Here is a 115,343-nt window from a genome sequence, read left to right as displayed (position 1 = left end):
CAAGGTCAAACTGAACGGCGCTCGAGGGTACCTGGTCGCAGTTTGCATCCTCGGACTGCGTGTTGATCTGGACGTAGCGCAAAAAGCGCTCGAGGACATCGGGGTTCGTGGTGGTGTTTTCCATAAAGACCGCTCCAATCTTGGTCGTCGTGTGCAACAAGAACTCTAGCACGGTATGCCACGGCATACCGCGACGCTTGGATGGGGTAGAATCAGCCAATGAATGCAGAAGGGACGGAAGATCATGGATACGACAAATAGCTCGCGCGAACTACATCTGACGGTGGCGAACGAAGACTACTTGGAGTGCATGGTTCGCATTGAAAGCGAAGAGGGGGAAACCAACGGCGTGCGATCGGTCGACATCGCGCAGCGCCTTGGCGTCTCCAAGGCATCGGTCAATAAAGCGGTTTCGGCGCTCAAAGCATCCGAACTTGTCGAGCAATCGCACTACGGCAAGGTAGTCCTGACCGATCGCGGCCGCGAGGTTGGTACGGCTATCTGGTACCGTCATCGCCTCATCCGCACGTTTTTGGTTCAGGAGCTCGGTGTCGAATTTGAGCGAGCCGATTCCGAGGCCTGCATGATGGAGCATGCGCTATCCGAGGACACGATGAACCGCTGGCTCGCCTATCTCGAAAAGCAGGGAATCAGCGTCGAGGAATAGCGGGATATATATGGATACGAGTTATTACAACCGCTTTGGTGCCGAGGAACTTACGCGCCGCTTGTCGAGCGAGACCTTGTTGGCGCAGGGCCCCATGGGCAGTGTTCTATTGAGTGAGTACGATGCCGCCGACATTCCACCGGCGTTTTGGAATCTGGCAGAGCCGCAGACCGTTTCTCGTATTCATCGCTTGTATGTCGCCGCCGGCGCGCAGGTGCTCATTACCAACACCTTTCAGGCATCGAGCTATGCCCTCAAGCACGATCAGATTGCGCCGTCCGTGGCGGAGGTCAATCGCGGGGCCGTCGACGATGCCCGCCAGGCGCACCCGCAACTGCTGCTGGGCTCGATGGGCCCGATCGGTATTGAGTGGTTTGCCGAGGACTCTGCCGAGTATCGTGAAATCCGAGGCATTGCGCGCGAACAGGCGCACGCCTTGCTCAATGCCGGCGTTGACGGTCTGCTGATCGAGACGGTGACGTCTATCCGTAATTTGCAGCCCATGCTTGCCGGCGCCCGAGATGCCGCCGACGGCATGCCTGTTCTGGTGAGTTTTGTCGTTGACGATAAAGGCGACCTGTTGGGCGATGGCCTCAACATCGAGGCGGCCGTTTTGTACGCCGAAAAACACGGCGCAAACTCGGTTGGTGTTAATTGCTGTTCGCTTGCGGCCGCGAACGCGGCGGTGCCCAGGATGGTTGCATCGGCGACTACTCCCGTCACGGTGCGTCCCAACGTAGGCGATCCGGTCCAGACTCAGGATGGCCCCGTATGGCACGAGAACCCCGAAGCTTTCGCGCGCGCATGCATCGAATGGAGACATGCCGGTGCCGCAATGGTGGGCAGTTGCTGTGGAACCACGGCAATCACTACGGCCGCGATGGCCGAGGCGCTCGATATATAAAGGGCAAAACCGCTCCATACGGGGCGGTTTTTTTTATTGCTTGCATGTCCTCGGCAGCATTTGCCCAAATGGTGAATGCTGGTGCCGGCAGGTTGCCGAGTGCATGTTGCGGGTATACCCCATGCGTACCATGATCCAAACACTGTGAGGTGTCTGCGCGTGTGCGCGATAATTCATTTTGGAACTGACGGTTGGCGCGCTCGCGTCGATGAGGACTTCACTGCCGATAACGTTGCTCGTATCGCCGATGCCGTCGGCGAGTTGTGGCAAAAGACCAATCCGGGCAAAACAGTATATATAGGGTTCGACACCCGGCCCCTGGCGAGCGAGTTCGCTGAACTTGCGGCGGGCGTGCTAGCAGCGCACGGGCTGGACGCCGTGCTCGCTTCGCGACCTGTTCCGACCCCTGCCCTTACGTGGGCGGCGGCTTATGACGGTGAGGCGTGCGGCGCGCTCATGGTGACGGGGTCCCATCATCCGCAGGGTTATCTGTGCCTCAAGATTCGCATGGGTGACGGCTCAACCGCCAACCAGGATGTCATCGAAGAGCTCGAAGAGACCATGGCTCCCGAGCCAATGGGGATCGAGGGGCAATATCGCACCGCGGATATCATTCCTGACTATATGCAGGCGGTGGCATCATTTGTCGATGCCGAAGCCATCCGCGCCGCGCACCTGCGCGTGGTTGTCGATCCCATGGGCGGCGCAGCCCAGGGCTATCTAGCCGACTTGCTGCGCGAGCTTGGCGTTGAGGCGCACGAGATTCACGCCGGGCAGGCGTCTGACCAAGAAGATATCTGCCCCGACCCCGTTGAACCTTGGGTGGACGCTTGCGAGCGCACGGTTATCGAGGACGGAGCTTGCGCTGGCCTGGTGACCGACGGCGACGCCGACCGTATCGGCGCGGTTGACGAGCGCGGCAGATATATACATCCGCATCAGATCATGGCGCTCGTTTTGGGCGACTTGGTTCAATTTCGTAATTTGGAGGGGCGCGTCGTCGTCAATCTTTCATGCTCGACGCTCGTACGTCGCATTGCCGAGGCGCTTGGCTGCCGCGTGACCGTCAAACCAGTCGGTTTCAAATATATAGCGGCGGAGATGAAGAAGGGCGGCGTCCTCATAGGCGGCGAAGAAGCCGGTGGTATCGGCATCGCCGCGCATATGCCCGAGCGCGATGGAATCCTCGCCTGTCTGATTCTGTGTGAGCTTATGGCAAAGACGGACGCGCCTTTGGGCGTTCTGGTCGACCAACTCGAGGACAGTTTTGGTAAGACGAGTTACGGTCGACGCGATTTGCGCCTTGAGGCCGAAGATGCCGAAACGTTACGAACCCTGCTGCCGGGCGTAAACCCCAAGTCGTTTTGTGGCAAGGTGCCGCAAAACGTTAGTCATATGGACGGCTTGCGTCTGTCATTCGAGGATGACACGTGGCTGCTGGTCCGTCCTAGCGGGACCGAACCAGTGGTGCGCGTCTACGCCGAGGGGTTCTCGGTGGAAGAACGTGATGAGTTGCTCGATGCTGGCTGTGCTTTAGCTAGGGGGACGTATCCGCTTTAACCATGAGACTGCCTTATATAAAGAGATGCTCGGCGAGCGGTAGTTAACGGCTGGCAAACGTTAGTCGGATCACAAGATGTGTAGGAAATGTGTACGCCCAGATTCCCGCCCCCGGGGCCCCTCCGGTCTGGCAATATATCTCCTTGCCGCGCGGCCCGGTCGGACCGGATGAGCCGCGGGGCGTGCACCTTGAGAACCGGATACTGCGAGGATGGACACTTCCGAGTGTCGCATCCGGGCAGACATCGAACCATTTGAAATGGTCTAACTTGGATTTGTTTTTCGCAAGGCCGCCGAGAGGCGGCCCCGAGAAATTCCTTTTCCTATCTAATAGAACCATATGAATCGAACGGAACCGATCAGCTAATAGTTGTGAGGACCGGACGGGCTCGAAGCCCATTTATTTTGGACGGAGAGTTCGATCCTGGCTCAGGATGAACGCTGGCGGCGCGCCTAACACATGCAAGTCGAACGGCACCTATCTTCGGATAGAAGCGAGTGGCGAACGGCTGAGTAACACGTGGAGAACCTGCCCCCTCCCCCGGGATAGCCGCCCGAAAGGACGGGTAATACCGGATACCCCGGGGTGCCGCATGGCACCCCGGCTAAAGCCCCGACGGGAGGGGATGGCTCCGCGGCCCATCAGGTAGACGGCGGGGTGACGGCCCACCGTGCCGACAACGGGTAGCCGGGTTGAGAGACCGACCGGCCAGATTGGGACTGAGACACGGCCCAGACTCCTACGGGAGGCAGCAGTGGGGAATCTTGCGCAATGGGGGGAACCCTGACGCAGCGACGCCGCGTGCGGGACGGAGGCCTTCGGGTCGTAAACCGCTTTCAGCAGGGAAGAGTCAAGACTGTACCTGCAGAAGAAGCCCCGGCTAACTACGTGCCAGCAGCCGCGGTAATACGTAGGGGGCGAGCGTTATCCGGATTCATTGGGCGTAAAGCGCGCGTAGGCGGCCCGGCAGGCCGGGGGTCGAAGCGGGGGGCTCAACCCCCCGAAGCCCCCGGAACCTCCGCGGCTTGGGTCCGGTAGGGGAGGGTGGAACACCCGGTGTAGCGGTGGAATGCGCAGATATCGGGTGGAACACCGGTGGCGAAGGCGGCCCTCTGGGCCGAGACCGACGCTGAGGCGCGAAAGCTGGGGGAGCGAACAGGATTAGATACCCTGGTAGTCCCAGCCGTAAACGATGGACGCTAGGTGTGGGGGGACGATCCCCCCGTGCCGCAGCCAACGCATTAAGCGTCCCGCCTGGGGAGTACGGCCGCAAGGCTAAAACTCAAAGGAATTGACGGGGGCCCGCACAAGCAGCGGAGCATGTGGCTTAATTCGAAGCAACGCGAAGAACCTTACCAGGGCTTGACATATGGGTGAAGCGGGGGAGACCCCGTGGCCGAGAGGAGCCCATACAGGTGGTGCATGGCTGTCGTCAGCTCGTGTCGTGAGATGTTGGGTTAAGTCCCGCAACGAGCGCAACCCCCGCCGCGTGTTGCCATCGGGTGATGCCGGGAACCCACGCGGGACCGCCGCCGTCAAGGCGGAGGAGGGCGGGGACGACGTCAAGTCATCATGCCCCTTATGCCCTGGGCTGCACACGTGCTACAATGGCCGGTACAGAGGGATGCCACCCCGCGAGGGGGAGCGGATCCCGGAAAGCCGGCCCCAGTTCGGATTGGGGGCTGCAACCCGCCCCCATGAAGTCGGAGTTGCTAGTAATCGCGGATCAGCATGCCGCGGTGAATGCGTTCCCGGGCCTTGTACACACCGCCCGTCACACCACCCGAGTCGTCTGCACCCGAAGTCGCCGGCCCAACCGCAAGGGGGGAGGCGCCGAAGGTGTGGAGGGTGAGGGGGGTGAAGTCGTAACAAGGTAGCCGTACCGGAAGGTGCGGCTGGATCACCTCCTTTCTAGGGAGATACGTTCTTAGAGAGACATACTTTAACTCGAATGGAGGGCAGGAGCCCGTCCGGTAGATGTCGCCTGGATGATTCCCCGCAGCACCCGGTCCCCGGGGTCGCACCCGCGTACCTTGAGAGCCGCATAGCGATAGGAGAGAGATGGAAGAGATTCTCTTCCAGACTCGATTCTTTTCTGCGATTTATCAGACAGAATGATAGCAATCATTCATCCGATCCAAACAAGAAGAATTCACTTATTAATGAGTGAGGAGCATCTGATCGCGAGCACAGTTCAACTACTGTGCCGCGGTATGAGATACCCGAATTGCGACATACGAGCGCTATTCATGATATCGATTAATTAGATTAATTAGCGACACGTGGATATCCCGCGGGCCCGATGCGGTCCCGCAAGATACCACGGGCGCACGGCGGATGCCTTGGCACAGGGAGCCGATGAAGGACGCGGCAAGCTGCGATAATCCCCGGCGAGGAGCACACATCCTTCGACCCGGGGGTCTCCGAATGGGCGAACCCATGCACAGCAGTGTGCATATCCCCACCCCGAACACATAGGGGCGGGGAGGACAACCCGGGGAACTGAAACATCTAAGTACCCGGAGGAGAGGAAATCAATCTCGAGACTCCCCGAGTAGCGGCGAGCGAAAGGGGACCGATGGCCAAACCGTCGAGCGGGCATACCCGGCAGGGGTTCCGCCGACGGGGTTGCAGGGCCGCGCATCCGGGGGCTGCCGCCCCCGGGCGCAGGTCCGGCTGGGGAGCGGAACGGCATGGGAGGGCCGGCCGCAGCGGGTGACAGCCCCGTACGCGAACCCAGACCGGACGGCGCGACGCGGTCCCTGAGTAGGGCCGGGCACGTGAAACCCGGTCCGAACCTGGGTGGACCACCATCCAAGCCTGAGTACTACCCTGTGACCGATAGCGCACCAGTACCGTGAGGGAAAGGTGAAAAGCACCCCGGGAGGGGAGTGAAACAGTACCTGAAACCGTGCGCCCACGAGCAGTCGGAGCAACTTTCAGTTGTGACGGCGTGCCTTTTGTAGAATGAGCCAGCGAGTCGCTGGCGCGGGGCGAGGTTAACCGAAAGGGAGCCGGAGCGAAAGCGAGCCTTAACAGGGCGACTTGAGTCCCGCGCCGCGGACGCGAAGCCGGGTGAGCTATCCGTGGGCAGGCTGAAGCGGGGGTAAGACCCCGTGGAGGGCCGAACGCACGTCGGTTGAAAACGGCGGCGATGACCTGCGGATAGGGGTGAAAGGCCAATCAAACCCGGAGATATCTCGTTCTCCCCGAAATAGCTTTAGGGCTAGCGTCGCGCGTTCACCGCCGGAGGTAGAGCACCGGATGGACGAGGGGGCTTCGCCGCCTACCGAATCCAACCGAACTCCGAATGCCGGCGGCCCAGAGCGCGGCAGTCAGAGCATGTGGGCTAAGCTGTGTGCTCGAGAGGGAAACAGCCCGGACCGCCCGCTAAGGTCCCCAAGTTCCAGCCGAGTGGCAAAGGATGTGCGTCCGCCCAGACAACCAGGATGTTGGCTTAGAAGCAGCCATCCATTCAAAGAGTGCGTAACAGCTCACTGGTCGAGTGGACATGCGCCGACAATACACGGGGCTAAGCTGGACACCGAAGCGGCGGGATTTTAATTCATTAGAATCGGTAGGGGAGCTTCCCATGGGCGGAGAAGCCGGAGGGCGACCGACGGTGGAGCGCATGGGAGTGAGAATGCTGGCATGAGTAGCGAGAGACGAGAGAGTAACTCGTCCGCCGTGAACCCGAGGTTTCCTGGGCAAGGCTAATCCTCCCAGGGTCAGTCGGGGGCTAAGGCGAGGCCGGTAGGCGTAGCCGACGCGCAGCAGGCAGACATTCCTGCACCGCGCACGCGGCGCTACGACCGACGGGGCGACGGATGGGGGTGGCTCGGCGGGGTTCTGGACGTCCCCGTGATGGAGCGCGGCCCGCGGACCAGGGAAATCCGGTCCGCATTGAGGGCGAGGCTCCGGACGAAGCGACTGAGCGAAGCGAGTGAGCCCGAGGTCCCTAGAAAAACCCCTAGGCAGGCGCGTGCGCGCCCGTACCGCAAACCGACACAGGTGGGTGGGTAGAACATACCGAGGCGATCGGGTCAACCATGGTCAAGGAACTCGGCACAATGGCCCCGTAACTTCGGGAGAAGGGGTGCCCGCGCGTACGTGAACCGGCTTGCCCGGGGAGCGGAGGCGGGCCGCAGTGGAGAGGCCCAAGCGACTGTTTACCAAAAACACAGGACTCTGCAGAAGCCGCAAGGCGACGTATAGGGTCTGACGCCTGCCCGGTGCCGGAAGGTCACGCGGAGGAGTTAGCGCATCGCGCGAAGCCCCGAAGCCAAGCCCCGGTAAACGGCGGCCGTAACTATAACGGTCCTAAGGTAGCGAAATTCCTTGTCGGGTAAGTTCCGACCTGCACGAAAGGCGCAACGACTTGGGCGCTGTCTCGACCATGGACCCGGTGAAATTGCACTGGTCGTGAAGATGCGACTTACCCGCGGAAGGACGGAAAGACCCCGTGAACCTTCACTGCAGCTTGGCATTGGCCGCTGGTCCCGCGTGTAGAGGATAGGCAGGAGGCTAAGATCCGGAGGCGCCAGCCCCCGGGGAGCCGCCCTTGGAATACTGCCCTCGCGCGACCGGCGTCCTAACCCGAGGCCGTCAACCGGCTCGGGGACCGTGCCAGGCGGGCAGTTTGACTGGGGCGGTCGCCTCCTAAAGGGTAACGGAGGCGCGCGAAGGTCCGCTCGGGACGGTCGGCAACCGTCCTTTTGAATGCAAGAGTACAAGCGGGCTTGACTGCGAGGCCCACAAGCCGAGCAGGTGCGAAAGCAGGCTCTAGTGATCCGGCGGCCCCGAGTGGGTGGGCCGTCGCTCAACGGATAAAAGGTACTCCGGGGATAACAGGCTGATCTTGCCCAAGAGTCCACATCGACGGCAAGGTTTGGCACCTCGATGTCGGCTCATCGCATCCTGGGGCTGGAGCAGGTCCCAAGGGTACGGCTGTTCGCCGTTTAAAGCGGTACGCGAGCTGGGTTCAGAACGTCGTGAGACAGTTCGGTCCCTATCCTCCGTGGGCGCAGGAGAATCGATGGAGGCTGCCCCCAGTACGAGAGGACCGGGGTGGACGCACCTCCGGTGAACCGGTTGTCGACCAACGGCACGGCCGGGTAGCCGCGTGCGGCGCGGATAACCGCTGAAGGCATCTAAGCGGGAAGCCGTTCCAGGGATTAGTTCTCCTTCCGGTAAGGGCCCAGGTAGACTACCTGGTCGATAGACGGCAGGTGCAAGGACGGCGACGTCCTCAGCCGAGCCGCACTAATCGCCCGAGCTCTTCCGGAACCGCACCTCGCGGCCCGCGGGACCCAGCGCTCATAGGCGCGGTCCGGGCACGAGGATGCCCCCGAGTCACTCCCCTATGCGCCATGCGGCCCCCAGGGCACGTGTAGAGTGAGACCCAGGACACCGTAACGGTGGGCGCCGCCCACCGGTCAGCGGCCAGAGCATGGGGGGCACGCCCGGTCCCGTTCCGAACCCGGAAGCTAAGCCCCATCGCGCCGAGAGTACTGCGGGGTCAGCCCGTGGGAGGCCAGGGCGCCGCTGACCGGTGGACGGCACCGAGCCGTACGCTTGAACTGAGAAGGGGGAGGCCGCGCGGCCTCCCCCTTTTTGCGTTGTATAAACCGACATTTGCTCTATCTGCTTTAGGGGTGTCCGGATTGGCTTTAGTCGAGGGCATCTTTGTCGTCCGCGGTGAGGTAGAGCCGATCTTTGTGCTTATGCCGCTTTCTGGTGGCGCTCAGTCAGCTACAGGGTTCTGTCGCCACGTATATCCGGACGGATCTTTTGCTCCTTATTTCCAGCAAATCAATTCAGGAACGTTGTTTCAATCAAATACACTCCGCCAGCGGGGGCTCTATCTAATTGGTGATAGAGCCCCGCTGGCGTTTTATAGGTTTGTTAACGTTGTCCTTCAATTTATTACGGGCTTACTAGCGGAGACCGACGAGGGTATAAAGATGCTATGTCTACAGTGGACAGCAAGATTCCCGAGGTCATACGGTCTGTCCAAGGTTTATGACCATATTTGTGACTCTGATCAACTCGGAGCCCAGTTAATTCATTTGTGAACAAAATATGGAGTGCGCGATTCCCGCCCCCGGGGCCCCTCCGGTCTGGCAATATATCTCCTTGCCGCGCGGCCCGGTCGGACCGGATGAGCCGCAAAGCGTGCACCTTGAGAACCGGATACTGCGAGGATGGACACTTCCGAGTGTCGCATCCGGGCAGACATCGAACCATTTGAAATGGTCTAACTTGGATTTGTTTTTCGCAAGGCCGCCGAGAGGCGGCCCCGAGAAATTCCTTTTCCTATACTAGAACCATATGAATCGAACGGAACCGATCAGCTAATAGTTGTGAGGACCGGACGGGCTCGAAGCCCATTTATTTTGGACGGAGAGTTCGATCCTGGCTCAGGATGAACGCTGGCGGCGCGCCTAACACATGCAAGTCGAACGGCACCTATCTTCGGATAGAAGCGAGTGGCGAACGGCTGAGTAACACGTGGAGAACCTGCCCCCTCCCCCGGGATAGCCGCCCGAAAGGACGGGTAATACCGGATACCCCGGGGTGCCGCATGGCACCCCGGCTAAAGCCCCGACGGGAGGGGATGGCTCCGCGGCCCATCAGGTAGACGGCGGGGTGACGGCCCACCGTGCCGACAACGGGTAGCCGGGTTGAGAGACCGACCGGCCAGATTGGGACTGAGACACGGCCCAGACTCCTACGGGAGGCAGCAGTGGGGAATCTTGCGCAATGGGGGGAACCCTGACGCAGCGACGCCGCGTGCGGGACGGAGGCCTTCGGGTCGTAAACCGCTTTCAGCAGGGAAGAGTCAAGACTGTACCTGCAGAAGAAGCCCCGGCTAACTACGTGCCAGCAGCCGCGGTAATACGTAGGGGGCGAGCGTTATCCGGATTCATTGGGCGTAAAGCGCGCGTAGGCGGCCCGGCAGGCCGGGGGTCGAAGCGGGGGGCTCAACCCCCCGAAGCCCCCGGAACCTCCGCGGCTTGGGTCCGGTAGGGGAGGGTGGAACACCCGGTGTAGCGGTGGAATGCGCAGATATCGGGTGGAACACCGGTGGCGAAGGCGGCCCTCTGGGCCGAGACCGACGCTGAGGCGCGAAAGCTGGGGGAGCGAACAGGATTAGATACCCTGGTAGTCCCAGCCGTAAACGATGGACGCTAGGTGTGGGGGGACGATCCCCCCGTGCCGCAGCCAACGCATTAAGCGTCCCGCCTGGGGAGTACGGCCGCAAGGCTAAAACTCAAAGGAATTGACGGGGGCCCGCACAAGCAGCGGAGCATGTGGCTTAATTCGAAGCAACGCGAAGAACCTTACCAGGGCTTGACATATGGGTGAAGCGGGGGAGACCCCGTGGCCGAGAGGAGCCCATACAGGTGGTGCATGGCTGTCGTCAGCTCGTGTCGTGAGATGTTGGGTTAAGTCCCGCAACGAGCGCAACCCCCGCCGCGTGTTGCCATCGGGTGATGCCGGGAACCCACGCGGGACCGCCGCCGTCAAGGCGGAGGAGGGCGGGGACGACGTCAAGTCATCATGCCCCTTATGCCCTGGGCTGCACACGTGCTACAATGGCCGGTACAGAGGGATGCCACCCCGCGAGGGGGAGCGGATCCCGGAAAGCCGGCCCCAGTTCGGATTGGGGGCTGCAACCCGCCCCCATGAAGTCGGAGTTGCTAGTAATCGCGGATCAGCATGCCGCGGTGAATGCGTTCCCGGGCCTTGTACACACCGCCCGTCACACCACCCGAGTCGTCTGCACCCGAAGTCGCCGGCCCAACCGCAAGGGGGGAGGCGCCGAAGGTGTGGAGGGTGAGGGGGGTGAAGTCGTAACAAGGTAGCCGTACCGGAAGGTGCGGCTGGATCACCTCCTTTCTAGGGAGATACGTTCTTAGAGAGACATACTTTAACTCGAATGGAGGGCAGGAGCCCGTCCGGTAGATGTCGCCTGGATGATTCCCCGCAGCACCCGGTCCCCGGGGTCGCACCCGCGTACCTTGAGAGCCGCATAGCGATAGGAGAGAGATGGAAGAGATTCTCTTCCAGACTCGATTCTTTTCTGCGATTTATCAGACAGAATGATAGCAATCATTCATCCGATCCAAACAAGAAGAATTCACTTATTAATGAGTGAGGAGCATCTGATCGCGAGCACAGTTCAACTACTGTGCCGCGGTATGAGATACCCGAATTGCGACATACGAGCGCTATTCATGATATCGATTAATTAGATTAATTAGCGACACGTGGATATCCCGCGGGCCCGATGCGGTCCCGCAAGATACCACGGGCGCACGGCGGATGCCTTGGCACAGGGAGCCGATGAAGGACGCGGCAAGCTGCGATAATCCCCGGCGAGGAGCACACATCCTTCGACCCGGGGGTCTCCGAATGGGCGAACCCATGCACAGCAGTGTGCATATCCCCACCCCGAACACATAGGGGCGGGGAGGACAACCCGGGGAACTGAAACATCTAAGTACCCGGAGGAGAGGAAATCAATCTCGAGACTCCCCGAGTAGCGGCGAGCGAAAGGGGACCGATGGCCAAACCGTCGAGCGGGCATACCCGGCAGGGGTTCCGCCGACGGGGTTGCAGGGCCGCGCATCCGGGGGCTGCCGCCCCCGGGCGCAGGTCCGGCTGGGGAGCGGAACGGCATGGGAGGGCCGGCCGCAGCGGGTGACAGCCCCGTACGCGAACCCAGACCGGACGGCGCGACGCGGTCCCTGAGTAGGGCCGGGCACGTGAAACCCGGTCCGAACCTGGGTGGACCACCATCCAAGCCTGAGTACTACCCTGTGACCGATAGCGCACCAGTACCGTGAGGGAAAGGTGAAAAGCACCCCGGGAGGGGAGTGAAACAGTACCTGAAACCGTGCGCCCACGAGCAGTCGGAGCAACTTTCAGTTGTGACGGCGTGCCTTTTGTAGAATGAGCCAGCGAGTCGCTGGCGCGGGGCGAGGTTAACCGAAAGGGAGCCGGAGCGAAAGCGAGCCTTAACAGGGCGACTTGAGTCCCGCGCCGCGGACGCGAAGCCGGGTGAGCTATCCGTGGGCAGGCTGAAGCGGGGGTAAGACCCCGTGGAGGGCCGAACGCACGTCGGTTGAAAACGGCGGCGATGACCTGCGGATAGGGGTGAAAGGCCAATCAAACCCGGAGATATCTCGTTCTCCCCGAAATAGCTTTAGGGCTAGCGTCGCGCGTTCACCGCCGGAGGTAGAGCACCGGATGGACGAGGGGGCTTCGCCGCCTACCGAATCCAACCGAACTCCGAATGCCGGCGGCCCAGAGCGCGGCAGTCAGAGCATGTGGGCTAAGCTGTGTGCTCGAGAGGGAAACAGCCCGGACCGCCCGCTAAGGTCCCCAAGTTCCAGCCGAGTGGCAAAGGATGTGCGTCCGCCCAGACAACCAGGATGTTGGCTTAGAAGCAGCCATCCATTCAAAGAGTGCGTAACAGCTCACTGGTCGAGTGGACATGCGCCGACAATACACGGGGCTAAGCTGGACACCGAAGCGGCGGGATTTTAATTCATTAGAATCGGTAGGGGAGCTTCCCATGGGCGGAGAAGCCGGAGGGCGACCGACGGTGGAGCGCATGGGAGTGAGAATGCTGGCATGAGTAGCGAGAGACGAGAGAGTAACTCGTCCGCCGTGAACCCGAGGTTTCCTGGGCAAGGCTAATCCTCCCAGGGTCAGTCGGGGGCTAAGGCGAGGCCGGTAGGCGTAGCCGACGCGCAGCAGGCAGACATTCCTGCACCGCGCACGCGGCGCTACGACCGACGGGGCGACGGATGGGGGTGGCTCGGCGGGGTTCTGGACGTCCCCGTGATGGAGCGCGGCCCGCGGACCAGGGAAATCCGGTCCGCATTGAGGGCGAGGCTCCGGACGAAGCGACTGAGCGAAGCGAGTGAGCCCGAGGTCCCTAGAAAAACCCCTAGGCAGGCGCGTGCGCGCCCGTACCGCAAACCGACACAGGTGGGTGGGTAGAACATACCGAGGCGATCGGGTCAACCATGGTCAAGGAACTCGGCACAATGGCCCCGTAACTTCGGGAGAAGGGGTGCCCGCGCGTACGTGAACCGGCTTGCCCGGGGAGCGGAGGCGGGCCGCAGTGGAGAGGCCCAAGCGACTGTTTACCAAAAACACAGGACTCTGCAGAAGCCGCAAGGCGACGTATAGGGTCTGACGCCTGCCCGGTGCCGGAAGGTCACGCGGAGGAGTTAGCGCATCGCGCGAAGCCCCGAAGCCAAGCCCCGGTAAACGGCGGCCGTAACTATAACGGTCCTAAGGTAGCGAAATTCCTTGTCGGGTAAGTTCCGACCTGCACGAAAGGCGCAACGACTTGGGCGCTGTCTCGACCATGGACCCGGTGAAATTGCACTGGTCGTGAAGATGCGACTTACCCGCGGAAGGACGGAAAGACCCCGTGAACCTTCACTGCAGCTTGGCATTGGCCGCTGGTCCCGCGTGTAGAGGATAGGCAGGAGGCTAAGATCCGGAGGCGCCAGCCCCCGGGGAGCCGCCCTTGGAATACTGCCCTCGCGCGACCGGCGTCCTAACCCGAGGCCGTCAACCGGCTCGGGGACCGTGCCAGGCGGGCAGTTTGACTGGGGCGGTCGCCTCCTAAAGGGTAACGGAGGCGCGCGAAGGTCCGCTCGGGACGGTCGGCAACCGTCCTTTTGAATGCAAGAGTACAAGCGGGCTTGACTGCGAGGCCCACAAGCCGAGCAGGTGCGAAAGCAGGCTCTAGTGATCCGGCGGCCCCGAGTGGGTGGGCCGTCGCTCAACGGATAAAAGGTACTCCGGGGATAACAGGCTGATCTTGCCCAAGAGTCCACATCGACGGCAAGGTTTGGCACCTCGATGTCGGCTCATCGCATCCTGGGGCTGGAGCAGGTCCCAAGGGTACGGCTGTTCGCCGTTTAAAGCGGTACGCGAGCTGGGTTCAGAACGTCGTGAGACAGTTCGGTCCCTATCCTCCGTGGGCGCAGGAGAATCGATGGAGGCTGCCCCCAGTACGAGAGGACCGGGGTGGACGCACCTCCGGTGAACCGGTTGTCGACCAACGGCACGGCCGGGTAGCCGCGTGCGGCGCGGATAACCGCTGAAGGCATCTAAGCGGGAAGCCGTTCCAGGGATTAGTTCTCCTTCCGGTAAGGGCCCAGGTAGACTACCTGGTCGATAGACGGCAGGTGCAAGGACGGCGACGTCCTCAGCCGAGCCGCACTAATCGCCCGAGCTCTTCCGGAACCGCACCTCGCGGCCCGCGGGACCCAGCGCTCATAGGCGCGGTCCGGGCACGAGGATGCCCCCGAGTCACTCCCCTATGCGCCATGCGGCCCCCAGGGCACGTGTAGAGTGAGACCCAGGACACCGTAACGGTGGGCGCCGCCCACCGGTCAGCGGCCAGAGCATGGGGGGCACGCCCGGTCCCGTTCCGAACCCGGAAGCTAAGCCCCATCGCGCCGAGAGTACTGCGGGGTCAGCCCGTGGGAGGCCAGGGCGCCGCTGACCGGTGGACGGCACCGAGCCGTACGCTTGAACTGAAGAAGGGGGAGGCCTCGCGGCCTCCCCCTTTTTTTGCGTTTACGGGCTTTTGTCTCACATAGTAGCTGTGTTTTATAACCCTCGTTTGTCGCATCTTCTGTGAACGGGCTACAATAACTTAGTCTGTGCGATATGGAGGTGAACATGGCTGAAGCTGGTATCGGCGTTGATATCGTCGAGATTTCCCGTATGAAATCAATTCTTGAAAAGACGCCGTCGTTTGCTCGGCGCGTGTTTACCGAAGAAGAGCGTGCGTATTGTGATGCATCATCGCGTCCCGCTGCTCACTATGCCAGCCGCTTTGCTTCGCGCGAGGCGGTACTTAAAGCTCTCGGCACGGGTTTTAGTCAAGGCGTTGGTCGCAAGGATGTTTCGGTTACGCGTGATAAACTCGGCAAACCGAAGGCGCTGCTTTCGGGCCGTGCTCTCGAGATCGCTCAAGAGCTGGGTGTTGTTGAGGTCGCTCTTTCCATTACGCTTACAGGAGACTTAGCCGTTGCGAATGCCATCGCGATTACCGAAGATGCTCGGCCTAAGCCAAAAGAGGAAAAGGTGAGTACCAAGAAACGCGTAGCGCAGACATTTAAAGAGGCTCGCTCTGTTTTAGATGAGCTTGAGCAGCTGCAGAATTCAGCATTGACGGAGCACCTGGGCGATGCTTCGCAAGATACGCTAGGAGCATAGATGAAACCGGTTTTGAGTACCGAAGAAGTCGTTCGTCTCGAGGACATCATCGAACGCGAAGGGACTTCGAAGGCCGAGCTTATGGAGCTAGCGGGTGAGTTTGCCGCCAACGAGGTCTTGAAGCTCAATCCCGATCGGGTTCTCGTTCTGGTCGGTTTTGGTAATAATGGCGGCGACGGTTGGGTTGCCGCCGATATTCTGAGCCATAAGGGTGTGGACGTCGATATCGTTTCTCCGGTTGAGCCGGATGAGATTCCTGCTGCTCTGGCGCGTCATGTTGCTCGTCGTACTGCCGGCCGCGATGTGCACGTTTGTGTCGGCCCCTCGCGTGACGAACTCGAGGTTTTGATCGATAAGGCCGATGTTGTTGTTGATGCCATTTTTGGTACCGGTTTCCACGGGAATCTGCGTGCGCCGTTCTCCATCTGGATTCCTACGGTCAATGAATGCGCCGATTGTGTCGTATCCATTGATGTCCCCTCGGGCCTGAATGCCGAGACGGGCGTTGTTGATGACGACTGCATTCGTGCCGAGCATACGGTGACGATGATTGCGCCCAAGATTGGTCTGTATAGCGCTGATGGCCCTGAGTATGCTGGCGATTTGATCTGCGGCAATCTTTACGACCGTCTTGACGAGGTCATCGATGATGTCGACCACGCCGCCGAGATTGTCGAGCCCGGTGACTTAGTTGATTACTTTGCTCCACTACCTACGAATATCGATAAGTATTCCCGTGGCTCTGTGCTTATTGTCGCCGGATCTGCGCAATATCCTGGTGCTGCCATTATGGCGGCCAAGTCTGCAGCTCGCGCGGGTGCTGGTTACGTGGCAGTTGCGGCTCCTGACGCCTGCGCCAATCTTATTCGCATGGCACTTCCTTCGATTCCCGTCTTTGCTATTCCGTCTGATTCCCGCGGCTCCTTTGGCGCCGCTGCGCGCATGACTGTGTGCGAGATTGCAAAGAAGTACAGCTGTGTACTGTGCGGTCCCGGTATGACGACATCTGCCGGCGCTATGCAGGTGGTTTCGGGCTTGCTCGAGCTTGATGTGCCGCTTATCTTGGACGCCGATGCACTCAACTGCCTTGCTAAGATTGCCATTGACGGTATTGATAGTAATCCCGAGATGTATCGTCGCGAGCAGCCGTTGGTTATGACGCCGCACTATCGTGAGCTTTCGCGTCTGGTTGCCGGTGACGAGGTGAACGACCTTGGTACCGCGATTGCGGCCGCGCAGAAGGTTGTCTGGGCTGCAGGCTCCGACAATCTGGTGGTCATTGCCAAGGGGCCGACGACGGCTATCTGTGGCGTTGAGCGTGTGCTGCTGCCGCTCTCGGGTCCGGCTTCTCTGGCAACTGCCGGTTCGGGTGATGTTCTCGCGGGTATTTTGGCCGGCACGCTTGCCACCATGCGCGACGAGATGGATCGTTGGGAGTTGCTGTATTCGTACGCCGTCGCACTTCACAGCTACGCCGGTTTTGCCGCGGCGACGGAGTATGGTGAGAAGAGCGTCATCGCGACCGATCTTATCGACTTGATCGGTCCTGCCATGGAGCTGGCGGCAAAGGATGCGCTCGAAGATCTGGGAATCATGGACGAAGGGTCGGATGACTAATCATGAATAAAGCCGATTTGACGCGCTGGTCCTGGGTCGAGATCGACCGCGGGGCGCTCCGTCGCAACACGAGGGCCTATAAGAACTTGCTGAATCCACGTCAGCGCCTGTGCTGCGTGGTCAAGGCCGATGCTTATGGTCATGGAGCTGTTGAGTGCGCCAAGATCATGTATTCGGCCGGTGCCGACATGTTTGCCGTGGCGACGGTTAACGAGGGCGTTGAGCTCCGACAGGGCGGGATTACGAAACCCATCCTCATCCTAAGCGAGCCGCCTATCGAGGCCATTCCGACGTTGCTCGAGTTTGATATCATGCCCTCGGTCTATACGTCTGACTTTGCTCTTGCGTATGGCGAATGTGCCGTCGCAGCGGGCAAAGTGGGCAAGTATCATCTCGCCATCGAGACGGGCATGAATCGTATCGGCGTTCACTACACGCAGGTTGTCGACTTTGTCCGCGGTATAAATTTTCATCGCGGTATTCAGTGCGACGGCGTATTTACGCACTTCGCCACGGCCGATGAACCTTCGGGCTGGGATTACAAGCTGCAGTGCCAGCGCTTTACCGAGGCCGTTCAGGCCATTAAGGATGCGGGTTTTGAGTGCGGTATCGTGCACTGCGCCAACACGCCGTCCTCGATGCTCGACCCCTCGATGCATTTTGATATGATCCGCGCCGGCGTTGGCTTGTATGGCATGCAGCCGTGCGAGCTGAGTGGCCGCGTGATGCAGCTTGATCCCGTTATGAGCGTCCATGCGCGTGTGACGCGCGTGGCGCACCCTGCGATGGGTGAGGGCGTGGGCTACGGTTTTACCTACCGCGTACCGCGTACGCGCGTTCAGATCTGCACGCTGCCGATCGGTTATGCCGATGGCCTATCGCGTACGCTTTCCAATCGTATGGATGTGCTGTATCGCGGCGAGCGCGTGCATCAGGTTGGCAATATCTGCATGGACCAGTTTATGGTCGCCATTCAGTCCAACCCGGCACACGAGATTCCCGAGGCCGAGTATGGTGACGAGATGATCATTGTCGGCCGCGATGGCGATGCCGAGATCACTATGGACGAGATGGCCCGACTGCGCGGAACGATTAACTACGAGGTCGCCTGCGGCTTTGGCATGCGTCTCGACAAGGTCTACGTGTAGGAGCCGCTATGGGCGTCATGCACATCCCCGGCCATACCCATCAGGCACCACGTGAGGTCGCACTCGAGGAAATTGAGGCCGTTCTGGGCGATTGTCACCTCTGCCAGCTCTACCAGTCGCGTCACAATATCGTGTTTGGCGTGGGAAACCCCCGCGCTCGTGTGATGTTTATTGGCGAGGCGCCGGGCCGCAATGAGGATTTGCAGGGCGAGCCCTTTGTGGGGGCGGCAGGCGAGGACCTCAACGGCATTTTGTCGCTGGCGGGGCTCAAACGCGAAGACGTCTACATTGCCAACGTGCTTAAGTGCCGCCCGCCGGGAAACCGCAATCCACGTCCCGAGGAAGTGCTGGCTTGCTCGCCGTTTTTGCGTGAGCAGATTCGAAGCATCTGGCCCGATATTATCGTGACGCTCGGCAACCCCGCGACGCACTTTGTGCTTAAGACCGAGATTGGCATTACTAAGCTGCGCGGCAGGTTCCACCAGATGGGGCATTTTGTAGTAATGCCCACTTTCCATCCGGCAGCAGCGCTACGCAATCCGGCGTGGCAGGAGCTGCTGGAGGAAGACTTTAAGATGCTGGGCGATTATCTGGAGCGACATCCCGCACCAGAGGACGCCTCGGAATAATAAGGAGCATATATGTCCCTGGAGCGCCTGGGGGTAGGTACTTACAAAACGACTTGCGCTGCCGATACGGAGTACTTTGGCGAGCTAATTGCACCGTGCCTTGAGGACGGCGATGTGCTCATCCTGACCGGTGGCCTGGGAGTGGGCAAAACTCACTTTACCAAGGGCGTCTCGCGCGGGCTGGGCGATGGGCATATGGTTACGAGCCCTACGTTTGCGCTCATGGCCGTTCACGATCAAGGCCGTATTCCGCTGTTTCACTTTGATCTATACCGCCTGGAGCATGCCTACGAGCTCGAGGATACGGGCATTTTCGATGTGCTGGGCTATGAGGGTGCTTGCCTGCTGGAATGGGGCGAACAATTCCAAGACGAGCTGACGGATGAGTATCTTTCGGTGACGCTCAAGCGTGATGAGGGCGACAGCGATGTGCGAACGATAACGCTCGAGGCGCACGGTGACCGCGCAATGGAGCTTTCCCATTTGATTGATAAGGCTGTACAAGATGAGCTTGCATAACGACAACGCGCTGGTGGTGGCGCTCGATACTTCGACCGACATGCTTGCCTGCGCGGCAAGCTGGATTGATGGGCAGACGGGCGAGACGAAGCTCGTGAGTGGCGACCACATGTGTCGCCGTCACGCCAACGTTGAGCTCGTGAATACCGTTGATGGCGTGCTGGCTCAAGCCGGTCTGGATCGCAGCGATGTTGGTTACTACGTGGTCGGCCGCGGCCCGGGGTCGTTTACGGGTGTGCGCATCGGCATCTCCACTGCCAAGGGCCTCGCGCGCGGTGCCAATGTTCCGCTGCTGGGCGTGTCGACGCTCGACGCTTGCGCTTGGACGGCGTGGAAGGCTGGCGTGCGCGGCAAGCTTGGTATCTTGGCCGATGCTATGCGCGGTGAGGTATATCCGGCGCTGTATATGCTGGTCGATGAGGGTCCCGAGCGTCAATTTGAGCGCGAACACGTGGTCAAGGCCGCCGTGGCGCTCGATGAGTGGCGCCAAGCAGCGGACTGGGACCAGGTTCAGCTGACCGGTGACGGTCTCGTGCGCTATGGCAAGCTGCTGGGTGAGGACGAGACCGCCCGCTGCGTGGAGCGCGACCTGTGGTGGCCTTCGGGCGAGGGCTTGCTGCTCGCGCACGCTGCGGGTGACGGCGATCCGGCTCGCGTCCTGCCGATTTACACGCGCCTTTCTGATGCCGAGGAAAACGAGCGCAAGCGTCTTGGTCTTGCCGAGAGTGCGCAAAGCGAAATTACGGGCGTTGCCGATGAGCTCGCCGGTCGTCATCTGCAGTTCCGTCCCATGGGCGCGGCGGATGCCGAGGGCGCGAGCGCGCTAGAGGCTGCCTGCTTTGAAGGTGCCGGACACAAGGCGTGGACGCCGGGCATGTTCCTGTCCGAACTGGGCGAGGACGTCGCTGCGCCGCGTAGTTGGTGGGTGGCACACGACGACGGCAAGCTGCTGGGCCTTGCCGGCGGTATGGTCGTGGACGGTGATGTGCAGATTCTGGATGTCGCCGTCGACCCGGCACATCGCCGCGAGGGCATTGCCCGCAAGCTGCTGTCGCACGTGAGCTATGATGCCCAGATGCTCGGCTGCACCACGGCTTCGCTCGAGGTCGAGGACGGTAACGAGGGGGCGATCGCGCTTTATAACGCTCTGGGCTTTACCGAGGCTGGCCGTCGCCGCGGCTACTACGGTGTCGGCAAGGATGCCATCGTCATGACGGCGCCGCTGCCCCTGGTGCTTCCGGTCGACAATGCTTCGCCCGAGCCGACGGCGGCAGAGCAGCGCGTATGGCCGCTGCCTGCGCCTGGGCGCTCCGAGGGGGAGCGTGCCGAAATTGAGCGCCGCCGCCTAGTGCTCGCTATCGAGAGTTCCTGCGACGAGACGGCCGTGGCGATTATCGATGCGGATGGCAATATGCTGGCCAACCAGGTGTCGACACAGATTGATTTTCATGCCCGCTTTGGCGGCGTGGTGCCCGAGATCGCCTCGCGCAAACACGTTGAGGTGATTGTGAGTGTCGTGGATGCGGCGCTCGAGGATGCCGCAGCATCGCTTGGTCTTGAGGGTGGAGCCATTGCCCCCAGCGAGCTTGCCGCCGTGGGCGTGACACAGGGTCCGGGCCTGGTGGGCGCCCTCGTGGTGGGCGTTGCCTTTGCCAAAGGCTTTGCCTACGCTGCCGGTAAGCCGCTCGTATGCGTCAACCATCTGGAGGGGCACCTGTTTGCCAACCTGCTGGCGCAACCCGACCTCAAACCGCCGTTTATCTTCACGCTTGTCTCGGGTGGGCACACCATGCTCGTGCACGTGAAGGCGTGGGGCGACTACGAGGTGCTCGGTGAGACGCTCGACGACGCCGTGGGCGAGGCCTTCGACAAGGTGGCCAAGGCGTTGGGCCTGGGCTATCCCGGTGGCCCCATCATTTCCAAGCTGGCCGAGACAGGCAATCCCCGCGCGATTGATTTCCCCCGTGCGCTCAACAGCAGGGGAGACTATCGTTTCTCGCTTTCGGGCCTTAAAACGGCCGTGACGCTCTACATCGAGCAGGAGACCAAGGCCGGGCGCACGATTCACCTGCCCGATCTGGCAGCTTCGTTTGAGGCAGCTGTCTTTGACGTGCAGTACAAGAAGGCCAAAAACGCATTGCACGCTACCGGATGCAAGGAATACTGCATCGGCGGCGGCGTCTCGGCCAACCCGCATCTGCGCGAGATGATGATCAAGAAGCTTGGGCGTCAGGGGATTCGCGTAACGGTGCCGCCCTTGTCTGCCTGTACCGATAACGCAGCCATGATCGCGGAGGTCGCCCGCCGTAAATTCGACCGAGGTGAAATCTCGCCGTTCGACGTCGACGCCGATCCGAACATGACGCTGTAGCTGGTACGGCGCGGTCCCCGGACGGAGGGGCCGGATATAAGGTTTCCTGCTCTACAGTCCTGCGCAAGACGAAGGCCACATTAAGTGGCCTTCTTTGCGTGCGGAACTCGCGATAAACCTTATATCCGGCCCCTCCGTCCGGGGACCTTTCTGTATCGATATAGCTTCTGAGTTGGTTCGGCGTCGACAATGTCCGGCAAGGTTAGCCAGCTGCGTCGAATTTCCGGCGTGCTTTAGCTGAAAGAAAAAGATGGTGTGCGGAGCTTTGCTCCGCATTTGGGATGGGAGCCCCTGAGAGCCGCGGGAGCCGGGCGGCGCATATGAACTTTATCGCGAGTTCCGCACGCAAAGGAAAGCACTTAATGTGCTTTCCGTCTTGCGCAGGACTGTAGAGCAGGAAAGTTCATATGCGCCGCCCGGCTCCCGCGGCTCTCAGGGGCATCTCTCATGCAAAAACTGTCGTGGGGTAAAGTCCGAGGTCAGTGGCGTTTTATACCGAGAAATCCAAAAAAGTTGAAAATTCATTACAAATTTGCGTTGACTTTAGGTAACTAAAGTTTCATACTCCTTTTCAACCACTGGGGGATGTGAACACGCACGGATCGTTCGCATCATGATTGAAGAGGATTTCTTAGACATGTTCACGCATCAGCTAAACATTATCAGCGTAGTAATTATCTGATGCGGGTTAGCACATACAGCTAGCCCGTACGATAACGGGCGGCTGATGAAGATGAGGGCCGTCGAGCGCAACCGACGGCCCTCATTTTTTATGTCTAGGAAGTTCTTTTTAGAGGAGGAAATGTAATGAACGGAGTTTTGCTCATGGTTGTGGCCGCGGCGGTGCTCGCCTGCGGCTATCTGGGCTACGGCCGCTGGCTGGCCAACAAGTGGGGCGTTGACAAAGAGGCCCTCACGCCGGCCAAGCGCATGAAGGACGGCAACAGCTTCTCGCCCGTCTCCGCCTTCACCGCGTTTTCGCACCAGTTCAGCTCGATCTGCGGTGCTGGTCCTGTCACGGGTACGATCGTCGCCATGGCCTTTGGCTGGCTGCCCGTCGTGCTCTGGGTCCTCGTCGGCGGCATCTTCTTTGGCGCCGTCCACGACTTTGGTGCCCTGTACGCTTCGATGAAGAACAACGGCAAGTCACTCGCTCAGCTCATCGAGAAGTACATCGGCAAGACCGGCCGTCGCCTGTTCCTGCTGTTCTGCTGGCTGTTCTGCATCATCGTCATCGCCGCCTTCACCGACATGGTTTGCAAGACGTTCATGTTCACCCCGGCCGTTGACGCTTCTGGTGCTGCTACCGGTGCCATCGACTTCACCAAGTCCTATGCCGCCGGCTGCGCTGGTACCATCTCCATCCTGTTCACCTTCGTCGCTATCGCCTTTGGTTGGGCCCAGAAGAAGTTCAACCTTACCGGTGCTGCCGAGTTCGTCACCGGCGTGGTCCTCATGGTTCTCATGTTCGCCGTCGGTATGCAGTTCCCGGTCTACCTGGATAAGTTCCAGTGGTTCGCCGTCGTCATGGTCTACCTAGTCTTCGCTGGCGCTATGCCCATCCAGATGCTCAAGACCCCGCGTGACTACCTCACTTCGATCATGATGATCGTCATGATCGTCTGTGCTGTTCTCGGCATCGTCGTCCTGGGCGTCAACGGTCAGGCCACTATCACCGCTCCGGTCTTCACCGGCTTCTCCACTGCCTCCGGCATGATGTTCCCGGTCCTGTTCGTCTCCGTCGCTTGCGGTGCTCTCTCCGGTTTCCACAGCCTCGTTTCTTCCGGCACCTCTTCCAAGCAGGTCGAGAAGGAGCAGGACGCCGTCAAGGTCGGTTACGGCGCCATGATCGTCGAGTCCTTCGTCGGCATCCTTGCCATCATCGTTGCCGGCATCATGTTCTCCGATATGAACACCGCCGGTACGGGCGCCCTCAACGCCGGTGTCGCTTCCACCCCGTTCCAGATCTTCGCCGCTGGCATCTCCCGCGGTATGCAGGCCTTCGGTGTTGACGGCACGCTCGCTACCGTCTTCATGACCATGAACGTCTCCGCTCTGGCCCTGACCTCGCTCGACGCCGTCGCCCGCATCGCCCGCACCTCGTTCTCCGAGTTCTTTGCCCAGACCAACGATGCTCTGGCCATCGAGTCCAAGGCCGGCTACATGAAGGTCCTCGGCAACCCCTGGTTCGCCACGGTCGTTACCCTGCTTCCTGGTCTCGCCCTCGCTTTTGGTGGCTATGCCAACATCTGGCCGCTCTTTGGCGCTTCCAACCAGCTGCTCGGCGGCATGACCATGATCACCCTCGCCGTGTTCTGCAAGTGCACCGGCCGCAAGGGCTGGATGCTCTACGTGCCCGTCGCCTTCCTGCTCTGCTGCACCTTCACCTCGCTGGTCCAGAGCGCCATGGGCTGCATGGCCGCCGTCCAGGCTTACGGCTTCTTCGGCACCATCCCGGCTACCGCCACCACGGCCGCCGTCTCCGTCGCCGCCACCAAGGGCCTGCAGCTCGTCTTTGCCGTCCTGCTGATGGTCCTGGGCCTCATCGTCGCCGTCAACTGCCTCAAGGAGTTCTTCGGCAAGGAGGCTGGCTCCATGCCTGATGAGGAGCCCGAGTGGTCCGAGATGGGCAAGGCCGAGTACGGTCGCGCCGCTGCCGCCGAGGCTCCCGCTGACGCCGAGGCCGCCAAGGCCTAGTCAGCTTGATGGACTAACCGTTCCATCCATATGACTCGGAAAGATCGGGTCCGCGACTTCGCGGGCTCGGTCTTTTTTTCATGCGAAAGCGGGTGACGCTCGAGTGTTCTCGCAGATGTTTTGCGTGGATAAGGGCGCGCGTTGTACCATATAGACGTATATGTGTACATATGAAAGGGGCCCCGTGGCCAAGACGGTATATTCCGATAACCAAAATAATGTCGATGCCCTGGCTGAACGTCTGAGCAGCCAGACGTCGCTTTCTGCTGAGCGTGCCAAGCTGGTTGCCTACGACCTGCTTTGCCGCAAGGCGCTCAAGATTAAGTCGAGTGCGCTGGCGCAGATTTTCCGCTCCGTCGATAAAGAGTGCGACACCAAGGCGATGCGCGATGAGCTTATCGCGGCAAATATCGTGACCAAGATCGAGGGTAGCGGCATTAACGGGCGCCCGGCGTTCTATACCATCAATGCCGAGATCCGCGATGCCCAGGAGCAGCCTGCCGAGTCCGTCGAAGATTTTGTCGTCGACGATTTCGCTGACGTGCCTGCTGTGGAAGAAGTTGCTCCGCGTGGGCATGTCGATACCGATGAGTTGCTCGATGAGAACGTCGTGCGTGCCTTTACGGCCAAGGCAGGACGCGGCGGTTTTGGCGGGGGTGGCAAGCGCGATGCGCAGCGCCGCGCCCAGCAGGAGCGCTTCCGTCGCGCCGTTGCTCAAAAGGGCGAGACGGATGCCGAGGCTGTTGAGACCGAGGTTGCTGCCGAGTCGCAGAAGCCCACGAAGGAGCAAAAGCCCGTGGAGGCCCAAGAGCCCAAGCGCCGTCGCGGTGCTCACTTTAAGGCTGCACAGCAGGATGCCGCGCGTGAGGTTGAAGAGTCTTCTGAGGTTGCAGACGATGTTGAGGAGTCTGCCAAGAAGGCTCCGGGTTCATGCCGTCCCGGACGTGGTTTTGCGGGGCGCGCGTATCCCGTAAGGCGTCAGGAGAAGAGCGAACCGGCTTCGACCACTCAGGGCGAGAAGGACGAGAAGGCCGTTGAGCCGGTGGCTCGCGAGCAAAAGCCTGTTGAGCCGCAGCTTGAGGTTGATGCCGAGGCCAAGGGCCAGCAGCCTACTGATGAGCAGACGGAGCAGGGCGCGTCGAGCAAGCCTCGCCGCCGTCGCCATCGTGGGGGCCGCAGTTCCCATGCCGAGACTGCGGCCGAGAAGACCACGCCGCAGAACGAGGATGCGAAGGCCGAGGTTTCTTCGGGGCAGCCTAAGCGCCAGCCGGCGAAGGAGAGCAAGTCCGTTCGTCCGCAGAAGCAGGCGTCTATGCCGAAGCACGAGCGCAATTCCCAGGGCGATTCTAAGCGCAAGTCTCAGAAGAAGCCGGAGTCTGCCGCAGCAGATACTGCTGCCCAGCAGCCCAAGTCGTCCGTCCACGGCGAGGTCTCGGCGTTTGCCCTTGCCCGCGTTTTAGGCAGGCAGCTGCTCAAGGTTGTCCCCACGCCTATGGCGCTCTCCAAGATCAAGGAGCAGCAGACACAGATCGTAAAGGTCGAGGGCAAGGACGGCAAAAAGGCTCCGCAGCGCACTCAGCACAACGAGATGTCCAACCGCAAGATTGCCGAGGAAATCGCAATCATCCAGGCTTGGATCGAGCAGAACCGAGGTGCCGATACGCCGGTTGCCTCGCGCCGCCAGCGTGCCTACCAGATCTTTAACGACGAGAAGGCTTTTGACGGCAAGCACGGTGAGCGCCTAATCAGGCGTATGACCGAAAAGGGCATCAGCATGCAGGCGATCAAGGTCGCCCCCAATCGCCCCGTGCACTTTACGGGCTTCTTTACGCTGGGCGCCGACAAGCCGTTCATTATGGTCGAGAACCTGGACACCTACGACGAGATCGTCAAGCTGCTGCGTGGCCGCAAGCACGCCAAGCTCTTTGGCATCAAGGTGGGCGGCGTGATTTTTGGCGGCGGATGCAAGGCGAGCGTCTCGCATGCCCTGGACGATTATCTGGCTGAGATTGGCTATCGCTTTAACTACGTCTACTACGTAGGCGACATCGATCGCGAGGGCGCGCGCATTGTCGAGCAGGCTCGCAATGCCAATGTGGTTGAGATTCGCCTGCATGCCGGCATGTACCGTGCCATGCTCGCCGAGCATAAGCGTCGCGTGAAGGCCGGCGGCGAGTGCGAGCCCGCGGCTGCCAACCAGGGCGTGCCGCAGAACCTGGCGGCGACGATCAAGGATCTGCCCATGGTTACGCGCGTGCAGTTCCGCAACGTGCTGCGCGAGGGCGGGCGCATTCCGCAGGAGATTCTGATGACCGCAGACTATCGGGATGGCGACTCGGGAAGCTTCGACCGCATGCTGAACAACTAGGGACGTGTGGCCCCGACGGGCCGGGCATTAAGTTTGCTGCTCTACAGTCCTGCGCAAGACGAAGGCCACATTAAGTGGCCTTCTTTGCGTGCGGAACTCGCGACAAACTTAATGCCCGGCCCGTCGGGACCACACGGCACGTTGTAGAAGGCGGCTCGCTTTTCGGAATTGGGCTGATATTTCAAGATGTAAGACGCTCTTGGTCCTAATGGGCTTGGGGCGCCTTCGCGTTTCCTCAGCTCCGCACCCTTGCGGGTTCGAATCCCTCCGCTTGCCCACAAGAAAAGCCTCCCGATCGGCTATGCGTTCGAGAGGCTTGTTTCTTTGGCTGGGACGGAGGGATTCGAACCCCCAACAGCCGGCACCAAAAACCGGAGTTCTACCGTTGAACTACGTCCCAATGTGTGGTGTTGCCCAAAAGCAACTCGTTTAGTTTACCTAATCTGCGAGGGCATCGCAAACGCCATCGAGCAGGCGTACGGCGAGTGTCTGCGCGTCGCTGGCCGTGAAAGTGCCGTTGTAGCGCGTCATGCCCGTGAGCTCAATGCGAATGCGAGCCGGCTTCTGCTGCGCGGCGACATTGGCGGTGCGGATGCGCTGGGCCAGGTTGTGGCACTCGGCGAGGGCAATCGTGGCGCGCGGTGCGGCGTCGGCGGGCAGCTCGTCGCTTGCGATTTCGAGCACCAGGTCAACGTCGGTTGGGACCTCGGAGTCACAGAGCATCATGCCGCTGTTGTCGGTCGTTGCCGTGGCGATATTCCACATGCGCGACGCAACGCTGCGTGCGATGGGGTCCTCGCCGATAACGGCAATCTGGAAGCGCTCGAGCACGTTGGCGGCGCGAGCAAAACCGATGCGGGACTCGGCTTCGGTGACCGAGGGCTTGCCCTCCCACACATGGTGCAGGCGGTTGATGTAGGCGTAGGTGTCCTGGAAGGCCATGCCGTCGGCAAACAGGCCGACATTTTCCTGGAACTGCTGCAGGGCGGCCTCGGTATGCGGACCAAAGTAGCCGTCGTCTTCGCCACAGGCAAAGCCCAAAACGTTGAGAGCGCGCTGCAGGGCCTGCACATCGGCGCCATGGAAATTGGGCATGCGCAGATAGAGGGTGCGGTCGCCCAGCTTATACGAAGCGTCTACAAGGGCGCTCCAACAGGGGATATCGACGGCATGACCGGCAGCAAGGCCGCTGTCGAGCCTGAAGGTGCTGACGGCCTGCTCAGTGGTGGCTCCAAAGTACTTGTCGGTGACTTCGGCGGCATCAATCGTGTAGCCGAGCTGCAGGAGACGAGACTGCACGTCCTCGACGGCTGCTCCTTGCATGCCCGTTGTAATAGGTTCCATGAACGAACCCCTTTCGGCGTACCATTCGTACTATTTGAGCGTCTGTCGGATAGACAACGCAAAGGGATGCATAAACATGCACTCAACAGTGTAGCAAGTTGTGCCTAAATACGCTGCTGACAGATTTTATAACCCCCGTTAGTTAAGGCGCTCCACAAAGAAATCTGCCATGGAGAGGAACAGCTCGCGTGCGTGCGGATCAAGCTCAACGTTCTCGATGGCCGCTTTGGCCTTAGCGGTCAGGTCGAGCGCGTAAGTGTGGGCGTAATCGATGGAGCCGGTCTCCTGGAAGATCTCCACGGCGCGTGCGAGCTGCGCGGGATCATCGGTGCCCGAGGAAAGAATCGCCTCGACCTCGTCGTGGTGGCGCTCATCAGAGAGGGCGTGTACGGCGACAAGCGTGCGCTTGCCCTCGGTGATGTCGGTGCGGAAGTCCTTGTTGGCGGCTTCCTTAGTGCCGACAAGGTTGAGCAGGTCGTCCTGAATCTGAAAGGCAAGGCCCGTGTGCAGGCCAAAGGCGCGCAGCGCTTCGATTTGCTCATCGTTGCCGCCGCCGATAATGGCTCCGGCGGCAAGCGGCGTGGCTCCGCTGTAAAACGCGGTCTTGTGCGTCGCCATGTCCAGGTAGTCATCAACCGAGATATCAAAGCGCCCGTCACGGACCCAACCCAGGTCGAGTGCTTGACCCTCAATGGTGCGGACGATCATCTCGGTAAGCTCGTGGAGCACGCGCAGCTTCACGTCGGACTCCAGCGTGGGGTCGTCGAGAACCGTCTTGGTGACCATGGTGAGCGCCAGGTCGCCACAATTGATGGCAAGGCCCGTGCCCTCGGTAAGGTGCATGCAGGGCTTGCCTCGACGAAGCTGTCCGTTGTCGGCGATGTCGTCGTGGATCAGCGCGCCCGACTGGAAATGCTCGATGGCTGCCGCGGCGCTGCGGGCGCTCTCAAAGCTACCGCCCACTGCGGTTGCGGCGAGCATGCAGATAAGCGGGCGGTGGCGCTTGCCGGCGTTGGCCGTAAAAGCCGAGAGCGGCGCATACAGGTAGCGCTCGATATCGGCAGAGGTCGCCTGTCCGTCAAAGAACGTGGCCAGATAGGCGTTAATCTGGTCAAAGTGCTGGGCTAAAAAGCTGGTAAACGGACTGGACACGGGTTCTCGCATTCTTTCTGAGGTTGCGTTGATGCAATATGCAGACAACATATTGCCACATTAGGGCGTTTGGCGCGGCAGTTTTGGCGATTTAGGACAACGGGCGTGCGTTTGATGGAGCGCGCCTAAATCAGCCTAAAATGCTCGAGCGCCGCAACGACACCGTCGTGATCGACGGTGTCGGTCACGTAATCGGCCTTATCCTTGAGATAGTCCGGTGCATTGCCCATGGCGATACCGACATCGACGGCGTTCATCAGCGAGACGTCATTGCTGGCGTCGCCGATGCCGTATACGGTTCCGTGGTGGGGATCGAGGGCGTCGAGTACAGACTGGATGCCCCCGCGCTTCGTGCATTCGCGGGGCGAGATTTCGGTTACCTCGAGTTCGAGCTCGTTAAAGCACAGCAGCGGCTCAAGTGCCTTATCTTGAGCGATGTGGTTGGCGAGCGATGTAGACATCAAGATCTTGTAGACACTGTAATGTTGCAGCTGCGTGACTGCGTCGCCCAGGGTGCGCGCGTATCCGGGAGCATCGGGCGCATCGGCACTCATGCGCACGACGCCGTTGAGGCCCTCAAAGCGGATGACCTCGCCCGATTGCTCAAGGTAGGGGGCAAGACGCTGCAGCATACTGGGCGTCATCGACAGATCGCGAATTGTGTGTCCGTTGATCTCGGCGTAACCGCCCGCAAGACAGACGATGCCGGTCCAGGGCAGCTCAAGAAGTTTGGGGTGGATGCAGCTCAGGGTACGTCCCGTGCAGATAAAGGCCATGTTGCCGTTGGCGACAAACTCGCGGATTGCCTGCGAAACCGCCTCGTTGGGATAGGGGGAGAGGTCCCGCTCGTCTTCGGGAAGGTCTTGGGCGAGCCTGGGGTCTTGCCAGGCGAGCGTTCCGTCGATATCGAAGAAGCAAATATTGCCGCGCTTATGGGCCGCGCTGGCGGCAGGGGAGGCCGAGGTGGTGGGCACAAATTCCGGCTCGAGGCCCATGATCTGGTCAAAATGCTCTTTAACGCGGGGAACGGAGATGCCGATAATCACCTGGGCGGTCTTGCCCGTAATGATGAGGCCCTTGGCGCCCACTGCGACAAACGACGCGTTATCTGCAACGATGGAAGGGTCTGCGACCTCGACGCGCAGGCGCGTGGCGCAGTTGGTTGCGCCCACGATATTGCCAACGCCACCTAAAAGCTGAATTACCCGCTCAGCGAGGACGTGATCTTGATCGGATCGACTATTGACCTCGTCATTGGGAGATTGCTCTTTGGCAAAGTCGCTTCCCGTTAAACAATCGATTGCCGCGCGATTGACGACATGATCCTCGCGGCCCGGAGTCTTAAGGTCATAGACCAAGATGAGTGCTCGAAAACTAACAAAAAAGATGAGGCTAAAGGCAAGGCCGATACCGAGCGCCAAAAGATAGGCACCGGCATGCGTGCGCATGAGCGGAATAAAGTTGAAGGCTGCCATCTCCATGAGGCCGCCCGAGAAGATGCCGACGATGCCAAAGAGATTCATGGCTGTGGCAAGGCAAGACGATAAGACGGCGTAGAGCAAAAAGAGCCCGGGGTGGGTGAACATAAAGAGAAACTCGAGTGGCTCGGTAACGCCGCAAACCACCGAGGCGATGATGGCGGGAACAAGGATGACCCTGAGGCCGGCGCGGCGCTCGGGTTTTGCGGTGGAGTAGAACGCAGCTGCGATGGCAGGAAGGCCAAAGAGCTTGACCCAGCCGGTGGCGGTAAAACCGGCCCACGGCGCAAGCTCATTAAGGGGGCGCGTGCTATGGGAGAGGATGGGGAGCAAACTGCTCCACGTGGCGTAGATGCCGTCGTTAATGACCAGGTTGTCGTAGTAGATCGGCATGTAGAGCAGGTGGTGCAGGCCAAAGGGCTCGAGTGCTCGTTCTAAAAAGACAAAGATGCCCACGCCAAAGGGACCGACGCCTGCAAGCGCGTGACGCAGCGTATCGGTTACATCGTATACGTAGGGCACGATGGCGGCCGAGATAGCAGCAAGGGCAAACACGGCAAAAAAGCTGATGAGGTAGACCAGCGAGGAGCCCGAGAAGGTGCCGAGCCAATCGGGAACCTTGGCATCGTAGAAGCGGTCATGGATGGCAACGACGGTTGCCGATACCGCCAGCGGGCCGATAATGCCGGTGTCGAGCGTCTTGATGCCGTCGATGACGGTGATACCGCTGGCGGAGGTCAAAGATGACGGGTACTCAAGTCCAAGGTTGTCTCCGCTCAGCTTAATGATCTCGCTCAAAAAGAAGCAGTAGGCAAAATAGGCGACGAGAGCCTCGAGGCAGCAACGAGCCGGTTGTTTTTGGGCAAGACCGATGGGCAGCGCTACGGCAAAAAGGAGCGGGAGGCGTTTAAAGACCGTCCACGAGCCGCGCTGGATGATAGCCCAGAAAACGTACCAAGGGGTTCCGTATACGGCGAGATCGCCGACGATGTCCGCAGTCGTTGCGAGAGCGGAGACGCCGACCATGAGGCCTGATATAGAAAACAGCATGGCGGGCGCGAACATTGCCCCGCCAAAGCGTTGGATTTTTTGCAGCATGTTCTGCCTTCCGAATATCGAGGCGCGTTGCGCGTGGGGAAACGTTTAAACAATGGATTCATTGTAGAGGACCAGACGAGTGTCGTACCGGCAGTTTTGAGCGAAACCGATTTGGGCATGACAGAAACCGTCAACGGCTAAATCCTGTCGCTTCACCGATATTCGGTTTAAACAACTTTAAGAAATGCTATCGTGCCTAGCCGGAAATGAATAATGTAGAGGTGGAACAATGCCAAAAGCGATATACGAAGGAATCTACCGAGAAATACGCTCGCGCATCATTAATGGGACCTATGCGTTTCAGGAGATGCTGCCAACCGAAGCTGAGTTGACCGCGGAGTTCGGATGTACTCGCAATACCGTCCGTCGCGCCTTGGGCATGCTGGCCGACGGGATGTTTGTGCAGCCCATACACGGCAAGGGCGTGCGCGTTATTTGGCTTAAGGGCGAAACCGACATGTTGGGTGCACTCGAGGAAGTCGAGTCGTTTGGCGAATTTGCAAAGCGCAACAATGCCGTCGCATCGACGGACGTTAAGTCTTTTGAACATTTGATCTGCACTGAGCAACTCTCTCGTCGCCTGGGCTTTAAGGTGGGCGAGGAGCTGATTCGCGTGGTACGTGTCCGAAGTCTCAACGGCAGTGCGCGCCAAGTGGACCATGGCTACTTTTTGGCGTCGATCGCCAAGGGTCTGACCCCCGAGATCGCGGCAGAATCTATCTATGACTATCTGGAGCACAAGCGTGGCATCAAAGTGATGGCGAGCCGCCGTACGGTGAGTGTCGAGCTCGCCAACGATGAGGATTGCAGCTATCTTGACCTCGGCAAATACAACTGCGTTGCCGTCATGGAGAGTCAGTCGTACACCTCGGATGGCATCTTGTTTGAGGTGACGCATGCCCGCACGCATCCTGAGATCTTCCACTACCGTGTCAACTCCAAGCGATAGTCGGCTAGCTCGCAGCCTGACGAGACCCGTGCCCTCAAAGAGAAAACGCCCGGTCAAACCGACGATGCATCGGCTTGACCGGGCGTTTTTCTCTGCATTCGATAACAAATAATTGTTTATACAAAACTTGTCAAGTATCAAGTTGAAATTACCGTTCACCGAAGTTTTTCTACCGCTCTAGTAATACTTGTTCAAACAACTAGCCAAATAGCGTATCGTACAAATCAGCAAAAGGGGCAAAGTCCCCGAGCCAATCTCCGAAGGCGGCGGCAAAGGGTGCCGCCACGGTGTGAAAGGGTGGATTGTAATGAAGAACGAAATGAGCAGAAGGCAGTTCCTGGGCTTTGCTGGTTCCGCGGCTGCGGTTCTTGGTCTGGGTCTCGTGGGTTGCGGCGGTTCTGCCGGCTCCGGCTCCTCTGCTTCTGGTGACGCTGCCGAGGTCTACTTCCTCCAATTCAAGCCCGAGGTCGACAAGGAGTGGAAGGAGATCGCCAAGGCGTACAAGAAGGAGAAGGGCGTCGAGGTCAAGATCGTGACCGCCGCCTCCAACACCTACGAGGAGAAGCTCAAGTCCGAGATGTCCAAGAGCTCCGCTCCGACCCTGTTCCAGGTCAACGGCCCCACCGGTCTTAAGAACTGGAAGGATTACTGCGCCGACCTGTCCGATACCAAGCTCCGCGGTGAGCTCATTGACGACTCCCTGGCTCTGCAGTCCGATGGCAAGGATCTGGGTATCGACTGGGTCCAGGAGAGCTACGGCATCATCTACAACAAGCAGCTGCTCGAGAAGGCTGGCTACAAGGCCGAGGACATCAACTCCTTCGACAAGCTGAAGGCTTGTGCCGACGACATCCAGGCCCGCAAGGACGAGCTTGGTGTTGAGGGTGCCTTCACTTCCGCCGGCATGGACGACTCCTCCAGCTGGCGCTACACCACCCACCTCGCCAACCTCCCGCTCTACTACGAGTTCGAGAAGGAGCACAACCAGGAGGACGACGAGATTAAGGGCGAGTATCTCGACAACTTCAAGCAGATCTTCGACCTGTACATCACCGACTCCACCTGCGATCCTTCGCAGCTTGCCTCCAAGACCGGCGACGACGCCACCAACGAGTTCGCAACCGGCAAGGCCGTCTTCTATCAGAACGGTTCTTGGGCCTACGCTGACCTCACCAAGGCCGGCATGACCGACGATCAGATTGGCATGATGCCCATCTACATCGGTGTCGACGGCGAGGAGAACCAGGGTCTGTGCTCCGGCGGCGAGAACTACTGGTGCGTCAGCTCCCAGGCTTCCGAGGATGCCCAGAAGGCCACCGAGGACTTCATGTATTGGTGCGTCACTTCTGACACCGCCACCAGCATCATCGCTGACAAGATGGGTCTGACCGCTCCGTTCAAGAGCGCCAAGGAAACCACCAACGTCTTCTCGCAGCAGGCCGTTGCCATGGCCAAAGACGGCAAGAAGACCGTTGCTTGGGACTTCGTCTACATCCCCTCTGAGGAGTGGAAGAAGAACCTCAAGCAGGCTCTGATCGCCTACGCTGCCGACAACAGCAAGTGGGACGGCGTCAAGAACGCCTTCGTCGATGGCTGGAAGACCGAGAAGGCCGCTTCCGAGTAAGCAGTTGCTGCCCAAGCTATCTGATTAGCGACAGGGGGCGGGCAGACGTTGGTTTGCCCGCCCCCTGCATATTGAAAGGACCCTTTTATGGGCAAAGCACTCAAGCGCTGGTGGCCGCTCTTTATGCTGCCCACGTGCCTGGCGTTTATGATCGGGTTCGTGATCCCTTTTATCCAGGGCTTCTATCTCTCGTTCTGCCAGTTTATTACCATTAACAACACGCATTTTGTCGGTATCAAGAATTACGTGCGCGCGCTGTCCGATTCGCAGTTTGCTACGTCGTTCTTCTTTACGGTGGCGTTTGCCTTCCTGTCGACGGTGCTTATCAACGTGATTGCCCTCGCCATCGCGCAGGCGCTCACCCGCAAGGCGCTCAAGGGCACCAACATCTTCCGTACGATCTTCTTTATGCCTAACCTGATCGGCGGCATCGTGCTGGGCTACATTTGGCAGATTCTGATCAACTGCCTGCTCTCCAACGTGGGCGCCCAGCTCATCGCCCTTAACTCTGCTGCTGGCTTCTGGGGCCTTATCATCCTGACCCTGTGGCAGCAGGTCGGCTACATGATGATTATCTACATCGCTGGTCTGCAGTCCATTCCGTCCGACTACATCGAGGCCGCCAAGGTCGACGGCGCCACGGCATGGCAGACGTTTTGGAAGGTTAAGATCCCTAACCTGATGCCGACCATCACCATCTGCCTGTTTCTGTCCATCACCAACGGCTTTAAGCTGTTCGACCAGAACCTCGCCCTTACCGGCGGCGCCCCCGCGCACTCCACCGAGATGCTCGCCCTGAACATCTACAACACGTTCTACTCGCGTGCCGGCATCGCATGGCAGGGCATCGGTCAGGCCAAGGCGGTTATCTTCTGCATCCTGGTCGTAGCCATCTCCATGATTCAGCTTAAGGCCACGAGGTCCAAGGAGGTGCAGCAGTAATGAAACGCGATAAGGTTATCAACCGCGCGCTCTCGATTTTCTTTACGATCCTGTCGCTCGCGTGGATCTACCCCGTGTTCATGATTGCGCTCAATTCCTTTAAAAAGGGAACTGCAATCAGCACCACCACGGCATTCGATTTGCTCACGCCCGAGACGTTCAACGGCCTTGCAAACTACGTGCACGCCCTTAACGAGCAGGGCTTTGCCTCGGCGTTTATGTACTCGCTCATTATCACGGTCACGTCGGTCGTGCTGATTTTGGTGTGCTGCTCCATGTGCGCTTGGTACGTGGTGCGCGTCAACAACAAGATCTCGAACTTCTTCTATTACCTGTTCGTGTTCTCGATGGTCGTGCCGTTCCAGATGCTCATGTTCACGCTGTCCAATTTGGCGGACCGCATCGGCTTCAACACGCCGTTCAACATCTGCTTTATCTACCTTGGCTTTGGCGCAGGCCTGGCGGTCTTTATGTTCGCCGGCTTTGTAAAGAACATCCCGCTCGAGATCGAGGAGGCGGCCATGATCGACGGCTGCAACCCGGTCCAGGTGTTCTTTAAAATCGTCCTTCCCATCATGAAGCCCACCTATCTTTCGGTCGGCATTCTCGAGACCATGTGGGTCTGGAACGACTACCTGCTGCCCTACCTCACCCTCGACTCCACCAAGTACAAGACCATTCCTATCTTGATCCAGTACTTCCGCGGCGGCTATGGCCACGTCGAGCTCGGCCCCATGATGGCCTGCATCATGATGGTCGTTATCCCCATCGTCATCATGTACATCCTCTGCCAGAAGTACATCATCGACGGCGTGGTGGCAGGTGCCGTCAAGGGCTGATGCCGTAACTGTTTTGCAAGTTTCTGCGGCGCCCCTCAGCGCGGCGCCGCACATCGAAAGGTAAAGACATGGCCGAGATCGTTCTCAAACATGTTCAGAAGGTGTATCCCAACACCGAGTCCAAAAAGAAGGGCTTCTTTGGCAAAAAGAAGAAGACCGAGGAGAAGAAGCATAACCTTAAGGTTACCGAGGATGGCGTGCTCGCTGTAGAGGACTTCAACCTCACCGTTCACGACCAGGAGTTCGTCGTTCTCGTTGGTCCCTCTGGCTGCGGTAAGTCCACGACGATGCGCATGGTTGCCGGCCTGGAGGACATTACCTCGGGCGATGTGCTCATCGACGGCAAGCGCGTCAACGACGTGGCGCCCAAGGACCGCGACATCGCCATGGTGTTCCAGAGCTACGCTCTGTACCCCAACATGACGGTGTACGAGAACATGGCGTTTACGCTTGAGCTCAAGAAGGTCCCCAAAGACGAGATCGACCGCAAGGTTCGCTCCGCTGCCGAGATCTTGGGTATCACCGAGTACCTCGACCGCAAGCCCAAGGCGCTTTCGGGCGGCCAGCGCCAGCGTGTCGCTATCGGCCGCGCCATCGTGCGTGATCCTAAGGTCTTCCTGATGGACGAGCCGCTGTCCAACCTGGACGCTAAGCTTCGTAACCAGATGCGTGCCGAACTCATCAAGCTGCGCCACGAGATCAAGGGCACGTTCATCTACGTCACCCACGACCAGACCGAGGCCATGACCCTCGGCGATCGCATTGTGGTCATGAAGGACGGCGTCGTCCAGCAGATCGCCACCCCGCAGGAGGTCTTCAACCATCCCGCGAACATCTTCGTTGCCGGCTTTATCGGCGTGCCGCAGATGAACTTCTTCGATGCCCAGCTGGCGCGCTCGGGCAACGGCTTCACCGTCAAGACCGAGGATATGAACGTGGCGCTCGCCCCCGAGACCTGCTCTCAGCTTGCTCTCAACTGGGACGGCGGCGACGTGAAGGAGATTACGGCCGGCGTGCGCCCCGAGCAGATTCTGCTTGCCGACAAGGGCGAGGAGGGTGCGCTCCAGGGTACCGTCGAGGTGACCGAGCTCATGGGTTCGACCGAGCATGTCCACGTGACCGCTCCCGATGGCCAGTTCGTCCTGATCATTCCCGTTGTCGACCTTGAGGCCAAGGGTGCGCTCAAGGCGGGCGACTCCATCTGGTTCAAGTTCGAGAAGAACGCGACCCATCTCTTCGATAAGGTGTCTGGCAAGAACCTTATCTAGGCCCGGTGCATCCAGGCCCTCCCTTTGGGCGACTGCGGTATTGCCATCCTTTTGCCGCGGTCACATATAAGACTCCCCTCCCGTCCACTGGGCGAGAGGGGAGCCTTTCTTTGTGTTGGGACCGTTCGTCTGTCAGTTTGTCTCAATCTGTAACAGGAGGAGGGCCAAATTGGGTCTAGATGTTACAGATTGAGACAGCATCGAGCTGCCTATCCTTTCATCTCGATCTGTAACACGGGAGGCTGATTTCGGCAGCCACCTGTTACAGAACGAGATTGTTTGGTCGAGACAAATCACGGGCCGACGTATCGGCACAAAAAGCGGAGCCGCGTTGCCGCGACTCCGCTTTCAAGAGGATGGGTAAAGGAAACGAAATTAGCTCAGGTGCCAAATCTCGTCGTTGTACTGGGAGATCGTGCGGTCAGACGAGAAGGTGCCGGCGTTGGCGATGTTGATCAGCGCCTTGCGCATCCAAGCGTCCTGGTCCTCGTAGTCTGCCAGCACGCGCTCCTTGGTCTGGATGTACTCCTCAATGTCGAGCAGGGCCATAAACCAGTCCTTGCCCTTGATGTCGTCGTGCAGGCGCTGCAGGCGCTCGGCGTTGCCGGTCGCCATAAAGGCCGGGTTGGTGATGAAGTCCACCAGCAGTTTAATGCCGGGCTTGCGGTAGAGCGCGCCGGCGTTATAGCTGCCGTCGGCGTAGAGCTGCTCGACCTGCTTGGAAGAGGCACCAAAGGTGTAGATGTTCTCGTCGCCCACGAGCTCGGCAATCTCCACGTTGGCGCCGTCGAGTGTGCACAGGGTCAAAGCGCCGTTGAGCATGAACTTCATGTTAGAGGTGCCGCTCGCCTCCTTGGAGGCCAGGCTGATCTGCTCGGAGATGTCGGCAGCGGGAATCACACGCTCAGCAGCGGTGACGTTGTAGTTCTCGATCATGACGACCTGCAGGTAGGGGGCCACGTCGGGGTCGTTGGCGATCCACTGGGAAAGCGTCAGGATTAGGTGGATGATATCCTGGGCGATGGTATAGGCAGGTGCCGCCTTGCCGCCAAAGATGACAGTGACGGGGTGCTCGGGCTTGTTACCGTTCTTGATGTCGAGGTACTTCCAGATGATGTAGAGCGCGAGCATCTGCTGGCGCTTGTACTCGTGGATGCGCTTGACCTGGACGTCGATGATGGCGTTGGATGGGATCGTCACGCCCTGCTCGAGCGCCATGAACTGGCGCATGATGGTCTTGGCCTCGGCCTTGGTGGCGGCCAGGCGCTCAAGAACATCCTTGTCGTTAGCGAATTCGGCGAGCTTGCTCAGGTCGCCGGTGCTGCGCCAATCGGTGCCGATCACATCGTCGAGCAGGCTGGCGAGCGCGGGGTTGGCGCCATGGATCCAACGGCGGAAGGTGATGCCGTTGGTCTTGTTGGAGAACTTCTCGGGATAGATCTCGTAGAACGGGTGAAGCTCGGTGTCCTCCAGAATCTTGGTGTGGAGTGCGGCGACGCCATTGATGGAGAAGCCAAAGTGGATGTCCATGTGGGCCATGTGGACGGTGTCGTGCTCGTCGATGATGGCGACGCGCGGGTCGTCGTGCTCGGCCTTGGCAACCTCGTCGAGCTTGACGATGATGTCGGCGATGGCGGGCGAGACCTTCTGCAGGCTGGCGAGCGGCCACTTCTCGAGCGCCTCGGCAAGGATCGTGTGGTTGGTGTAGGCGACCATGGAGCGTACGATGGTCACGGCCTCGTCAAACTCGATGTCGTGCTCGGTGGTGAGCAGGCGGATGAGCTCGGGAATAATCATGGTGGGGTGCGTGTCGTTGATCTGGACCACGGCGTAGTCGGCCAGATCGTGCAGGTTGCTGCCGCGCTCGACGGCCTCGGCGATCAGGAGCTGGGCGGCGTTGCTCACCATGAAGTACTCCTGGTAGATGCGAAGCAGGCGGCCCTGCTCATCGGAATCATCCGGATAGAGGAACAAGGTGAGGTTCTTGGCGATCTTCGTCTTGTCGAAGTCGATGGAGCTGCTGGGGACCAGGCCGTCGTCGACACTTGCCAGGTCGAACAGACGCAGGCGGTTCTTGGTGGGCTGGCCGTAACCGGGCACATCGATGTTGACGAGCTTGGAGGTGACGGCAAAATCGCCAAACTCGACGGTGTAGGAGCGGTCGTCATCGATCAGGATGTCCTGCTCGCTAAGCCACTCGTCGGGGACGGCCTTTTGCTGGTTGTCGGCAAAGCGCTGACGGAACAGGCCGTAATGGTAATTGAGGCCCACACCGTCACCGGTAAGGCCCAGCGTGGCAATGGAATCCAGGAAGCACGCGGCCAGACGGCCCAGGCCGCCGTTGCCCAGCGAGGGCTCGACCTCAAACTCCTCAATCTTGTTGAGGTCGTGGCCGGCAGCGGTGAGCTGGTCTTTAACCTCGGCATAGATGCCAAGGTCGATCATGTTGTTGATGAGCAGTTTGCCAATCAAAAACTCAGCAGAGATGTAGTAGAGCTTTTTCTTGCCATTGTTGAGCGGGCAGGCGGCGGAGCGCTCCTGTACGAGCTTGACCAGCAGTTTGTAAATGCGGCGGTCATCGAGTTGCTCGAGCGAAGTTCCAAAGGACTGCTCGGTAAGATCCGCAAGATCGATACGGGGCATGTTTCCTCCTGTGGTGAGTTGTCTACATGTCAGTAATTCAAAAGAAGCCCGCGCGAGGGGATTGGGGTGGCCTCGCGCGGGAAAAGCGGTCGCGTCCGCACGGTGGGGTGAGGTCGGGCGCGGTGGCTCCTATTGGGGAAGCTCGATTTCGGCTTTCGACGGGATGCGGAAGTAGGTCTCGGTCCAGTCGGTGAGTTTATGCTCGAGTTCGCGGGTGATGGCGCCATCAAGCATGCGCCAGGTCCAGTTGCCGCCCAGAGTGGCGGGGGTGTTGATGCGCGCCTCGTTGCCCAGATTGAGCAGGTCCTGCATGGTGTAGATGCAGGTATCGCTCACGCTGGCGGCGATGGTGCGGTTGAGCGCGTCGGCCATGGACTCGCCTGCCTGCTGGTGGGTATACAGGGCCGCCTGCTCGCGCTGACGCGGGGTGGCCGTTCCCTCATACCAGCCGCGTGCCGTTTCGTTGTCATGCGTTCCGACGTAGGCGACGGTGTTGGCAATGTAGTTGTGCGGCAGGTAGTACGAGTTGGTGCCCTCAAAGGCAAACTGCAGGATCTTCATGCCAGGGAAGCCCGTGGTGTCGCGCATGTCGATGACACCAGGGGTAAGAAAGCCCAGGTCTTCGGCAATGATGGGAAGCGTGCCGAGCTTTTCCTCGAGCACCTTGAAGAGCTTGAGGCCGGGTCCCTGCGTCCACGAACCATATGACGAATCGGGAGAGGAGAACGGCACCTCCCAAAATGCCTCGAAACCGCGGAAGTGGTCCAGACGGATGATGTTGTACATGTCGAGGGCGGCTCGGATGCGGCCTTCCCACCAGGAGAAACCGTCTGCTTCCATGGCATCCCAGTCATAGATGGGGTTGCCCCAGTACTGGCCGGTGGCCGAGAACTGGTCGGGCGGCGTTCCCGCGACGCTGACGGGATTGCCGGCGGCGTCGATCTTAAAGAGCTCAGGTGTCGCCCACATCTCGACGGAGTCACGCGAGACATAGATGGGCAGGTCGCCGATGATCAGGATGTCGCGCTCGTTGGCATAGGCCTTGAGGCGGCTCCACTGGCGATCGAAGAAGTACTGCGTCATCTGGTGGTAGAGCATGCGCTCGGGATGGGCGGCGCAGACCTTGCTGGATGCCTCGCCGCGGCGGCGGAGCTCCTCGGGCCACTCCCAAAAGGCCTTGAGCCCGCACTCCTCCTTCACGGTCATGAACTCACAATAGGGAATGAGCCAGTCCTCGTTTGCCTGGATAAAGTCGTCGAAATCGGCCGGCTTGTCGGCAGCAAAGCGCTCAGCGGCGCGGTCGAGAATCTGACGGCGGCCGCCAAAGATAGCGCCGTAGTCGACATTGCTGGGGTCGGATCCCAGATACACGTCATCGATATCGCGCTGCTCCAGATACCCTGCCTCGATAAGCTCGGCAAAGTCGATAAAGTTGGGGTTGCCCGCGCGGGCCGAGAACGACTGATAGGGCGAATCGCCATAGCTGGTCGTCGTAAGGGGCAGAATCTGCCAGTAATGTTGTTTGCACGAGGCGAGAAAATCGACGAAGTCGTAGGCATTCCAGCCAAAGCCGCCGATTCCGTATGGTCCGGGCAGAGATGAGACGGGCATGAGGACGCCGCTTGCACGCTCCATGAATGCGCTCACCAACCTTCTTGTTGTGGGGTCGGCCTGCCGATGGATGTGCAGTCCGCCCCCGATGTTCTGATTCGATATGCCTATTGTAAAACATGTTGTTTAAACATGTACAGGCAAGATAAAAAAGTTGGTCGATTTTCGGCGAATGGTTACATGCCATGAAAAAGCCCCGACCTCACAACGTGAGATCGGGGCAAGAGCGGTATGTAGGTTTTTGCTACTCGGCGTCGGCGAAGCCGTTGGGGTTGTGGCTCTGCCAGTTCCAGCTATCGCGGCACATATCCGCGATGTCGTACTGAGCCTTCCAGCCCATCATGCGCTCGGCCTTGGAGGCATCGCACCAGTTGGCGGCGATATCGCCGGCGCGGCGCTCGCGGATCACGTAGGGCAGCTCCTTGCCACAAGCCTTGGAGAAGGCGGCGACGACCTCGAGTACCGAGGTACCGGTGCCGGTGCCCAGGTTAAAGATCTCGACGCCGGTCTTGCCGTTCATCCAGTTAAGGGCGGCAACGTGACCAGAGGCCAGATCGCACACGTGGATGTAGTCGCGCACACCGGTGCCGTCGGGTGTGGGGTAGTCGTTGCCAAAGACCTGAACGGCCTCGAGCTTGCCCACGGCAACCTGCGCGACATAGGGCACCAGGTTGTTGGGGATGCCCTTGGGGTCCTCGCCGATCAGGCCCGACGGATGGGCGCCGATGGGGTTGAAGTAGCGGAGCAGCACGACGTCCCACTCGGGGTCGGCGGTGTGAACGTCCATAAGGATCTGCTCGATCATCCACTTGGTCCAGCCATAGGGGTTGGTTGCGGGCTTCTTGGGGTCTTCCTCGGTGACAGGCGGGTTGTCCGGGTCGCCGTAGACGGTCGAGGAGCTCGAGAAGATGATGGACTTGCAGCCATGGCTGCGCATGACGTCGATGAGCACCAGGGTGTTCTCGATGTTGTTGTGGTAGTACTCGACGGGCTTGCTCACCGACTCGCCGACGGCCTTAAAACCGGCGAAGTGGATGACGCGGTCGATCTGATGGGTATCGAAGATCTTGTTCATTGCATCGCGGTCGAGCACGTTGGCCTCGTAGAAGGTGAGGTTCTTGGCGGCCTCGTCGCCCACGATGGTCTTGACGCGGTCGACGGCGACGGCGCTGGAGTTGGAGAGATCATCGACGATGACGACCTGGTAGCCACCCTCGAGCAGCTGAACGACGGTGTGCGAGCCGATAAAGCCGGCGCCACCGGTAACGAGGACGCAGGTGTCTTTGGGGTCGAGTGCTTTGGACATGTAGTCTCCTATCGAATCAGGAACACTTCTTCAGGGGAGTATAGCGCAGGCAGGGACGCCCAAATCGTGCGCTGTAGGAAAAGCAGAGGATTGTGCTAACGTACTCATAGAAGAGCTTGCGTACGCATAACCTGATCTTTGACATTTGCTTACGAGCCGCTGACCTTGTAGTTTCCTGCCGTTCGTGGAAATCGTTGGGACGCGCCATATGTACGCTAATATGTATGAGTTGAGCGACATATAAATAAGCATGTAACGGAGTACATATGTCACCAAACAGCGATTCTATCCTTTCCCAGGAGCTCTCGCGCCGCACTGCCCTCAAGGCCCTGTTCGGCGCCGCTTCTGCGGCAGTTCTTTTTGGCCTGCCCGCTCGCGCCCATGCGGCGGAGGCTTCCAAAGAAACCACCGATAAACTGAATGCCGCCCAGGCCCAGCTCGACGAGGTTCAGGCCCAGCTCGACAGCATCGCAAATGAGTATGCGGCGCTGGCCAACAAGAATGCCCAGACCCTCAACGACATCGAGAATGTCCAGGGCAAGATTGACGACACGCAGGCCCAGATCGATGAAAAGAAGGCCGAGCTCAAGAAGAAGCGCAACGACCTTTCCGATCGCGTGGCCGCCAGCTACAAGTCCGGCGGCACGAACATCCTGTCGCTGCTGCTGGCCTCTGGCTCGTTTGAGGAACTCGTCGCCAACGCGCATTACGTTGAGAAGATCAACAAGAGCGACCGCGACGCCATCGAGGACATTCAGACCATCCAGGAAGAGCTCGATGCGCAAAAGACCGAGCTCGAGTCGCAGAAGGCCGACTTAGAGAAGCTCAAGGACCAGCAGACTGCCCAGATGCAGGACATGCAGGCCAAGCAGCAAGAAGTCCAGACCGTGCTGAACGGTCTTTCCGACGACGTCAAGGAGCTCATGGCTCAGCGCGATTCCGAGATCCTCGCTGCCGCCCAGGCTGAGGAGGCCGCTAGGAAGGCTGCCGCTGCCGCGGCTGCCGCGAACAAGAACAATTCCTACTCGGGTGGTTCGAGCTCGGGTGGTGGATCGTACGCGCCCGGAACTCCGCAGCAGAATGCCGGCTCGGGCAAGCAGCAGGCTGTCGTCAACGCGTGCTACTCCACGCCTTCGCCGGGTCAGAACTGGTGCGCGGCGTGGGTCACCAATGTCTTCCGTAACGCCGGCGTTGGCTACTTTGGCGGCAATGCGTGCGACATGTTTAACGCATGGTGCTATAGCTCCGACCGCTCGGCGCTGCAGGTGGGCATGATCGTGGCCGATTCCTCGCACAGCGGCACGGGTGCTCCGGGCCTTATCTACGGTCATGTGGGTATCTACGTTGGCGGCGGCATCGTTATGAGCAACGAGGGTGCCATTACGTCTAAGTCGCTTGATTCGTTTATTAGCTTCTATGGCACTGGCTCTGGCGTGCGTTGGGGCTGGCTCGGCGGCGTGGCGCTGTCGTAAAGCCGACGGGGCCGCGTGCCCGCCCGCAATATATTTGATTGCCTGCTCGGGCAGTCCTGCGCAAGACGAAGGCCACATTAAGTGGCCTTCTTTGCGTGCGGAACTCGCGATCAATCAAATATATTGCGGGCGGGCACGCGGCCCTCTTGGGTTCGGGGCGCGGCACACCGGACTGGTTGTCTGAATTAAAGAAAGTGAAGGCCCCTTTCGGGGCCTTCTTTTTATAAAAATTCGCCGACTCGGTGGACTTCGGGTTCTAGGTCTACGCCGAACTGCTCTCTGACTTTGGCTTGGATGTCGTGGATGAGTTCGTCGACGTCGGCGGCGGTGGCGTGGTCGGCGTTGACGATAAAGCCGCAGTGTTTTTCGCTCACCTGCGCGCCGCCGACAGCATGGCCGCGCAGGCCGGCATCCATGATGAGCTTGCCGGCAAAGTAGCCCTCGGGGCGTTTGAAAGTGGAGCCGGCACTCGGCATATCGAGCGGCTGTTTGTCTTCGCGACGCTGACGGTAGTCGTCCATGTCGGCCTTGATCATCGCGGCGTTGCCCGGGGCGAGATTGAAGGTGGCCGAAAGCACGGTAAAGCCGTCGTCGGCGATGCGGCTCTTGCGATAGCCCAGGTTAAGCTCGTCGACATCGAACTCGATGATGCTGCCGCTGCCGCGGGTGCCGTCGTCGAGCATGCGGGCGGGCTTGTAGACGCGCACAGACTCCAGTACATCGGCCATGCAGGCGCCATAGGCGCCGGCGTTCATGTAGCAGGCGCCGCCGACCGATCCGGGGATACCCGAGATGGGCTCCATGCCAGTGAGACCGGCCTCGGCTGCCGCCGCGGCGACATCGGAAAGCAAGGCGCCGGCTGCTGCCGTAACGTGCGTGCCGTTGACCGTAATGTCGGAGAGGCCCTCGCCCAGTGCCACGACGATGCCGCGGATGCCCTTGTCACCGACGAGCAAGTCGGAGCCGTTGCCCACGATGGTGAGGGGCAGATCGCAGCGATAGCAGGTATCGAGCGTGGCGACGAGGCCCTGCTCGGTATCGGGCGTGACAAAGACGTCGGCCGGGCCGCCGATTTTAAACGTGGTGTGCTCGCGCATGGGCTCGCTCATCAGCACGTTGTCCTCGCCGGCAACGCCAGCAAGCGCGCACAGCAGGTCCTCGTTAAAAAAGTCGTTCTCGTGCATACGAATATCCGCCTTTTGGTGGTCGTTGTCATCAATCGATTGCAATATACCCCACCCGGACGGATTTGGTGCGCTGGCGGCGATAAAACAGCCGTCTACCGGATTGGTAAAGTGTTTATCATCGAGGTAGAGGGACGGTCGCTATACTTTCAAGAGATTGCGCGAATACTCGGAAGGAGCGAGATGGGCAACAAAGTTACTCTCAAGCAGATTGCCCAGGAGGTGGGGCTTTCCCCCTCGTCGGTCTCGCTTGTTCTCAATAATCGGCCCTGCCGCATCTCGGAAGAAAACCGCAAGCTCATCAAGGAGGTCGCGGCGCGCAACCACTATGTCCCTAACCAGATCGCGCGCAGCCTGGTCATGCGCGAGTCACGCACGCTGGGCCTTATCGTTCCCAATATCGAGAGCCGCTTTTTTGCCTCGCTCGCCGGCAGCTTGGAAAAGCGCTGCCGCGAGGACGGTTACGCGCTCTTTATTACCAGCTCGGGTGGAAGTGCCGACGACGATCTTGAGCTGCTGCGCCAGCTGGTGACGCGCGGCGTCGACGGCGTCTTTCTGGTGGTGGGTGACGAGTTCTCCGACGACCGCGCCCTGCGCGAAGAAGTCAGCCATCTGCCCATACCGGCGGTAATGGTCGACCGTGCCATTGAGGGGCTCGAGTGCGACAAGGTGATGTTCGACCACGAGATGGGTGGCTACATGGCTACCCGCTATCTGATCGAGCAGGGTCACCGTCGCATTGCCTGCTTGGTTAATGCTCGCCGTTCCAATACGGGTCGTAAACGTCTTGCCGGCTACGAGCGTGCGCTGCGCGAGGTTGGCCTGCCGATCGACGCACGTTTGGAGTTTGAGAGCGAGTACTACATTCCGAGCGCATACGAGGCGTCGGAGGCGGTGCTCGCAACTGACGCCACCGCCGTGTTCGCAAGCTCGGATAACATTGCCCTCGGTCTGCTCAAGCGCTTGCACGAGATGGGTAAGAGCATCCCGGGCGATATCTCGGTCGTAAGCTATGACAACTCGGCGGCCGACGTTCTCTTTGAGCCGGCGCTGACCGCGATCGAGCAGGATCCTGGTGTCCTCGCGGAGCATGCTTTTGGCTGCATGTCCAAGCGTCTTGCCGGTAGGGGCGGTAGGCGTGCCGAAGAGGTCGTCCTGGAGCCGGCGCTTATCGTTAAGGGCAGCGTGCTCGAGCTTACTAAACACAACTAAACACGTTTATCAATTTGCAGAGACTGAATGTTGGGCAGCTGTGACAGGCAACGTCGCAGGTGAATGCCAGGTTTCGCTGCTGCGCGCTGCAAATCAAGACAATAAAACGTTTTTTCACCATGATAAAACGTTTTAGCAAATATACTAGTCCCAACGAAAGGCTGCCGTATCGGAGGGCGACCGCACAGCGAAGGGACAAATACAATGGCTAAAACACTGGGGACGCCGTGGCAAAAGCTGGGCCACGAGGTGCCGGCTTCCGAGCTCGAGGGCGTTGACCTGTATTGGCGCGCATCGAACTATCTGTCCGTCGGTCAGATCTACCTTCGCTCTAACCCGTTGATGCGCAGCGACTTTGTCGACGAGAAAACCGGTGAGGTGCGCGACTTTGGTCGCCCGGACGTTAAGCACCGCCTGGTCGGTCACTGGGGCACCACGCCCGGCATCAACTTCCTGTTCGGCCACGTCAACCGCCTTATTGCCGACCACAACCAGAACGCCATTTTCTTGATGGGCCCGGGCCACGGTGGCCCCGCCGGCACCGCCCAGTCGCTGCTCGATGGCACCTACCGTGAGATCCGCCCCGACATCACCAATGACGAGGCCGGCCTGCAGAAGTTCTTCCGCCAGTTCTCCTACCCCGGTGGCATCCCGAGCCACTTTGCGCCCGAGACGCCTGGCTCCATCCACGAGGGCGGCGAGCTCGGCTACACGCTCAGCCACGCCTACGGTGCCGTCATGGACAACCCGAGCCTGCTGGCCGTGGCCGTGGTGGGCGACGGCGAGTCCGAGACCGGTCCGCTTGCGACTTCTTGGCAGTCCAACAAGCTCGTGAACCCGGCAACCGACGGTATCGTCCTGCCGATCCTGCACCTCAACGGCTACAAGATCGCCAACCCCACCATCCTTGCCCGCGTGTCCGACGAAGAGCTCACCAAGTTCTTTGAGGGAATGGGCTATAAGCCGCACTTCTTTGTCGCCGGCTTTGACGACGAGAGCCACGCAAGCATTCACGCGCGTTTTGCCGCGCTGTTCGAGCAGGTCTTCGATGAGATCTGCGACATCAAGGCCACCGCGCAGGCCCAGGCCGCCGCGGGTGAGACCGTGGTCCGTCCGGCCTACCCCATGATTGTGTTCCGTACGCCCAAGGGTTGGACCTGCCCCAAGCAGATCGATGGCAAGAAGACCGAGGGCTCCTGGCGCGCCCATCAGGTGCCGCTGGCGAGTGCCAAGGACACCCACGAGCACTTCCGCGTGCTGCGCGAGTGGCTGCGCTCCTACAAGCCCGAGGAACTCTTTACGCCCGAGGGCCAGGTGCGCCCCGAGGTAACGGCCTTTATGCCGACCGGCGAGCTGCGCATCGGCGCCAACCCCAATGCGAACGGCGGCAAGGTGCGCCGCGAGCTCGAACTCCCCGATATTCATGCCCACGAGATTCCCGTTGCAAGCAAGGGCCACGGCTGGGGCTCCACCGAGGCCGCCCGCGTCTTTGGTGAGTACACCGCCGACGTTCTGGCCAAGAACATGGACGATTTCCGTATCTTCGGTCCCGATGAGACCGCGTCCAACCGCCTGCAGGCTGCCTACAAGGTGACCAAGAAGCAGTGGGATGCTGGCTTTTACGAGGACGATGCCAACGACGAGCTGCTGGCCGGTTCCGGTAAGGTCGTCGAGCAGCTGTCTGAGCACCAGTGCGAGGGCTTCCTCGAGGCCTACGTGCTCACCGGCCGCTCGGGTGTGTGGAGTTCCTACGAGAGCTTTGTCCACGTGGTCGATTCTATGGTCAACCAGCACTGCAAATGGCTCGAGGCCACCAAGCGCGAGATTCCGTGGCGTGCCCCCATTAGTGGTCTCAACATTTTGCTGTCGAGCCATGTCTGGCGCCAGGACCACAACGGCTTCTCGCACCAGGACCCCGGCTTTATCGACCTGCTGCTCAACAAGGCCAGCGACACGCATATCGTGAATGCCTACTATCCGGCCGACGCCAACATGGCGCTTGCCGTTGCCGAGCGCGTCTACCAGTCCACCGACTGCGTCAACGCCATCTTCTGTGGCAAGCAACCCGACCCCACCTTCCAGACGGTCGACGAGGCCAAGTCCGAGCTCGCCGAGGGCGTCGCGACCTGGGAGTGGGCATCGACTGCCGACTCGCTCGCCGAGGCCGACGTCGTGGTCGCCACGTGCGGTGACGTGCCGACGCTCGAGGCTCTGGCTGCAACCGACATGCTGCGCGAGCTGGGCATTAAGGTGTGGTTCGTCAACGTGGTCGACTTGCTCAAGATCCAGAACGTCTGCGAGAACGACCAAGCCATCAGCGATGAGCGCTGGGCCGAGCTGTTTGGCTGCGGTGAGAAGCCCGTGCTCTTTGCATTCCACGCTTATGCCGGCACGATTCGCCGCCTGATTTGGAACCGCCCCGGCCACGACGCCTTCCGCGTCCACGGCTACGAGGAGAAGGGCTCCACGACCACACCGTTCGACATGCTGCGCCTGAATAACATGGACCGCTGGGCCCTGGCCGCCGACGTGCTGCGCATGGTCGACGCCGATAAGTTTGCCGAGCAGATTGATGAGTGGGAGGCTTTCCGCACCGAGGCCTTTGAGTTCGCGTGCGACGAGGGCTTCGATCACCCGGCCTTTACCGACTGGGTCTGGCCCGACGCCGCAGCCGCAACTGCTGCCGACGGCGCGCTCTCCGCAACGCAGCTAACTGCCGGCGACAACGAATAACTCTGTTACGCGGTTTTACCAAACCGCGTAAAGGCTCGACGCTGCGCGGGTTCCAAGTACCCCATCTTGCCGTTCAAACCGTCGCTCGCGTACAGAAGTACGCGTCGCTCCTCTTTCACGGCGACCTGGGGCACTTGGAACCCGCTCGCTGACTTGTGCTCAACCAGCGGCGAGTGGCGGCTCGGGGTGCGTGTGCTGGACGGTCTCGCGCTGGGGCCCCGCCCGGGCAGAGGGCTTTGCTCTGGAAAGTGCGCTTCGCGGAACTTTCCCGAGCAAAGCCCTCTGCCCGGGCGGGGCCCTCTCGGCCGTTTCGATATGCGGGGTCTGATTATTTTTAAGTAATGGGGACTTTGCTGATGCTGCCTTGGATGCCGTGTATCCAACTTTGGTCAGCCAAGATTACATTGTCGGGGCCGGGGCGGGGTGCTTGGTTTTGAGAAGTTCTGCGGAGCACACTTCTCAAAACCAAGCATGCCGCCCCGGCCCTCGTCCGTAAACTCTTCCGCTGGGCGAGTTTTAGGTGCCATGCGCCGATGTGCTAAAGTAACAGCTTGAAATTGGTGTTATATTCAGCTTGAGTTGTTTAATGCTAGTACGGGAGGCTGATATGGGGCTGTTCAAGAAGAAAAACCCGCAGGATGCCTTTGATCCCGATGTGTTTACCATCACGGATACGATTAAAGAAGCCTTCGACGCCATGGGGCGTCCAGAGCAATGATGCCCGCAGCATCAAGCGGTTGAGGAGCCTTGCCCATGTCGAGTGAGCCATATGCGATTCCGCCCAAAGATCGCGCCTTTGAGGGCATTCTCTGGTATATCAAACATTATGACCTGCAGGGTGGCGACCGGCTGCCCGCCGAGCGCGTGCTCTGCGAAGAGCTGGGCGTGTCGCGCACGGCGTTGCGCGCTGCGATCGCGCGCCTCATTTCGTGCGGAACCTTGGAAAGCCGCCGCGGCTCGGGTACCTATGTGTGCCCGCCCAAGCCGCTGAACGTCTTTCAGGAAACGTGGAACTATACGCAGGCGGTGGAGAGGGTCGGCTCAAAGTCAACCGTACGCCTGATATGGTCCAAGGTCGTGTACGCCGAGGTCGATCTGGCCCAAAAGGCCCAGATCGACCTGGGCATGCCGCTCTTCTGCATTCGGCGTGTGCGCGTGGTCAATGGCTCCCCGGCGTCGATCGAGACGGCTTACGTCAATCTGTCTTTGTGCCCCTCGCTTCCCGATCACGATTTTGAGCAGGAGAGCCTCTACGACGTATTGCTTAAAGAGGGGAACGTCCGTGTGTCGCACGGTAAGGAGCATATTTCCATCAGTCGTCTGAACGCTGACGAGGCTAAGTTGCTGGATGCCCAGGAGGGCACGCCGGTGTTTTACAAGGCTTCGCACGAGCGCGACGAGAGCGATGGCTTTGTCGAGTATTGCAAGTCCGTGATCCTGCCGACCAAATATCGATTTGCCGATAACGGCGAGGCGGATGGCGTTGCGACGAAGGTAGGTGTCGAATGGCTGAAGGAGTAGAGAACCTGCCGGTCTACAAGCGGATTCGCCGCTGCATCGCAGAGCGAATCGAGCGCGGTGGCTATCCGACGGGCTCGATGATTCCGTCCGAAAATGAGCTGGCCGAGGAGTTTGGCACGACGCGCCTGACGATTCGCAGCGCTATGGACGAGCTGGTCAAAAGTGGCCAGATTCGTCGAGTGCAGGGCAAGGGTGCCTTTGTGGCTCACAAGTGGTTTGACGAGCACGATCGCAAGGGCGGTTTCCGCCAGATGGTTTTGGCCACGGGTGCGACGCCGTCGGTGCGCATTTTGGCGCGCTCCAAACGCTATGCCGATCCGTATTATGCCGACTTGTTTGGTATCGGCGAGGACGATCTGCTTTACTCGGTGCGCCGTCTTAACTGCATTGATGGTGAGCCTGTGTCGATCGAGATGACGCTGATCCCGTGTCTGCTGTTCCCGGGCATCGAAGGCGTGGACATTTCGGTCTTCAGCCTGTTCGAGACTTATGACATGCTGGGCCGAAAGCCAGATAAATCGATTGAGAAGCTCGATATCGAGGCACTTGGCGCCCGCGATGCGAGTTTGCTTGATCTTGAGCCGGGTGACCTGGCCCTCGTGCTGGAATGTCTGACCTACGACTCGAGTGGGCAGGTTATCGAGTATGCCAAGTCTTTTACCCGCGGCGATGCCGGCGGATATACCTACAGCTATTAGTGTTCTGGGCGTCCTTACGCACAGCGGGGCGCTCGTCTTTTATGGACATATGCCGCTTGACCGATGAGCGGCAAAAACTGACCGTCTACCGAGTGGGGAGAATGAAATCGAAAAAGCGGTATTAAAAATGACTAACCTGTAATCGTTCACTGGTATTAAGAACCTTTGAATTATTGAGCCTGGGGCCAAGATGACCACAAGGTTAAGCGGTACGATGCTTCTTCCACGGCACGCTCGAGCTCCTCGAGCCCGGCGTCCCCGTGTCCCTGTTCAAGGGCGAGGACGAGTGCCGCGCGCTGGACAACCGCGTCGAGGCCTTCCTGCGCTCTGGTGTGACCGGCGATGAGGACTACGTCTTCATCGACACCGCCGAGTACGCCATCCCCGGCCTGGACGATGACTTCCGCGTCATCGTGTTGCCCTGGATCCTCACGGTTCTCGCCACGGACCGTATGGCCCGTCACTACGAGACCGTCACCAAGCACAATCGGAAGTACCGTCGTTACTATCACCAGTTCGACTACTAAGGCGCGAGATGCGCCCGGGTGGGCGCGATGCGATAAGGTATAGGGGGCGGCCGAGGCTGCTCGGTTGCTCTTTTACAGATTTTATGAATATGTCGGCAATCCCCAGCCGGACGTGTACGCCATGGCCGACGTGGCGGGTTGTGCGGTGAAGGAGCTCGAGTGCGAGGGGGCCCAGGGCATGGCCATGCTGGGTGAGGTTCTCAAGAACCCGGGCAAGGTCGCCCGTGCGAACAGGTACAAGAGCGGCGCATGCTGTGCGGGAGTCTACCTCGAGGTGACTCTGCGCGATCTCTCCGCCGAGAAGCTGATCATTCCCCCTGTGGGGCCGTGAGCTCAAACGCGGTTTGATAGCGTATCGGCAGGTGATGGAGAGCGCCGGGACGGTGAAGGCGGCATTCGACGAGATGATCGAAGGTGCTCGTCGTGGCTAAGCGCGTCGAGGTCTCGTCTTACGATAAGGCCGTCGAGGGGATCTTAAACCATATCGACATCTGCGACATGCGGTGTGGGGATGCCTTTCCGCCCGAGCGGGAGCTGTGCGACGAAATCGGGGTGTCGCGCACGATGCTGCGCAGCGCCCTCACGCACCTTACCTCGACCCACGTCATCGAGAGGCGCCAGGGTTCAGACAATTACCCGCGCCAACGCCGTCCGACGGTTCAGCTGGACGACCTGTCCGGCTTCTCCCAGATCGTGTGGTCGATTGGGGAGAGCCGTCCTCACGCATGCTCGCCTACGAGGTCGCTCCCGCTGGGGCTGAGACCGCCAGCCGATTGTACCTTCCCGAGGACGGGCCCGTCTTGCACCTGGAACGCCTGCGCCTGATCGGCGGCGTTTCCGCCATGCTAGAGACATCCTATCTCCCGCTGGTGCGTTTCCCCGGCATCGATGCATTCGACTTCGAGGAGGATTCGCTCTTGCGTGTGCTCGACGATGAGTACGACGTCGAAGCGGTCCATGTGACGCTTCGCGTGACCGTCGCCCGCGCGACCGAGCGCGAGGCGGGTCTGATGCGGGTCGAGTCGAATGATTTGATCTTTTTGGAGTGCGGTACGCGGATGGGGTCGGACATCAATCCCATCGAGTACTAGCGCACGCGCTGCAGCCCCAGCCATTTCAGGGTCTCGTGCAAGACGGTCATGTAGGCCGATCTGCTCGAGGATCGGTTTTTGGATAGGAGACGACAGATGAAGGGCGCACGGTATCACGTGCCTGTCGACGGCCGGTCGGCTGAGGTGGGGCAGACCCTGAACGGCGTCGGGGGCGATGACCTTCGCGGGACTTCGCCTTGAGGCATCGAGGACCTCGGCCTGCCCCTGTACCTCGATATTCGCCGCGATTTGCATCTGCGGCTCGTGGCCGGGGAGTATGCCACAGGTGCGGCCATTCCCTCCGAGGCGAAGCTCGCCGAGCAGCATCGTACCACGAAGCTCACCGTGCGCAACGCCCTCGATGGGCTCGAGGACGAGGGATTCATCGTCTAGGGCGAGGGCACGTTCGCCACGCATGGGCTCGAGGGCTCGGTCATGCATCATCCGCGCGGCTTCTGCGACGCGCATCGCCATTACAGGCGCACGCCGAGCGGTCGCGCGCTCGAGGCGACGGTGCGCGAGACGGGTTCGTTTTACGGGAGCTTCTTCGACGTCCCCCGGCAGTGACCTGCTCTGCGTCCACCGCCTGAATTGTATCGACGGCGTTCCGTTCGCTATCGAGCGCGCGCTCATCCCCTGTGAGCTCTTCCCGGGTATCGAGGACGTCGACATCTCGGTCTTCAGCCTCTATGCCCTGTATGAGCTGCGCGGACATCCGGTCACCTGGGCGGTCGAGGAGCTTGAGCCCCAGGAGCTCAAGGCGCGCGACGCGCGCCTGCTGCGCGTGGGCGCGCTCGATCCGGCGCCCGGCCTCACCTGCGTGAGTTACGACGTCGACGGGCACTCGCAGGAGTTCGTCCGCTCCGTCTCGGTTGGGGGGAGCGCGAGCCGCCTCGTGCGCAAGCGGCTTCGGGTACCCGCGCCCGGTGTTCGGCTGATTTGCCATGCATGTAAACCGCTCGGCGAGATATTCATACCACTTGGCCGACAAGCGTCGAACGAAGACAATAGATATTAAATAACATGCTATCTTGATATTGTTTTTGGTATGAAATTCATCCAAAACATATAGAGCAAAGGTCCGTTCAATTTAGGAGGAAGAACATGATTCTGCTAACGCGCGTCGATCATCGACTGCTGCATGGGCAGGTCGCGACGTCTTGGGTCAACGGCCTGGGATCCGACTGCATCTTCTGCGTCGGTGACAAGGTCGCCAACGACCCAGTGTGGAAGACCACCCTCAAGATGGGCAAGCCGACCGGCTGCAAACTGGTGATCAAGGACATGGCGCACGCCATCGAGGCAATCAACAGCGGCGTGACCGACAAGTACCGTATGATCATCTGCCTGTGCTCGATCGAGGAAGCCAAGCAGCTCGTCGAGGGTTGTCCTCAGATCAAGAGCCTGAATCTCGGCAACACGCTCGAGTCCCCCACCACTAAGCAGATCTCCCGCCAAATCTTCCTCGAGCCAGAAGAGGTCGAGATGCTCAAGGAGCTCGGCGAGCGCGGTGTCGAGGTCGAAATTCGCGCTCTGGCTGACGACAAGAAGGAAAACGCCCTCGCGCTTCTGTAAGAAGCCCGAATTGTCTACCCTGACAGAAGGTACGACACGCTTGTCCAATCACTGATCTGTGCATTGTTCTACGTGTTCGTCAAGTTCTTCGACTGCCAGCTCGGCACGCTGTGCGCCTTCCGCCCCATCGTGGTCTGCCCGCTGCTCGGTCTCATTCTCGGTGACTTGCAGACCGGCTTGGCCTTGGGCGCGAGCATCGAGGCGCTCTTCATGGGTTCCGTCTCCATCGGCGCCTACATTCCGCCGGATGCCACTTCCGCCGGTGTCCTGTGCACCGCCTACGTGATCTTGCACGGTCTGGACACCGAGGTCGCCGTGGCCTAGCCATGCCCATCGGCTCGCTGGCCCTCGCCCTGAGCAACCTGTTCCAACCCATCACCAACTGGCTGCTCTCCTCCGTACCTAAGTTCGCCGCCGAGGGCAGCGGTACCAAGCTCACCGGTCTGCACCTCTTCATCGCCCTCTACGTGGTTCCCGTCTACTTCTCGGTCATCTTCTTCGCCGTCCACCTCGGCTCCGACGCTGTTGTCTGGATTGCCAGCACGGTTCACGAGTTCGTGCTGAACGGTTTTGTCGTCGCGGCCAACATCCTGCCGGTCATGGGTTTTGCGATGCTGCTGCGCCTCATCTACCGCAAGGAGCTTCTGTCTTTCCTGTCCCCGGGCTTCTTGATGACCTCTTACATGGGCGTGCCGGCGCTCGGCGTCTCCCTGATTGCCATCATCATCGCTGTTCTTGTGCTGGGTATCTTTGACAACAAGCCTGCGGCTGCGCGGGTCGAGGGGGCTGACGACGATGACTTCTAATGAGACCAAGAGCGTCTACAAGAGCGGTGAGAACGCCATCACCAAAGACGACCTCGTCAAGTCCGTGCTGAACATCGGCGCCCTGGGCATGGAGTTCTCCTAGACTTACGTGAACCAGATGGGCCTCGTCTTCGGCCTCATGGTCAAGAAGATGCTCAAGAAGATCTGGCATGACGATCCGGCCGGCTATACCGCCGCCCTCGAGCGGCACGCTGCGTTCGTCAACATCACGGTCATGCTCGCCTCGTTCGTCGGCGGCATTGCGATGTCCATGGAGGAGCGCATCAAGGCCGGCGAGCTTCCGCCCGAGTTCGTCAACGACGTCAAGGCCGTCCTTATGGGCCAGCTGTCCGGTGTGGGTGACACCATCTTTCTGACCACCATCCGCGTGGTCGCCGCCTGCATCGCCGTCTCCATGGCCGCCGAGGGCAATCCGCTCGGCCCGATCCTGTTCCCGCTCATCTTCAACGTCCCGCAGTACATCCTGCGTGTGTGGGGTATCGTCGAGGGCTATGAGCTGGGTGTCGGACTGTTCGATGCGGCCTCCGAGTCCGGCATCATGGACAAGCTCATCAAGGACACCGGTATCGTGGGCATGATGGTCGTTGGCTCAATGACCTGCTCCATGTTCTGGGCCACCCTCGCCGTGCCCTTCGGCTCCGGTGAAGAGGTCACCGTGCTTCAGGACGTGCTCGACGGCATCATGCCCGGCATGCCCGGCCTGGGCTGCATGGGCATCTACTACTGGCTGCTCGGTAAGAAGATTCACCCGTCCCTGTTGATCCTCGGCGCCATGGTCGTGGACGTGGCCGGCGTGTACCTGGGCGTCCTAGCTTAACGGCGAGTCCCCCAACATTCCCTCGCTTTTGGCCTGATACGAGGCAGCGGCCCATGTGGCCGTCGCCTCGCACCGTTTATGGGGTCGATTTGACCGTTCACGGAAAGCATTTGATTATGGCATCAGCGGTATTAAAAAAAGTAAGATATATTGTAGTAAGTGGTATTAAAAACTCTTAAGTTGATATGAATGGCCATCGGTCCGAAAGGGGGGCGTCAATGCGGGAGACCTAGAAGATCGAGAATACAAACTTCGACCAAGAGGGCTACCTCGCCGGCGGCAAGGCGGCCGTCGAAGCGGGCAAGAAGATGGCCCAGATCGCCGACCGCGTGGCCGACGACGTCGTGTTCCTGATGGGCATCGCCCGAACCTGGGACGAGCTCATGCAGCTCGAGTACCTCATGAACAAGTTCGGCGACAAGGACCTGGAAGTGTATCTTGTTCACGCCGCCGAATGGAACGTGATGGGCCACAAGCGCATGACCGAGCGCTCCGTCGTGCCCACCGCCTCCTAGTCCGGCATCACCCCCTCCAAGTTCAATCTGTTCATCGAGCAGACCAAGAACGTTTGGGCGGAGCTTTTGGACATGCGCAAGCGCTTCGAGCCCAAGGCCGAGGAGTTCGCGCGCAAGTACGGTCTGGCGCCCTACGCCATGTTCATCGGCTCCGGTGCGCTGTAGGGTGAGACAATCCTGTTCTCCATGTGTATCCTCGAGGAGATGCAGTGGAAAAGTGCCCGCTATTATCACCAGTTCGACTACTGAGACGTCATTTCAGTTCCAAATGTAAGGAGCAGCTCATCATGAGACAGTTCATCATCGCTTCCCACGCGCATTTCGCAGCCGGCATCAACGAGAGCATCTCGCTGCTGTCTGGGGAGCGCGACAACGTCCGCACGCTTTCCATGTACGTCGATGGCAACAACGACCTCGCCGCCGTCGCGGCCAAGATGCTCGACGAAACCCCCGAGGGCGATGACCTGGTCGTGTGCACCGACCTGTTCGGCGGTAGCGTGAACAACGAGTTTACTTCCATCGTCCAGCGCCGGCCCAACACCTATCTGGTTACCAACATGAACCTCCCGCTGCTCATCCAGCTGCTCTTCGCCGAGGAGGGGCGCGATACCGCCGAGGTCATCCGTGAGATCTGCGCCGCGGACGACACTCGTGTCAAGTTCGTCAATGACCTGATCGAGGATGCTGAGGACGACGACGAGTTCTAACATGGTGCCGGGCAGGCGTTGCGAGCGCCCCTGCCCGTTGACTCCATGAAGCTCAATCGGTCATGAGAAACGCGCAGGCGACGTCTTTGCTCGCTTGCGCGTTTTATTACGGGCTTTAGCCTGTGCGGGGCGCGTAGCGCGCCGCATCAGAAACCACCCGCTATGCGGGTGGGGCCAAACGGCTTTACAAAGCCGCCCCCTCGCCGGACACTTGCGATTGTTCAGGCCGCAGGGAATCCGAGTCGAGAGGGCGGTGGCGGCGTATAGCCCAGAAGGCCTACAGCCTGTCGCACGCGAAGCGGACGTGCAAGTGCCACGTCGCGTTCACGCCAAAGCATAGGCACAAAGCCATCTGCGGCCAAATAAGGTCCGACCTTGGTGAGATCTTCAGGAAGCTCTGCCAGCACAAGGGGATAGAGGCCATCGAGGGGCGCCTGATGCCCGACCACGTCCACATGCTGCTGGCGATACCGCCGAAGTGCGGCGTATCGAGCGTGATGGGCCACCTGAAGGGGAAGGGCCCGCTGATGATATTCGACAGGCACGCGAACATGAAGTGCAGGTTCGGCAACAGGAAGTTCTGGGCCGAGGGCTGCTACGTGTCCACGGCCGTATAGGCGTCTTGCATCGGCGCCGCCTTTCTGCCGTTTTCCATGAGCCGCGCCGCACAGACGGTGTAGAAATCGTCGATGTCGTGCGTGGCGAATCGGTAGAGCACGTCCACGGACGCTCTCGGACCCGAATAGCTCAGGCTGCTGGCATTGAGTCGCGCGGAGTCGAAGTGCTTGAATGCGCAGGTGTCCGTTGAGTAGCGGGGGATCCACGAGAAGGGGAATTGTCCCTCCGCGCTGTGACGTGCGGACTCCCCGATTTACTCGATTGGGGCGTACAGCTGCTCGGCCGTTTGCCTGGGTGCACGGTGGAGCTCCGCGCAGTCGTCCCCATCCGCTCCTACCAGCCGCCAGGCCCGTTCGAGCCTCCAGCAGGCCGACGCGATGCTGGGGTCGCGCACTCCCTCCGTGCCGGGGGGCTGGGGGTCCGGCCGTCGTCGAGAATCGCGACGCGCTGCATCACCTCTGCGGCGTGTGGGTCGTTTTGTAGGAAAAAGCCGATTTTGAGACGGCAGAAATCGAGGACGGAGCGCTTGGCGGGGGCGGGGCTGCATCGATGGTCGGCGATGGCGGCGAGGCGCCTATCGAGGGGCAACTCGCCATTCTCTTGCAGGAAATCTGCGAGCGTCCGCTCGTGGAGCTCGTGTTCGGTCGGGCTGAACATGCTGCTTCCTTTTCAGCGCCGCGCAGGTGCTAGGTCAACGTTGCGCACAGCGGTGGGCCGTCGTGCGGCGAGCGACAAGTAGGCCATCGACATGGCAATGCCGATGGCCTATAGCAGATCCCCCAATTTGATTGTGATGGTGTTGGAGAAACGACTCATACGCTCAAACTTCTCTCGTGCTACTCGTGACTGTCAGGCTCAAACATCTCTTACGCTAAAACAGTGGCGGTGCCACTTCGGGTGCAGGCCAGCTGTACTTGCTCCACGTCGGCCGCGCAAGGCATTTTTTCAAACAAGGCAGGAGGCAAGGGACATCGAATATATGACCTTATATAACGTCTACCGATGAATTTCGACCGTTTACAGATAAGCCCCGATTTTCTTGAGCACATAACATCACATAACGTTATAGCTCATAGCGTCATGTAACGTTCTGCTAGTGAGAGGGGTAACACCATGGCGGAACTCGAGAAGGTCCAGCTTCTTAACTTCGATATCGACCAGTACTTGAAGGATGGTGACGCAACCGTGGCGGCTTGCGCCCATGCCAAGGCGGTCGCCGACGAGATCCACGAGCAGGGGTACGAGAACGTCTTCCTGCTGGGCATCGGCGGTACCTACGATGAGCTCGAGATGGTTCGCTACTTCATGAAGAAGTACTCCGAGGTCGAGGTTCACCTGGTGAACGCCGCCGAGCTCAACGTCATGGGCGACAACCGCCTCAAGAAGGACTCCGTCGTCGTGACCGCTTCCGCTTCCGGTGACACGAAGGAGGTCGTCAAGGCCGTCGAGAACATCACCGCCCAGGGCATCCGCGTAGTCGCCTTCACGCGCGAGGACACGCCGCTCGGCAAGCTCGCCACCACGGTGGTCTCCGCTCCCGTGGCCACCGGTCGCTGTGATTTCACCTACCTGCTCTTCCAGGCCTTCGCCCTGCGCCTGCTCAACCTGCGCGGCGACTTCGACCGTTATGACGACTACATGGCCCAGACCAAGAATCTCTTCCAGGATCTGGTCGACATCCGCATCAAGTTCGAGCCCAAGGCCGAGCAGATCGCCAAGCAGTTCGCCGAGGAGCCCTACACCATCTTCATCGCGTCCGGTGCCCTGTGGGGCGAGAACGTGCTGTTCTCCATGTGCGTCTTGGAGGAGATGCAGTGGATTCGCACGCGCGCCGTCACCTCGGCCGAGTTCTTCCACGGCACCCTCGAGCTCGTCGAGCCCGGCGTGCCCGTGATCATTACCAAGGGCGAGGACGAGTGCCGCGAACTCGACAACCGCGCTGAGGTCTTCTGCAAGCAGTACACTGACAAGCTCGCCGTCATCGACACCGCCGAGTACGCCGTCTCCGGCCTGGACGAGGAGTTCCGTCCGCTCGTCTCCCCGATGATCGCCGCCGCTACGCTGCACGAGCGCCTTTCCAAGCACTACGAGCGCATCACCAAGCACAACTTGGCCTATCGTCGTTACTACCGTCAGTTCGCCTATTAGATGCTCTGTCCCTGAATCACTTGATTAAAGCCAGCTTAGGCATCAATGTTAAAGCCAGCTTAGACATCAATGGTGGTGGAATGTGATCGGGCTTTCTCGTGTTGGCCACCGCCCATTTCACGGTCAAGTTGCGTTTTCTGGGCGAACAGATCGAGAACCGATTCTGTCTTTGAAGCAAGTGCCCCATGGCTGGTGGTCGGTTACGGATGGAAGGGATTGAGATATCTGCCTGATGGCTGTTGGCTCAAAGATCGATGCAGGGATGGCAATTTGAGGTTAAAAATAGAGAATGGAGGAGACTATGTTCATCCAGGCGCTTCTCGTTGCCCTGGTTGCGGCATTCGGTTCATTGGATACCGCGCTGGGTACGTCTATGCTTCAGCGTCCTATTGTGCTGGGTCCGCTCGTCGGTATCGTTCTAGGAGATCTTCAGACCGGTTTGATAATCGGAGCAAATCTCGAGTTGTTGTTTATGGGCGCTATTTCTGTAGGGGCGTATATTCCGCCTGACGTTGTTACTGCTGGCACTTTGGCGACTGCCTTTGCGATTAGCACAGGATCTGGTCTGGAAACTGCTTATGCGTTGGCTATGCCAATTGGGCTGGCTGCATTGGGCATCAAGAACGTATTCTATGCATTCATTCCCATGTTTCTTTCAATTGCCGACAAGGGCGCCGAAGAAGGAGATGTCGGCAAGATCGGGCTTACCTATGTGCTGCTCGGCTTGTTCGGTAAAACCATATGGACGTTTACGCTGACGTTTTTTGCGTATTATTTTGGGTCTGCGGCGGTTACCGCCGCCCTTGAAGTGGTTCCACAGTTCATTTTCGATGGCATGGGAATCGCTGCCGGCATTTTGCCCGCCATGGGCTTCGCAATGCTTATGCGCATGATCCTGAACAAGCAATTGGTGCCGTACTTCATACTTGGATTCGCTCTAACTGCCTACTTGAATCTTCCCGTGCTCGGAGTGGCGATTCTTTCGATTGTTCTCGCGATTGAAAAGCTCGATCTGCTTAATCTGAACAATGGCAACAACTTGGCGGTAGCAAGTGCTGGAGGAGACGACGATGACGACTTCTAATCCTTCCCTCAAAAGTGATGAAAAAACTGTAGGAATGTTTTCCGATAAAGATTTGGCGCGTATGGCGTTGAGTCCTGGCGCTTTGGGCATGGAATATTCCTGGAACTATCAGAAACAGATGAGTGTTCCGTTCTGTCTGATGCTTGCCCCCATGCTCAAAAAGATTTACATGGATGATCCAAAGGGGTACTCAGATTCTCTCGCGCGTCATCTCGAGTTTTTTAACGTGACGCACTATCTTGCCCCGTTTGTGGGCGGAGTCGTTCTGTCGATGGAGGAGCTTGTCGCTAAGGATGAGATTAAGCCCGAAGCGGTGAGTCAAGTTAAAACTGCTTTGATGGGACCCATTTCTGGCATAGGCGATGCGTTCTTTTTGAACACGCTTCGTGTTGTTTGTGCCGGTATTGGTGTTAGCCTGTCACTTTCGGGAAGTATTCTCGGACCGATTGTCTTCCTGCTTGCTTTTAACATTCCGGCTTTCGCATGTCGTATTTTTGGGGCTCGCGCTGGCTATCACTTGGGTGTTTCGTTTTTGTCTAAGGCGCAGGAAAGCGGCATGATGAGCAAAATCGTGACCGCGGCGGGCATCGTCGGCATTATGGTCATTGGATCCATGACGGTGAGTATGACGTCTGTATCCATTCCAATTTCATTTGGATCCGGCGAGAGTGTTACGGCCATTCAAAGCGTGCTTGACGGAATTATGCCTGGAATGCTCGCGCTTGTCGCCCTTATCGCTTACTATATCGCGCTTTCTAAGAAAGTAAGCCCTATGCTGCTCATTGTTTTTACCATGGCAATTGGTGTTGCTGGTGCATATTTTGGGGTTTTGGGTTAAGTCCAATTGAACGGCTGCGTGTTTTGCATATGGCGCCGCGCGTTGCAAAGCGATGATTCGCTTGTGATGCGCGGCGTTTATGGTAGTGACAGTTACGCCGCTTCTAAGAGACGCTTGCGTACTTGTAAAAAGAAAATGGTGAATAATCGCATGAAAGAGAGAATGGAAGAGTGGATTGCTCCGTCGCTCACGGCCATGAATTGCCATCATAGGTTTTTCACGCTGGAAGAGTTTTTCTCGTCGTCTGCTCGCATTGGCTTCGGTGGGGTGGAAATCTGGACCTCACCTCAACATTTTTATATGGACTATAGCCAAAATGAATCCGTTGATAAACTTCGCCGTCTTGAAGACAGATATCACATTAAAGTCGTCGGTATTTGTCCTGAGCAGACAAATCCGAAGCCAAACAATATTGCGGTGAACGGCCAAGCTGCTCAAAAACGTGTTTTTTCTTATTTCAAAAGGGCGATTGATGTTGCAAGAGCCATTGGGGCAAAACAGGTTGTTGTGACGAGTGGCTGGGCGTTTCTAGATGAGTGTCCAGACGAGGCATATTCTCGAAGTATCAGAATGATGCGTCGGATTGCGGAATATGCGGGAGAACAGCAAGTGATGCTTGCAATTGAAGCCCTGCAGCCACGCGAATCACTTTTGGTCAACTCGGCCGACGATCTCAAGCGCTATGTAGATGAGGTTGCCTGCCCCGCTCTCGGTGTGTGCTTGGACACCGGCGCGATGACGCGCGCGGGAGACACCATTGAAGATTATTTCACGATACTGGGTAAGTCTGTGATACATGCCCATTTTGTGGACGTTGATTGCAGTCAGATGGTGACGCACCTTTCATGGGGGGACGGCACGCGCGATATGTCCGAAGACGTGGCTGATTTCATTAATTATGGATACAAGGGTTCTCTTTCCGTTGAGGTGACATCACGTTCGTATTTTACGCACCCTTACGAAGCCGATGAACGAAGCATGGCGTTGTATAGGCAGGCTCTTGGTAGATACGATGCCATGGATAGAATTTGAAACTCCTTCTTTTTTAAACGTTTCGGAGCGGTCAGAGTCAACGATGACTATCGTGCTGCTTCGATTTATTGTCCAGGTACTTTATGTTTCGGATGGGTTCGCTCGCTTAGCATTTCTCTTTAATGGATGCTCCGCATTTTTAGAGTATATGGTGTACGCTAAAGCATAGTCATATACTTGCTGTTGAAAGGATAAAGATGGCCAGAAAGCTGGTGGGCGATTCCGCGACACCGTTGTACCAGCAGGTCGCAAACGACCTGCACGAGGCGATTGTGAACGACGTGTACCACGTCGGCGCACGCGTTCCCACGGAGACCGAGTTGAGCCGTCTGTATGACGTGAGCCGCATCACCATCCGCAAGGCCATCGAGATGCTGGTCGAGGAGGGGCTTCTCGCCAAGCGGCGGGGGAAGGGCACGTTCGTTCAGGAGTCCCATCGCGCCCCGATGGTTCTCGACGACCGCCGCACCGCGCTCAACGGCTTCTCGGCGTCTTGCCGGCAAAACGGCTTGGAGCCCGGTTCGACGCTGCTGCGCCGTGAGGTGGTCGACGTTCCGCCCGCCGCGCGCGAGTTTTTCGGCGAGAACGCACGGCTGATCGCCATCGATCGCGTGTGTACGGCGGATGAAACGCCCATCATGATCGACCACTGCCTGTTCGCACGGGAGGGGCACGAGTTCCTCGAGACCGCCGAACTCGAGAACGCCTCGCTCTTTGATCTTATTCGCAATGCGACCGGTCAGTGTCCCCATCGCGACAGCGCCCAGATGCTCAGCATCCAGCTCGCCGACGAGCAGGCCGCCCATACACTCTCCGTCCCGGTGGGGGAGCCGCTCTTCAGCCTGGAGGGCCTGTATCGCGATCAGGACGGCAATCCGCTGTACGCGGGCAAGCAGCTCATTATCGCTTCGCGCTACACGTTCTCCATGTGACGTACGGCTTGGACTCTTAATATACGTCTACGGACAATTTAATAGCATTCAAGGATTAACCAGCTCGGAGAACCCGCATGGCTCGTATAGTCGAGCATATGGGTTCATTTGCGTGCGCCGTGCGCGCAGGACATGGGGGATGCGTGTCATGGGCAACGCCAAACCGACCATGGAAACCTATATCGAGATGTCTCCGTTGGTATTTGAGGAGAACCTCACTCGTGCAGATGCCCTAGTGGGCGATCTGGTTGAGCGCTGTGGGCGAGTCGGCCTGCGTGCCGTGCGCTTTGTTGCGTCCGGCTCTTCGTACAACTCCTGTGTGGCTGCGCGGTCCTTTGCCGAGCGCGTCCTGGGCGTTTGGGTCGACGTCTTTACTCCGTCGTGCTATCTCGATAAGTTCGAGCGTCTGTATGTTACGGTGCCCGATGCGTTCGTGACCCGTGTCAAGATTTCGGAAACGGAAGCTCGAGGAATCAGGAGGCCATAGGCATTGCCTCGGGCTTGGGCTCGATTCCCTCGAAGAAGGCCGCCATAGCCTCGCCCGGAACCTTGTAGCCTATCGTTGAGTGGGGCCTGCGGCGGTTGTAGCAAGCCTCGATCGATGGACTCTATCACCGCGTGCCTGGCGGAATCCCCGGTCGGGAAGTTCCGCCTGCAGTACATCTCGTTCTTCGGCGCCGCGAAGAACGATTCCGCCACCGCGCTGTCGCGGCGGCTGCCGGTGCGGCTGCAGAACAGGCGCACGTCGTTGCCGCGCGCCCACTCGGCCATAAGCCTGCTGGTGTACTGGGCGCCGCGGTCGGCGTGGAATAGCGCGTTTCCCGGCACGTAGCAGCGCGATTTGGCCGACGCCGGCGCCGATATAACGATGTCCGCCGTCGTTCGCCCGGAGAACGACCAGCCCACCACAATACGGGCGTTCAGGTCGATGGCCGTCGAGAGGTACAGCCACCCCCGCCGGTGCGCAGGTACGTGATGTCGTCCACGGGCCTGTAGGTGGGCGCGGGGCCGGTGAAGTCGCGCCGCACCAGGTCGGGCGGGGCTTCGCCTTGGAATTCGGGATCGCGGTGTGCTTCTGCGCGTTGGGCGTGCATCCGCGTATCCCCGGCTCGCGCATCAATTTGCACGCCCTGTACAGGGTGGGGCCGGAGAACTCGTCGGGCGGGAAGTACTTCACGAATCGGAAGCCGAACCTACGGCCCGACTCCAGCCGCACGCACCGGACCGGCTCACGCCGAGCACGCGGGCCATCGGCTTCACCGGGAATTCAGCCTTCTCTGCCAGCATCAGCCGGTAGTGCGCGGCTACGCTTGGATTTTGACGAAGAAGGCCGCGGCTTTTTTCAGGAAGGCGTTCTCCATCTCGAGCTCGCGTATGCGCCTTTTCGCCTCGCGAAGCTCGCAGCCCTCGGCCTTCGGGCCGGGTTCGCCGGCAAGCTCGCGCCGGTGGTTCTGCACCCATTTGTTCACGGTCTTGGAATTCAGGCCGAGCTCTGCGCAGCATTTCGTTATCGGCCTGCCCGTCGAGATGATGTAGTCGGCGGTCTATCGCCTGAACTCGTTAGTGTACCTGGCGGCTGGGTTTGGCATGGCATACCGTCCCCTCGGTCGTCGTTGAATGAGTTCTAAAGCATCTAAGTCTCTAACATGCGTTTCCGAAAGAACGATGCAGGTCAGTATGTCATGCGGACTCCAAACCGGACCTGATGGTCCAACTTTTTGTCTGAGGTCCCTTGTTTCCAGAAGAGCTGGCGATGCCCTTCGCTGTAGAGGTGAGCTGCGGGCAATCTGCCCCCTATGTTTCCAAATGAATACGGTGTGAGCTGCGGGCAAGGATTCTCCCCGCAAACACTCTAGTATGCTAAAGTACCCAGAAGACCGGCGGAGCTATGCCGGTCTTCTGCTCTATATGAAACACAGCATGAGGAGGCTCACCAGATGACGGCCACACCGTGGGGATTCCGGGACATATTGCCCGAGGAGGCTCAGGCGCGCGAGGAGATCGCATGTACGGTGAAGGGCTGCTTCAGGGAGCACCATTACCTTCCGGTCGAGACACCGCTGCTCGAGGACAAGGGTTCGCTCGAGGAAGGCGGCCGCATTGCGGACACGCCGTTTAAGCTCTTTGATGACGACGGCCGCCTGTTGGTGGTCCGTCCCGACAACACGCTGCCGATCGTGCGCTTGGTTTCGACCCGTATGCGCGCTGCCGACTTGCCTCTGCGCTTACGTTACGAGGCGCCGGTGGTTCGCGAGTGTCAGCGCAATGCCGGTGGTTCGCGCCAGTTTACGCAGTTGGGCTTTGAGCTTATCGGCGCGGGCGATACCTCGGGCGATGTCGAGATTGTCTCGCTGGTCGTCGAGGCCGTGCGCGAGCTGGCACTTCCCGATGCGCGCATTATCGCAGGCAGCGTGCGTCCTTTTAAGGAATTGCTCGCGGTATGCGAGGATCGTGAGCTGGCTGCCGAGGCCCTGCGCTGCGTGCATGCCAACGACTTTGTGGGCCTCGATGCCCGCGTGGCTGCCAGCGCCGAGTCCGATGCCGTCAAGGCCGCCATTAGCGAGCTGCCGCGCCTGCACGGTGGTGCCGAGGTGCTCGACCGCGTGGATGCGCTGCTGGAGGCTGCCGGCATCGTCGCGCCGCTGACGCGCGAGCTGCGTGCTCTGGTCGAGGGCCTGGCTCCCGAGGACGCCCAGGTGCTGTCCTTCGACTTCTCCATCATGAATTCTTTTGATTACTACACGGGTCTGGTCTTTAAGGCCTATGCCGGCGGCCTGCCCGATCCGGTCGGTTCGGGCGGACGCTACGACTCCATCTTTACCGGTGCGTTTGGCGACGGTATCGAGGTACCGGCGGCGGGCTTTGCCTTTTCGCTCGAGCGTCTGGAGGCCGTGCGCACCTCGGCCGAGGACGCCGCTTCCGATGGCGACCACGCCGTGGGCCGTGGCGCCGAGGGGCCGCTGCGTATCGCCGTGCCCAAGGGCTCGCTTAAGGCCGACACGCTCGACGTGCTCGAGACCGCGGGCCTGGACGTCTCCGAGCTGCGTGACCCCGGCCGTCACCTGATCGTGCGCGGCCGCGACACGCGTGTCGGCGAGGGCGCGGTCGGCGATATCGAGTTTGTCATCGTGCGTCCCAGCGATGCGCCTGCCTTTGTGGGCTGCGGTGGTGCCGACTGCGGCATCTGCGGTTGGGACTCGCTCATCGAGGCGGACCTCAACCTGCTGCAGCTGGTAGACCTGGACTATGGCCTGTGCACCTTTATCGAGGCGGAGCCCGCGTGGCGCGCCGGTCAGGCCGAGCGCAACTATGCCCGCCGCGGTTCGCTTCGCGTGGCAACCAAGTACCCGCGCATCGCGAGTGCCTGGTATGCCGAGCGCGGCGTGAACGCCGACATCGTTTCGCTGCACGGTAACATCGAGCTGGGCCCCATTGTCGGCATGACCGATCGCATCGTGGATATTACCGCCACGGGCGCCACGCTGCGCGACAACGACCTGGTCATCACCGGCCGCATCATGGACTGCACGGCCCGTTTCTTTGTCAACCCGGGTGCCGCGCGTCTGGATCCGCGCGTACGCAATCTGGCCGATCGCTTGGCGGCAGCCGTGAAGGACAAGCATTTTGAGCCCGTTGCGGGCTCGGCGCAATAGCGCGAGCACGTACGGGCGCCCCAACGTCCGGGCTGCGGGCTGATTGGCACCGCCGCCCGGTCTCTCGTTTCTCGAACAAAACCTCGACCGATAGGGGATACCGATATGAAGACCATCAAGCTTGCTCCCGGTGAGCGCCTCGTTACCAACCAGCTCAACCGTAAGGGCGTGCTGCCGCAAAACATCGTCGACGCCGCCCGCGATATCGTGGCCAACGTGCGCGCCAATGGCGATGCCGCGGTGCGCGACTACTGTCAGCGTTTTGACGGCGTTGAACTGCAGAGCTTCCGTTTGCCGCAAGAGCAGATCGATGCCGCGCTCGAAGGCCTTGATCCCGCCTTTGTCGCGGCGCTCGAGAAGGCTGCACGCCAGATTCGCGAGTTCCACCAGCGCGAGGTCGAGCAGAGCTGGTTTACCACGCGCCCGGACGGCACGATGCTCGGCGTTAAGGTGACCCCGCTTGCGGCGGCCGGCATCTATGTGCCGGGCGGTCGCGCGCAGTACCCTTCCACCGTGCTTATGAACGCCATTCCCGCCAAGGTGGCCGGCGTCAAACGCGTGGTTATGGTGACCCCGCCGCAAAAGGATGGACTGATTAGCCCGTATACGCTCGCGGCCGCTAAACTCGGCGGCGTGGACGAGATCTATATGGTGGGCGGCGCCCAGGCCGTGGCCGCGATGGCGTACGGTACCGAGACCATTCCGCGTGTCGATAAAATCACCGGTCCGGGTAACGCTTTTGTTGCCGCTGCCAAACAGATTGTCTCGGGTGACGTGGGTATCGATATGGTCGCCGGTCCCTCCGAGGTCTGCGTGCTGGCCGACGCCACGGCCAAGCCCATGGTGGTCGCGGCCGACCTGATGGCCCAGGCCGAGCATGATCCGCTGGCGGCCTGCTATCTGGTGACCTGCGACGAGCAGTTTGCGCGTGAGGTCGAGGCGGGTATCGACATTCTGGTAGCGCAGTCGCCGCGTGCCGAGATCACGCGTGCCTCGCTCGACAATGAGGGCACCGTCGTGGTGGCAGCCGACATGGCTGCCGCCGTCGAGGCGGTGAACACCGTGGCGCCCGAGCACCTGGAGCTGCACTGCAAGGATGCGATGGGCCTGCTCGGCGGCATTCGCAACGCCGGCGCCATCTTTGTGGGCGCTTGGAGTTCCGAGCCGCTCGGCGATTACGTTGCCGGCCCCAACCACACGCTGCCGACCGGCGGCACCGCCATGTTCTCCAACCCGCTTTCGGTGGAGGAGTTCGTCAAGCGCTCGAGTGTCATTTGCTATACGCCCGAGGGCCTGCTCTCCGACGCTCCCGCTACGCAGCGTCTGGCCGAGGCCGAGGGCCTGTGGGCACACGCGCTTTCTGCCGCACTGCGCCGTCGCGTGTTGGAGCAGGGCGAGGATGCCGTGAGCGCCGAGTCGCTGGCCGCGGCCGACCTGACCAAGGTCGCCTGGCCGGGTGATACGACCGCGACGGTCGCCGAGGGCGTGGACCTGGCGGCAGCTGCGGGCGGTGCCACTGGCGCGGTCGTCGAGGGGGCCTAATATGGCCGAGCTGACGCCCCGTATGAAGGAGCTCGTCCAGCCCTACTTGGCCGGCATTGAGCCCTACGACCCCAATTTTACGCCCACGCGCATCAACCTTTCGGCCAACGAGAACACCTATCCCGTGCCGGCTGGCGTGCGCGAGGCGGTCGACGCCGCCCTGGCTGCTACACCGCTCAACCGCTATCCCGATCCCATGTCCAACGATCTGCGCGACGAGCTTGCCGCTTGGCATGGTGTGGCGCGCGAGAACATCTGCGTGGGCAACGGCGGCGACGAGCTGCTCTATAACTACCTGCTGGCGTTTGGCGGCGCGGGACGGACCCTGCTCAACTGCCCGCCGTGCTTTAGTGAGTATGCGTTCTTTGCGTCGCTTTGTCAGACCGAGGTGCGCGATGTGTGGCGCGACCCGGCGACCTTTGAGCTCGACCAAGCGGCTGTGCTCGCAGCGGCGCCCGAGTGCAATCTGGCGATCGTGACCTCGCCCAATAACCCCACGGGCGATGTGACGCCGCTCGACTTTGTCGCGGCCCTGTGCGATGCGTGCCCCGGCATGGTCATGGTCGACGAGGCCTACGTTGAGTTTGCCGACGATTCGTTTGGCGCGGCTACTACGGCGCAGGGGCTTATCGCCGAGCATCCCAACCTGGTGATTCTGCATACGCTGTCCAAGGCGTTCGGCGCCGCCGGCACGCGTCTGGGCTATGTGATCGCGGCGCCCGAGGCCATCGATGTGTTTGCGGCAATTCGCCAGATCTACTCGGTTAACGTGCTGAGCCAGGCCGCCGCGCTTGCCTGCGTGCGTGCCCGCGATGCGTACGCACCCGTGGTAGCACAGGTTGCATCCGAGCGCGAGCGCGAACTGTGTGCCCTGCACGCAATGGCTGCCGAGGGTCTGCCCGTGGAGGCGTGGCCGAGCGCGGCGAACTTTGTGCTCGTGCGCACGCCGCATGCCACGCGCGTGCGCGAGCGCCTGCGCGACGAGTATTCACTTTTGGTGCGCGACTTTAGCTACGCGCCGGGGCTCGCGGACTGCCTACGCATTACCGTGGGCACCCCGCAGGAAAATGACGAGGTGCTGGCCGCGTTTGCCGCGCTGGTGAAGGAGGAGATGTAGATGGGCCGTTATGCCGAGGTGACCCGCAAGACGGGCGAGACCGACATTGTCGTAAAGCTCGACCTGGACGGATCTGGCGTGTGCGACATCTCGACCGGCGTGCCGTTTTTCGACCACATGCTCAACGCCTTTGGCCGCCATGGTCTGTTCGATTTGACGGTACATGCGGTAGGCGACGTTGAGGTCGATGCGCATCACACCGTCGAGGACACGGGCATTGTGCTGGGCGAGGCGTTTTGCCAAGCGCTGGGCGACAAGGCGGGCATTACGCGCTTTGCCGACGCGGCGATTGCCATGGACGAGACGCTCGTGATGGCCGCCGTGGATATCTCGGGCCGCGGGCAGGCCTATTGCGAGCTGCCCGTGCCGACCGAGCGCGTGGGCAGCTTCGATACCGAGCTGGCCGTTGAGTTCTTCTATGCCTTCGCACGCGATGCCAAGCTCACGCTGCACGTGCGCGAACTGGCGGGTGGCAACTCGCATCACATTATCGAGGCCGCCTTTAAGGCCGTGGGTCGCACGATGCGCCACGCCTGCGAGCTCGATCCCCGCGTGCAGGGCATCCCCAGCACCAAGGGCTCGCTGTAACCTGCCAAAAAGGGACAGGTTTTGAATGGGAAAAGGAGGGTCGCGTGGGCGGACCGAAGATCATGGTGGTCGACTACCACAAGGGCAACTTGTCGAGCGTCGTGCGCGGGCTTGCGCGCGCCGGTGCCGCCGCCTGCACCTCGGACGATCCGGAGCAGATCTGCAACGCCGACGGCCTGGTCATCCCGGGCGTGGGCGCGTTCTATGACGCGATTGCCTTTATGCGTCGGAGCGGCGAGGAGGCGGCCGTGCTCGATGCCGTCGCCGCCGGGATTCCGCTGCTCGGCATCTGCCTGGGGCTTCAGCTGTTTTTTGAGCGCGGCAACGAGGGCGTGCCTGCGGACGAGGGCGTGGTCGCCGACGGCAGCGCCTCCGAGCAGGATGGTGGTCCATGGGTCGATGGCCTGGGTATTATGCGCGGTTCGTGCACGCGCTTGGAGTCGAGCCGCCTGAAGGTGCCGCACGTGGGCTGGGACCAGGTGCACATGACGTCCGCCGGTGCGGCAGATCCGCTGCTTGCCGGTTTTGCTGAGGGTGCCAACATGTATTTCACCCACAGCTATGCGGTGGCCGACGACGCCGATGCCGCCGATGTGCTGGCGCTCACGCACTATACGCGGAGCTTCCCGTGCATCGTGCGCCATGGCAACGTGTGGGGCTGCCAGTTCCATCCCGAGAAATCCTCCGCGCTGGGTCAGCGCATCCTTAAGAACTTCGTGAGCATCGTCGAGGAGGGTGGCCGATGATCCTGTTTCCCGCAATCGATCTGATCGGCGGCAAGGTCGTGCGCCTGGAGCGCGGTGACCGCAGCCGCTGCAAGGTGTATTCCGACGACCCCGTGGCCGTTGCCCGCTCGTTTGCCGAGCAGGGTGCAAGCTGGGTGCACGTCGTCGACCTGTCCGCTGCCTTTGGCGAGGACGAGGACGCATGCGCCGCCAACTCGGCGGCGATTAAGGCCATCTGCGGCGTCGACGGTCTGTCCGTGGACGTGGGCGGCGGCGTCCGCTCGCTCGCGCGCATCGACGAGTTGGCCGGCTACGGTGCGCGCCGCATCGCGCTGGGCACCGTGCTGGTGACCGAGCCGGGTTTTGCCGAGGTGGCAGCCCAAGGCTTTGGCGAGCTGCTGGTGGCTGACATTGCCGCGCGCGACGGCCAGGTCAGGGTGAACGGCTGGCGCGACGGCGCGGGCGTGGCGCTCGACGATGCCGTGGCGCAGCTTTCCGAGCTGGGCTTTAAACATCTGGTGTACACCGACATCGCGCGCGATGGCATGCAGGCGGGCATCGATGTGGCGGCGTATCGCCATGTGGCCGAGGTCGCGGGCTTTCCCGTTGTGGCTTCGGGCGGCATCTCGACGCTCGACGACATCCGTGCGCTGGCCGCGGTGGGTGAGGGCGCGATTGAAGGTGCCATTACCGGTCGCGCGCTCTACGAGGGCAACTTTACGCTGGTCCAGGCGCTGGCCGCCGTCCGAGGGGAAGAGTAGCCTATGCTTACCAAACGCGTGATTCCCTGTCTGGATGTTAAGGACGGTCGCGTGGTCAAGGGCGTCAACTTTGTGAGCCTGCGCGATGCGGGCGACCCGGTGGAGCTGGCCCGCGCCTACGACCGCGAAGGTGCGGACGAGGTCGTATTTTTGGACATTACCGCGACGAGTGACAACCGTGCGACGACCATCGAGATGGCGGCGCACGCAGCCGAGGAGCTCGCTATTCCCTATACCGTGGGCGGCGGCTTTCGCGACTTGGCGGGCATGCGGACCATGGTTGCCACCGGTGCCGACAAGGTGTCGCTCAACTCGGCGGCCGTGCGTGACCCGTCGCTGATTAGCCAGGCTGCCGCGGCTTTTGGCAGTCAGGCCGTGGTCGTGGCGATCGATGCCAAGCGCGTCGGTTTGCCCGGAGAGCCGGGTGCCGACAAGTGGGAGGTCTTCACGGCGGGCGGCCGCAACGCCACGGGTAGCGACGCGGTGGCGTGGGCCGAGGAAGCGGCTCGTCGCGGCGCCGGCGAGATCTTGCTGACCAGTATGGATCGCGACGGCACCAAGGCCGGCTTTGACCTGGCACTCACCCGTGCCGTGGCGCGCGCGGTGCCGATTCCCGTTATTGCGAGCGGCGGCGTGGGCACGCTCGAGCATTTTGCCGAGGGCGTGATCGAGGGCGAAGCCGATGCCGTGCTGGCGGCCAGCGTCTTTCACTTTGGGACCTTCAGCATTCGCGAAGTCAAAGAGTATATGGCCAGCCAAGGCATTCCTGTGAGGCTGGACTTCTAATGCTGCGGCTTGCCCAGGCACCCGACCTTTCGGCTCCAACCCTCCTCGCGTACTTAAGTACGCGTCGTCGGGCTTGTCGCTCGTAATCTCGGACACCTGGACAACCCTCGCCGACCTGCGAAGTTTGAATTTGGGAAGAGAAATGGAAGAGATAACCGATCCTTCAAAGCTTACATACGACGCCAGGGGGCTGATTCCTTGTGTGGTTCAGCAATATGACACCGGCGAGGTGCTTATGGTTGCCTGGATGAACGAGGAGTCGGTGGGGCTGACGCTCAAGACCGGTACCACGTGGTTTTGGAGCCGTAGCCGTCAGGAGCTCTGGAACAAGGGCGCGACGAGTGGCAACATGCAAGAGGTCAAGGAGCTCTGGGCCGACTGCGATAGCGATACGCTGCTGGTCAAGGTCGACTCGCCGGGTCCGGCCTGCCATACCGGCAACCGCACCTGCTTCTTTAAGAAACTCGCGTAGGGCGGGCGCTCGGCTAAGCGCTTGGCCAACCAGAAAGGATTGAACCATGGGTGTGCGCACCGCGAATGTTCAGGATGGAAATATCGGCGAGACGCTGACGGGGCTGGCCGAGGTGATTCATGGTCGTCGCGACGCGTCGCCGCAGGAGAGCTATACCGCTCGTCTGCTGACCGACGTCGAGGATGAGCTGCTCAAGAAGCTTGCCGAGGAGGCGAGCGAGGTCATCATGGCCTGTAAGGATAACGACCACGATCACATTCGCTACGAGGCCGGCGACCTGGTCTACCACCTGCTCGTGACGCTCGAGCGCTACGGCATCACCCTCGACGAGCTGGCCGGCGAACTCAACGCCCGCCGCCACTAGTCATTGGGTAGTCATTGGGGACGTTCTTAAACGACTAGTCGTTTGGGACAGTCTTTGCCGGCGCTGCCAAATAACATGCCCAATTACTACGATGAAACTGGATCTGCTTACCACGCGTCGGTTTTGAGCAAATCGTCAACACTTCTACCTGCACTGATAATTGTTCTCGGGGGAAGCGGGCACTGCGGGGCGCGGCAACGGCGCGCGATTTCCGCGTCGCAGCGCTACCCTGATGCTGAATGCCGGGACGATGACCCACTGACCTGCTGACGCCTCTTCGGCCGTCCTCAAATCCGACCTGTCTCGCCCCGGCATCCGCGTCCCGGAGTCCTGCCATGACCTAATAGGAGCATGAGCGCGGACAATCGGACAAGCCAATTGGATTGTAGCGCTCCCGTCAGTGCAATGTCTGGGAGACCCGGGCGCGGAGCAGGCGGCAGACCGAGGGGAGCGAAAATGGAAGGCGAAACGGTCATCGCGGGCGTCGACACGCACAAGGACGTGCATGTTCTGTGCCTGCTCGACGGCCTCGGGAGGAAGATCTGGAGCGGGAGCTTCGGGGCCGACCCCGAGGGCTACGACAGGCTGGCGGAGGCGATAGGCGACCCGGGGAGCTGCATGGTCGTCGGCGTCGAGGGCACGGCATCGTACGGGGCCGGGCTGACAAGGAGGCTCGTGGAGCTCGGGTACAACGTCGTCGAGGTGCTCAGGCCCAAGAGGGACAAGGTGAGGCCCGGCGAGGGGAAGAGCGACCCGCTGGACGCCGAGCGCGCGGCGCGCAAGGCGGCGTCCGGGAAGGGCTGCTCCGTGCCGAAGTCGCAGGACGGCTGGGTCGAGGCGGTGCGCCAGCTCTACGTCGCGCGCAGGCTGGCCGTCGCGACGTCCACGTCCTGCGTGGCCTGCGCGAAGTCGATGCTCACGACGGCCCCGAGCGCCCTGAGGGAGCGGTTCAGGGGCCGCGAGCGGCCGAAGGACCTCATGCCGCTGCTCGCGCGCGGGAGGAAGGCGGGCGACGCGCTCGAGGAGAGCGTGCTGGCCTCGCTGCGGTCCGTCGCGGCGGTCTGGAAGGAGGCCCGCAGCCAGGTCGAGTCCCTCGACGAGCGCATCCGCGCGCTGCTGGAGGCGAACGCGCCCGCGCTGCTCGGCGTCGAGGGCTGCGGCACCACGACCGCCGCCGCCCTGGTCGTGGCCGCCGGCGACAACCCCGGCAGGCTGAAGGGCGAGGCGGCGTTCTCGATGATGTGCGGCGCCTCCCCGATCCCCGCGTCGAGCGGGAAGACGGACCGGCACAGGCTCAACCGCGGCGGCAACCGGCAGGCGAACTGGGCGCTCTACGAGATCGCGATCAAGCGCATGGCGTACGACGAGAGGACGAGGAGGTACGTGGCGAGGCGGACCTCCGAGGGGAAGTCCCGGCGGGAGGCGGTCCGCTGCCTGAAGCGCTACATAGCGCGGGAGGTGTACCACGTGCTCATGGACCCGAACCCCGACGGCGCCGCGCCGGAAGGCCCCGAGCTCGCGAAGATGCGCAAGGCGATGCGGGTGACTCAGAAGAAAGCCGCCGCGGAGCTCGGCCTGTCCGCAGCCACACTCGGGCACTTGGAACGGGGGAAACGGCGGTCGACGAAACTGGAGAGGAGGTATTACGAGCTCCTGTGCGAATTGGAGAGAGCGCTCCCGCAAACTGCCTCTTGACAACTTATAGGAGCGTCGGTTTTATTTTCCGCATTAAGCCGATGGTCGGAGGTTTGCGGTTCATCGTAGTAAACGGGCGTTCTTTTTGGCGGGCGGTGTTGCTCGGGCGTCGGTGGTGAGCAAAACGACCTGTTTTCCTCCGTCCCCAAGGGGTCATTTGTGAAGAGTGTCCCCAATGACTAGTCTTAGGCGAGGGGCGTGGATTCCCATTCGCCGGTGAGGTGGGGGATGTCGAAGGTTCGATAACCGCAGTCGTAGGCGTGGGCCTGGGCCTCGCGGATGTTCCAGCAGATGTCGCAGGCGCGGTGTGCGTCCGAGCCAAAGGTAATGGGCACCTCGGCATGGGCAAAGCAGCGCAAGAGGCCGGTCGCGGGGTAGTAGTCGTCGAGCCCCTTGCGCGGCGCGGCAGTCGAGACCTCAACGCGCCGATTCGTGTCGTGTGCGCATTCTGCCATCTGCCCCCAGAACGGCGCGGGGTCAAAATCGGGCGCAAAGCCCTCCTTCGAAAAGCGCATGACCAGGTCGGGGTGGGCCATCACGTCAAAGTTGAGCGGGCTTTCGCAGGCGCGACACCAGTCGTCGACGTAGCGCTCCCACACGCCGCGCACGCCCAGGTTTTCCCAAACGTGCAGGTTGGTGTCATCGTCGATCCAACCGCAGCGCGAATCGGGCGCATCGGGACGAACGACGTCCTCTGTCCCCGCCGTACCCGCGGCGCCGGCCATGATATCGCCGGGGTTGCCAATCCAATGTACGCTGCCCAGGCGCACGACGGCGCCTTCGGACCAGCGCTCAACCAAAGGCTCGCAGCCTTCGTACCAATCGCACTCAAAGCCATAGATAAGCTCGAGCTCCGGCGCGATCTGCGCGGTAAGCTTGCGGGCATCCTCAAAAGCCAGACGATGTGCCGGCAGGTTGCCCTCGACAACCTGCACTTCGCAATTGGAATCCATGCTGGCAGGCAGGGTAAGGTGATCGGTCGAGACCATGGCACGGCAACCGGCTGCAGCAGCGGCGCGAACGTTGTCCTCAAACGAGGCGTGTCCGTCCGAGAACGAGGTGTGGGTATGGCAATCGACCAGCGGGCAAGCAGGCATGGCGGCTCCTTTGCGTCAAGCGAATCCGCTCCATTGTAACGGCGCGGCCCTCGATGCGACGAGCGCGCCGGGGTGCCGGTTTCTTGCGGACAGGGAAAATCGCGCTCATCGCGCTCCGCCACATCCACGCCGCCCGCGATGTGCTAGCGTTTGAATGAACAAAACGAGCCCGTGCGGAAAGGAGCCGGACCGTATGCCATGCGATAGCAAATCTCCGCTGTCCCGCGAGACCGATGCGCCCGAGACCATCGTCAAGCTGGAATGCGATATCGACGACGCGTCGCCCGAGGTGCTCGCCTACGCCGCCGACCGCCTGCGCGAGGCCGGTGCGCGCGAGGTGCACTGGCTGCCCCTCTATTGCAAGAAGGGCCGTCCCGGCTGGCAGCTGCAGGTAATCTGTACCCACGAGGATATCGAGCGCCTACAGACGATTATCTTTTTGGAAACCACGACCAATGGCATCCGCCGCCAGGTTATGGAGCGCGTTTGCCTACCACGCCGCTTTGAGCGCGTAACAACGCCATGGGGCGAGGTGTCCGTCAAGGTGGCGACCCTGCCCGACGGTAGTGAGCGTGCGGCGCCCGAGTACGAAGACTGCTCCCGCCTCGCTCGCGAGCATAACGTGCCGCTCCAGCGCGTGATGCAGGCGGCACAAGCCGTGGCACTGCGATTTGAGTAACGCGGCTGGCGGCACGCCACGCCCAGCTCCATCAACCCCACCCGAAAGGACCACCATGAAATACCTCATCGCTTCCGACATCCACGGTTCGGCATATTGGACTGAGCGCCTGGTCGCCGCCATCGAGTCCGAGCAGCCCGACCGCATCGTCCTGCTGGGCGACCTGCTCTATCACGGTCCGCGCAACGACCTGCCGCGCGACTACGCCCCCAAGCGCGTAATCCCGCTGCTCAACGCCCTGGCCGACCGCATCATCGCCGTCCGCGGCAACTGCGATGCCGAGGTCGACCAGATGGTCCTCGACTTCCCCCTCATGGCCGACTACGCCACGCTGTTCGACGAGACCGGTCGCGAGCTGTTCCTGACGCACGGCCACGTCTTTGGCGCCGGCATGCACAACAGCGTCGACCACGCGCCCGCGCTGCCCGAGGGCTCCGCGCTCGTCTACGGCCACACGCACATCAAGGTCAACGAGGAGAGCGCCGCGCACCCGGGCCTGCGGCTCTTCAACCCCGGCAGCGTGAGCATTCCCAAGGACGGCTCGCACAGCTACGGCATCTACGAGGGCGGCGCGTTCCGCCACGTGATCATGGAGGAGGACTAACCATGGCGCAGCACATGGCTCAGCAAAATGCCGAGGGCTCGCGCGATCTGTCCACGCTGGTGGATGCATCGGCCGAGCTGCAGCATCTGGTGCAGACCATTTGGCGCCTGCGTCAGCCCGACGGCTGCCCGTGGGACCGCGAACAGACGCATCAGAGCATCGGCAAGAACATGATTGAGGAAGCCTACGAGGCGCTCGATTGCATCGAGGCCGATGATGCCGCGCATCTGCGCGAGGAGCTGGGCGACGTGCTCATGCAGGTGGTGCTGCATGCGCAGATTGCGGCGGACGCCGGTGAGTTTACGCTGGCCGATGTGGCGCGCGATATCGACGCCAAGCTCATTCGCCGCCACCCACACGTGTTTGGCGATGCGGACGCCGATAACTCCGACGAGGTGCTCAAGATCTGGGACGAGGTTAAGCTTGCCGAGAAGGCTGCCAAGGACAAGGCCGTGGCAGCAGGCGAGGCTGCGCCCGAGGGCCTGCTCGACGGCGTGCCCACGCATCTGCCGGCGCTGATGCAGGCGCAGAAGGTGTCGCGCAAGGCAGCGGCCGTGGGCTTTGAGTGGGAGACGGTCCAGGACGTGTGGGACGAGGTCGCCGAGGAGCGTGCCGAGTTTGAGGCCGAGGCTCCCGGCTCGCCCGAGCGCGAGATGGAGTTTGGCGACCTGCTCTTTGCCCTGGTCAACGTTGCGCGCAAGGAGGGAATCGACGCCGAGAGTGCCCTTCGTGCCAGCACGGCAAAGTTCCGCCGCCGTTGGGCCGCGATGGAGCAGATGGCGGCCAACGCTCATGTAGATCTGGCTGAGCTTTCGACCCACGGCCTCAACGACCTCTGGGATGCCGCAAAGGCGGAGGAGTAAGACTGCGGGAACGACGGGCTGACATGCCTCATCGTTCCCGCTAAATTTTTCGAAAAACAATTGTATCCCTCGGCTAACTTAGGGCATAATGCAAAAAGTGCGACATGGCTAACTTACGGAGGCGCACCGATGGTGCACGGTCGGCCAGTCGCTTGCATCAACTACGTTTCCAAGTGAGAGGGAGACAACATGAGCGATATTTTGGATGTCTACGGTCGCGAGGTGCTCGACAGCCGCGGCAATCCCACCGTCGAGGTCGAGGTCGTGCTCGAGGACGGCAGCTTTGGCCGCGCAATGGTGCCTTCGGGTGCTTCGACCGGCGCCTTTGAGGCCTGCGAGCTGCGCGACGGCGACAAGGGTCGCTACCTGGGCAAGGGCGTTTCGCAGGCCGTCGAGCACGTCAACAACGAGTGCACTAACGCCGTCGTGGGTCTCGACGCCTTCGACCAGCGCGCCGTCGATGCCGCGCTGATTGCCGCGGACGGTACCCCCAACAAGACCAAGCTCGGTGCCAACGCCATCCTGGGCGTGTCGCTGGCCGTCGCCCGCGCCGCTGCCGAGTCGGCGGGCCTGTCGCTGTACCAGTACCTGGGCGGCGTCAACGCCCATCTGCTGCCCACGCCCATGATGAACATTCTCAACGGCGGCGTGCATGCCGACAATAACGTTGACTTCCAGGAGTTCATGATCATGCCGGTGGGCGCCCCGAGTTTTGCCGAGGGCCTGCGTTGGTGCGCCGAGGTCTACCACACCCTCAAGGGCGTGCTGCACGAGGCCGGCCTGGGCGGCGGCGTGGGCGACGAGGGCGGCTTTGCCCCCAACCTTAAGACCAATGCCGAGCCGTTCGAGTACATCACCAAGGCCGTCGAGAAGGCTGGCTTTAAGCCCGGCGTCGACTTCATGTACGCCATGGACCCGGCGTCCACCGAGTTCTACAACGCCGAGACCGGCATGTACGAGCTCAAGGGCGAGGGCGTGGAGTACACGAGCGCCCAGATGGTCGATTACTGGGAGAAGCTCGTCGACACCTATCCCATCATCTCCATCGAGGACGGCATGGCCGAGGAGGACTGGGACGGCTGGGTCGAGCTTACCCGCCGCATTGGCAACAAGGTGCAGCTGGTGGGCGACGACCTGTTCGTCACCAACACCGAGCGCCTCAAGAAGGGCATCGAGCTTGGTGCCGCCAACGCGATCCTGGTCAAGGTCAACCAGATCGGTACGCTCACCGAGTCGCTCGAGGCCATCGAGACCGCCAAGGAGGCCGGCTACGCCTGCATCGTGAGTCACCGCTCCGGCGAGACCGAGGACTCCACGATCGCCGACCTGGTCGTGGGCGTCAACGCCGGCCAGATCAAGTCGGGCGCCCCGTGCCGCAGCGATCGCATCGCCAAGTACAACCAGCTCATCCGCATCGAGGACGAGCTCGAGGGCAGTGCGCGCTACGCCGGCAAGGCCGCGTTCTACAACATTCGCTAAACAAGTGGCGCTCGCGGGGGGCGGGGCTGACTCGGCTCCGTTCCACTTCTGATGGCCGCCATTGGGCGCTGGGCCATATGACTCAGCGCCTTTTTTATGTCGAGCAAGGGCCGCCGAAGGCGTTGCGCGCGCTCGTGCTATAACTAAAGGACTTAGCGCAAACAAACCTCAACCGCACAAGGCGCACATGGATCAGATTTACGATAACAGGTACTATTCCGCCGGTTCGCGTGAGCCGTCGCCTCGTCGTGCGCGTACCGCGCAGCTTGGCGGGTCTGGTTATGCTGGTGCTGATCGCTCCAGGTATAGCTCGCCGGCGACTTCGCATCCCAATGTTCAGCCAAATAGTTCCTCGGATAGTCCGGTGCGCCCATCGCGTTCCGCGCATGCGTCGCGCCCTTCGACCCAGGCGTCCGACAAGCCGCGCCGTCCCTCAAGCCGTCTTTCGGGTTCGGACTTTATGCACTACGCCAACGACAACGCGGTGATCAAGGCAATCTACGACTTTACCCACGGTCCCCAGCGAGGGCTATTCATCGGCATTGTCGTTGCCCTGGTGCTCGTGAGCCTGTATTTCCCCGTGCGCGACCTGTATGTGGCAAAGCGTTCGAGCGATATCTTGGCCAAGCAGGTCGAGATTCGTCAGCAATACAATGATGAGCTGCAAAAAAGCGTCGACAAGCTGCTCTCGGAGGAGGGTATCAAGGACGCGGCATCCGAGGACTTGGGCCTGGTGATGCCCGGCGAGAAGAGGATTGAAGTGCAGGGCCTGGACGACGATTCGGATTCGTCTTCGAGCAAGAAGTCGTCGAACGCCAAGAAGGCCAGCGAAGTTGCCAAGGAAATCGAAGAAGTCGGTAAGGACGCCCCGTGGTACATCCAGGCGCTCGACATGCTGTTTGGGTTTAACGGTGTCGAGGGCCAGACGGTCGTGTCCAACGGCAAATAGCGCCCGGAGGGGAGCCTGCAATGGCAGATTGCAAACGCTATAAGGTAGCCGCGATCGACCTGGGAACGGTGTCGTCGCGACTGGTGTTGGCCCAGGTCGAGGGCGGGGCGATCGTGGAATCGTCCAAGCATACCGAGATTACCGATCTGGGCGAGGGCGTCGACGCGACAGGTCGCTTTTGCGAGGCGGCTGTCGAGCGCGTGCTCGCTGCGTGCCGGATGTTTGTGGACGAGGCCCGTGCCTTTGGGGCCGTGTGCATCTGCACCACGTGCACGAGCGCCGCGCGCGATGCGTCCAATGCCGCCCTGCTGCTGGACGGCCTGCGTGAGCTGGGGCTCGAACCGCAGGTGATTCCGGGCGAGGTCGAGGCACGCCTGACGTTTTTTGGCGTGGCGCACGACTTTGCCGGCGAGCGCATTATTGTTGCCGATTCGGGTGGCGGATCCACGGAGCTCGCGACGGGCGTCTATGCGCCGGAGCGTGGCGTCTTTGCGCTAGAAGGGACGCGCTCGCTGGACATTGGCTGCCGCCGTGTGACGGAGCGGTTTTTCTCGGCGCTGCCGCCTGCGGACGGCGAGCTTGCTGCCGCTGCCGCATGGGCAAACGAGCAGTTTGCGGGCTACTTTGAGAGTCTGCCTGTCGACTTTGAGCGCGCCGAACGCTTGGTCGCAGTGGGCGGCACGGTGACTACGCTGGTGGCTCTGGTCCACGAGCTGGAGCCGTATGATTCGAGCTTCGTGCACCTGCGCGAGCTTTCGATGGAACAGATTTCGGCTGCTATCGAGCACATGTCTGTGTTGGACGCGGACGGCATCGCCGCGCTACCGGGTGTGCAGCCCAAACGCGCGGGCGTGATCTTGGCTGGCGCCGTGGTGATTCGCGAGCTCATGCGTGCCAGCGGCTATAAGACGCTCACCGTAAGCGAGAATAGCCTACTCGCCGGTATGGCCGCCACCATCAACGAGGTTCTCGACGGCGCGACTCCCACCATCGCCTGGACCCCCACTCTCAGCACCCTCTAAATAATTTGCGGTGAAATACGGACTAAAATCGCCCTTTCGGGCGCCAAACAGTCCCTATTCCACCGCAACTCAACAGCCGGCACCTGGGGACAGTCCTTGCGGGGCGTCCCCACAGCGCCTATGCCAGCTTGTCGATTTGCCCAATCTCCCAAAGCGGAATATTGACGAGCATGCCCTCGTCTCTATATGCCGCCAGGGAGCTCCTCACGCAACGCTCGAGCTTGAATTTTTCGCAGGCTATTTTCAGACTCTTCGCTTTAAGGTTCTCTGCCGCCTTGACCTCAAGCGGAAGCACGGTTCCCGCATGGTCGATGGCAAAGTCGGTTTCGGCATTGCCAGAGGTAGAGGACCAATACGCGGGAGTTTTGTCCTGGAGCAAAAGCTCCTGCGCGACGTATTGTTCGGTCAGCGAACCTTTGAACTCGGTAAAAACAGCGGATCCGTTAAGAACGATGGCCGGAGAGAGACCGGAGAGCGCTCCGAGGATGCCGGTGTCGATGCAGAACAGTTTGAAGCCCGAGAGGTCTTCGTAGCTCGAGAGCGGCGCCTTTAGAGCGGAAACACGTGGCACCTTATGAACGATTCCGTAGTCCGTGAGCCACTGGAGGCTTTCCTCGAAATCGCGTGCGCGCGCTCCGGGGCGAAGGGCGCCATAGACAAACTTCTTGTTCTCTTTGGCAAGCTGGCCGGGAAGGGATTTCCAAACCAACCTCATGCGCTCGATGATGCGGGCGGGTGCATGTTTGCCAAAATCGGATTCGTAAGCCTCGATGATTTGCTGCTGAAGCCTTCGGGCTTCGATGAAGTCGCGTGTCTCGGCGAAAGCGGAGACAACTTCGGGCATACCGCCGACAACAAGGTATTCCTTGAGCAAGTGTTCGAGCTTTTCGGTAACGTTTGCTAGAAGGTTCATGTCTGCGGCAAGGATGGCGTCGGCGAGCGGGTCGCCGTCGACGGCACGAACGAACTCGGCGAACCCCATGGGACGCATAGTGAGCTGGTCGATTTTGCCGACGGGAAATGACTCGTTTTCGCGTCGGAGCGCGAGGCCCATATAGGAACCGGCTGCTACGATGTGGTATTCGGGTGCAAGCTCGTTGAAGTACTTGAGCGAGGTGATCCCGCGCGGGGCCTCTTGGATCTCGTCGAAGATGATGAGCGTGTCTGCTGGCGTTACAGTTTGGCCACGTAGGAGTTCTATCTGGGAGATGATGCGCTTGGGGTCGAGGTCCCCATCGAACAGCGAGCGTGTGCTCGGCTCGAGCATAAAGTCAAAACGAATGACGTTTCGATACTGCTGGCTTGCGAATTCGTTAAGAAGCCAAGTCTTTCCTGTCTGGCGGGCTCCCTTAAGAAAGAGAGGTTTGCGATTCGTCCTTGATTTCCAAGCGATAAGTTCGCTCATAAGCTGTCGCTGCATATTGCCTCCCAACCCTCTCGGTTAGTATAAGGCCATTTGGGTGTTTCCATCGGAAAATGTGCGAGACAACCACGTTTTTCCATCGGAAAATGTGCGAGACAACCACGTTTTTCCATCGGAAAATGTGGTAGGAAACTCATTGGGTGGGCGGAAAAAGTAGTCAAAAAAGCCCCGTCCCAAATGAGCTGCTCTGCAGTTGACGGCGTCCAAAAGAAACGAGCCCGCATCCCTGGGGAACACGGGCTCGCAAGCAATCATATGGTAGGGGCGGTGGGACTCGAACCCACAATCCTTGCGGCGAGAGATTTTAAGTCTCCTGCGTATGCCAATTCCGCCACGCCCCCGTGAGACTAGAAGTCTAGCACAAGCCGTCCGTTACGCGTTGACGGCCATCGAGTGTTGGCCCGACTTCTCCAGGAACTCCTGGAACTTGGCTTCGTCGCCCTTGTTCTGGTACTGCAGGGCCAGCAGGTACTCCAAGCGGCAGCGCTTGACCGGGTCGTCGCCGACATCCTCGAGCATGCGCTCCAGCTCGGGAATGTCGTTGTGGCGCTTGAGGATCATCGTGTCGTACATCAGCTGGCACTCGTGCGCAACTGCCTCGGCCTGACCGCCCTCAAAGCCCTTGATCTCGTGCAGCAACTCCTTGGACTTTTTGCGGTCCTCCTGGCCAACATAGTAGTTAAAGGCTTTGATCACCAGGTCGACGCGCTGCATCTTGGGGAGGTTGAGCCCCAGCAGCAGGTCGAACATCTCGCTGGCACGCTCGTGGTCCTCGCGCAGCAGATAGGAGTTCAGGCGCAGGTAGTCGCGGTTGTAGCGTGGGTACAGCATGCTGGTGAGTTTGCCGTCGAGCAAACGATCGAACTCGTCCCACTGCTTGGCGGCCATCAACTGCTGCAGACGCTTGAACGTGGTGCGTTTTTTGACGCTAAAGAACACCGACACGGCGATGCAGATGATAACGACGGCGGTCCAGAGGGTGCGGGAATCGGGCATTTCAGAGTCCTTAGTCGCTCTTAAAGCGAGCGGTATGACAACACGTACTAGATGTATTATACGCAGCGTGCAAGCAAACTGGCATAAAAGCTCATCGAGGCTGAGTGCCATCGCTCGCTGCGGTACACTTACCTAAAGTAAACCATGAAGGGAGACATTACCTATGAAGAAGATCGTTTTGGCTTGCGGTGCTGGCGCTGCTACTTCCACACTCGTTGCCCAGAAGGTCGCCACCTTGCTCGACGCCAACGGTTACGCCGACAAGTACGAGATCGTGCAGTGCGCCATCTCCGAGGCCAAGGACTACTGCGACGAGGGCGCCGACCTGCTGATCGCCACCACCGTTGCCCCCGAAGGCCTCACCTGCCCGTACGTGAGCGGCGTGCCCTTCATGACCGGCATGAACCGCGTCGCTGCCGAGAAGGCCGTTCTCGACGTCATGGCTCAGTAGGCACTGCCTGTATGAGTGAGCAGAACGTCAACCCGGTCGAGCTCTTTGGCATGCGCGTTGCCCATGTGGGCATTAACGCCGCCGACCCGGCAGACGCCCTGGAGATCGCGGAGCTGTTCTCGACGATGATGGGCCTGCCTGTTATCGAGACCCCGGTTTCGTACTTCAACGATTCGCTGGTCGAGGTCATGAAGCAGAACGGTCGTGGCACCAAAGGCCACATCGGCTTTGCCGTTAACGACATCGATGCAGCTGAGAAGTGGTTTGCCGAGCGCGGGCTCGAGGTCAACGAGGAGTCGCGCGCGCTGCTACCCGACGGTGGTACCAAGCTCGTGTACTTTAAGCGCGAGTTCGCCGGCTTCGCCGTGCACCTGTGCCGCGAGTAGCGCACAAGCTGTCATAGCTAGCAAAAAGGGATAGGGCTGCGTGGCCCTATCCCTTTATTTATGCCGAGGGGCTTCCTACCGCGGCAGGCGAATCGTAAAGCGGCTGCCGACGCCCTCGACCGAGGTCACGCCGATGACGCCGCCGTGGCTATCGACGATCCACTTGGCGATGGCGAGCCCCAGGCCCGAGCCCTGCGCTCCGGCATCGCGCGCGTTGTCGGCGCGGTAGAACCGCTCGAACGCGTGAGCTGCGGATTCCTGGTTCATGCCGATGCCCTCGTCCTCAACGCTTATGTCGATCGTGCCCGCGCCCGCATCCGGCGCTACGCCAAACGAGATGGGCGTGCCCGCGTCCGAATACTTGGCGGCGTTTTGCACGATCACGCGCAGAGCCTGCTTCACGAGCGCGACATCGACGGACGCGTCGCAGCGCGGGTCGCTGATAAGCGCAGCGTCAAAGGCCAGCCGATACGTGTGCCCGGCATCGATCATCTGCGATTCTTCGCAAACCTCGCCGACCAGTGCAGCCAGGTTGGTATGCGCACGCCGCAGGACCGTGCGCCCGGCATCGCCGCGCGCCAAAAACAGCAGCTGCTCCACGAGCTCCTGCATGTGCTCGCTTTCGGCCTTGAGGGACGCGATGGATTCCGCCAGCACGTCCGGGTCGTCTTTGCCCCAGCGGTCGAGCATGTTCACGTAGCCCTGAATCACCGCGATGGGCGTGCGCAGCTCGTGGCTTGCATCGTTGACAAAGCGCATCTGCTGCAGCTTGGCCTCTTGCATCTGGCGCAGCAGGCGGTTGAGTGCGACCTCGATGCTTGCCAGGTCGGCGTCGCCGGTGGTGACGCTCGGCGAGTCGACGCTCGCGCGCTCGATGGCTTGCTCCAGCGTTTCCATCTTGCCGCCGGAGAGCTGCATGCGGCCGAGCTCGTCCACGCGCAGGGCCAGGTCGTTGAGCGGCGCCATGGTGCGGCGCACACGGCGAGCGCCGCCGAGCATATCGAGCATGCTGATGACCTGCCAACCTACAACAACGATATAGAGGGGCCAAAGTGCGATGAGGTCCTGCGCGAGGGGGAAGGTCTTGGTGGTACGCGCAAGCTCGACGGTATAGGTGAGCGTTGTCAGGTCCCAGCCGCGCGCGGGCTTCAGCGACATGCCGCGAACGGTGGCGCCGGGGATCCATCCTGCGGTAAACGCGCTGTCGGGCAGTGTCTGGTTGTATCCATAGACGAGGATCGCCGCCGCAATCACCACCAGCAACAGATCGAGCCAGACGTAGCTCATCAGGCGGCGCCACATATAGCTCCAGTTGATGGCGCGGGCGATGGAGGTGACGCGCTTGGCCTCGGCGTTACGCGCGGCAGACATAGCCCACCCCGCGCACGGTCTGGATGATGCGGGCGCCGCCGGCGTCCTCGATCTTGGCGCGTAGATGCGCGATGTGCACGTCGACGTTGTTGGTGTCGCCCATGTATTCGTAGCCCAGCGCTTCGTGCGCGATGCGTTCGCGCGTGAGCACGGTCTCGGCATGCGCCATAAGCAGGGCGAGGACATCGAACTCGCGGGCCGTGAGCGCAATGGGCGAGCCGCCGACCGTGACTTCGCGGCGGTCGGGATCGAGCGCGACCGAACCCACGGTGAGCGCGGCGGGGGAGGGCACGGCGGCTTGGGCTGAGCCGCCAGCTGGGGGCTCAGCAGCGGCGCCGACACCCGCGCCGCCCGCCATACCCGCTCTGGCCCCGGCGCCGCCAACGCCCGAAGCCGTCCGCACGGCCTCCGAGCGCTTCAGCGCAACGCGGATCCGTGCGAACAGTTCCTCAATGGCAAACGGCTTGGTTAGGTAATCGTCAGCACCGGCATCGAGCCCGGCCACCTTGTCCATCACGGCATCTCGCGCGGTGACCATAATCACCGGCACATCCTTGTGCTTGCGGACACGCCGCAGCACCTCCATGCCGTTGAGCTGCGGCAACAGCACATCGAGCAGAATCAGATCGTAGTCGCGCTCCAGCGCCAGGTCCACGGCGGTGCGCCCGTCGGCGGCGTGCTCTACCTGGTAGCCCTCGTGCTCCAGCTCGAGCGTCACAAAGCGGGCGATTTTCTCCTCGTCCTCTACGATCAGGATTCGTGCCATGCGTGCCCCCGTCTGCGATTACTTGTCGTCGTTGAGATTTTGCTTGATGTCGTCCGCGGCGTCGGCGGCGTGATTCATAAGATTGTTGATGCTGCCGGGCACGTCGCCGTCGCTATCGATGCGGTAACGCATGCCAAAGAACAGGCCGATCAGCATCAGCCATATCGTGGCGCCCCAGGCAAACAGGGCGATGATGGGGATCAGGATGGGGATGTTGAGGATGATTGCATCGCGGCGCGTGGCGATAAACTTGGTGTCCAGGCTCAGGCGGAAGAGCTTTTTGAGGTACTCCCACACGCTGTCCATCTTCTTGGAGAAGTCGGTCTTTTCGCTCGACTTCTCGTAGGCTGCCTGCGCGGCGACCATCTCGGCCGAGGGCTCATCGACCGGCGCGGACTCGGTGGCGGCGTGCGCCGATGTGGTCTGCGTCTTGCCCTGCGACTCGAGCCAAATGATGGCGTCCAAAACGTTGCCGTCGGCGGCGTCGAGCGCGGCCTTGGCATCGGTGTAGCTCACGTTGCACTTGGTGCGGATGGTTTCAACTTTTTCGAGGTCGTCCATGACCTGTCCTTTCGTTCGATGGGCGCGAGCGTTGCGTTCGGCGGCCTGCGTTGCGCGGCGCCGCCCTGCCCCTTGTTCGAACTCTATAGTGCAGGTTATAGATTAAGCGATTCTTGAGCCAAGATTAATGTTGGATGAGTTTTTGGGTAGCGGTGGGAAAAGTATTAGACCTCGATAGCGGGGGATGTGGTGCCGGTGCAAAACGGCGTCAAAGGTTGGTCGAGCAGGCGGTTTCTCCATTGATGTCCGCACGGCATGGGACACTTACCCTGCCGCCCCGCTCTGCCGCGGCGGCATGCGTCTGAACAACGACCCTCTAAGGAGTTCGATACCGATGAGCGATAACACCAAGCATCTCGCAAAGAAGTGCGTCAAGGACGCGGGGCCGTGCCTCGCGTTGTGCCTTGCCGGCGCAGCGGTCGCGCTGCTGGCTGTTCTGGGGCCATTCGACGTGCTCCGAAGTGCCAGTTCTCTGCACGTTTGCATGGCCCTTGCCGGCGCCATGATGACCGGCGGCGTGCTCGATCTGGTTTTTTGGGTGCTTGACCCGTTTGGATGGAAGAACGAAGGGTAAGCCCTAAGGGATGGAAGGGCTGGAACGGTTGGCTTAGTGATCGTGCAGAATGTGGGCTAGCGACTTACAGGGAAGTGGTAATCCGATGACGGTCTATGTAACAGGCGATATTCATGGCGGCGCTGACATGCAAAAGCTCCGCGATTGGGAGCTTGGGGATAGCCTGGCGAGCGACGACTATCTCATCATCGCGGGCGACTTTGGCTTTCCCTGGGACTTTTCTACCGAGGAATGTGCCGATATTGCTTGGCTGGAGTCGCGCCCCTACACCGTGCTGTTTGTCGACGGCAACCACGAGCGTTTCGATCACTGGGCGGAACGCCCCATGGAGTTGTGGCACGGTGGGCTGACGCAGCGCCTGTCGGATACCTCGCCCATACGGCGCCTGACGCGCGGCGAGGTTTTTGAGCTCGACGGCTCAACGGTCTTTACCATGGGCGGCGCCACGAGCGTGGACAAGGAATACCGCATTCCGTATTCCAGCTGGTGGCCGCAGGAGCTGCCGGACGAGCGCAACTTTGAGGAGGCGCGGGCAAAGCTCGACAGCGTGGGCTGGACGGTCGACTACGTGATCACCCACACCTGCTCTACGCGCATGCTTTCGTCCACGCTTTATCCAGCGTCCGGCTGGAATTGCCCCTCCGTTGATCGGCTTACGGCATTTTTCGATGAGCTGGAAGACCGCTTGGACTACAAGCGCTGGTACTACGGGCATTTTCATCGGGATACCAACCCGGCCGAGCGTCACACCGTGCTCTACGACTGCATCGTTCGCTTGGGCGACGAACTCCAGCCCTGGGATGTTGCGTAGAGGCGGGGTGGCTGGCTACTCGACCGTTACAGTGATGTTCTCCCGATGCGCGCGGATGACGTCCCAGCTAAAGTGCTCGACCAGCTGCTCGGCGGTACGCGGCGTGGTGTCCGGCGCGATGCCTGTTTGCCCGGCGAGCCATCCCAACAGTGCCTCGGGTGTGCCAAAGCGGGTGCGGAGCTCGCCCAGGTCCAGATCGCGATCGCGCTTGGAAAGGCGGCGGCCGTCCGGTGACATGAGCAGCGGAATGTGCGCGTAGTGCGGCGTGGGCAGTCCCAGCAGATGTTGCAGATAGATCTGGCGCGGCGTGGAACCAAGCAGGTCGCATCCGCGTACGATCTCGGTGACGCCCATGGCAGCGTCGTCGACCACCACGGCCAGCTGATAGGCAAACACGCCGTCGCTGCGGCGCACCAAAAAGTCACCGCACTCGGTGGCGAGTGCTTCGCATTGGGCTCCGTACGTGCGGTCCACGAATTCGATCACGTCGCTGGCGAGGTCGTCGACGGTGGGCACGCGCAGGCGCGTGGCCGGAGCACGCAGGGCACTGCGGCGGGTGATTTCATCAGCAGAAAGACCTCTGCAGGCGCCGCGGTAGATGGGCGTGCCGTCGCTGGCGTGCGGCGCGCTCGCGGCGTGGAGTTCGGCACGCGTGCAAAAACAGGGATAGGTGAGGCCGGCGTCTTGCAGCTGGCGCAGGGCGTCCTCGTACAGATCCAGGCGATCGTGCTGGTAGTAGGGGCCTTCGTCCCACTCGAGCCCCAGCCAGGTCAGATCGTCAATCAGTTGAGCGGCAAGTTCCGGGCGCTTGCAGCGATCGTCCAGGTCCTCGATACGCAACACGATGCTGCCGCCCTGGCTGCGGGCCGAAAGCCATGCGCACAGGCAGCTGAACACGTTGCCCAAGTGCATGCGGCCCGAGGGCGACGGGGCAAAGCGGCCCACGACGGGGGTGGGCACTGCCGTTGCTGGTGCGTCCGCGGCGGGCGTTGCTATGTTGCGTGTTTTGATATCCATGCGGATGAGTATAGCGCGGGGCTTGGCAGGGAAGGCGTTGCCGCGCTCACAAGTTGGCGGCGGTGCGCATTGCGCACGGTGGGTTTGCGGCTCAAGGTCTCGATCGCTGCGTACCGACTTAGCCTCACAAACGACAGAAACCCCGGCAGCTCTTCGCAACTGCCGGGGTTTCCGCGGAAAAGGGGGACATGATCCTCGAGCGAACGGCAAAGGGGCAAACCGTTTTCGCTCAACTGCTTTATGCCCCTCGGCTGGCGGCTCAGTCAGCGCATGCCGCGCCCACACAAAGCCGCTACACCTGTGACGGAGCTGTGAAGTGGTATCTATTGCTGGCGCAGGCCATGCCAAGGGTGTCCCTAATGACTGGTCATTTAAGAACGTCCCCAATGACTGGCTGTTGGGGTGCGGGTGTGACTTTCATCCCGTTTGGCGCTCCGGTCGCCTAGATGTTCGTCATGCGTACCCGCAAACGTGGGACAATGGCGCTGTTGGTTTTACAGACAAAGGATGTGCCTATGAACACCCTCGCCGCCAAAGTCAGCCGGCAGCGCCACCTGTTTGCGCGATTCGCTTCCGTCTGCGTGCTCGTCGCGCTTGCGTTGTTGCTGCTGCCTGTCGCCGCGCACGCCGACGGCTACTCCATGACCCAGACCTATATCAGTGCCACGGTCGAGGCCGATGGATCGCTGACCGTTGTCGAGGGACGCCAGTTTGATTTCGACGACGACATCAACGGCGTGTTTTGGGAGATCAATACGGGCACCAACCAGCAGGGCGGCACGGCGGGCGTTGACGTGCTGAGTGTCGAGGAAGAGGACACCGCGTTTAACAAAGTCGATAGCGCGAAAAAGGGCGATTCTGGCGTCTACACGGTCGAGCAGACCGGTGACGGCGTAAGGATTAAGGTGTTCAGCCCCCACGAGAGCGGCGACAGCGCGATCTATTACGTGAGCTACACCATGACCGGTGCGGTCATGAACTGGGCCGATACCGCCGAGCTCTACTGGAAGTTTGTGGGCGACGGCTGGTCCGCGGACTCCGATGACGTTGAGATGGAAGTGTACTTCGCGAATGCCGCTGCCGGGACGGCGGCCGTCAAGGGCGATAACTTCCGCGCATGGGGCCACGGCCCGCTGACGGGCGATGTATCGCTCGATGCGGACGAACCCATGGTCACCTATACCATTCCCTGCGTGCATCAGGGCGAATTCGCCGAGGCACGCATCGCCTTCCCTAGCGACTGGGTGCCGCAGCTTGCCGCTTCGGGCGAAGAGCGCATGTCAACGATCCTGAGCGAAGAGAAGGAATGGGCCGACGAAGCTAACGCCCGCCGCGCTCACGCTCGCATGATTGCCAATGCACTTGCCGTGCTAAGTGTTGTTGCGGCGGTGGTCTTTACCGGCACAATCGTTATGCTCAAGCTGCGCAAGCGCAAGCCCAAGCCGCTTTTCCAGGACGAATATTTCCGCGATGTGCCTTCGGCCGACCATCCCGCCGTGCTTTCGGCCCTCATGAGCTGGAACGAGGTGCCCGACCAGGCATATATCGCCACGCTCATGAAGCTCACTGACGACCGTGTGATCAAGCTGGAGCAGGCGACCGTGACCAAGGCCAAGAAGGGTCTGTTGGGGCGTGAAAAAGAAGAGCAGACGTATCGCGTGACGGTGAGCGATGCGGGCTGGAAGTCGGCCAAGGGCATTGACCACATGGTGCTCAAGGTCTTCTTTGCCGGTGCTAAGCCTGACGAGAACGGCGATCGCTCGCGCACGTTTGACGAGCTGCAGCACTACGTCAAGCAGCACGCTACGCCCGTGGGCGATAAGCTCGAGGACTATCAGAACACCGTTAAGGGCAAGTTGGCCGATAGCGAGTACGTTGCCTCGGACGGCATTGTTGCAATGGTGTCTTGCCTGGTTCTTGGTATCCTGATTGCCTTTGTTCCCGTGGGATCTATCTTCTTTACCGATGGCGCACAGACGAACATTACCGCCGCGGTTATCTCGGTGCCGATTGTGCTGGTGGGTATCGGCGTGGGCCTTACGTTCCGCCGCTTTACGCCGGAGGGCGCCGAGGTGGCGGCTCGCTGCAAGGCGCTCAAGCATTGGCTCGAGGACTTCACGCGTCTAAAGGAAGCCGTCCCCGGCGATCTGGTGCTGTGGAACAAGCTGCTGGTGATGGGCGTGGCGCTGGGTGTTTCCAAGGAAGTGCTGCGTCAGCTTGCCGAGGCCGTGCCGCCCGAGGTGCGCGAGGCCGACGGCTTCTATGACAATTATCCCTGCTACTGGTGGTACTACCATCATTACGGTATCGAGTCTCCGCTCGATTCGTTCGATGACGTGTATCACGAGAGCATCCGTGAGCTGGCGTCGAGCTCCGACAGCTCGGGCGGCGGCGGAGGCGGCGGCTTCTCTGGCGGCGGAGGCGGCGGCGTCGGCGGAGGCGGCGGCGGAACGTTCTAGCGCGCTCTGATTTTTGGGATGGATCTTCTCCGGCGACTGCCGACGGATCCATCCCATTTTTATGCGCTACCTACGAAGGCTGTCCCCAACGACTAATCACTGGGAACATCCCTAAATGACTAGGTATGGCTGCTGGGTTTAGGCTGTTAGATCGAGTTCGTAGAGAAAGCTTTCGCGCGGCATGTCGTGACGGCGCTCTTCGCGGTTGGCGCGGTGCGTGGCCGTGCGCTTAAAGCCGTGCAGCTCGTAGAACTTCCACGAGCAGTTGGAGTCGGTGTACAGGTGCGCCCTCGTCGCTCCAAGCGAGGACAGGTGCGAGACGGCGGCATCGAGCAGAACCGTGCCAACGCCCAGACCATGGACATCGCGATCCACGGCAAGCAGCGTGACCTCGTTGTCGTGCGGCAACGGGCTGCTCTCGAGCAGGCGGTTGTTGGTTCGGATGGTTGCGCGCACAAACGATAGATACTCGGCGCAAGCATCGGGCTCCAGCTCGCGCATTTGCGATAGCAGCGCGCGTTCGGTATCCATCCAATGCTCCTTAACGGTGGCGCCGGAGCTTTGTCCCGCACGCGCGAGCGAAATGCCGCGCGCCTGACCGTCGATTACGGCAACCTGCGAAAACGTCGACGACGAAAGACAATAGGCGAGGTCGCACGCGGCCTCAAGGCGGTTGTACTCATCGTTATCCGAATTGTTATGCCAAAGCTGCTGCAGAATCAGCGCGATGGCGTCGAAGTCTTCGGTATCAAACGGTCGGTAGAGAACCCGCGAGACCATGGTGCCTCTTTCTTTTGCGGATGCATATCGAGCACAGTTCTACCACGCCATTGGCATCGAATTATGGTGCCCCTGTGTTCCATGAACTCACCGTGCCCGGTGCCGTGCCCATCCCCTCCGCTCGCAAACTTTTTCTGCACATGCGCCCGTTGCGGGGTGCAACGTCGCGCTCGATGCGCTACATTGAATCAGTATTTTCAATGCCGCTGCGCGAGCGCTGCAGATCGACGTATCACCGGCTCACAGAGCACGGCGGCGTACCAGACAGGAGGACTGCATGGGATCTGATGTGAAGATCGCACGCGCGTTGATCTCGGTTACCGATAAGACGGGCGTCGTCGATTTCGCACGGACGCTGGTCGATGACTTTGGCGTCGAGATCATCTCTACGGGCGGCACGGCTCGTGCCATCGAGGATGCGGGCGTTCCCGTAACCCCCATCGAGGAGTTCACGGGCTATCCCGAGATGATGGACGGCCGCGTTAAGACCCTGCACCCCAAGGTTCACGGCGCACTGCTGGCCCGCCGCGATTCCGAGCAGCACATGCAGGAGGCCGCTCAGCACGGTATTAAGCTGATCGATCTGGTCGTCGTCAACCTGTACGAGTTCGAGAAGACCGTCGCTAATCCCGAGGTCACCTTCGCGGATGCCATCGAGCACATCGACATCGGCGGTCCCTCCATGCTGCGCTCTGCCGCCAAGAACGCCACGAGCGTTACCGTCATCTCCGACCCGGCCGACTATGATGCCGTCCTGGCCGAGATGCACGAGACCGGTGGCTGCACCACGCTTTCCACCCGTCGTCGCCTGCAGGTGAAGGTCTACCAGACCACCGCCGCCTACGACACGGCTATCTCCCGTTGGCTTGCCGCCCAGGCAAGCGACGTGGCGGACACCTCTGCCAAGCTCGAGATTTCGCTGGAGAAGGTCGACGACCTGCGCTATGGCGAGAACCCGCAGCAGAAGGCCACGGTCTATCGCTTTGCCGAGGGCTGCGAGAACACCGCGAGCTCGCAGTTCCCGCTCGTGGGCTCCGAGCAGATCCAGGGCAAGCCGCTCAGCTACAACAACTATCTGGATGCCGACGCCGCCTGGAACCTGGTCCGCGAGTTCGACGAGCCGGCCTGCGTGATCCTCAAGCACCAGAACCCCTGCGGTTCCGCCGTTGCCGAGGACATCACGGCCGCCTACGATCGCGCCTTCGCCTGCGATCCCAAGAGCGCCTTTGGCGGCATCATCGCCTGCAACCGCGAGGTTCCCTTTGAGCTGGTTGAGCACTTTGCCGATCAGAACAAGCAGTTCGTCGAGGTCATCATCGCCCCGAGCTACACCGACGAGGCGCTCGAGCGCATGGCCAAGCGCCCCAACCTGCGCGTGTTGGCTACCGGCGGCGTGGACCACGGCGCCCAGGTGGAGCTGCGCTCCGTCGACGGCGGCATGCTGGTGCAGGAAGTCGACCACGTGACCGAGGACCCCGCGACCTTTACGTTCCCCACCGACCGCAAGCCCACCGACGCCGAGATGGCCGAGCTCGAGTTTGCCTGGAAGGTCTGCAAGGGCGTCAAGTCCAACGCCATCCTGATCTCCAAGGGCAAGGCCGGCATTGGCATGGGTCCGGGTCAGCCCAACCGCGTTGACTCCGCACTGCTGGCCTGCGAGCGCGCCGAGGACTTTTGCGAGCGCGAGGGCGTGGAGAAGGGCGGCTTTGCCTGTGCAAGCGACGCGTTCTTCCCGTTCCGCGACAACGTCGACGTGCTTGCCGCGCACGGCGTGACCTGCATCATTCAGCCCGGCGGCTCCAAGCGCGACGACGAGAGCATCCAGGCCTGCAATGAGCATGGCATCGCAATGGTCTTCACGGGGGCCAGACATTTTAGGCACTAGAGGCTTTCCCAAGCACCCGACCTTGCCCCTCAAACCGTCGCTTGCGTACATTTAGTACGCGGCGCTCCTCTTTCGGGGCAATCTCGGGCACTTGGAAAACCCTTTATGGGATGTTGCTCTATCCCATAAAGCTGATTGGTCGCCTGACCATATCGCCAAAATAATCTCTGCAAAAGACGGTCGCTCCGTTTGGAGGGCCGTCTTTTTGGTATAAGAGGACGGAATGACTAACACGAAAGGTACAACCATGCCCCAGATTGATGATGCCGAGCTGTTTGGCAATGCCGAGGATCAGCGTGCGTACGAGGACTTTTGCGCCAATCAGGAGGCGGTCGAGAAGTTCACGCTCGACAAGCCCGCGCTTGTCTGCCGTTGGCGCATGTCCAACAAAAAGGTGCCCATGCTCAACCGCCACATTCGCGCACTGTCCGAGCGCCTGGTGCAGGGCGAGCCGCTTACCCATAACATGCTCAGCTGGGCTAAACAGCACGTTGAGTGGTCGCTTGCCGAGGGCGATTACACTGCGCACGACGGCGTACTCATGCTGGTGATCGACGTCAATGGCAACGCCGCCATGACGGTGGGCGAGTACGAGCCGCTGGCCGATACGTCGGCTAAGGCGCTACGTGCCCGCTCCGCCGAGGCCCGCTCCGAGGCCGACGAAACCGGCGTGGCGCCCGAGCTGCTCGCCGCCGTCGATAACGGCGAGCTGGCCTTTGTGGCGCCGGCGGACGAGTGCCTGTGCGGCACGGCGACGCTCATCGAGCAGCTGGCCCAGACCAAGGGCATCCCGGTCACGCGCGTAGACATTCCCGCGCAGCTCAAGGGTGCGCTGTTTCTGGTGAGCGACGAGCACGGTGTGGTTGCCGCCGCCGACTCCGACGCCGCCGACTCCGACGCCGCCACGGTCGCCTTCTTCGCCGAAGGCTACGAAAAGCTCCGTGCCCGCCGCTAAATGATGTTTCTGGGACGGGGATTAAAAACTCATTTAATTCCCGTGCTCGTCGCGAGCGAGAGGCAAGCCTCTGCCACTCGCGAACAGTTCTGTCACTTTGGTGCCGCGTGAGGCGCGTATCTGCGGATCCGCGGTCATAATGGGGCAAGACAACCAAGAGGGGGGCGGAATCCATGGCGCTAATCTATATCGTTGAGGACGACGAGCCCATTCGTCGTGAGCTTGCCGACATCCTTGCCCGTGCCGGTTTTGAGGTCGAGGCCTGCGAATCGTTTGAGCATGTCTCGCGCGATATTCTCGCCGCCGCGCCCGACCTGGTGCTGCTCGACCTCACGCTTCCCGTCAAGGACGGCCAGCATATCTGCCATGAGGTTCGCCGCGAATCCGAGGTTCCCATCATCGTCCTCACGTCGCGCGCGACCGAGATCGACGAGGTCATGGCCATGACGCTTGGCGCGGACGACTTTGTTCCCAAGCCCTACAGCGCCCGTGTGCTCGTGGCGCGCATCAATGCCTTGCTGCGTCGCACCGCGGCGGCGGGCGAGCGCAGCACGCTCGTCCACAAGGGACTGGAGCTCGACCTCGCACGCTCCATGGTCACCAACACGCAAACGGGCACCAGCACCGAGCTCACAAAAAACGAGCTGCGTATTCTCTCGCTGCTTCTGAGCCGCGCGGGCAAGATTGTTTCGCGCTCGGCCATCATGCAGGATCTGTGGGACTCCGACGCCTTCGTGGACGACAATACGCTTACCGTCAACATCAACCGCCTGCGCACCACGCTCGAAAAAATCGGCATCAAGGGGTATTTGACGACGCACCGCGGCCAAGGCTATTCGGTCTAGGGGCCGGCTATGTCGTTTGCCAAGTTCTTTAAAGACGCGCTGCTTCCCGTCGCCGTGTGGACGTGCGGCGTGCTGCTGAGCTGCTTTGTGCTGACGGTCGCCGGTGCACCCGTTTCTATCGTGGTCGTGGCGGTTGGCGTGTCCTTTATCTTTGGTATGCTCGGCATCGTGATCGAGTACGCTCGCCGTCGCCGTTTTCTGCGTCAGTTGGAGCGCGCGGCAGAGGAGCTCGAGAGTCCCGCATGGGTGCAGGAGATGGTGCAATGTCCGACCTATGCCGAGGGCGAGCTCGAGTACGAGGTCTTGCGCCGGGTGGGCAAAGCCGCTTGTGACGAGGTTGCCGAAGGCAGGCGCCAGACCGATGACTATCGCGACTATATCGAGAGCTGGGTCCACGAGGCCAAGCTGCCTCTGGCGGCAGCCCATCTGATTTTGGAAAACCTGGACGGCAGCGAAGATGATCTGTCGCGCGTAGATGATCTCGGTCGCGAGCTTGCCCGCGTGGAGCGCTATATCGACCAGGCGCTCTACTATGCGCGCTCGGAGGTTGTGGAGCGCGATTATCTGATTCGACGTTGGAACCTCAAGGCTCTGGTGACGGGCGCAATCAAGGCCAATGCGCGCGAGCTCATCGCGGCACACGTGGCGCCGGTGTGCGAGAACCTCGACTTTGAGGTCTTTACCGACGAGAAGTGGCTCGAGTTTATTCTGGGCCAGCTCATTCAGAACAGCATTAAATATGCGCGTGAGGACGGCGCAAAGATCGTGTTTTCGGGTGCGTTGCTGGACGAGGGTCTGGCAAGCGAGCGCATCGAGCTTACCGTCGCGGACAACGGCTGTGGCGTGTGTGCGGCAGACCTGCCTCGCGTGTTCGAGAAGGGCTTTACCGGCGACAACGGCCGCACCACCAAGCGCGCAACGGGCATCGGCCTCTACCTGGTGGCGCGCCTGTGCTCCAAGATGGGCATCGACGTCACCGCGGCATCCGAGCCCGGCGAAGGCTTCGTCGTCACGTTTGCCTTCTCAACCAACAAGTTTCAATACTTCGAGTAACGCACACGGCAGATGTCCGCCTCAAACAAAGCGTGCCGCCCCAAACGGGGCGGCACGCTATTTTTCAATCAGACAACTCGCTGAAGTGCGGTGACGAAGGCGCAAGGCCGGGAGGGGTTATCAAAGCCGACATCCCGCAGCCGCGAAGCGGCGAGGACGTCGGCGTGATAACCCCGCAGGCCTTGCGCCGACGGGAAGGAACCTACTTCACGACCAAGATGTCGCAGTCCGTGTTGCGCAGCAGGAACGTCGAAATCGAACCCAGCAGCGCATACTTGATCGAGGACAGGCCGCGGGCGCCGCAGAGCACCAGGTCGGGCTTAACCACGTCGAGCATCTCGTCCTTGAGCGTCTCGCGAATACGGCCGGCGCGAATCATGACCTCGACCTCGGGAATATCGGGATTGGCCTTGGCCTCTTCGAGCTGCTTGGCGATGGAGTTCTTAAATGCCTCCTCTAGGCCGTTGACCAGATCGACCGGATAGGAACCGGCGCTCTCGAGCGCCGTGGAATCGATAACGTGGCCGATGATTAGCTTGGCGCCGTTGTTCGCGGCGACCTTGATGGCGCGTGCGAGCACAAAATCCTGCTGCTCAGTACCGTCGAGTGAAACAAATACCTTGGTGTAGCCCTCGTTCATGGTTTCCTCCTTGGTCTATCGCACGGGCGCGGGGCTCGTGCATCGGGCGGGCGCGGGCGCGTTGGCCGCCGGACACTTTATCTTGTTGCAGTTATACCCAAGGATTTGGGTTTGACCGCTCGCAATTCTGTGAACGGGCGAGTTTTTTGGTAAGGGTAGGCGTAGACGCGCCCGAACGGTTGATAATGGGACATCGCCCGCACCGTCCGCAGAACAATATCGGCGGGTGTCTAACGAGGGGGTCCCTTTGGATATTATCGAGCTTCTAAAATCTGCCTTCATGGGCCTGGTCGAGGGCATCACCGAATGGCTGCCTGTTTCGTCGACCGGTCACATGATCTTGGTGGACGAGTTCGTCAAGATGAACGTGAGCGAGACGTTCTGGAATATGTTCCTGGTCGTGATTCAGCTCGGCGCCATTCTGGCCGTCTGTGTGCTGTTCTTCCATGAGCTCAATCCGTTCTCGCCCAGCAAGGGCAAGGAGGGCCGTCGCGACACCTGGGTGCTGTGGGGCAAGATTGTGCTCGGCTGCATTCCCGCCGCGGCGATCGGTCTGCCGCTTAACGACTGGATGGAGGAGCATTTCTACAATGCTCCCGTCGTGGCGCTGGCGCTCATTGTGTACGGCGTGTTGTTTATCGTGATCGAGAACTGGCGCGCGAGCAAGCGCGAGGAAATGGCCGTTGCCGGTTCGTTTGGTTCGCGTGCTGTGGTGTCGGGTGGACGTCCCGCCGGTGCGCACTTTGCGGCGCCCGCCGCGGCTACCGCTGAGGATGAGGACGATGACGAGAATCTGGACTTTGGCTCCATCGCCACGCTCGAGGACCTGAGCTGGAAGACTGCACTGGGCATTGGCTGCTTCCAGATCCTCTCGCTGGTGCCGGGCACGTCGCGCTCCGGTTCCACCATCATCGGCGGCCTGCTTTTGGGCTGCACGCGTTCGGTGGCGTCCAAGTTTACGTTCTTCCTGGCCATTCCTGTCATGTTTGGCGCGAGTGCGCTCAAGCTCGTCAAGTATTTCATCAAGGGCGGTACGTTCGGTGCCAACGAGGTCGCCATCCTGGGCGTGGGCTGCGTTGTGGCCTTTGTGGTTTCGCTCATCGCTATCAAGTGGCTTATGGGCTTCGTCCGCCGTCACGACTTCAAGTGCTTCGGCGTCTACCGCATCATTCTGGGCATCGTGGTGCTTGCGTACTTCTTCGTCTTGGAGCCGATGCTCGGCCTCTAACTTAGTCGACGCTGCGCGGCGGCCAGGGCGACAACTTGTCATTCAAAGGGGGTGGCATGACCAAAAGGTCTATGCCGCCTCCTTTTCATGCCAATTTGTTCGCCCTGACCGTCGCTCGCTGCTGCTGCCGTGACATCGCTGGCTCTGTGATTGGCGCAATGGGGTGGGCCTGACGGTGACGCACGGAGTCGTGGTGTGATTTGCGTCGGTGTCCGCGCGGCTCGGTATACTGGTACGGCTCAAACTATGGCGCCGCCCGCAGGCGCGCCGTCCGTCAGATGAGGAGTCGCCCATGACCCAGCCCTTGCCCTGGGAAAAGAACGTCGCGGTATCCGTGCCGCCCGCGCCGGAACCCGTGCCGCTCGATGCATACACCGCCCCTGCTGCGCCGGAGCCCGAGCTCGTTCCGCTCGACATCTACGACGCTCCCGCGCCGGCACCCAAGCCTGCCAAGCCGATCGTCGACATCGACAGCCTGAATCCCGCCCAGCGCGAGGCGGTCCTGACCACTGAGGGCCCGCTGCTGGTGCTCGCCGGCGCCGGCTCGGGCAAGACCCGCGTCTTGACCTTCCGAATCGCACATATGCTCGGCGACCTGGGCGTTAAGCCCTGGCAGATCCTTGCCATCACGTTTACCAACAAGGCTGCGGCCGAGATGCGTGAGCGTCTGGCGGCACTCATTCCCAGCGGCACCCGTGGCATGTGGGTGTGCACGTTCCATGCCATGTGCGTGCGCATGCTGCGTGAGGACGCCGACCTGCTGGGCTACACCGGTCAGTTCACCATCTACGATGACGATGACTCAAAGCGCATGGTGCGCGACATTATGCAGACGCTCGGCATCGAGCAAAAGCAGTTCCCCATCAACATGATCCGCAGCAAGATCAGCTCGGCTAAAAACGCCATGATCGGCCCCGAGGACATGCTCAAATCCGCCGACAGCCCCAACGACAAAAAGGCCGCGCAGGTCTATCTGGAGCTGGAACGCCGTCTGCGCGCCGCCAACGCGATGGACTTCGACGATCTGCTCGTGCGCACGCTCGAGTTGCTGCGCACCCGCCCCGAGGTGCTCGACAAGTACCAGGAGCGCTTCCGCTACATTAGCGTCGACGAGTATCAGGACACCAACCACGTCCAGTACGAGATCGCCAACCTGCTGGCCGCCAAGTACCAAAACCTCATGGTCGTGGGCGACGACGATCAGTCCATTTATAGCTGGCGTGGCGCCGACATCACCAACATCCTGGACTTTGAGAAGGACTTTAAAAACTGCAAGACCGTCAAGCTGGAGCAGAACTATCGCTCCACGGGTCACATCCTGAGCGCCGCTAATGCCGTTGTTCGCCACAACTCGCAGCGCAAGGACAAGCGTCTGTTTACGGCCGAGGGCGATGGCGAGAAGATTCAGGCCTTCCAGGCAAGCGACGAGCGCGACGAGGGCCGCTGGATTGCCGGCGAGATCGAAAAACTGCATGCCAAAGGCACGAGCTACGACGATATCGCCGTGTTCTACCGCACCAACGCCCAGTCGCGTATTCTCGAAGATATGTTCCTGCGCGCGGGCGTGCCCTACAAGATCGTGGGCGGCACGCGATTCTTCGACCGTGCCGAGATCCGCGACGTCATGGCCTACCTTAAGATGATCGTGAACCCGGCCGACGAGATGAGCGTCAAGCGCGTCATCAACACGCCGCGCCGCGGTATCGGCTCCACCTCGATCCAAAAGATCGAGCAGCTGGCGCGCGACAACCGTTGTTCGTTCTTCCAGGCTTGTGAGATCGCAACAGCCGAGACGGGCATGTTTAGCGCCAAGGTGCGCAACGGCCTGTCGAGCTTTGTGGCGCTGGTGCGCGAGGGTCGCCGCATGGACGGCGAGCTCAAGGACGTCGTCGAGATGATCGTCGATAAGACGGGCCTGCTGCAGGCTTTCCGCGCCGAGGGCACCATGGAGTCCGAGAGCCGCGCCGAGAACATCCAGGAATTCCTGGGCGTCGCCGCCGAATTTGAGGAGACGCACGAGGATATCGAAGGTACGCTCGAGAGCTTGGAAGAGCTGCGCGCTGCCGGTGTTGCCGATGTGCCTGCTAGCGCCGAGCCCGAGCCTGTCGTGGTGAGCGCGCCTGCGCCCGAACCGGGGCCATCTGCCCCGGTATCCTCGTTTGAGGCGCTCGTTGGCGCGCGTGACGCCGCGGGCTCCAATCCGCTCGATAGCTTGGCCGCTCCGGCGCTGTCTCCGCAGGATGCCCTGGCCGCCGCCATCGCGGGCAACGCGTATGCCGCGCCGACGGAGATGCCGGCGGGTGCCGTGCATGCCGACGAGATCGAGCGCACCTACGGTCCGCTCACCTGTAAGGCGCTGCCGGCGCTCATGGAGTGGCTGGCCCTGCGCTCCGACTTGGATTCCCTGGCCGGCGAGACGCATGCCATTACCATGATGACCATCCACTCCGCCAAGGGCCTGGAGTTCCCGGCGGTGTTCGTGGCCGGCATGGAGGAGGGCATCTTCCCGCACGTGCACGACTTTGGCGGCAGCGATGACCCGGGTAAGCTCGAGGAGGAGCGTCGCCTGGCCTACGTCGCCATCACGCGTGCCCGTAAGCGCCTGTTCTTGACGTATGCCGCCACGCGTCGCACCTACGGCTCGACCTCTGCCAATCCGCGCTCGCGCTTTCTCAACGAGATTCCGTTTGAGGACATCGAGTTTAGCGGTATCGGTTCTGCCGGTTTTGAGGGGACGGGCTGGGAGAAGCGCGGCGACCGTCACGGCACCTTTGGCTCGGGCATGGGCTCGGATATGTATGGCGGCAAGGTGTTCGGTTCGCATACGCGCTCGACCGGCGGTTCCGGTTCGCGTGGCGGATCGAGCTTTGACGACTTCTTTGGCGGCAGCAGTTACGGGACCGAACGCCATCGTGGGGTCTCGCCAGACGCCGGCCGTGTTGCCTCGACCTTTGGCTCGGGCGCGCCGCGAGCCAAAAAGCCGTCGTCTAAGGTGTCCCCGACGGTGGAGCGCAAGGTCGATCGCGCCAGTGCATCACAGGACTTTGCCGCGGGCGATACCGTGAGCCATAAGACCTTTGGCACGGGTACCGTGATCTCGGTCGCCGGAGACATGATCGAGGTCCAGTTCGAAAAGACCGGCCAGACCAAAAAGCTGATGAAGGGCTTTGCGCCGATCGTCAAGCTGTCGTGATCCTGGCGGACCTGGGCGGGCGTATAGGGCAACATCGCCTGCTCGGGCAGTCCTGCGCAAGACGGAGAGCACATTAAGTGCTCTCCTTTGCGTGCGGAACTCGCGATCGATGTTGCCCTATACGCCCGCCCAGGTCCTTGGGTAACGGTGCTTGCGAACGTCGCTCTGCTCGTTCGCTTTTTGATCTGGAGAGCCGGGTGGGCTGATAAATAGATATGGCAAGGGGCTCTCCCGCACATGGACGGGAGAGCCCCTTGTTGCGTTTGGGTTGTTGGTGCGACCTACAGGTGGCTGATGATCAGTTCCATCTTGCCTTCGAGGTCGATGGAGCTGACGGTGCTCGGGGCCAACAGGTGGCTTCCCTTGTGGACGGGGTCGCCGCAGACGGTGCCTTCGCCGTCGATGACCGACAGGCACATGAAGGGCCAGCGCTGGTCGAGGGTTTTGCTGCCGTCGACGCGCACACGATCGACGGTGTAGCAGGAGTTAGACTCGAGCTCGGTCACGCCGTTTACCTCGGGCGCGGTCACCGTGCCGTCGGTCGGAGCCTGGGCATCAAAGTCGATGCAGTCGAGGCTCTGCTCAATGTGCAGTGGGCGCAGCTTGCCGTCGGTGCCGGGACGGTCGTAGTCGTACAGGCGATACGTCACGTCGCTCGACTGCTGCGTCTCCAAAATGAGCGTGCCGGTCTTGATGGCGTGCACGGTACCGGAATCAATCTGGAAAAAGTCGCCCTTGTGGATCGGCAGCACGTTGAGCATGTCGTCCCAGCGGCCGTCCTCGATCATCTGTGCGGCCTCGGCGCGGTCATGCGCGCGCTGGCCGACGATAATCGTGGAGCCGGGCTCGCAGTCCAGCACATACCAGCACTCGGTTTTGCCCAGGCTACCGTTCTCGTGCTCGGCAGCGTACTCGTCGTTGGGATGAATCTGGATCGAAAGGTCGTCCTTGGCGTCCAGAATCTTAATGAGCAGCGGGAACTCCTTGCCCTCGCAGTTGCCAAAGAGCTCGCGATGCTCGGCCCACAGCCACGACAGCGTGTGGCCGGCATACGGGCCCTCCGCAATCTGGCAGTCGCCGTTGGGGTGGGCCGAGATGGCCCAGCACTCACCGATGGGGCCATCGGGAATGTCGTAGCCAAATACGGTTTCGAGCTGGCGACCGCCCCAGATCTTCTCGTGGAAGATCGGCGTCAGCTTAATCAAATCGGACATGTTCATACCCCCATTGTGTTGCGCGGGCGCTGCACAAAACAGCTCAAAGCGAGCGCCCGGATGACTACAAAAACCTATGCCAACGTTACGTTGTGCAACTCAAAGCGGTCGCCAACGTTGCGCGAGACCGAATACTCAAAGGCGGCGCCGCTGTCCAAAAAGCCAATCTGGGTGAGCTCGAGCAGGGGAGAGCCAGGCTTGGTGTCCAAGCGCTCGGCTTCTTCCTCGGTTGCTGCCACGGCGCGAATGGTACGGTGGAAGCTCGAAATCTTCAGCCCACATTGCTCGCGGATGAAGTGGTAGACCGATCCGTACAGGTCCTTCTTTTTAAGGCCTGGAATCAGCTCGAGGGGCATGTAGGTGTACTCGATAACGATGGGCTTCTCATCGGCCTGACGCACGCGCACGATGTGATAGGCAAAGTCATCCTCGGCAATTCCCAGCTGGGCTGCGATGTCCGCTGGTGGATTAACAATCGAGAAATCGTAGACCACCGAGGTCACCTTCTCCCCGCGGTGCTCATACGAAAAGCCCTGGGCACGGTCGTTTTTGCCCTGGAAAAACGCCTGACCGGGAAGTCCCGCCGTGTCCTTAACGTAGGTACCCGATCCGCGTCGGCTGGTAATAAGACCTTCCTCGGTGATTTGCTCGATAGCTCGTTTGACGGTGATTTTGGAAACGCTATAGAGCTCGCAGAACTCAACGACGGTGGGAAGCTTGTCGCCCGGTTTAAGAGTGCCATCCTCGATGCTTCGACGAATATCTGCAGCTATCGCCTCGTATTTGGGAATCATTGAACCTCCTTTCCGACATATATCAATACGCAAGTAAGTATAACCCTTAACAAGGCACCCATATAACCTTTATCTAAGAAGCTCGAGAAAGAAAAAAGAAAAAGACGCTTTACTTTTAGAATTAGAGCGCTATAGTTTAAGCAACGAACGGAATCTTTCCGCAGAACAGGATCGACCGTTTGGGGACGGTTTTGTTTTGGCGGGTTGGATATCGGTATGACCGGTGCGCGCCCGCGCCGGATAACCTGCCAAAGCAAACCCGTCTCCAACCGGAAGCTCTAGAACACGAAAGCGAGGACTTTGATGGCACAGTATCAGCTGCCCAACGACTTCTTCTTTGGCGCTGCTATGTCCGGCCCGCAGACTGAGGGTCAGTGGAACCAGGGCGGCAAGCTCGAGAACCTGTGGGACACCTGGTCCATCCAGGATCTGGGCTCGTTCTACAACTGCGTTGGCTCTTACGCCGGCAATGACTTTATGGCCAAGTACCAGGAAGACCTTCGCATTTTGAAGGACTTGGGCCTGGATACCTATCGCACTTCCATCCAGTGGAGCCGTCTGCTCGATGCCGACGGCAACCTCAACGAGGAAGGCGCCGCGTGGTATCACGAGTTGTTCCGCGCCTCTCGCGAAGCCGGCCTGGAGCCGTTTGTCAACTTGTACCACTTTGACATGCCCACCTACCTTTTTAACCGTGGCGGCTGGGAGAGCCGTGAGGTTGTCGAGGCTTACGCACATTACGCCGACGTCGCCTTCCACGAGTTTGGCCAGGAGATCAAGTACTGGTTCACCTTTAACGAGCCCATCGTCGAGCCCGAGCAGCGCTATCAGGAGGGCGTGTGGTTCCCGCAGCTCCACGACTTTAGCCGCGCTCGCACCGTGCAGTATCACATCTCGCTGGCACATGCGCTGGCCGTGGCCAACTACCGTCGCGCCTATGACGAGGGCGCCGTTCGCAGCGATGCCAAGATCGGCATGATCAACTGCTTTACCCCGGTCTACACCAAGGAGAACCCCAGCGAGGCGGACCTCGAGGCCGTGCGTATGACCAGCGGCGTCAACAACCGCTGGTGGCTCGACCTCATTACCAAGGGCGAGCTTCCCGCCGACGTGCTCGACAGCCTGGCCGAGGGCGGCGTTAAGCTTCCGTTCCGTGCCGGCGACCAAGAGATTCTTAAGCAGGGTGTTGTCGACTGGCTCGGTTGCAACTACTACCACCCCACGCGCGTTCAGGCGCCGGCGAGCAAGATCGACCAGTACGGTCTGCCGCACTTTGCCGACGAGTACGTGTGGCCCGACGCCGTTATGAACGAGAGCCGCGGCTGGGAGATCTACCCGCAGGGCCTCTACGACTTTGGCATGGACTGCGCTAAGAACTACCCCGATCTTGAGTGGTTCGTTTCCGAGAACGGCATCGGCATCATGGACGAATACAAGAACCGAGACGCCGAAGGAACCATCCAGGATGACTACCGCGTCGACTTTGTACGCCAGCACCTGGAGTGGGTTGCCAAGGCAATTGCCGAGGGCGCCAAGTGCCGTGGATACCATTATTGGGCCGTCATCGATAACTGGTCTTGGGCGAATGCCTTTAAGAACCGTTACGGTTTTGTCGAGGTCGACCTTATGGACGGCTACAAGCGCCGCCTTAAGAAGTCGGCAGCTTGGCTCAAGCAGGTCGCCACGACTCACGTGGTTGATTAGCGAACGGGCGAACGCCCAGACCGCGCGCCGCTGCGCGCAACGCATGGCACATCTGGTGGCAGAGGGCGACAGACCACCGTGCGCATAGGAAAAGGCCGGATTTGAAAGTTAGGAGCAATCATGGCCAGTGACAACGGAAAGAGCTTCCTCGACAAGTTTGCCGAGGTCTCTGCGAAGGTGGGAAACCAGGTTCACCTGCGTTCCCTGCGTGACGCCTTCGCGACCATCACGCCGCTCTATATCCTTGCGGGTATCGCGGTTCTTATTAACAACGTCGTGTTCCCTCTGTTCCCGCTCGATGCGGCGGGCCTTGCCAACCTTCAGACGTGGGGTTCGGCGATTACGCTGGGCACCCTCAACGTCTCTGCCATTATCTTGGCCGGATTGATTGGCTACAGCCTCGCTAAGAACAAGCGCTTCGATAATCCGCTTGCTTGCATGGTCGTCGCTATCTCTGCCTTCGTCATCATGATGCCGCAGCAGATCACCGCCACGCTTGCCGCCACGAGCCCACTGCTCACCGACAAGATCACCTCCGCCGAGGTCACGGGCGCCCTTTCGACTGCCAACACCGGCACCAACGGTCTGTTCTCGGCTATTATCATCGCCCTGCTTTCCGTCTCGCTCTTCATCAAGATTTCTGGCGTCGAGAAGCTCAAGGTTAAGCTGGGCGAGGGCGTGCCTCCCGCGGTCTCCAACTCCTTCAACGTCATGATTCCGATGCTGCTTAACCTCGCGGTCTTCGCTCTTGCCGCAGCCCTGCTCGCCGTGTGCGCCGGCACCGATCTGTGCACCATCATCTCCACGTGCATCTCCAACCCGCTCAAGAGCATCATGAACGCTGGTCCGTGGGCTGTTATCCTCATCTACACCCTTGCTAACCTGCTGTTCTGCGTCGGTATTCACCAGTCCACCATCTCTGGCGCTACCGTCGAGCCGATCCTGACCATGCTCATCGTCGACAACATGGCTACCTTTGCCGCCGGTGGCACCATCCAGCCCGATCACTACATGAACATGCAGATCGTTAACAGCTTCGCCCTCATCGGCGGCTCGGGCTGCACCCTCATGCTCCTGCTCGACACGCTCCTGTTCTCCAAAAACAAGGCTTCCGAGACCGTTTCCAAGATGGCTATCCTGCCTGGTCTGTTCAACATCAACGAGCCGGTTATCTACGGTTACCCCATCGTGTACAACCTGCCGCTCATGATCCCGTTTGTCCTCCTTCCCGACCTGTTCATCGGCATCACCTATGGCCTTACCTGCGCAGGCATCATCAGCCCCTGCATCGCCCAGGTGCCCTGGACCATGCCTCCCGTCATCAATGCCCTGCTCGCTACGGGCTTTGACTGGCGCGCTGGCGTGTGGCAGGCTATCGAGATTGTCATTGGCATGGCCGTCTACCTGCCCTTTATGAAGATTTCCGAGAAGGCAATCGCCAAGCAGGAGGCTCTCGCCGAGTAGAACGCCTAACGTTCGTCCCTTTCACCTTTGCGGGCGCCGGTACGCGGCGCCGGTGCCCGCAGCTCTCTCCCTTGTGTAAAGATGCAGGGGGGTGGGCACAATAGCCGCAAGGAATAAAACCAGTTGTCGTCTGCGCGCCGCGCAGTTATAAGGAGGAAACCATGAAGAAGATCATGCTCTGCTGCAATGCCGGTATGTCCACGAGCCTGCTGGTCCAGAAGATGCAGGCCGAGGTTGCAAACCGTGGTCTGGATATTGAGGTCGAGGCTCGTCCCATGAACGAGGCCCACGATCACCTGGACGAGTGCGACATGTTGCTGCTTGGTCCGCAGATCGGCTACACCAAGGGCGATTTTGAGAAGGAGGCCGCCGGTCGTTTTCCGGTCGAGGTCATCAACATGGTCGACTACGGCCGCATGAACGCTGCCGGCATCATCGACCACTGCGTCAGCGTGATGGGCTAGGTGCTCTGCATGGAGGATATGAACGAACTGCAGATGACCTGCTTTGAGATCATCAGCTACGTCGGTACCGCCAAGAGCATGTACATCAATGCCGTGCAAAAGGCCAAGGAGGGCGATTTTGACGCCGCCGAGGAGCTTATCAAGCAGGGCGACGAGGCCTATAACGGTGGCCACGATGTTCACATGGGGCTTCTGAAGAAGGAGGCCAACGGCGAACGTAACGGCGAGGCCCCGTTGATTTTGCTGCATGCCGAGGACCAGATGGCCGGCACCGAGACCATGCGCGTCATGGCGACGGAGCTCATCGAGGTTCACAAGCAGCTGCAGGCACTTCAGGCCTAGTCGGCGTTATCGCCGCGACGGACCGTGCGGTCCAACAGACAACATAGTCCCTTTGACGGGCGCCGGGAGCCTCCGCCTCCCGGCGCCTTTATTTTTGGGGATGGTCTTGCGCGGCCTGTTGGGCAGCCAATTGCGTTACCCCAGATAAAACCTGCCAAAACAAACCTGTCCCTTTTTGGTAGGTTTTTGCCTTGAGAGCGGTACCATACAGGCAATGTTTAAACGAGAAAGGTGGGCTCCCATGGAACCTAAGCAGTACTACATCGGCATCGACGTCGGCGGCACTTCGGTTAAGGAGGGCCTGTTCGACGAGGACGGCAACCTGCTTGCCAAGGCCAGCGTGCCCACGCCTCCTATCGTTGACGCCGCGGGCTTTGCCGCGGTGACCGAGGCTATCGACCAGGTGGTCGCCAAGGCACAGATTCCGCGTGCCTTTGTGGCGGGCATTGGCCTGGCCGTTCCGTGTCCCATCCCGGCGTCGGGCGATGCCAAGGTCAAGGCCAACATTGCCATTAACCTGCCCGAGCTGAGGGTCGCCATTCAGAAGCACTGCCCCGATGCGGTCGTTAAGTATGAGAACGATGCCAACGCCGCTGCCATGGGCGAGGCCTGGCTCGGTTCTGCCAAGGGCGTGCAGAACGTGGTGATGGTCACCATCGGTACCGGCGTGGGCGGCGGCGTTATCGTTAACGGCGACGTGGTATCGGGCGTTGTGGGCGCCGGCGGCGAGATTGGCCACATGTGCCTGAACCCGGCCGAGGAGCGCACCTGCGGCTGTGGCGGCCATGGCCATCTGGAGCAGTATTCCAGCGCCACCGGCGTGGTGAGCAACTACCTTGCCGAGTGCAAGAAGGCGGGCGTCGAGCCCATTGAGCTCACCGGCCCCTCCGATTCCAAGGACGTGTTCCAGGCCTGCCGCGAGGGCGACAAGCTCGCGCTGGCCGCAGCCGACACCATGGCCGACTACCTTGGCCGCGCCCTGGCGCTTATCGCCAACGTGGTCGACCCCGAGATGTTCCTGATCGGTGGCGGCGCGTCCGCTTCGGCCGATGTTTATCTCGACAAGGTTCGCGAGCACTTTAAGCAGTACGCGCTCTCTGCCTCGCGCGAGACGCCCATTAAGGTCGCTTCGCTCGGAAACGACGCCGGCATCATCGGTGCCGCCTACGTAGCCCTGCGCGCCGCCGGTAAATAGCTGGTGCAAGGGGGTCAGGTTACTTTGCACCAACACGGTGCAAAAGGGACAGTCTTGGCCCCCATGCCTGCCCCAAAATATGCCGTGACCCTTCCGTCTGCGAAGGCTCGGCATCGGCGTGCTACCATAGCTACGTCCAAGTACACATATCAAGTGGAGGATATCCATGGCAAACGTTCTTGTCTTTGGTCACCAGAACCCCGATAACGACGCCATCATGAGCGCCGTCGTCCTGTCCCAGCTGCTCAACCAGGTTGAGTATGCCGGCAACACCTACGAGGCCTGCGCCCTTGGTCAGCTTCCGGCCGAGTCCGCCAAGCTGCTCGCCGACGCCGGCATCGCCGAGCCCCGCGTGATCGAGTCCGTCGAGGCCGGTCAGCTCGTCGTCCTCACCGACCACAACGAGTCTGCCCAGTCCGTCGCCGGCCTTAAGGACGCCACGGTCTTTGGCGTCGTCGATCATCACCGCATCGGCGACTTCGAGACCGCCGGCCCGCTGCACTACATCTGCCTGCCCTGGGGCTCCAGCTGCACCATCGTCACCAAGCTCGCCGGCGTGCTCGGCGTTGAGCTTTCCGACGTCCAGGCTAAGCTGCTGCTCTCGGCCATGATGACCGACACGCTCATGCTCAAGAGCCCCACCACCACCGATGTCGACCGCGCCGTCGCCGCCAAGCTCGGCGAGCAGGTGGGCGTCGACCCGGTCAAGTTTGGCATGGAGGTCTTCCTCACCCGTCCGTCCGGCTCCTTTACCGCTGCCGAGATGGTCGGCAACGACATCAAGATGTTCGAGCCCGCCGGCAAGAAGCTGCTCATCGGCCAGTACGAGACTGTCGACAAGACCCGCGCACTCGGCATGATCGACGAGATTCGCGAGGCCATGCGCGCCTACGCTGCCGAGAAGGGCGCTGACGGCATTGTCCTGTGCATCACCGACATCATGGAGGAGGGCTCGCAGGTCCTGCTCGAGGGCGAGACCGAGGCCGCTCAGAAGGGCCTGGGCATTGCCGACGAGCACGACGGCGTCTGGATGCCGGGCGTCCTCTCCCGTAAGAAGCAGGTCGCTGCCCCCATCATGGCCGCCTGCTAGGTTTAGTTCACTAAACGCCACGACCGGATCGCGGACGCCCCGCGCTCCGGTCGTTTTTTGTGCATGGCGCCGCGTCGTCTCTTGGACAGGCGTGCCCGTGCCGTTGGGCAAATAATGTTCAACCTGTGGTTCCGCTTTTCGGCCACGCCTGCGTGCTTGTCGTGCAGGGTAGGCTAGATGCAAGCGTAATACGTTAGAGCGCGGCGCCGCCACTTGGGCGGGCCGTGCTTTTTTAAGACGGGAGCCTTCCCGTGAAAGGAGCCGCCCATGGCAGCACCCGAGCAGCTGTTCAACGTCCGTGAGCGCAAGCGTTTTGAGCGTCACGACATCTGGGAGCGCATCGCCGAGAACGGCACGATTTCCGCCGCCGTCATGGTCTTCGCCGCCATCGCCGCCGTCATTTGCGCCAATACCGATGCCTACGAGGCCATCCATCACTTTTTGGAGACCCCGCTGTATGTGGGTCTGGGCAACCTTACGGCCGGTCTCACCGTTGAGCTTTTCGTCAACGACTTTCTCATGGCGATTTTCTTTTTGTTGGTGGGTATTGAGCTTAAGTACGAGATGACGGTCGGCGAGCTCAAGAATCCGCGTCAGGCCATGCTTCCCATGCTGGCGGCCGTGGGTGGCGTCGTCGTTCCCGCCTGCATCTACCTGATCTTTAACCATGCCGGCGCTCACAACGGTTGGGCCATCCCCATGGCAACCGATATTGCCTTCGCACTGGGCGTGCTGTCGCTTTTGGGCAATCGCGTGCCCAACGGCGTGCGCGTGTTCTTCTCGACGCTCGCCATCGCCGACGACCTCATCTCTATCGCCGCCATCGCCATCTTCTACGGTCAGAGCCCCAATCCGTTTTGGTTGGGCGCCGCCGCGCTTGTGACCTGCGCGCTCGTGTGGCTCAACAAGACGCAGCATTACCGCCTTGCCCCGTATTCGGTACTGGGTTTGCTGTTGTGGTTCTGCATGTTCAAGAGCGGCGTACACGCCACGCTTGCCGGCGTCATCTTGGCTTTTACCATCCCGGCCAAGTGCGGCGTCAAGCTCGATAGCCTTACCGATTGGTTGGGCGAGTGCCTGCCGTTGCTCGATGACCGCTACGATGACGAGGCACACATCCTGGGCCAGCATGACTTTACCGTCTCGACCACTAAGGTCGAGCGCGTCATGCACCGCGTCACCCCGCCGCTCATCCGCATGGAGCGTCTGATCTCCACGCCGGTCAACTTTGTGATTCTGCCGATCTTTGCGTTCGTGAACGCACAGGTTCGCCTAGTGGGCGTGGACATGAGCACGCTGCTCACCGACCCGGTGACGCTCGGCGTGTACTTTGGCATGCTGCTGGGCAAGCCGATCGGCATCTTTGGCATGACGTTCGCCTTGGTCAAGCTCAAGGTCTGCGAGCTGCCGCACAATGTCAACTGGCACATGATTGCCGGTGTGGGCATTCTGGGCGGCATCGGCTTTACCATGTCGATTCTCATCAGCGGTCTTGCCTTCCCGACGGCCCAGTTTGAGGTTCTGGCTGCCAAGGCCGCCATCCTTGCCGGTTCGGTCACCGCCGCCGTGCTCGGTATGATCTACATGAGCGTGGTCTGCAAACACCCCGCGCCCAAAGACAAGTAAAAGCATATACAAGTTTGAAAACGCCGCCTGTGGACACCATCACAAGCGGCGTTTTAGTCAATGGGGACGTTCTTAAATGACTAGGTTTATTCCACCGTTCCGTAGACGGCGCCCCAGCCGTGGGCGGCAAGGGCGGAGTTGAGCTGGTCGCAAAGCGATTGGCGGTCGTAGTAGCCGGGCGGCAATAGGTTCACGATTTCCATGAGGTCGGGCGCGAGGTCCAAGATCTCGGCCTGCACGATGAGATCCAGGCGGTCGATGGCGTGCCGGTCGTAAAATAGTCCGTCGACCAGGCGCTGCAGGTCGCCGAATTCCTCGGCCTGGAACGATCCGTACTCCATAGTGCCTCCTTGGGCGCCCCACGCCGGCATGCGCGGCGATTCGTAAATCATTGCGATGAACTTAATCTATCACGGCTTCATGCCGTTGCGGCGGTGGCGGTCTATACTTAGACGAACTGCAACGTCCCGCTTCGCGAAAGGTCGCACCCATGCAGACGATCTACCAGAAGATGGAAACCACCGAACTCGATGCCGCCATCGAGGCGCTCAAAGCCGAGGTCGCCGAGGTCAAGGCCAAGGGCCTGGCGCTCGACATGGCCCGCGGCAAGCCGTCGCCCTCCCAGGTGGACATCTCTCGACCCATGCTCGATATCCTCAATGCCGATGCCGATCTGCACGACGGCAACGTCGACTGCTCAAACTACGGTTGCTTTGAGGGCATTCCCTCGGCGCGCAAGCTGGCGGGGGAGTTCCTGGGTTGCCCTGCCGAGCAGACGCTCGTACTGGGTTCGTCGAGCCTTCTGATCGAGCACGATATCGCCGGCATGTTTTGGCGCTGCGGTTCGTGCGGCAGCGAGCCCTGGGAGGCTTACGAGGCCGCGCACGACGGCAAGAAAGTCAAGTTCCTGTGCCCTGTTCCCGGCTACGACCGTCACTTTGGCATCACCGCCGACCTGGGTATCGAGAATGTCCCCGTCGCGATGACCGACAACGGCCCCGACATGGACGAGGTCGAGCGTCTGGTTGCCGCCGACGACTCCATCAAGGGCATCTGGTGCGTGCCCAAGTATTCCAACCCCACGGGCATCACCTTTAGCGAGGACACCGTGCGTCGCCTGGTCGAGATGCCCACGG

The 115,343-nt window shown here is 60.7% G+C and carries 96 protein-coding genes, 2 tRNA genes, 6 rRNA genes and 2 pseudogenes (2 of these 106 only partly in view); 80 read left to right on the top strand and 26 right to left on the bottom strand.

From position 1 onward, the window contains the following. Positions 1-124, bottom strand: partial view of a peptidase T gene (gene pepT / locus ACGHIZ_RS10955; protein ID WP_390448033.1) — the start only. It extends 1,124 nt beyond the left edge of the window; 124 of the gene's 1,248 nt are visible here — the first part of the coding sequence; it begins with the start codon at positions 122-124; its stop codon lies off the left edge, out of view. Between the two features lie 120 nt (positions 125-244). Between pepT and ACGHIZ_RS10950 the strand changes: the two genes are divergently transcribed. The 17 genes from ACGHIZ_RS10950 to ACGHIZ_RS10870 all read left to right on the top strand — a co-directional run bounded on the left by ACGHIZ_RS10950 (position 245) and on the right by ACGHIZ_RS10870 (position 26,739). Beyond that, a complete protein-coding gene (locus ACGHIZ_RS10950) occupies positions 245-667 on the top strand; it encodes a metal-dependent transcriptional regulator (protein WP_035138800.1) in 423 nt (140 codons plus the stop codon). A 10-nt stretch (positions 668-677) separates the two neighbouring features. After that, entirely contained in the window at positions 678-1,571 is an 894-nt protein-coding gene (locus tag ACGHIZ_RS10945) for a homocysteine S-methyltransferase family protein (RefSeq protein WP_035138801.1), read from the top strand. A 159-nt stretch (positions 1,572-1,730) separates the two neighbouring features. Continuing rightward, on the top strand, positions 1,731-3,131 hold the full coding sequence (locus tag ACGHIZ_RS10940; protein ID WP_390448030.1) for a phosphoglucomutase/phosphomannomutase family protein: 1,401 nt from the start codon (positions 1,731-1,733) through the stop codon (positions 3,129-3,131). 406 nt (positions 3,132-3,537) lie between these two features. Further along, positions 3,538-5,043 (top strand): 16S ribosomal RNA (locus ACGHIZ_RS10935). A gap of 399 nt (positions 5,044-5,442) precedes the next feature. Then, a 23S ribosomal RNA gene (locus ACGHIZ_RS10930) occupies positions 5,443-8,418 on the top strand. A gap of 148 nt (positions 8,419-8,566) precedes the next feature. Next, positions 8,567-8,682, top strand: a 5S ribosomal RNA gene (gene rrf / locus ACGHIZ_RS10925). A gap of 846 nt (positions 8,683-9,528) precedes the next feature. Further along, positions 9,529-11,034, top strand: a 16S ribosomal RNA gene (locus ACGHIZ_RS10920). Positions 11,035-11,433: 399 nt separating this feature from the next. Next, positions 11,434-14,409 (top strand): 23S ribosomal RNA (locus tag ACGHIZ_RS10915). A 148-nt stretch (positions 14,410-14,557) separates the two neighbouring features. Next, positions 14,558-14,673 (top strand): 5S ribosomal RNA (gene rrf / locus ACGHIZ_RS10910). Together the 16S, 23S and 5S rRNA genes form the textbook arrangement of a ribosomal RNA operon. A 177-nt stretch (positions 14,674-14,850) precedes the next feature. Then, positions 14,851-15,390: a holo-ACP synthase gene (gene acpS, locus ACGHIZ_RS10905; RefSeq protein ID WP_006235843.1), complete on the top strand. Its 540-nt coding sequence runs from the start codon at positions 14,851-14,853 to the stop codon at positions 15,388-15,390. After that, the gene (locus tag ACGHIZ_RS10900; protein ID WP_082222952.1) at positions 15,391-17,007 is read left to right on the top strand and encodes an NAD(P)H-hydrate dehydratase; all 1,617 of its coding nucleotides are present in this window, start codon (positions 15,391-15,393) and stop codon (positions 17,005-17,007) included. Positions 17,008-17,009: 2 nt separating this feature from the next. Next, a complete protein-coding gene (alr, locus tag ACGHIZ_RS10895; RefSeq protein WP_346965429.1) occupies positions 17,010-18,155 on the top strand; it encodes an alanine racemase in 1,146 nt (381 codons plus the stop codon). A gap of 8 nt (positions 18,156-18,163) precedes the next feature. Next, complete coding sequence (locus ACGHIZ_RS10890) at positions 18,164-18,784, top strand: uracil-DNA glycosylase (RefSeq protein WP_006235848.1); 621 nt, start codon at positions 18,164-18,166, stop codon at positions 18,782-18,784. Between the two features lie 12 nt (positions 18,785-18,796). Beyond that, on the top strand, positions 18,797-19,303 hold the full coding sequence (gene tsaE / locus ACGHIZ_RS10885) for a tRNA (adenosine(37)-N6)-threonylcarbamoyltransferase complex ATPase subunit type 1 TsaE (protein ID WP_006235849.1): 507 nt from the start codon (positions 18,797-18,799) through the stop codon (positions 19,301-19,303). Continuing rightward, positions 19,290-21,674, top strand: a complete 2,385-nt coding sequence (tsaD, locus tag ACGHIZ_RS10880) for a tRNA (adenosine(37)-N6)-threonylcarbamoyltransferase complex transferase subunit TsaD (protein ID WP_260699345.1) — start codon at positions 19,290-19,292, stop codon at positions 21,672-21,674. The genes tsaE and tsaD overlap by 14 nt, the downstream gene beginning before the upstream one ends. A gap of 807 nt (positions 21,675-22,481) precedes the next feature. Continuing rightward, positions 22,482-24,371 carry a carbon starvation protein A gene (locus ACGHIZ_RS10875; protein ID WP_196033790.1) on the top strand — a complete coding sequence of 630 codons (1,890 nt, stop codon included), beginning with the start codon at positions 22,482-22,484 and terminating at the stop codon, positions 24,369-24,371. A 184-nt stretch (positions 24,372-24,555) separates the two neighbouring features. Continuing rightward, positions 24,556-26,739, top strand: coding sequence for a hypothetical protein (locus ACGHIZ_RS10870; protein WP_390448023.1), 2,184 nt, complete (start codon positions 24,556-24,558; stop codon positions 26,737-26,739). 325 nt (positions 26,740-27,064) lie between these two features. Here ACGHIZ_RS10870 and ACGHIZ_RS10865 read toward each other — a convergent pair. The 4 genes from ACGHIZ_RS10865 to ACGHIZ_RS10850 form a co-directional block, all read right to left on the bottom strand. Next, positions 27,065-27,139: transfer RNA gene (locus ACGHIZ_RS10865), tRNA-Gln, on the bottom strand. A 38-nt stretch (positions 27,140-27,177) separates the two neighbouring features. Beyond that, on the bottom strand, positions 27,178-28,083 hold the full coding sequence (locus ACGHIZ_RS10860) for a peptidoglycan-binding protein (protein WP_022094145.1): 906 nt from the start codon (positions 28,081-28,083) through the stop codon (positions 27,178-27,180). A gap of 138 nt (positions 28,084-28,221) precedes the next feature. Continuing rightward, complete coding sequence (locus ACGHIZ_RS10855) at positions 28,222-29,235, bottom strand: polyprenyl synthetase family protein (RefSeq protein WP_271803031.1); 1,014 nt, start codon at positions 29,233-29,235, stop codon at positions 28,222-28,224. Between the two features lie 125 nt (positions 29,236-29,360). Further along, a complete protein-coding gene (locus tag ACGHIZ_RS10850) occupies positions 29,361-31,763 on the bottom strand; it encodes a PTS transporter subunit EIIC (protein ID WP_390448019.1) in 2,403 nt (800 codons plus the stop codon). Between the two features lie 277 nt (positions 31,764-32,040). Between ACGHIZ_RS10850 and ACGHIZ_RS10845 the strand changes: the two genes are divergently transcribed. From ACGHIZ_RS10845 to ACGHIZ_RS10825, 5 genes are all read left to right on the top strand, one after another. Next, positions 32,041-32,760: a GntR family transcriptional regulator gene (locus ACGHIZ_RS10845; RefSeq protein WP_195624842.1), complete on the top strand. Its 720-nt coding sequence runs from the start codon at positions 32,041-32,043 to the stop codon at positions 32,758-32,760. Positions 32,761-33,067: 307 nt separating this feature from the next. Then, positions 33,068-34,384 carry an ABC transporter substrate-binding protein gene (locus tag ACGHIZ_RS10840; RefSeq protein WP_138341397.1) on the top strand — a complete coding sequence of 439 codons (1,317 nt, stop codon included), beginning with the start codon at positions 33,068-33,070 and terminating at the stop codon, positions 34,382-34,384. 87 nt (positions 34,385-34,471) lie between these two features. Continuing rightward, positions 34,472-35,326 (top strand): carbohydrate ABC transporter permease, encoded by an 855-nt coding sequence (locus tag ACGHIZ_RS10835; protein ID WP_195624843.1) that lies wholly within the window; start codon positions 34,472-34,474, stop codon positions 35,324-35,326. Next, positions 35,326-36,165: a carbohydrate ABC transporter permease gene (locus ACGHIZ_RS10830; RefSeq protein WP_390448013.1), complete on the top strand. Its 840-nt coding sequence runs from the start codon at positions 35,326-35,328 to the stop codon at positions 36,163-36,165. Before ACGHIZ_RS10835 ends, ACGHIZ_RS10830 begins: the two co-directional genes overlap by 1 nt. A gap of 68 nt (positions 36,166-36,233) precedes the next feature. Beyond that, a complete protein-coding gene (locus ACGHIZ_RS10825; protein ID WP_161116106.1) occupies positions 36,234-37,433 on the top strand; it encodes an ABC transporter ATP-binding protein in 1,200 nt (399 codons plus the stop codon). 375 nt (positions 37,434-37,808) lie between these two features. Here ACGHIZ_RS10825 and glgP read toward each other — a convergent pair whose 3' ends face one another. The 3 genes from glgP to galE form a co-directional block, all read right to left on the bottom strand. Then, complete coding sequence (gene glgP, locus ACGHIZ_RS10820) at positions 37,809-40,076, bottom strand: glycogen/starch/alpha-glucan family phosphorylase (RefSeq protein WP_390448010.1); 2,268 nt, start codon at positions 40,074-40,076, stop codon at positions 37,809-37,811. Between the two features lie 129 nt (positions 40,077-40,205). Continuing rightward, positions 40,206-41,723, bottom strand: coding sequence for a 4-alpha-glucanotransferase (gene malQ, locus ACGHIZ_RS10815; RefSeq protein ID WP_390448008.1), 1,518 nt, complete (start codon positions 41,721-41,723; stop codon positions 40,206-40,208). 208 nt (positions 41,724-41,931) lie between these two features. Continuing rightward, positions 41,932-42,993, bottom strand: coding sequence for a UDP-glucose 4-epimerase GalE (gene galE / locus ACGHIZ_RS10810; protein WP_271744562.1), 1,062 nt, complete (start codon positions 42,991-42,993; stop codon positions 41,932-41,934). A gap of 266 nt (positions 42,994-43,259) precedes the next feature. Here galE and ACGHIZ_RS10805 point away from each other — a divergent pair, with 266 nt between their 5' ends. Then, a complete protein-coding gene (locus ACGHIZ_RS10805) occupies positions 43,260-44,465 on the top strand; it encodes a hypothetical protein (RefSeq protein ID WP_138113443.1) in 1,206 nt (401 codons plus the stop codon). A gap of 221 nt (positions 44,466-44,686) precedes the next feature. Here the strand turns inward: ACGHIZ_RS10805 and murB are convergent, their stop codons facing one another. Continuing rightward, positions 44,687-45,649 carry a UDP-N-acetylmuramate dehydrogenase gene (gene murB / locus ACGHIZ_RS10800; RefSeq protein ID WP_390448003.1) on the bottom strand — a complete coding sequence of 321 codons (963 nt, stop codon included), beginning with the start codon at positions 45,647-45,649 and terminating at the stop codon, positions 44,687-44,689. 183 nt (positions 45,650-45,832) lie between these two features. Between murB and ACGHIZ_RS10795 the strand changes: the two genes are divergently transcribed. The 16 genes and pseudogenes from ACGHIZ_RS10795 to tnpA form a co-directional block, all read left to right on the top strand. Further along, on the top strand, positions 45,833-46,861 hold the full coding sequence (locus ACGHIZ_RS10795; RefSeq protein ID WP_271761470.1) for a LacI family DNA-binding transcriptional regulator: 1,029 nt from the start codon (positions 45,833-45,835) through the stop codon (positions 46,859-46,861). Positions 46,862-47,065: 204 nt separating this feature from the next. Beyond that, a complete protein-coding gene (locus ACGHIZ_RS10790; RefSeq protein WP_390448000.1) occupies positions 47,066-49,594 on the top strand; it encodes a phosphoketolase in 2,529 nt (842 codons plus the stop codon). 753 nt (positions 49,595-50,347) lie between these two features. After that, the gene (locus ACGHIZ_RS10785; RefSeq protein ID WP_390447997.1) at positions 50,348-51,115 is read left to right on the top strand and encodes a GntR family transcriptional regulator; all 768 of its coding nucleotides are present in this window, start codon (positions 50,348-50,350) and stop codon (positions 51,113-51,115) included. After that, complete coding sequence (locus ACGHIZ_RS10780) at positions 51,100-51,813, top strand: GntR family transcriptional regulator (RefSeq protein WP_390447994.1); 714 nt, start codon at positions 51,100-51,102, stop codon at positions 51,811-51,813. Before ACGHIZ_RS10785 ends, ACGHIZ_RS10780 begins: the two co-directional genes overlap by 16 nt. A 260-nt stretch (positions 51,814-52,073) precedes the next feature. Continuing rightward, a complete protein-coding gene (locus tag ACGHIZ_RS10775; protein WP_390447992.1) occupies positions 52,074-52,340 on the top strand; it encodes a hypothetical protein in 267 nt (88 codons plus the stop codon). Between the two features lie 121 nt (positions 52,341-52,461). Further along, positions 52,462-52,671, top strand: coding sequence for a hypothetical protein (locus tag ACGHIZ_RS10770; protein WP_390447989.1), 210 nt, complete (start codon positions 52,462-52,464; stop codon positions 52,669-52,671). Positions 52,672-52,763: 92 nt separating this feature from the next. Then, entirely contained in the window at positions 52,764-53,165 is a 402-nt protein-coding gene (locus tag ACGHIZ_RS10765) for a GntR family transcriptional regulator (RefSeq protein ID WP_390447987.1), read from the top strand. Next, the gene (locus ACGHIZ_RS10760) at positions 53,066-53,431 is read left to right on the top strand and encodes a GntR family transcriptional regulator (RefSeq protein WP_390447984.1); all 366 of its coding nucleotides are present in this window, start codon (positions 53,066-53,068) and stop codon (positions 53,429-53,431) included. The genes ACGHIZ_RS10765 and ACGHIZ_RS10760 overlap by 100 nt, the downstream gene beginning before the upstream one ends. A 264-nt stretch (positions 53,432-53,695) precedes the next feature. Continuing rightward, positions 53,696-53,824, top strand: coding sequence for a GntR family transcriptional regulator (locus ACGHIZ_RS10755; RefSeq protein ID WP_390447981.1), 129 nt, complete (start codon positions 53,696-53,698; stop codon positions 53,822-53,824). A gap of 22 nt (positions 53,825-53,846) precedes the next feature. Beyond that, positions 53,847-54,449: a UTRA domain-containing protein gene (locus tag ACGHIZ_RS10750; RefSeq protein WP_390447979.1), complete on the top strand. Its 603-nt coding sequence runs from the start codon at positions 53,847-53,849 to the stop codon at positions 54,447-54,449. Between the two features lie 86 nt (positions 54,450-54,535). Next, the gene (locus ACGHIZ_RS10745; protein WP_390447976.1) at positions 54,536-55,006 is read left to right on the top strand and encodes a PTS sugar transporter subunit IIB; all 471 of its coding nucleotides are present in this window, start codon (positions 54,536-54,538) and stop codon (positions 55,004-55,006) included. 72 nt (positions 55,007-55,078) lie between these two features. Then, positions 55,079-55,812 (top strand): annotated as a pseudogene (locus ACGHIZ_RS10740) (PTS mannose/fructose/sorbose/N-acetylgalactosamine transporter subunit IIC). A gap of 118 nt (positions 55,813-55,930) precedes the next feature. Then, on the top strand, positions 55,931-56,650 hold the full coding sequence (locus tag ACGHIZ_RS10735) for a PTS system mannose/fructose/sorbose family transporter subunit IID (RefSeq protein ID WP_238022962.1): 720 nt from the start codon (positions 55,931-55,933) through the stop codon (positions 56,648-56,650). A gap of 308 nt (positions 56,651-56,958) precedes the next feature. Continuing rightward, the gene (locus ACGHIZ_RS10730) at positions 56,959-57,165 is read left to right on the top strand and encodes a hypothetical protein (RefSeq protein WP_238022960.1); all 207 of its coding nucleotides are present in this window, start codon (positions 56,959-56,961) and stop codon (positions 57,163-57,165) included. Positions 57,166-57,452: 287 nt separating this feature from the next. Beyond that, positions 57,453-57,872 carry a PTS fructose transporter subunit IIA gene (locus ACGHIZ_RS10725; RefSeq protein ID WP_238022959.1) on the top strand — a complete coding sequence of 140 codons (420 nt, stop codon included), beginning with the start codon at positions 57,453-57,455 and terminating at the stop codon, positions 57,870-57,872. Positions 57,873-58,135: 263 nt separating this feature from the next. Continuing rightward, a pseudogene (gene tnpA, locus ACGHIZ_RS10720) lies at positions 58,136-58,480 on the top strand (IS200/IS605 family transposase); the annotation flags it as partial. On the opposite strand, the gene ACGHIZ_RS10715 reads toward tnpA, so the two are convergent. Together ACGHIZ_RS10715 and ACGHIZ_RS10710 are read right to left on the bottom strand one after the other, a co-directional pair. Beyond that, complete coding sequence (locus tag ACGHIZ_RS10715; protein ID WP_390447972.1) at positions 58,468-58,596, bottom strand: hypothetical protein; 129 nt, start codon at positions 58,594-58,596, stop codon at positions 58,468-58,470. The pseudogene tnpA and the gene ACGHIZ_RS10715 overlap by 13 nt on opposite strands. A 227-nt stretch (positions 58,597-58,823) precedes the next feature. Next, entirely contained in the window at positions 58,824-59,147 is a 324-nt protein-coding gene (locus tag ACGHIZ_RS10710) for a hypothetical protein (RefSeq protein ID WP_238022958.1), read from the bottom strand. A gap of 456 nt (positions 59,148-59,603) precedes the next feature. Between ACGHIZ_RS10710 and ACGHIZ_RS10705 the strand changes: the two genes are divergently transcribed. From ACGHIZ_RS10705 to ACGHIZ_RS10680, 6 genes are all read left to right on the top strand, one after another. Next, entirely contained in the window at positions 59,604-60,638 is a 1,035-nt protein-coding gene (locus ACGHIZ_RS10705) for an SIS domain-containing protein (RefSeq protein WP_390447968.1), read from the top strand. 301 nt (positions 60,639-60,939) lie between these two features. Further along, complete coding sequence (locus tag ACGHIZ_RS10700) at positions 60,940-61,722, top strand: PTS sugar transporter subunit IIC (protein WP_238022956.1); 783 nt, start codon at positions 60,940-60,942, stop codon at positions 61,720-61,722. Next, positions 61,709-62,560: a PTS system mannose/fructose/sorbose family transporter subunit IID gene (locus ACGHIZ_RS10695; protein WP_390447965.1), complete on the top strand. Its 852-nt coding sequence runs from the start codon at positions 61,709-61,711 to the stop codon at positions 62,558-62,560. The genes ACGHIZ_RS10700 and ACGHIZ_RS10695 overlap by 14 nt, the downstream gene beginning before the upstream one ends. 66 nt (positions 62,561-62,626) lie before the next feature. Next, complete coding sequence (locus tag ACGHIZ_RS10690; RefSeq protein WP_390447962.1) at positions 62,627-63,592, top strand: sugar phosphate isomerase/epimerase family protein; 966 nt, start codon at positions 62,627-62,629, stop codon at positions 63,590-63,592. 197 nt (positions 63,593-63,789) lie between these two features. Further along, positions 63,790-64,524 (top strand): GntR family transcriptional regulator, encoded by a 735-nt coding sequence (locus tag ACGHIZ_RS10685; RefSeq protein ID WP_390447959.1) that lies wholly within the window; start codon positions 63,790-63,792, stop codon positions 64,522-64,524. Between the two features lie 148 nt (positions 64,525-64,672). Continuing rightward, complete coding sequence (locus tag ACGHIZ_RS10680) at positions 64,673-65,011, top strand: hypothetical protein (RefSeq protein WP_238022952.1); 339 nt, start codon at positions 64,673-64,675, stop codon at positions 65,009-65,011. On the opposite strand, the gene ACGHIZ_RS10675 is transcribed toward ACGHIZ_RS10680, so the two are convergent. Both ACGHIZ_RS10675 and ACGHIZ_RS10670 read right to left on the bottom strand, forming a co-directional pair. After that, positions 64,909-65,448 carry a hypothetical protein gene (locus tag ACGHIZ_RS10675; protein WP_390449937.1) on the bottom strand — a complete coding sequence of 180 codons (540 nt, stop codon included), beginning with the start codon at positions 65,446-65,448 and terminating at the stop codon, positions 64,909-64,911. The two genes, ACGHIZ_RS10680 and ACGHIZ_RS10675, sit on opposite strands and share 103 nt — an antisense overlap. Before the next feature lie 380 nt (positions 65,449-65,828). Beyond that, a complete protein-coding gene (locus tag ACGHIZ_RS10670; RefSeq protein ID WP_238022950.1) occupies positions 65,829-65,993 on the bottom strand; it encodes a hypothetical protein in 165 nt (54 codons plus the stop codon). 468 nt (positions 65,994-66,461) lie between these two features. Here ACGHIZ_RS10670 and hisG point away from each other — a divergent pair, with 468 nt between their 5' ends. The 10 genes from hisG (at position 66,462) to ACGHIZ_RS10620 (ending at position 76,227) form a co-directional block, all read left to right on the top strand. Further along, positions 66,462-68,177: an ATP phosphoribosyltransferase gene (gene hisG / locus ACGHIZ_RS10665; RefSeq protein WP_390447956.1), complete on the top strand. Its 1,716-nt coding sequence runs from the start codon at positions 66,462-66,464 to the stop codon at positions 68,175-68,177. Between the two features lie 105 nt (positions 68,178-68,282). Then, the gene (gene hisD / locus ACGHIZ_RS10660) at positions 68,283-69,719 is read left to right on the top strand and encodes a histidinol dehydrogenase (RefSeq protein WP_390447953.1); all 1,437 of its coding nucleotides are present in this window, start codon (positions 68,283-68,285) and stop codon (positions 69,717-69,719) included. Between the two features lies 1 nt (position 69,720). Then, positions 69,721-70,836, top strand: coding sequence for a histidinol-phosphate transaminase (gene hisC, locus ACGHIZ_RS10655; protein ID WP_390447950.1), 1,116 nt, complete (start codon positions 69,721-69,723; stop codon positions 70,834-70,836). Continuing rightward, positions 70,837-71,424, top strand: a complete 588-nt coding sequence (hisB, locus tag ACGHIZ_RS10650; RefSeq protein WP_195919704.1) for an imidazoleglycerol-phosphate dehydratase HisB — start codon at positions 70,837-70,839, stop codon at positions 71,422-71,424. A gap of 44 nt (positions 71,425-71,468) precedes the next feature. Continuing rightward, complete coding sequence (locus ACGHIZ_RS10645; protein WP_390447948.1) at positions 71,469-72,170, top strand: imidazole glycerol phosphate synthase subunit HisH; 702 nt, start codon at positions 71,469-71,471, stop codon at positions 72,168-72,170. After that, a complete protein-coding gene (locus tag ACGHIZ_RS10640) occupies positions 72,167-72,910 on the top strand; it encodes a HisA/HisF-related TIM barrel protein (protein ID WP_390447945.1) in 744 nt (247 codons plus the stop codon). Before ACGHIZ_RS10645 ends, ACGHIZ_RS10640 begins: the two co-directional genes overlap by 4 nt. Before the next feature lie 3 nt (positions 72,911-72,913). Beyond that, positions 72,914-73,696, top strand: coding sequence for an imidazole glycerol phosphate synthase subunit HisF (gene hisF, locus ACGHIZ_RS10635; protein ID WP_390447942.1), 783 nt, complete (start codon positions 72,914-72,916; stop codon positions 73,694-73,696). 142 nt (positions 73,697-73,838) lie between these two features. Further along, entirely contained in the window at positions 73,839-74,168 is a 330-nt protein-coding gene (hisI, locus tag ACGHIZ_RS10630; RefSeq protein ID WP_368156199.1) for a phosphoribosyl-AMP cyclohydrolase, read from the top strand. A 46-nt stretch (positions 74,169-74,214) separates the two neighbouring features. Continuing rightward, positions 74,215-74,532, top strand: coding sequence for a phosphoribosyl-ATP diphosphatase (hisE, locus tag ACGHIZ_RS10625; protein WP_006235893.1), 318 nt, complete (start codon positions 74,215-74,217; stop codon positions 74,530-74,532). Positions 74,533-74,988: 456 nt separating this feature from the next. Next, positions 74,989-76,227 (top strand): IS110 family transposase, encoded by a 1,239-nt coding sequence (locus tag ACGHIZ_RS10620; RefSeq protein ID WP_055310779.1) that lies wholly within the window; start codon positions 74,989-74,991, stop codon positions 76,225-76,227. 185 nt (positions 76,228-76,412) lie between these two features. Here ACGHIZ_RS10620 and ACGHIZ_RS10615 read toward each other — a convergent pair whose 3' ends face one another. Continuing rightward, on the bottom strand, positions 76,413-77,324 hold the full coding sequence (locus ACGHIZ_RS10615; RefSeq protein WP_390447938.1) for a PHP domain-containing protein: 912 nt from the start codon (positions 77,322-77,324) through the stop codon (positions 76,413-76,415). A 193-nt stretch (positions 77,325-77,517) separates the two neighbouring features. On the opposite strand from ACGHIZ_RS10615, the gene larC reads away from it, so the two are divergent. The 6 genes from larC (at position 77,518) to ACGHIZ_RS10585 (ending at position 82,920) form a co-directional block, all read left to right on the top strand. Beyond that, complete coding sequence (gene larC / locus ACGHIZ_RS10610) at positions 77,518-78,003, top strand: nickel insertion protein (RefSeq protein WP_229058839.1); 486 nt, start codon at positions 77,518-77,520, stop codon at positions 78,001-78,003. Positions 78,004-78,058: 55 nt separating this feature from the next. Beyond that, positions 78,059-78,607 carry a phosphodiesterase gene (gene yfcE, locus ACGHIZ_RS10605; protein ID WP_195444721.1) on the top strand — a complete coding sequence of 183 codons (549 nt, stop codon included), beginning with the start codon at positions 78,059-78,061 and terminating at the stop codon, positions 78,605-78,607. A 2-nt stretch (positions 78,608-78,609) separates the two neighbouring features. Next, positions 78,610-79,470, top strand: coding sequence for a nucleoside triphosphate pyrophosphohydrolase (mazG, locus tag ACGHIZ_RS10600; RefSeq protein ID WP_390447934.1), 861 nt, complete (start codon positions 78,610-78,612; stop codon positions 79,468-79,470). Between the two features lie 189 nt (positions 79,471-79,659). Next, on the top strand, positions 79,660-80,949 hold the full coding sequence (gene eno / locus ACGHIZ_RS10595) for a phosphopyruvate hydratase (protein ID WP_138113397.1): 1,290 nt from the start codon (positions 79,660-79,662) through the stop codon (positions 80,947-80,949). Between the two features lie 187 nt (positions 80,950-81,136). After that, positions 81,137-81,898, top strand: a complete 762-nt coding sequence (locus ACGHIZ_RS10590) for a hypothetical protein (protein ID WP_229058838.1) — start codon at positions 81,137-81,139, stop codon at positions 81,896-81,898. A gap of 20 nt (positions 81,899-81,918) precedes the next feature. Further along, positions 81,919-82,920, top strand: coding sequence for a hypothetical protein (locus ACGHIZ_RS10585; protein ID WP_390447931.1), 1,002 nt, complete (start codon positions 81,919-81,921; stop codon positions 82,918-82,920). 118 nt (positions 82,921-83,038) lie between these two features. On the opposite strand, the gene ACGHIZ_RS10580 is transcribed toward ACGHIZ_RS10585, so the two are convergent. The 3 genes from ACGHIZ_RS10580 to ACGHIZ_RS10570 form a co-directional block, all read right to left on the bottom strand. Continuing rightward, on the bottom strand, positions 83,039-84,325 hold the full coding sequence (locus ACGHIZ_RS10580) for an ATP-binding protein (RefSeq protein ID WP_390449935.1): 1,287 nt from the start codon (positions 84,323-84,325) through the stop codon (positions 83,039-83,041). Positions 84,326-84,599: 274 nt separating this feature from the next. Continuing rightward, positions 84,600-84,684 (bottom strand) — tRNA-Leu (locus ACGHIZ_RS10575). A 31-nt stretch (positions 84,685-84,715) separates the two neighbouring features. After that, entirely contained in the window at positions 84,716-85,339 is a 624-nt protein-coding gene (locus tag ACGHIZ_RS10570) for a hypothetical protein (protein WP_006235902.1), read from the bottom strand. A gap of 163 nt (positions 85,340-85,502) precedes the next feature. Between ACGHIZ_RS10570 and ACGHIZ_RS10565 the strand changes: the two genes are divergently transcribed. Together ACGHIZ_RS10565 and ACGHIZ_RS10560 are read left to right on the top strand one after the other, a co-directional pair. Beyond that, positions 85,503-85,790, top strand: coding sequence for a PTS sugar transporter subunit IIB (locus ACGHIZ_RS10565; RefSeq protein WP_006235903.1), 288 nt, complete (start codon positions 85,503-85,505; stop codon positions 85,788-85,790). A gap of 11 nt (positions 85,791-85,801) precedes the next feature. After that, on the top strand, positions 85,802-86,176 hold the full coding sequence (locus ACGHIZ_RS10560) for a VOC family protein (protein ID WP_138113389.1): 375 nt from the start codon (positions 85,802-85,804) through the stop codon (positions 86,174-86,176). A gap of 75 nt (positions 86,177-86,251) precedes the next feature. Here the strand turns inward: ACGHIZ_RS10560 and ACGHIZ_RS10555 are convergent, their stop codons facing one another. From ACGHIZ_RS10555 to ACGHIZ_RS10545, 3 genes are read right to left on the bottom strand one after another with little or no spacing between them, the layout of a single operon-like run. Further along, positions 86,252-87,547 (bottom strand): cell wall metabolism sensor histidine kinase WalK, encoded by a 1,296-nt coding sequence (locus ACGHIZ_RS10555; protein WP_138113387.1) that lies wholly within the window; start codon positions 87,545-87,547, stop codon positions 86,252-86,254. Then, positions 87,531-88,313, bottom strand: coding sequence for a response regulator transcription factor (locus ACGHIZ_RS10550; RefSeq protein WP_390447926.1), 783 nt, complete (start codon positions 88,311-88,313; stop codon positions 87,531-87,533). The genes ACGHIZ_RS10555 and ACGHIZ_RS10550 overlap by 17 nt, the downstream gene beginning before the upstream one ends. Positions 88,314-88,331: 18 nt before the next feature. After that, positions 88,332-88,874, bottom strand: coding sequence for a DUF4342 domain-containing protein (locus tag ACGHIZ_RS10545; RefSeq protein WP_117847868.1), 543 nt, complete (start codon positions 88,872-88,874; stop codon positions 88,332-88,334). A 334-nt stretch (positions 88,875-89,208) separates the two neighbouring features. Here ACGHIZ_RS10545 and ACGHIZ_RS10540 point away from each other — a divergent pair, with 334 nt between their 5' ends. Together ACGHIZ_RS10540 and ACGHIZ_RS10535 are read left to right on the top strand one after the other, a co-directional pair. Continuing rightward, positions 89,209-89,448 carry a hypothetical protein gene (locus tag ACGHIZ_RS10540; RefSeq protein ID WP_196033640.1) on the top strand — a complete coding sequence of 80 codons (240 nt, stop codon included), beginning with the start codon at positions 89,209-89,211 and terminating at the stop codon, positions 89,446-89,448. Positions 89,449-89,575: 127 nt separating this feature from the next. Next, positions 89,576-90,259, top strand: coding sequence for a metallophosphoesterase (locus ACGHIZ_RS10535; RefSeq protein WP_390447922.1), 684 nt, complete (start codon positions 89,576-89,578; stop codon positions 90,257-90,259). Positions 90,260-90,274: 15 nt separating this feature from the next. Here the strand turns inward: ACGHIZ_RS10535 and gluQRS are convergent, their stop codons facing one another. Beyond that, positions 90,275-91,171 carry a tRNA glutamyl-Q(34) synthetase GluQRS gene (gene gluQRS / locus ACGHIZ_RS10530; RefSeq protein ID WP_229025884.1) on the bottom strand — a complete coding sequence of 299 codons (897 nt, stop codon included), beginning with the start codon at positions 91,169-91,171 and terminating at the stop codon, positions 90,275-90,277. Positions 91,172-91,791: 620 nt separating this feature from the next. Here gluQRS and ACGHIZ_RS10525 point away from each other — a divergent pair. Then, the gene (locus ACGHIZ_RS10525) at positions 91,792-93,735 is read left to right on the top strand and encodes a DUF2207 family protein (protein WP_390447920.1); all 1,944 of its coding nucleotides are present in this window, start codon (positions 91,792-91,794) and stop codon (positions 93,733-93,735) included. A 138-nt stretch (positions 93,736-93,873) separates the two neighbouring features. On the opposite strand, the gene ACGHIZ_RS10520 is transcribed toward ACGHIZ_RS10525, so the two are convergent. Beyond that, positions 93,874-94,515 (bottom strand): GNAT family N-acetyltransferase, encoded by a 642-nt coding sequence (locus ACGHIZ_RS10520; RefSeq protein WP_117746832.1) that lies wholly within the window; start codon positions 94,513-94,515, stop codon positions 93,874-93,876. Between the two features lie 277 nt (positions 94,516-94,792). On the opposite strand from ACGHIZ_RS10520, the gene purH reads away from it, so the two are divergent. From purH to ACGHIZ_RS10500, 4 genes are all read left to right on the top strand, one after another. Then, positions 94,793-96,400: a bifunctional phosphoribosylaminoimidazolecarboxamide formyltransferase/IMP cyclohydrolase gene (gene purH, locus ACGHIZ_RS10515; RefSeq protein ID WP_117746105.1), complete on the top strand. Its 1,608-nt coding sequence runs from the start codon at positions 94,793-94,795 to the stop codon at positions 96,398-96,400. 247 nt (positions 96,401-96,647) lie between these two features. After that, positions 96,648-97,355, top strand: coding sequence for a hypothetical protein (locus ACGHIZ_RS10510; RefSeq protein ID WP_233504770.1), 708 nt, complete (start codon positions 96,648-96,650; stop codon positions 97,353-97,355). A gap of 173 nt (positions 97,356-97,528) precedes the next feature. Further along, on the top strand, positions 97,529-98,200 hold the full coding sequence (locus tag ACGHIZ_RS10505) for a response regulator transcription factor (protein WP_217750588.1): 672 nt from the start codon (positions 97,529-97,531) through the stop codon (positions 98,198-98,200). A 9-nt stretch (positions 98,201-98,209) separates the two neighbouring features. After that, positions 98,210-99,253 carry a sensor histidine kinase gene (locus ACGHIZ_RS10500; protein WP_346976961.1) on the top strand — a complete coding sequence of 348 codons (1,044 nt, stop codon included), beginning with the start codon at positions 98,210-98,212 and terminating at the stop codon, positions 99,251-99,253. A gap of 202 nt (positions 99,254-99,455) precedes the next feature. Here ACGHIZ_RS10500 and ACGHIZ_RS10495 read toward each other — a convergent pair whose 3' ends face one another. Beyond that, positions 99,456-99,893, bottom strand: a complete 438-nt coding sequence (locus tag ACGHIZ_RS10495; RefSeq protein WP_006235921.1) for a universal stress protein — start codon at positions 99,891-99,893, stop codon at positions 99,456-99,458. 247 nt (positions 99,894-100,140) lie between these two features. Between ACGHIZ_RS10495 and ACGHIZ_RS10490 the strand changes: the two genes are divergently transcribed. Together ACGHIZ_RS10490 and ACGHIZ_RS10485 are read left to right on the top strand one after the other, a co-directional pair. Next, entirely contained in the window at positions 100,141-101,121 is a 981-nt protein-coding gene (locus ACGHIZ_RS10490) for an undecaprenyl-diphosphate phosphatase (protein ID WP_390447913.1), read from the top strand. 292 nt (positions 101,122-101,413) lie between these two features. After that, on the top strand, positions 101,414-104,314 hold the full coding sequence (locus ACGHIZ_RS10485) for an ATP-dependent helicase (protein ID WP_390447911.1): 2,901 nt from the start codon (positions 101,414-101,416) through the stop codon (positions 104,312-104,314). 281 nt (positions 104,315-104,595) lie between these two features. Here the strand turns inward: ACGHIZ_RS10485 and ACGHIZ_RS10480 are convergent, their stop codons facing one another. Continuing rightward, positions 104,596-105,534, bottom strand: a complete 939-nt coding sequence (locus tag ACGHIZ_RS10480; RefSeq protein WP_390447908.1) for a type I phosphomannose isomerase catalytic subunit — start codon at positions 105,532-105,534, stop codon at positions 104,596-104,598. 68 nt (positions 105,535-105,602) lie between these two features. Beyond that, complete coding sequence (locus tag ACGHIZ_RS10475; protein WP_156598143.1) at positions 105,603-106,322, bottom strand: GntR family transcriptional regulator; 720 nt, start codon at positions 106,320-106,322, stop codon at positions 105,603-105,605. 303 nt (positions 106,323-106,625) lie between these two features. Between ACGHIZ_RS10475 and ACGHIZ_RS10470 the strand changes: the two genes are divergently transcribed. The 7 genes from ACGHIZ_RS10470 to nhaA all read left to right on the top strand — a co-directional run bounded on the left by ACGHIZ_RS10470 (position 106,626) and on the right by nhaA (position 114,207). Then, complete coding sequence (locus ACGHIZ_RS10470) at positions 106,626-108,026, top strand: glycoside hydrolase family 1 protein (protein WP_390447905.1); 1,401 nt, start codon at positions 106,626-106,628, stop codon at positions 108,024-108,026. Positions 108,027-108,146: 120 nt separating this feature from the next. Further along, positions 108,147-109,490: a PTS sugar transporter subunit IIC gene (locus ACGHIZ_RS10465; protein ID WP_195444678.1), complete on the top strand. Its 1,344-nt coding sequence runs from the start codon at positions 108,147-108,149 to the stop codon at positions 109,488-109,490. Between the two features lie 161 nt (positions 109,491-109,651). Further along, on the top strand, positions 109,652-109,954 hold the full coding sequence (locus ACGHIZ_RS10460; RefSeq protein ID WP_035137700.1) for a PTS sugar transporter subunit IIB: 303 nt from the start codon (positions 109,652-109,654) through the stop codon (positions 109,952-109,954). Between the two features lie 9 nt (positions 109,955-109,963). Beyond that, complete coding sequence (locus ACGHIZ_RS10455; RefSeq protein WP_197736861.1) at positions 109,964-110,296, top strand: PTS lactose/cellobiose transporter subunit IIA; 333 nt, start codon at positions 109,964-109,966, stop codon at positions 110,294-110,296. A gap of 241 nt (positions 110,297-110,537) precedes the next feature. Then, entirely contained in the window at positions 110,538-111,491 is a 954-nt protein-coding gene (locus tag ACGHIZ_RS10450) for an ROK family protein (protein WP_233540726.1), read from the top strand. Positions 111,492-111,657: 166 nt separating this feature from the next. After that, the gene (locus tag ACGHIZ_RS10445; RefSeq protein WP_118226883.1) at positions 111,658-112,581 is read left to right on the top strand and encodes a manganese-dependent inorganic pyrophosphatase; all 924 of its coding nucleotides are present in this window, start codon (positions 111,658-111,660) and stop codon (positions 112,579-112,581) included. Positions 112,582-112,848: 267 nt separating this feature from the next. Beyond that, positions 112,849-114,207 carry a Na+/H+ antiporter NhaA gene (nhaA, locus tag ACGHIZ_RS10440; protein WP_390447900.1) on the top strand — a complete coding sequence of 453 codons (1,359 nt, stop codon included), beginning with the start codon at positions 112,849-112,851 and terminating at the stop codon, positions 114,205-114,207. A gap of 86 nt (positions 114,208-114,293) precedes the next feature. Here the strand turns inward: nhaA and ACGHIZ_RS10435 are convergent, their stop codons facing one another. Then, a complete protein-coding gene (locus ACGHIZ_RS10435; protein WP_022093864.1) occupies positions 114,294-114,548 on the bottom strand; it encodes a hypothetical protein in 255 nt (84 codons plus the stop codon). A 149-nt stretch (positions 114,549-114,697) separates the two neighbouring features. Here ACGHIZ_RS10435 and ACGHIZ_RS10430 point away from each other — a divergent pair, with 149 nt between their 5' ends. Then, positions 114,698-115,343, top strand: the 5' end (the start) of a protein-coding gene (locus tag ACGHIZ_RS10430; RefSeq protein WP_022093863.1) for an aminotransferase class I/II-fold pyridoxal phosphate-dependent enzyme. The gene runs 659 nt beyond the window's last position; the window shows 646 of its 1,305 coding nt (coding positions 1-646); the start codon lies at positions 114,698-114,700; the stop codon falls past the right edge of the window.

It is taken from the genome of Collinsella sp. i05-0019-G5 (assembly GCF_042851345.1).
GTDB lineage: Bacteria > Actinomycetota > Coriobacteriia > Coriobacteriales > Coriobacteriaceae > Collinsella.
Note: the sequence above shows the minus strand (reverse complement) of the source record. Positions and strands in the feature narration are given on the sequence as shown.

Excerpts from the sequence above, each read along its gene's own strand:
- ACGHIZ_RS10750 (WP_390447979.1), top strand. The coding sequence starts at position 53,847 with ATGGGCTCGAGGGCTCGGTCATGCATCATCCGCGCGGCTTCTGCGACG.
- ACGHIZ_RS10570 (WP_006235902.1), bottom strand. The coding sequence starts at position 85,339 with ATGCCCGATTCCCGCACCCTCTGGACCGCCGTCGTTATCATCTGCATC.
- mazG (WP_390447934.1), top strand. The coding sequence starts at position 78,610 with ATGGCGCAGCACATGGCTCAGCAAAATGCCGAGGGCTCGCGCGATCTG.
- ACGHIZ_RS10520 (WP_117746832.1), bottom strand. The coding sequence starts at position 94,515 with ATGGTCTCGCGGGTTCTCTACCGACCGTTTGATACCGAAGACTTCGAC.
- ACGHIZ_RS10585 (WP_390447931.1), top strand. The coding sequence starts at position 81,919 with ATGGCAGATTGCAAACGCTATAAGGTAGCCGCGATCGACCTGGGAACG.
- ACGHIZ_RS10480 (WP_390447908.1), bottom strand. The coding sequence starts at position 105,534 with ATGAACATGTCCGATTTGATTAAGCTGACGCCGATCTTCCACGAGAAG.
- yfcE (WP_195444721.1), top strand. The coding sequence starts at position 78,059 with ATGAAATACCTCATCGCTTCCGACATCCACGGTTCGGCATATTGGACT.
- ACGHIZ_RS10560 (WP_138113389.1), top strand. The coding sequence starts at position 85,802 with ATGAGTGAGCAGAACGTCAACCCGGTCGAGCTCTTTGGCATGCGCGTT.
- ACGHIZ_RS10640 (WP_390447945.1), top strand. The coding sequence starts at position 72,167 with ATGATCCTGTTTCCCGCAATCGATCTGATCGGCGGCAAGGTCGTGCGC.
- ACGHIZ_RS10620 (WP_055310779.1), top strand. The coding sequence starts at position 74,989 with ATGGAAGGCGAAACGGTCATCGCGGGCGTCGACACGCACAAGGACGTG.
- ACGHIZ_RS10790 (WP_390448000.1), top strand. The coding sequence starts at position 47,066 with ATGGCTAAAACACTGGGGACGCCGTGGCAAAAGCTGGGCCACGAGGTG.
- murB (WP_390448003.1), bottom strand. The coding sequence starts at position 45,649 with ATGCACGAGAACGACTTTTTTAACGAGGACCTGCTGTGCGCGCTTGCT.
- ACGHIZ_RS10805 (WP_138113443.1), top strand. The coding sequence starts at position 43,260 with ATGTCACCAAACAGCGATTCTATCCTTTCCCAGGAGCTCTCGCGCCGC.
- ACGHIZ_RS10680 (WP_238022952.1), top strand. The coding sequence starts at position 64,673 with ATGGGCAACGCCAAACCGACCATGGAAACCTATATCGAGATGTCTCCG.
- ACGHIZ_RS10465 (WP_195444678.1), top strand. The coding sequence starts at position 108,147 with ATGGCCAGTGACAACGGAAAGAGCTTCCTCGACAAGTTTGCCGAGGTC.
- ACGHIZ_RS10950 (WP_035138800.1), top strand. The coding sequence starts at position 245 with ATGGATACGACAAATAGCTCGCGCGAACTACATCTGACGGTGGCGAAC.
- ACGHIZ_RS10445 (WP_118226883.1), top strand. The coding sequence starts at position 111,658 with ATGGCAAACGTTCTTGTCTTTGGTCACCAGAACCCCGATAACGACGCC.
- hisD (WP_390447953.1), top strand. The coding sequence starts at position 68,283 with ATGAAGACCATCAAGCTTGCTCCCGGTGAGCGCCTCGTTACCAACCAG.
- ACGHIZ_RS10455 (WP_197736861.1), top strand. The coding sequence starts at position 109,964 with ATGGAGGATATGAACGAACTGCAGATGACCTGCTTTGAGATCATCAGC.
- hisE (WP_006235893.1), top strand. The coding sequence starts at position 74,215 with ATGGGTGTGCGCACCGCGAATGTTCAGGATGGAAATATCGGCGAGACG.
- ACGHIZ_RS10725 (WP_238022959.1), top strand. The coding sequence starts at position 57,453 with ATGAGACAGTTCATCATCGCTTCCCACGCGCATTTCGCAGCCGGCATC.
- ACGHIZ_RS10495 (WP_006235921.1), bottom strand. The coding sequence starts at position 99,893 with ATGAACGAGGGCTACACCAAGGTATTTGTTTCACTCGACGGTACTGAG.
- ACGHIZ_RS10580 (WP_390449935.1), bottom strand. The coding sequence starts at position 84,325 with ATGAGCGAACTTATCGCTTGGAAATCAAGGACGAATCGCAAACCTCTC.
- ACGHIZ_RS10435 (WP_022093864.1), bottom strand. The coding sequence starts at position 114,548 with ATGGAGTACGGATCGTTCCAGGCCGAGGAATTCGGCGACCTGCAGCGC.
- ACGHIZ_RS10460 (WP_035137700.1), top strand. The coding sequence starts at position 109,652 with ATGAAGAAGATCATGCTCTGCTGCAATGCCGGTATGTCCACGAGCCTG.
- ACGHIZ_RS10825 (WP_161116106.1), top strand. The coding sequence starts at position 36,234 with ATGGCCGAGATCGTTCTCAAACATGTTCAGAAGGTGTATCCCAACACC.
- glgP (WP_390448010.1), bottom strand. The coding sequence starts at position 40,076 with ATGCCCCGTATCGATCTTGCGGATCTTACCGAGCAGTCCTTTGGAACT.
- ACGHIZ_RS10540 (WP_196033640.1), top strand. The coding sequence starts at position 89,209 with ATGAGCGATAACACCAAGCATCTCGCAAAGAAGTGCGTCAAGGACGCG.
- ACGHIZ_RS10475 (WP_156598143.1), bottom strand. The coding sequence starts at position 106,322 with ATGATTCCCAAATACGAGGCGATAGCTGCAGATATTCGTCGAAGCATC.
- ACGHIZ_RS10685 (WP_390447959.1), top strand. The coding sequence starts at position 63,790 with ATGGCCAGAAAGCTGGTGGGCGATTCCGCGACACCGTTGTACCAGCAG.
- ACGHIZ_RS10770 (WP_390447989.1), top strand. The coding sequence starts at position 52,462 with ATGGCCGACGTGGCGGGTTGTGCGGTGAAGGAGCTCGAGTGCGAGGGG.
- hisI (WP_368156199.1), top strand. The coding sequence starts at position 73,839 with ATGGAAGAGATAACCGATCCTTCAAAGCTTACATACGACGCCAGGGGG.
- ACGHIZ_RS10700 (WP_238022956.1), top strand. The coding sequence starts at position 60,940 with ATGTTCATCCAGGCGCTTCTCGTTGCCCTGGTTGCGGCATTCGGTTCA.
- ACGHIZ_RS10830 (WP_390448013.1), top strand. The coding sequence starts at position 35,326 with ATGAAACGCGATAAGGTTATCAACCGCGCGCTCTCGATTTTCTTTACG.
- ACGHIZ_RS10710 (WP_238022958.1), bottom strand. The coding sequence starts at position 59,147 with ATGTTCAGCCCGACCGAACACGAGCTCCACGAGCGGACGCTCGCAGAT.
- ACGHIZ_RS10835 (WP_195624843.1), top strand. The coding sequence starts at position 34,472 with ATGGGCAAAGCACTCAAGCGCTGGTGGCCGCTCTTTATGCTGCCCACG.
- ACGHIZ_RS10535 (WP_390447922.1), top strand. The coding sequence starts at position 89,576 with ATGCAAAAGCTCCGCGATTGGGAGCTTGGGGATAGCCTGGCGAGCGAC.
- tsaD (WP_260699345.1), top strand. The coding sequence starts at position 19,290 with ATGAGCTTGCATAACGACAACGCGCTGGTGGTGGCGCTCGATACTTCG.
- ACGHIZ_RS10545 (WP_117847868.1), bottom strand. The coding sequence starts at position 88,874 with ATGGACGACCTCGAAAAAGTTGAAACCATCCGCACCAAGTGCAACGTG.
- ACGHIZ_RS10510 (WP_233504770.1), top strand. The coding sequence starts at position 96,648 with ATGCCCCAGATTGATGATGCCGAGCTGTTTGGCAATGCCGAGGATCAG.
- larC (WP_229058839.1), top strand. The coding sequence starts at position 77,518 with ATGCCATGCGATAGCAAATCTCCGCTGTCCCGCGAGACCGATGCGCCC.
- purH (WP_117746105.1), top strand. The coding sequence starts at position 94,793 with ATGGGATCTGATGTGAAGATCGCACGCGCGTTGATCTCGGTTACCGAT.
- ACGHIZ_RS10705 (WP_390447968.1), top strand. The coding sequence starts at position 59,604 with ATGGCGGAACTCGAGAAGGTCCAGCTTCTTAACTTCGATATCGACCAG.
- ACGHIZ_RS10845 (WP_195624842.1), top strand. The coding sequence starts at position 32,041 with ATGCCAAAAGCGATATACGAAGGAATCTACCGAGAAATACGCTCGCGC.
- ACGHIZ_RS10525 (WP_390447920.1), top strand. The coding sequence starts at position 91,792 with ATGAACACCCTCGCCGCCAAAGTCAGCCGGCAGCGCCACCTGTTTGCG.
- eno (WP_138113397.1), top strand. The coding sequence starts at position 79,660 with ATGAGCGATATTTTGGATGTCTACGGTCGCGAGGTGCTCGACAGCCGC.
- ACGHIZ_RS10860 (WP_022094145.1), bottom strand. The coding sequence starts at position 28,083 with ATGGAACCTATTACAACGGGCATGCAAGGAGCAGCCGTCGAGGACGTG.
- ACGHIZ_RS10735 (WP_238022962.1), top strand. The coding sequence starts at position 55,931 with ATGGGCCTCGTCTTCGGCCTCATGGTCAAGAAGATGCTCAAGAAGATC.
- tsaE (WP_006235849.1), top strand. The coding sequence starts at position 18,797 with ATGTCCCTGGAGCGCCTGGGGGTAGGTACTTACAAAACGACTTGCGCT.
- ACGHIZ_RS10590 (WP_229058838.1), top strand. The coding sequence starts at position 81,137 with ATGGATCAGATTTACGATAACAGGTACTATTCCGCCGGTTCGCGTGAG.
- ACGHIZ_RS10730 (WP_238022960.1), top strand. The coding sequence starts at position 56,959 with ATGGCCCAGATCGCCGACCGCGTGGCCGACGACGTCGTGTTCCTGATG.
- ACGHIZ_RS10690 (WP_390447962.1), top strand. The coding sequence starts at position 62,627 with ATGCGCGGCGTTTATGGTAGTGACAGTTACGCCGCTTCTAAGAGACGC.
- hisB (WP_195919704.1), top strand. The coding sequence starts at position 70,837 with ATGGGCCGTTATGCCGAGGTGACCCGCAAGACGGGCGAGACCGACATT.
- ACGHIZ_RS10840 (WP_138341397.1), top strand. The coding sequence starts at position 33,068 with ATGAAGAACGAAATGAGCAGAAGGCAGTTCCTGGGCTTTGCTGGTTCC.
- ACGHIZ_RS10615 (WP_390447938.1), bottom strand. The coding sequence starts at position 77,324 with ATGCCTGCTTGCCCGCTGGTCGATTGCCATACCCACACCTCGTTCTCG.
- alr (WP_346965429.1), top strand. The coding sequence starts at position 17,010 with ATGAATAAAGCCGATTTGACGCGCTGGTCCTGGGTCGAGATCGACCGC.
- ACGHIZ_RS10945 (WP_035138801.1), top strand. The coding sequence starts at position 678 with ATGGATACGAGTTATTACAACCGCTTTGGTGCCGAGGAACTTACGCGC.
- galE (WP_271744562.1), bottom strand. The coding sequence starts at position 42,993 with ATGTCCAAAGCACTCGACCCCAAAGACACCTGCGTCCTCGTTACCGGT.
- ACGHIZ_RS10695 (WP_390447965.1), top strand. The coding sequence starts at position 61,709 with ATGACGACTTCTAATCCTTCCCTCAAAAGTGATGAAAAAACTGTAGGA.
- ACGHIZ_RS10555 (WP_138113387.1), bottom strand. The coding sequence starts at position 87,547 with ATGTCTGCCGCGCGTAACGCCGAGGCCAAGCGCGTCACCTCCATCGCC.
- ACGHIZ_RS10485 (WP_390447911.1), top strand. The coding sequence starts at position 101,414 with ATGACCCAGCCCTTGCCCTGGGAAAAGAACGTCGCGGTATCCGTGCCG.
- ACGHIZ_RS10745 (WP_390447976.1), top strand. The coding sequence starts at position 54,536 with ATGATTCTGCTAACGCGCGTCGATCATCGACTGCTGCATGGGCAGGTC.
- ACGHIZ_RS10795 (WP_271761470.1), top strand. The coding sequence starts at position 45,833 with ATGGGCAACAAAGTTACTCTCAAGCAGATTGCCCAGGAGGTGGGGCTT.
- acpS (WP_006235843.1), top strand. The coding sequence starts at position 14,851 with ATGGCTGAAGCTGGTATCGGCGTTGATATCGTCGAGATTTCCCGTATG.
- hisF (WP_390447942.1), top strand. The coding sequence starts at position 72,914 with ATGCTTACCAAACGCGTGATTCCCTGTCTGGATGTTAAGGACGGTCGC.
- ACGHIZ_RS10505 (WP_217750588.1), top strand. The coding sequence starts at position 97,529 with ATGGCGCTAATCTATATCGTTGAGGACGACGAGCCCATTCGTCGTGAG.
- ACGHIZ_RS10890 (WP_006235848.1), top strand. The coding sequence starts at position 18,164 with ATGGGCGTCATGCACATCCCCGGCCATACCCATCAGGCACCACGTGAG.
- ACGHIZ_RS10470 (WP_390447905.1), top strand. The coding sequence starts at position 106,626 with ATGGCACAGTATCAGCTGCCCAACGACTTCTTCTTTGGCGCTGCTATG.
- ACGHIZ_RS10780 (WP_390447994.1), top strand. The coding sequence starts at position 51,100 with ATGGCTGAAGGAGTAGAGAACCTGCCGGTCTACAAGCGGATTCGCCGC.
- gluQRS (WP_229025884.1), bottom strand. The coding sequence starts at position 91,171 with ATGCACTTGGGCAACGTGTTCAGCTGCCTGTGCGCATGGCTTTCGGCC.
- nhaA (WP_390447900.1), top strand. The coding sequence starts at position 112,849 with ATGGCAGCACCCGAGCAGCTGTTCAACGTCCGTGAGCGCAAGCGTTTT.
- ACGHIZ_RS10565 (WP_006235903.1), top strand. The coding sequence starts at position 85,503 with ATGAAGAAGATCGTTTTGGCTTGCGGTGCTGGCGCTGCTACTTCCACA.
- hisC (WP_390447950.1), top strand. The coding sequence starts at position 69,721 with ATGGCCGAGCTGACGCCCCGTATGAAGGAGCTCGTCCAGCCCTACTTG.
- ACGHIZ_RS10500 (WP_346976961.1), top strand. The coding sequence starts at position 98,210 with ATGTCGTTTGCCAAGTTCTTTAAAGACGCGCTGCTTCCCGTCGCCGTG.
- ACGHIZ_RS10850 (WP_390448019.1), bottom strand. The coding sequence starts at position 31,763 with ATGCTGTTTTCTATATCAGGCCTCATGGTCGGCGTCTCCGCTCTCGCA.
- ACGHIZ_RS10785 (WP_390447997.1), top strand. The coding sequence starts at position 50,348 with ATGTCGAGTGAGCCATATGCGATTCCGCCCAAAGATCGCGCCTTTGAG.
- hisG (WP_390447956.1), top strand. The coding sequence starts at position 66,462 with ATGACGGCCACACCGTGGGGATTCCGGGACATATTGCCCGAGGAGGCT.
- ACGHIZ_RS10760 (WP_390447984.1), top strand. The coding sequence starts at position 53,066 with ATGCTCGCCTACGAGGTCGCTCCCGCTGGGGCTGAGACCGCCAGCCGA.
- ACGHIZ_RS10875 (WP_196033790.1), top strand. The coding sequence starts at position 22,482 with ATGAACGGAGTTTTGCTCATGGTTGTGGCCGCGGCGGTGCTCGCCTGC.
- ACGHIZ_RS10550 (WP_390447926.1), bottom strand. The coding sequence starts at position 88,313 with ATGGCACGAATCCTGATCGTAGAGGACGAGGAGAAAATCGCCCGCTTT.
- ACGHIZ_RS10450 (WP_233540726.1), top strand. The coding sequence starts at position 110,538 with ATGGAACCTAAGCAGTACTACATCGGCATCGACGTCGGCGGCACTTCG.
- ACGHIZ_RS10900 (WP_082222952.1), top strand. The coding sequence starts at position 15,391 with ATGAAACCGGTTTTGAGTACCGAAGAAGTCGTTCGTCTCGAGGACATC.